The 115,343-nt window shown below is 42.3% G+C and carries 105 protein-coding genes and 1 tRNA gene (1 of these 106 only partly in view); 57 read left to right on the top strand and 49 right to left on the bottom strand.

Features of this window, described 5'->3' with window-relative positions; genetic code table 11:
* Positions 1–26: 26 nt before the first annotated feature.
* The 8 genes from K1X66_01400 to K1X66_01365 are packed head-to-tail and all read right to left on the bottom strand — an operon-like array spanning position 27 to position 8,223.
* The gene (locus K1X66_01400; protein ID MBX7157031.1) at positions 27–911 is read right to left on the bottom strand and encodes a lysophospholipid acyltransferase family protein; all 885 of its coding nucleotides are present in this window, start codon (positions 909–911) and stop codon (positions 27–29) included.
* A complete protein-coding gene (locus K1X66_01395; GenBank protein ID MBX7157030.1) occupies positions 908–2,986 on the bottom strand; it encodes an MMPL family transporter in 2,079 nt (692 codons plus the stop codon). The genes K1X66_01400 and K1X66_01395 overlap by 4 nt, the downstream gene beginning before the upstream one ends.
* Before the next feature lie 12 nt (positions 2,987–2,998).
* Entirely contained in the window at positions 2,999–4,279 is a 1,281-nt protein-coding gene (locus K1X66_01390) for a tryptophan 7-halogenase (GenBank protein MBX7157029.1), read from the bottom strand.
* Positions 4,280–4,282: 3 nt separating this feature from the next.
* A complete protein-coding gene (locus K1X66_01385; protein MBX7157028.1) occupies positions 4,283–4,486 on the bottom strand; it encodes an acyl carrier protein in 204 nt (67 codons plus the stop codon).
* 28 nt (positions 4,487–4,514) lie between these two features.
* On the bottom strand, positions 4,515–5,570 hold the full coding sequence (locus tag K1X66_01380; protein ID MBX7157027.1) for a hypothetical protein: 1,056 nt from the start codon (positions 5,568–5,570) through the stop codon (positions 4,515–4,517).
* A complete protein-coding gene (locus tag K1X66_01375) occupies positions 5,560–6,762 on the bottom strand; it encodes a beta-ketoacyl-[acyl-carrier-protein] synthase family protein (GenBank protein ID MBX7157026.1) in 1,203 nt (400 codons plus the stop codon). Before K1X66_01375 ends, K1X66_01380 begins: the two co-directional genes overlap by 11 nt.
* A 4-nt stretch (positions 6,763–6,766) precedes the next feature.
* Entirely contained in the window at positions 6,767–7,543 is a 777-nt protein-coding gene (locus K1X66_01370; GenBank protein MBX7157025.1) for a hypothetical protein, read from the bottom strand.
* On the bottom strand, positions 7,507–8,223 hold the full coding sequence (locus K1X66_01365; GenBank protein MBX7157024.1) for a ChbG/HpnK family deacetylase: 717 nt from the start codon (positions 8,221–8,223) through the stop codon (positions 7,507–7,509). The genes K1X66_01370 and K1X66_01365 overlap by 37 nt, the downstream gene beginning before the upstream one ends.
* 28 nt (positions 8,224–8,251) lie before the next feature.
* On the opposite strand from K1X66_01365, the gene K1X66_01360 reads away from it, so the two are divergent.
* Genes K1X66_01360 through K1X66_01350 form a run of 3 tightly spaced genes read left to right on the top strand, consistent with a single transcriptional unit; the run spans position 8,252 to position 11,434 of the window.
* A complete protein-coding gene (locus K1X66_01360) occupies positions 8,252–9,283 on the top strand; it encodes an NAD-dependent epimerase/dehydratase family protein (protein ID MBX7157023.1) in 1,032 nt (343 codons plus the stop codon).
* Positions 9,273–10,418, top strand: a complete 1,146-nt coding sequence (locus tag K1X66_01355) for a hypothetical protein (GenBank protein MBX7157022.1) — start codon at positions 9,273–9,275, stop codon at positions 10,416–10,418. The genes K1X66_01360 and K1X66_01355 overlap by 11 nt, the downstream gene beginning before the upstream one ends.
* Positions 10,415–11,434: a radical SAM protein gene (locus K1X66_01350; GenBank protein MBX7157021.1), complete on the top strand. Its 1,020-nt coding sequence runs from the start codon at positions 10,415–10,417 to the stop codon at positions 11,432–11,434. Before K1X66_01355 ends, K1X66_01350 begins: the two co-directional genes overlap by 4 nt.
* Before the next feature lie 14 nt (positions 11,435–11,448).
* Here K1X66_01350 and K1X66_01345 read toward each other — a convergent pair whose 3' ends face one another.
* The 3 genes from K1X66_01345 to K1X66_01335 all read right to left on the bottom strand — a co-directional run bounded on the left by K1X66_01345 (position 11,449) and on the right by K1X66_01335 (position 14,877).
* Positions 11,449–12,996, bottom strand: coding sequence for a 2-isopropylmalate synthase (locus tag K1X66_01345; protein ID MBX7157020.1), 1,548 nt, complete (start codon positions 12,994–12,996; stop codon positions 11,449–11,451).
* Between the two features lie 325 nt (positions 12,997–13,321).
* Positions 13,322–13,882: an elongation factor P gene (gene efp, locus K1X66_01340; GenBank protein MBX7157019.1), complete on the bottom strand. Its 561-nt coding sequence runs from the start codon at positions 13,880–13,882 to the stop codon at positions 13,322–13,324.
* Between the two features lie 23 nt (positions 13,883–13,905).
* Positions 13,906–14,877 (bottom strand): KpsF/GutQ family sugar-phosphate isomerase, encoded by a 972-nt coding sequence (locus tag K1X66_01335; GenBank protein ID MBX7157018.1) that lies wholly within the window; start codon positions 14,875–14,877, stop codon positions 13,906–13,908.
* Positions 14,878–14,942: 65 nt separating this feature from the next.
* Between K1X66_01335 and K1X66_01330 the strand changes: the two genes are divergently transcribed.
* Positions 14,943–15,821 (top strand): deoxyribonuclease IV, encoded by an 879-nt coding sequence (locus tag K1X66_01330; protein MBX7157017.1) that lies wholly within the window; start codon positions 14,943–14,945, stop codon positions 15,819–15,821.
* Here the strand turns inward: K1X66_01330 and K1X66_01325 are convergent.
* From K1X66_01325 to K1X66_01310, 4 genes are read right to left on the bottom strand one after another with little or no spacing between them, the layout of a single operon-like run.
* Complete coding sequence (locus tag K1X66_01325; protein MBX7157016.1) at positions 15,806–16,834, bottom strand: glycosyltransferase family 9 protein; 1,029 nt, start codon at positions 16,832–16,834, stop codon at positions 15,806–15,808. The two genes, K1X66_01330 and K1X66_01325, sit on opposite strands and share 16 nt — an antisense overlap.
* A gap of 3 nt (positions 16,835–16,837) precedes the next feature.
* Positions 16,838–17,791, bottom strand: a complete 954-nt coding sequence (locus tag K1X66_01320) for a glycosyltransferase family 2 protein (GenBank protein ID MBX7157015.1) — start codon at positions 17,789–17,791, stop codon at positions 16,838–16,840.
* A gap of 59 nt (positions 17,792–17,850) precedes the next feature.
* Positions 17,851–18,462 carry a TetR/AcrR family transcriptional regulator gene (locus K1X66_01315; protein ID MBX7157014.1) on the bottom strand — a complete coding sequence of 204 codons (612 nt, stop codon included), beginning with the start codon at positions 18,460–18,462 and terminating at the stop codon, positions 17,851–17,853.
* A 36-nt stretch (positions 18,463–18,498) separates the two neighbouring features.
* Positions 18,499–19,134, bottom strand: coding sequence for a DNA/pantothenate metabolism flavoprotein domain protein (locus tag K1X66_01310; protein MBX7157013.1), 636 nt, complete (start codon positions 19,132–19,134; stop codon positions 18,499–18,501).
* 76 nt (positions 19,135–19,210) lie between these two features.
* Here K1X66_01310 and K1X66_01305 point away from each other — a divergent pair, with 76 nt between their 5' ends.
* The gene (locus K1X66_01305; protein MBX7157012.1) at positions 19,211–20,254 is read left to right on the top strand and encodes an Mrp/NBP35 family ATP-binding protein; all 1,044 of its coding nucleotides are present in this window, start codon (positions 19,211–19,213) and stop codon (positions 20,252–20,254) included.
* Here the strand turns inward: K1X66_01305 and K1X66_01300 are convergent.
* Genes K1X66_01300 through K1X66_01290 form a run of 3 tightly spaced genes read right to left on the bottom strand, consistent with a single transcriptional unit; the run spans position 20,251 to position 24,362 of the window.
* Positions 20,251–21,621, bottom strand: a complete 1,371-nt coding sequence (locus K1X66_01300; GenBank protein ID MBX7157011.1) for an FAD-binding protein — start codon at positions 21,619–21,621, stop codon at positions 20,251–20,253. The two genes, K1X66_01305 and K1X66_01300, sit on opposite strands and share 4 nt — an antisense overlap.
* A gap of 25 nt (positions 21,622–21,646) precedes the next feature.
* The gene (locus K1X66_01295) at positions 21,647–22,870 is read right to left on the bottom strand and encodes an argininosuccinate synthase (protein ID MBX7157010.1); all 1,224 of its coding nucleotides are present in this window, start codon (positions 22,868–22,870) and stop codon (positions 21,647–21,649) included.
* A 4-nt stretch (positions 22,871–22,874) separates the two neighbouring features.
* A complete protein-coding gene (locus K1X66_01290) occupies positions 22,875–24,362 on the bottom strand; it encodes a glycosyltransferase (GenBank protein ID MBX7157009.1) in 1,488 nt (495 codons plus the stop codon).
* A 66-nt stretch (positions 24,363–24,428) separates the two neighbouring features.
* Here K1X66_01290 and rfaE2 point away from each other — a divergent pair, with 66 nt between their 5' ends.
* The 6 genes from rfaE2 to K1X66_01260 all read left to right on the top strand — a co-directional run bounded on the left by rfaE2 (position 24,429) and on the right by K1X66_01260 (position 27,422).
* On the top strand, positions 24,429–24,914 hold the full coding sequence (rfaE2, locus tag K1X66_01285) for a D-glycero-beta-D-manno-heptose 1-phosphate adenylyltransferase (GenBank protein ID MBX7157008.1): 486 nt from the start codon (positions 24,429–24,431) through the stop codon (positions 24,912–24,914).
* Positions 24,911–25,480: a phosphoribosylglycinamide formyltransferase gene (gene purN / locus K1X66_01280; GenBank protein ID MBX7157007.1), complete on the top strand. Its 570-nt coding sequence runs from the start codon at positions 24,911–24,913 to the stop codon at positions 25,478–25,480. The genes rfaE2 and purN overlap by 4 nt, the downstream gene beginning before the upstream one ends.
* An 85-nt stretch (positions 25,481–25,565) precedes the next feature.
* Positions 25,566–25,814, top strand: a complete 249-nt coding sequence (locus K1X66_01275; protein ID MBX7157006.1) for a hypothetical protein — start codon at positions 25,566–25,568, stop codon at positions 25,812–25,814.
* Between the two features lie 14 nt (positions 25,815–25,828).
* Positions 25,829–26,119 carry a hypothetical protein gene (locus K1X66_01270; GenBank protein ID MBX7157005.1) on the top strand — a complete coding sequence of 97 codons (291 nt, stop codon included), beginning with the start codon at positions 25,829–25,831 and terminating at the stop codon, positions 26,117–26,119.
* Entirely contained in the window at positions 26,119–26,886 is a 768-nt protein-coding gene (locus K1X66_01265; protein MBX7157004.1) for a hypothetical protein, read from the top strand. The genes K1X66_01270 and K1X66_01265 overlap by 1 nt, the downstream gene beginning before the upstream one ends.
* Before the next feature lie 11 nt (positions 26,887–26,897).
* Positions 26,898–27,422 (top strand): hypothetical protein, encoded by a 525-nt coding sequence (locus tag K1X66_01260; protein ID MBX7157003.1) that lies wholly within the window; start codon positions 26,898–26,900, stop codon positions 27,420–27,422.
* Between the two features lie 19 nt (positions 27,423–27,441).
* Here the strand turns inward: K1X66_01260 and K1X66_01255 are convergent, their stop codons facing one another.
* Positions 27,442–27,897, bottom strand: a complete 456-nt coding sequence (locus K1X66_01255) for a hypothetical protein (GenBank protein ID MBX7157002.1) — start codon at positions 27,895–27,897, stop codon at positions 27,442–27,444.
* Positions 27,898–27,952: 55 nt separating this feature from the next.
* Positions 27,953–29,038 carry a chorismate synthase gene (gene aroC, locus K1X66_01250; protein MBX7157001.1) on the bottom strand — a complete coding sequence of 362 codons (1,086 nt, stop codon included), beginning with the start codon at positions 29,036–29,038 and terminating at the stop codon, positions 27,953–27,955.
* 142 nt (positions 29,039–29,180) lie between these two features.
* Here aroC and K1X66_01245 point away from each other — a divergent pair, with 142 nt between their 5' ends.
* On the top strand, positions 29,181–30,686 hold the full coding sequence (locus K1X66_01245; protein ID MBX7157000.1) for a DegQ family serine endoprotease: 1,506 nt from the start codon (positions 29,181–29,183) through the stop codon (positions 30,684–30,686).
* A gap of 7 nt (positions 30,687–30,693) precedes the next feature.
* Positions 30,694–31,083, top strand: coding sequence for a fluoride efflux transporter CrcB (gene crcB, locus K1X66_01240; GenBank protein ID MBX7156999.1), 390 nt, complete (start codon positions 30,694–30,696; stop codon positions 31,081–31,083).
* Here the strand turns inward: crcB and K1X66_01235 are convergent.
* The 3 genes from K1X66_01235 to K1X66_01225 are packed head-to-tail and all read right to left on the bottom strand — an operon-like array spanning position 31,066 to position 33,747.
* A complete protein-coding gene (locus tag K1X66_01235; protein ID MBX7156998.1) occupies positions 31,066–31,557 on the bottom strand; it encodes a YdbL family protein in 492 nt (163 codons plus the stop codon). The two genes, crcB and K1X66_01235, sit on opposite strands and share 18 nt — an antisense overlap.
* Positions 31,558–31,564: 7 nt before the next feature.
* Positions 31,565–33,235 (bottom strand): hypothetical protein, encoded by a 1,671-nt coding sequence (locus tag K1X66_01230; protein ID MBX7156997.1) that lies wholly within the window; start codon positions 33,233–33,235, stop codon positions 31,565–31,567.
* Entirely contained in the window at positions 33,232–33,747 is a 516-nt protein-coding gene (locus tag K1X66_01225; protein MBX7156996.1) for a hypothetical protein, read from the bottom strand. The genes K1X66_01230 and K1X66_01225 overlap by 4 nt, the downstream gene beginning before the upstream one ends.
* 189 nt (positions 33,748–33,936) lie before the next feature.
* Between K1X66_01225 and K1X66_01220 the strand changes: the two genes are divergently transcribed.
* Complete coding sequence (locus K1X66_01220) at positions 33,937–34,305, top strand: sulfurtransferase (GenBank protein ID MBX7156995.1); 369 nt, start codon at positions 33,937–33,939, stop codon at positions 34,303–34,305.
* On the opposite strand, the gene K1X66_01215 is transcribed toward K1X66_01220, so the two are convergent.
* The gene (locus K1X66_01215) at positions 34,302–35,480 is read right to left on the bottom strand and encodes an FIST C-terminal domain-containing protein (protein ID MBX7156994.1); all 1,179 of its coding nucleotides are present in this window, start codon (positions 35,478–35,480) and stop codon (positions 34,302–34,304) included. The two genes, K1X66_01220 and K1X66_01215, sit on opposite strands and share 4 nt — an antisense overlap.
* 139 nt (positions 35,481–35,619) lie before the next feature.
* Here K1X66_01215 and ychF point away from each other — a divergent pair, with 139 nt between their 5' ends.
* From ychF to K1X66_01200, 3 genes are all read left to right on the top strand, one after another.
* Complete coding sequence (ychF, locus tag K1X66_01210) at positions 35,620–36,723, top strand: redox-regulated ATPase YchF (GenBank protein ID MBX7156993.1); 1,104 nt, start codon at positions 35,620–35,622, stop codon at positions 36,721–36,723.
* 135 nt (positions 36,724–36,858) lie between these two features.
* Positions 36,859–39,480, top strand: a complete 2,622-nt coding sequence (gene clpB / locus K1X66_01205) for an ATP-dependent chaperone ClpB (protein MBX7156992.1) — start codon at positions 36,859–36,861, stop codon at positions 39,478–39,480.
* 32 nt (positions 39,481–39,512) lie between these two features.
* Positions 39,513–40,037 carry a hypothetical protein gene (locus tag K1X66_01200; GenBank protein MBX7156991.1) on the top strand — a complete coding sequence of 175 codons (525 nt, stop codon included), beginning with the start codon at positions 39,513–39,515 and terminating at the stop codon, positions 40,035–40,037.
* Here K1X66_01200 and aroB read toward each other — a convergent pair.
* Both aroB and K1X66_01190 read right to left on the bottom strand, forming a co-directional pair.
* Positions 40,034–41,104, bottom strand: a complete 1,071-nt coding sequence (aroB, locus tag K1X66_01195; protein ID MBX7156990.1) for a 3-dehydroquinate synthase — start codon at positions 41,102–41,104, stop codon at positions 40,034–40,036. The two genes, K1X66_01200 and aroB, sit on opposite strands and share 4 nt — an antisense overlap.
* Before the next feature lie 118 nt (positions 41,105–41,222).
* Positions 41,223–42,788, bottom strand: coding sequence for a hypothetical protein (locus tag K1X66_01190; protein MBX7156989.1), 1,566 nt, complete (start codon positions 42,786–42,788; stop codon positions 41,223–41,225).
* Positions 42,789–43,267: 479 nt separating this feature from the next.
* On the opposite strand from K1X66_01190, the gene dnaK reads away from it, so the two are divergent.
* From dnaK to K1X66_01160, 6 genes are all read left to right on the top strand, one after another.
* A complete protein-coding gene (gene dnaK / locus K1X66_01185) occupies positions 43,268–45,202 on the top strand; it encodes a molecular chaperone DnaK (protein MBX7156988.1) in 1,935 nt (644 codons plus the stop codon).
* A gap of 48 nt (positions 45,203–45,250) precedes the next feature.
* Entirely contained in the window at positions 45,251–45,547 is a 297-nt protein-coding gene (groES, locus tag K1X66_01180; protein MBX7156987.1) for a co-chaperone GroES, read from the top strand.
* A gap of 28 nt (positions 45,548–45,575) precedes the next feature.
* A complete protein-coding gene (gene groL / locus K1X66_01175) occupies positions 45,576–47,210 on the top strand; it encodes a chaperonin GroEL (protein ID MBX7156986.1) in 1,635 nt (544 codons plus the stop codon).
* 120 nt (positions 47,211–47,330) lie between these two features.
* Positions 47,331–49,229 (top strand): glycosyltransferase family 2 protein, encoded by a 1,899-nt coding sequence (locus K1X66_01170; GenBank protein MBX7156985.1) that lies wholly within the window; start codon positions 47,331–47,333, stop codon positions 49,227–49,229.
* A 12-nt stretch (positions 49,230–49,241) separates the two neighbouring features.
* The gene (locus K1X66_01165) at positions 49,242–51,536 is read left to right on the top strand and encodes a glycosyltransferase family 2 protein (protein MBX7156984.1); all 2,295 of its coding nucleotides are present in this window, start codon (positions 49,242–49,244) and stop codon (positions 51,534–51,536) included.
* A gap of 2 nt (positions 51,537–51,538) precedes the next feature.
* Positions 51,539–52,624, top strand: coding sequence for a hypothetical protein (locus tag K1X66_01160; protein MBX7156983.1), 1,086 nt, complete (start codon positions 51,539–51,541; stop codon positions 52,622–52,624).
* Here K1X66_01160 and K1X66_01155 read toward each other — a convergent pair.
* From K1X66_01155 to K1X66_01145, 3 genes are read right to left on the bottom strand one after another with little or no spacing between them, the layout of a single operon-like run.
* Complete coding sequence (locus K1X66_01155) at positions 52,621–53,367, bottom strand: sulfotransferase domain-containing protein (protein MBX7156982.1); 747 nt, start codon at positions 53,365–53,367, stop codon at positions 52,621–52,623. The genes K1X66_01160 and K1X66_01155 overlap by 4 nt on opposite strands.
* A 10-nt stretch (positions 53,368–53,377) precedes the next feature.
* Positions 53,378–54,211, bottom strand: a complete 834-nt coding sequence (locus tag K1X66_01150) for a sulfotransferase (GenBank protein MBX7156981.1) — start codon at positions 54,209–54,211, stop codon at positions 53,378–53,380.
* Positions 54,208–55,158 (bottom strand): glycosyltransferase family 1 protein, encoded by a 951-nt coding sequence (locus K1X66_01145; GenBank protein MBX7156980.1) that lies wholly within the window; start codon positions 55,156–55,158, stop codon positions 54,208–54,210. The genes K1X66_01150 and K1X66_01145 overlap by 4 nt, the downstream gene beginning before the upstream one ends.
* A 57-nt stretch (positions 55,159–55,215) precedes the next feature.
* Between K1X66_01145 and K1X66_01140 the strand changes: the two genes are divergently transcribed.
* The gene (locus K1X66_01140; protein ID MBX7156979.1) at positions 55,216–56,280 is read left to right on the top strand and encodes an NUDIX domain-containing protein; all 1,065 of its coding nucleotides are present in this window, start codon (positions 55,216–55,218) and stop codon (positions 56,278–56,280) included.
* On the opposite strand, the gene K1X66_01135 is transcribed toward K1X66_01140, so the two are convergent.
* The 3 genes from K1X66_01135 to K1X66_01125 all read right to left on the bottom strand — a co-directional run bounded on the left by K1X66_01135 (position 56,257) and on the right by K1X66_01125 (position 60,337).
* Entirely contained in the window at positions 56,257–56,775 is a 519-nt protein-coding gene (locus K1X66_01135; GenBank protein MBX7156978.1) for a shikimate kinase, read from the bottom strand. The genes K1X66_01140 and K1X66_01135 overlap by 24 nt on opposite strands.
* Positions 56,762–59,416: a hypothetical protein gene (locus tag K1X66_01130; protein MBX7156977.1), complete on the bottom strand. Its 2,655-nt coding sequence runs from the start codon at positions 59,414–59,416 to the stop codon at positions 56,762–56,764. The genes K1X66_01135 and K1X66_01130 overlap by 14 nt, the downstream gene beginning before the upstream one ends.
* 114 nt (positions 59,417–59,530) lie before the next feature.
* Positions 59,531–60,337, bottom strand: a complete 807-nt coding sequence (locus K1X66_01125; GenBank protein MBX7156976.1) for a M48 family metallopeptidase — start codon at positions 60,335–60,337, stop codon at positions 59,531–59,533.
* A 79-nt stretch (positions 60,338–60,416) separates the two neighbouring features.
* On the opposite strand from K1X66_01125, the gene K1X66_01120 reads away from it, so the two are divergent.
* The 4 genes from K1X66_01120 to K1X66_01105 all read left to right on the top strand — a co-directional run bounded on the left by K1X66_01120 (position 60,417) and on the right by K1X66_01105 (position 63,782).
* The gene (locus K1X66_01120; GenBank protein ID MBX7156975.1) at positions 60,417–60,635 is read left to right on the top strand and encodes a hypothetical protein; all 219 of its coding nucleotides are present in this window, start codon (positions 60,417–60,419) and stop codon (positions 60,633–60,635) included.
* A gap of 2 nt (positions 60,636–60,637) precedes the next feature.
* The gene (locus tag K1X66_01115; GenBank protein MBX7156974.1) at positions 60,638–61,813 is read left to right on the top strand and encodes a glycosyltransferase family 1 protein; all 1,176 of its coding nucleotides are present in this window, start codon (positions 60,638–60,640) and stop codon (positions 61,811–61,813) included.
* Positions 61,814–61,855: 42 nt separating this feature from the next.
* Positions 61,856–62,251: a hypothetical protein gene (locus tag K1X66_01110; GenBank protein MBX7156973.1), complete on the top strand. Its 396-nt coding sequence runs from the start codon at positions 61,856–61,858 to the stop codon at positions 62,249–62,251.
* Between the two features lie 118 nt (positions 62,252–62,369).
* Positions 62,370–63,782, top strand: coding sequence for a porin (locus K1X66_01105; GenBank protein MBX7156972.1), 1,413 nt, complete (start codon positions 62,370–62,372; stop codon positions 63,780–63,782).
* On the opposite strand, the gene K1X66_01100 is transcribed toward K1X66_01105, so the two are convergent.
* Positions 63,760–64,329 (bottom strand): DUF4287 domain-containing protein, encoded by a 570-nt coding sequence (locus tag K1X66_01100; GenBank protein ID MBX7156971.1) that lies wholly within the window; start codon positions 64,327–64,329, stop codon positions 63,760–63,762. The two genes, K1X66_01105 and K1X66_01100, sit on opposite strands and share 23 nt — an antisense overlap.
* A gap of 66 nt (positions 64,330–64,395) precedes the next feature.
* Here K1X66_01100 and K1X66_01095 point away from each other — a divergent pair, with 66 nt between their 5' ends.
* Complete coding sequence (locus K1X66_01095; protein ID MBX7156970.1) at positions 64,396–65,715, top strand: MFS transporter; 1,320 nt, start codon at positions 64,396–64,398, stop codon at positions 65,713–65,715.
* Here K1X66_01095 and K1X66_01090 read toward each other — a convergent pair.
* The gene (locus tag K1X66_01090; protein MBX7156969.1) at positions 65,690–65,947 is read right to left on the bottom strand and encodes a twin-arginine translocase TatA/TatE family subunit; all 258 of its coding nucleotides are present in this window, start codon (positions 65,945–65,947) and stop codon (positions 65,690–65,692) included. The two genes, K1X66_01095 and K1X66_01090, sit on opposite strands and share 26 nt — an antisense overlap.
* A 177-nt stretch (positions 65,948–66,124) precedes the next feature.
* On the opposite strand from K1X66_01090, the gene K1X66_01085 reads away from it, so the two are divergent.
* Both K1X66_01085 and K1X66_01080 read left to right on the top strand, forming a co-directional pair.
* The gene (locus K1X66_01085) at positions 66,125–67,936 is read left to right on the top strand and encodes a PAS domain-containing protein (protein ID MBX7156968.1); all 1,812 of its coding nucleotides are present in this window, start codon (positions 66,125–66,127) and stop codon (positions 67,934–67,936) included.
* Positions 67,937–68,066: 130 nt separating this feature from the next.
* Complete coding sequence (locus tag K1X66_01080) at positions 68,067–69,431, top strand: sigma-54 dependent transcriptional regulator (GenBank protein MBX7156967.1); 1,365 nt, start codon at positions 68,067–68,069, stop codon at positions 69,429–69,431.
* Between the two features lie 78 nt (positions 69,432–69,509).
* On the opposite strand, the gene cysS is transcribed toward K1X66_01080, so the two are convergent.
* The 3 genes from cysS to K1X66_01065 are packed head-to-tail and all read right to left on the bottom strand — an operon-like array spanning position 69,510 to position 72,486.
* On the bottom strand, positions 69,510–70,904 hold the full coding sequence (cysS, locus tag K1X66_01075) for a cysteine--tRNA ligase (protein ID MBX7156966.1): 1,395 nt from the start codon (positions 70,902–70,904) through the stop codon (positions 69,510–69,512).
* Between the two features lie 9 nt (positions 70,905–70,913).
* Entirely contained in the window at positions 70,914–71,390 is a 477-nt protein-coding gene (ispF, locus tag K1X66_01070) for a 2-C-methyl-D-erythritol 2,4-cyclodiphosphate synthase (protein MBX7156965.1), read from the bottom strand.
* 1 nt (position 71,391) lies between these two features.
* The gene (locus K1X66_01065; protein MBX7156964.1) at positions 71,392–72,486 is read right to left on the bottom strand and encodes a glycosyltransferase family 4 protein; all 1,095 of its coding nucleotides are present in this window, start codon (positions 72,484–72,486) and stop codon (positions 71,392–71,394) included.
* Positions 72,487–72,562: 76 nt separating this feature from the next.
* Between K1X66_01065 and K1X66_01060 the strand changes: the two genes are divergently transcribed.
* The 8 genes from K1X66_01060 (at position 72,563) to glnA (ending at position 80,609) form a co-directional block, all read left to right on the top strand.
* Positions 72,563–73,957, top strand: a complete 1,395-nt coding sequence (locus tag K1X66_01060; protein MBX7156963.1) for a protein kinase — start codon at positions 72,563–72,565, stop codon at positions 73,955–73,957.
* 55 nt (positions 73,958–74,012) lie between these two features.
* Positions 74,013–74,312: a hypothetical protein gene (locus K1X66_01055; protein ID MBX7156962.1), complete on the top strand. Its 300-nt coding sequence runs from the start codon at positions 74,013–74,015 to the stop codon at positions 74,310–74,312.
* A 312-nt stretch (positions 74,313–74,624) separates the two neighbouring features.
* Positions 74,625–75,479 (top strand): hypothetical protein, encoded by an 855-nt coding sequence (locus K1X66_01050; GenBank protein MBX7156961.1) that lies wholly within the window; start codon positions 74,625–74,627, stop codon positions 75,477–75,479.
* Positions 75,476–76,396 (top strand): histone deacetylase, encoded by a 921-nt coding sequence (locus tag K1X66_01045; protein ID MBX7156960.1) that lies wholly within the window; start codon positions 75,476–75,478, stop codon positions 76,394–76,396. Before K1X66_01050 ends, K1X66_01045 begins: the two co-directional genes overlap by 4 nt.
* A 139-nt stretch (positions 76,397–76,535) precedes the next feature.
* The gene (locus K1X66_01040; protein ID MBX7156959.1) at positions 76,536–77,942 is read left to right on the top strand and encodes an aldehyde dehydrogenase family protein; all 1,407 of its coding nucleotides are present in this window, start codon (positions 76,536–76,538) and stop codon (positions 77,940–77,942) included.
* 64 nt (positions 77,943–78,006) lie between these two features.
* Positions 78,007–78,678, top strand: coding sequence for a lysophospholipid acyltransferase family protein (locus tag K1X66_01035; GenBank protein MBX7156958.1), 672 nt, complete (start codon positions 78,007–78,009; stop codon positions 78,676–78,678).
* 144 nt (positions 78,679–78,822) lie between these two features.
* The gene (locus tag K1X66_01030) at positions 78,823–79,161 is read left to right on the top strand and encodes a P-II family nitrogen regulator (GenBank protein MBX7156957.1); all 339 of its coding nucleotides are present in this window, start codon (positions 78,823–78,825) and stop codon (positions 79,159–79,161) included.
* 14 nt (positions 79,162–79,175) lie between these two features.
* A complete protein-coding gene (gene glnA / locus K1X66_01025) occupies positions 79,176–80,609 on the top strand; it encodes a type I glutamate--ammonia ligase (protein MBX7156956.1) in 1,434 nt (477 codons plus the stop codon).
* Positions 80,610–80,655: 46 nt separating this feature from the next.
* Here glnA and K1X66_01020 read toward each other — a convergent pair whose 3' ends face one another.
* Positions 80,656–81,204, bottom strand: a complete 549-nt coding sequence (locus K1X66_01020; protein ID MBX7156955.1) for a hypothetical protein — start codon at positions 81,202–81,204, stop codon at positions 80,656–80,658.
* Between the two features lie 98 nt (positions 81,205–81,302).
* Between K1X66_01020 and K1X66_01015 the strand changes: the two genes are divergently transcribed.
* Positions 81,303–81,374: transfer RNA gene (locus tag K1X66_01015), tRNA-Val, on the top strand.
* 116 nt (positions 81,375–81,490) lie between these two features.
* Entirely contained in the window at positions 81,491–82,927 is a 1,437-nt protein-coding gene (locus K1X66_01010) for an SLC13 family permease (GenBank protein ID MBX7156954.1), read from the top strand.
* Between the two features lie 15 nt (positions 82,928–82,942).
* Here the strand turns inward: K1X66_01010 and K1X66_01005 are convergent, their stop codons facing one another.
* Positions 82,943–84,292 carry a hemolysin family protein gene (locus K1X66_01005; GenBank protein ID MBX7156953.1) on the bottom strand — a complete coding sequence of 450 codons (1,350 nt, stop codon included), beginning with the start codon at positions 84,290–84,292 and terminating at the stop codon, positions 82,943–82,945.
* 105 nt (positions 84,293–84,397) lie between these two features.
* On the opposite strand from K1X66_01005, the gene K1X66_01000 reads away from it, so the two are divergent.
* Positions 84,398–84,850, top strand: coding sequence for a hypothetical protein (locus tag K1X66_01000; protein MBX7156952.1), 453 nt, complete (start codon positions 84,398–84,400; stop codon positions 84,848–84,850).
* Positions 84,851–84,863: 13 nt separating this feature from the next.
* On the opposite strand, the gene K1X66_00995 is transcribed toward K1X66_01000, so the two are convergent.
* Both K1X66_00995 and mnmE read right to left on the bottom strand, forming a co-directional pair.
* Complete coding sequence (locus K1X66_00995; GenBank protein MBX7156951.1) at positions 84,864–85,121, bottom strand: MoaD/ThiS family protein; 258 nt, start codon at positions 85,119–85,121, stop codon at positions 84,864–84,866.
* Positions 85,122–85,123: 2 nt separating this feature from the next.
* Complete coding sequence (gene mnmE / locus K1X66_00990; protein MBX7156950.1) at positions 85,124–86,473, bottom strand: tRNA uridine-5-carboxymethylaminomethyl(34) synthesis GTPase MnmE; 1,350 nt, start codon at positions 86,471–86,473, stop codon at positions 85,124–85,126.
* 85 nt (positions 86,474–86,558) lie between these two features.
* Between mnmE and K1X66_00985 the strand changes: the two genes are divergently transcribed.
* Together K1X66_00985 and K1X66_00980 are read left to right on the top strand one after the other, a co-directional pair.
* The gene (locus K1X66_00985; GenBank protein MBX7156949.1) at positions 86,559–86,792 is read left to right on the top strand and encodes a ferredoxin; all 234 of its coding nucleotides are present in this window, start codon (positions 86,559–86,561) and stop codon (positions 86,790–86,792) included.
* A 74-nt stretch (positions 86,793–86,866) separates the two neighbouring features.
* Entirely contained in the window at positions 86,867–87,235 is a 369-nt protein-coding gene (locus tag K1X66_00980; protein ID MBX7156948.1) for a DUF721 domain-containing protein, read from the top strand.
* Here the strand turns inward: K1X66_00980 and K1X66_00975 are convergent, their stop codons facing one another.
* Positions 87,236–87,922 carry a 7-carboxy-7-deazaguanine synthase QueE gene (locus tag K1X66_00975; GenBank protein MBX7156947.1) on the bottom strand — a complete coding sequence of 229 codons (687 nt, stop codon included), beginning with the start codon at positions 87,920–87,922 and terminating at the stop codon, positions 87,236–87,238.
* Positions 87,923–88,024: 102 nt separating this feature from the next.
* The gene (locus K1X66_00970) at positions 88,025–88,570 is read right to left on the bottom strand and encodes a hypothetical protein (protein ID MBX7156946.1); all 546 of its coding nucleotides are present in this window, start codon (positions 88,568–88,570) and stop codon (positions 88,025–88,027) included.
* 153 nt (positions 88,571–88,723) lie between these two features.
* Here K1X66_00970 and K1X66_00965 point away from each other — a divergent pair, with 153 nt between their 5' ends.
* Both K1X66_00965 and K1X66_00960 read left to right on the top strand, forming a co-directional pair.
* Entirely contained in the window at positions 88,724–89,989 is a 1,266-nt protein-coding gene (locus K1X66_00965; protein ID MBX7156945.1) for an FAD-dependent oxidoreductase, read from the top strand.
* 2 nt (positions 89,990–89,991) lie between these two features.
* Positions 89,992–91,215, top strand: a complete 1,224-nt coding sequence (locus K1X66_00960; GenBank protein MBX7156944.1) for a glycoside hydrolase family 75 protein — start codon at positions 89,992–89,994, stop codon at positions 91,213–91,215.
* Between the two features lies 1 nt (position 91,216).
* Here the strand turns inward: K1X66_00960 and K1X66_00955 are convergent, their stop codons facing one another.
* The 3 genes from K1X66_00955 to K1X66_00945 all read right to left on the bottom strand — a co-directional run bounded on the left by K1X66_00955 (position 91,217) and on the right by K1X66_00945 (position 95,004).
* The gene (locus K1X66_00955) at positions 91,217–92,278 is read right to left on the bottom strand and encodes a hypothetical protein (protein ID MBX7156943.1); all 1,062 of its coding nucleotides are present in this window, start codon (positions 92,276–92,278) and stop codon (positions 91,217–91,219) included.
* Between the two features lie 21 nt (positions 92,279–92,299).
* A complete protein-coding gene (locus K1X66_00950) occupies positions 92,300–93,583 on the bottom strand; it encodes a hypothetical protein (GenBank protein MBX7156942.1) in 1,284 nt (427 codons plus the stop codon).
* An 86-nt stretch (positions 93,584–93,669) separates the two neighbouring features.
* On the bottom strand, positions 93,670–95,004 hold the full coding sequence (locus tag K1X66_00945) for a hypothetical protein (protein MBX7156941.1): 1,335 nt from the start codon (positions 95,002–95,004) through the stop codon (positions 93,670–93,672).
* 131 nt (positions 95,005–95,135) lie between these two features.
* Between K1X66_00945 and K1X66_00940 the strand changes: the two genes are divergently transcribed.
* Positions 95,136–96,260 (top strand): DUF748 domain-containing protein, encoded by a 1,125-nt coding sequence (locus K1X66_00940; GenBank protein MBX7156940.1) that lies wholly within the window; start codon positions 95,136–95,138, stop codon positions 96,258–96,260.
* Positions 96,261–96,268: 8 nt separating this feature from the next.
* Here the strand turns inward: K1X66_00940 and K1X66_00935 are convergent, their stop codons facing one another.
* Positions 96,269–97,705 carry a hypothetical protein gene (locus tag K1X66_00935; protein MBX7156939.1) on the bottom strand — a complete coding sequence of 479 codons (1,437 nt, stop codon included), beginning with the start codon at positions 97,703–97,705 and terminating at the stop codon, positions 96,269–96,271.
* A 102-nt stretch (positions 97,706–97,807) separates the two neighbouring features.
* Between K1X66_00935 and K1X66_00930 the strand changes: the two genes are divergently transcribed.
* The 3 genes from K1X66_00930 (at position 97,808) to K1X66_00920 (ending at position 104,120) form a co-directional block, all read left to right on the top strand.
* Positions 97,808–99,787 carry an alpha-1,4-glucan--maltose-1-phosphate maltosyltransferase gene (locus tag K1X66_00930; protein ID MBX7156938.1) on the top strand — a complete coding sequence of 660 codons (1,980 nt, stop codon included), beginning with the start codon at positions 97,808–97,810 and terminating at the stop codon, positions 99,785–99,787.
* 133 nt (positions 99,788–99,920) lie between these two features.
* The gene (locus K1X66_00925) at positions 99,921–101,918 is read left to right on the top strand and encodes a hypothetical protein (GenBank protein MBX7156937.1); all 1,998 of its coding nucleotides are present in this window, start codon (positions 99,921–99,923) and stop codon (positions 101,916–101,918) included.
* Positions 101,919–102,023: 105 nt separating this feature from the next.
* The gene (locus K1X66_00920) at positions 102,024–104,120 is read left to right on the top strand and encodes a hypothetical protein (protein MBX7156936.1); all 2,097 of its coding nucleotides are present in this window, start codon (positions 102,024–102,026) and stop codon (positions 104,118–104,120) included.
* Between the two features lie 9 nt (positions 104,121–104,129).
* On the opposite strand, the gene K1X66_00915 is transcribed toward K1X66_00920, so the two are convergent.
* Positions 104,130–105,044: a class I SAM-dependent methyltransferase gene (locus tag K1X66_00915; GenBank protein ID MBX7156935.1), complete on the bottom strand. Its 915-nt coding sequence runs from the start codon at positions 105,042–105,044 to the stop codon at positions 104,130–104,132.
* A gap of 116 nt (positions 105,045–105,160) precedes the next feature.
* Between K1X66_00915 and K1X66_00910 the strand changes: the two genes are divergently transcribed.
* The 3 genes from K1X66_00910 to K1X66_00900 all read left to right on the top strand — a co-directional run bounded on the left by K1X66_00910 (position 105,161) and on the right by K1X66_00900 (position 109,405).
* Positions 105,161–105,859: a hypothetical protein gene (locus K1X66_00910; GenBank protein ID MBX7156934.1), complete on the top strand. Its 699-nt coding sequence runs from the start codon at positions 105,161–105,163 to the stop codon at positions 105,857–105,859.
* 163 nt (positions 105,860–106,022) lie between these two features.
* Positions 106,023–108,284: a hypothetical protein gene (locus tag K1X66_00905; GenBank protein ID MBX7156933.1), complete on the top strand. Its 2,262-nt coding sequence runs from the start codon at positions 106,023–106,025 to the stop codon at positions 108,282–108,284.
* 38 nt (positions 108,285–108,322) lie between these two features.
* Entirely contained in the window at positions 108,323–109,405 is a 1,083-nt protein-coding gene (locus K1X66_00900) for an inverse autotransporter beta domain-containing protein (GenBank protein MBX7156932.1), read from the top strand.
* A gap of 62 nt (positions 109,406–109,467) precedes the next feature.
* Here K1X66_00900 and uvrB read toward each other — a convergent pair whose 3' ends face one another.
* Positions 109,468–111,513 carry an excinuclease ABC subunit UvrB gene (gene uvrB, locus K1X66_00895; protein MBX7156931.1) on the bottom strand — a complete coding sequence of 682 codons (2,046 nt, stop codon included), beginning with the start codon at positions 111,511–111,513 and terminating at the stop codon, positions 109,468–109,470.
* 106 nt (positions 111,514–111,619) lie between these two features.
* Here uvrB and sufC point away from each other — a divergent pair, with 106 nt between their 5' ends.
* The 4 genes in view from sufC to K1X66_00875 are tightly spaced (at most 44 nt apart) and all read left to right on the top strand, a layout consistent with a single transcriptional unit that may run on beyond the window.
* Positions 111,620–112,384, top strand: a complete 765-nt coding sequence (gene sufC, locus K1X66_00890) for a Fe-S cluster assembly ATPase SufC (protein ID MBX7156930.1) — start codon at positions 111,620–111,622, stop codon at positions 112,382–112,384.
* A gap of 44 nt (positions 112,385–112,428) precedes the next feature.
* Positions 112,429–113,835, top strand: coding sequence for a Fe-S cluster assembly protein SufB (sufB, locus tag K1X66_00885; GenBank protein ID MBX7156929.1), 1,407 nt, complete (start codon positions 112,429–112,431; stop codon positions 113,833–113,835).
* Between the two features lie 22 nt (positions 113,836–113,857).
* Positions 113,858–115,237, top strand: coding sequence for a Fe-S cluster assembly protein SufD (gene sufD, locus K1X66_00880; GenBank protein ID MBX7156928.1), 1,380 nt, complete (start codon positions 113,858–113,860; stop codon positions 115,235–115,237).
* 23 nt (positions 115,238–115,260) lie between these two features.
* On the top strand, positions 115,261–115,343 hold the beginning of the coding sequence (locus tag K1X66_00875; protein ID MBX7156927.1) for a rhodanese-like domain-containing protein. 433 nt of this gene lie beyond the right edge of the window; the window shows 83 of its 516 coding nt (coding positions 1–83); its start codon is at positions 115,261–115,263; the stop codon falls past the right edge of the window.

Below are 115,343 nucleotides of genomic sequence, written 5' to 3'. Positions count from 1 at the left end.
TTGAGCTGTGCAGCAAAGACTGGTTACTAAACAGAAGATAAAGATACGAATTGAAACCATTGATCGTAATGATGACATATTGTTGGCAAAAGAACATCGGCAATTTTTTGAGTGTAGTAAGCAATGGTTTCTTCGCGAGTGCCTTGGTTTTCGATGTAGAAAGGTTCAAAAGCTTCCATTTCATAAAAACCCGTTGATTCTGCTACGGCTACTGCTGGGATAACGGGACATTGCGCCAATAAGGCGATGAGCAAGATATTGCCGGAAAAGAAAGCTTCGCCATGAGGCAGTCGGACGGGAATATTTTTTTGCGACGAAGGGCGATCAATCAACGCAGCGACAAAATTGCCGGCTTTCAAATAGTTTAATACCTTCAGAAAGGAAAAAGGATCGTCACCAATCGTGATAGTTTCTGCCTTCCACAGTTTTCGATAATTGGCGCGCCATTGAGTGAGAGCTTGATTGGGTTCAGGTAAAGTTAGCACTGCCATAGGAAAACCGAGCTCATTCATTACAACTCCCCCGAGTTCGAATAATCCTAAATGGGCTGTCACTAAAATGGCGCCTTGTTTTTTTTGGTAAGCAGATACGAGATATTCATAGCCCTTTTTTTTCTTAATCAATTCAATTTTTTTTTCATTGGCATAACGACTCAAATAAAAATAGTCAGCCAAGCAAGCTCCGAATTTTCCAAAAACTTTTTGGGCATTTTGGAAAGTGGTGGAGGCGTGAATAAGCGCCAGATTTTTTTTAACCACTTGCACTTTAGCAGAGTGAAAGTGTGAGTAAATGAGTCCTGCTTGGTAGCCAACCCATCGAAGTATTCGGCGTGGAATAAAGGTCGCTAATCTTTTTGCCCAATGAAACCAGACGGCTTGATAAAAAGTGCGCGAGTAATGAGGATGGCTCATGAGGATTGTTTATGATAAAGCCTTTCATAAAACACTGGCAATAGAATCAGGCCAGTTATGACTGCTGCTAAAATTCCAAGATCCATAACCATTCCAAAATTTTGTAAAACGGGTTGACTGCTTAATAAAGGCGCAGAAAAACCAATAAGTGATGATAGACCAGTAAGAGTCACGGGTGCGGCTAAATGGAGATAAGTCATCTTAAAACTTCCGTGATATTGTTCCAAAGCCAGCAAGATATGCAGACTATAGTCGATCGTTAAACCAATTAATAAAGGGATAGTTAACAAAGAAACTAAAGTCATGGAGATTTGCCCCAAGAAAAGAAAGACTGCAAGCAAGCCAAGCGCGGTGATTAAAGCAAAAAGATTTAAAAAAACTAATTTAATTTTTCGATGTGCGATAGCACAAAGTGTCACTAAAATGGCAAGCATAGCAAACGATAATCGTTTGAAATCTTCGACTGCAACGTGATTCAAGTCGCGTTGTAATTGGGGCCAGGCATTTGCGCTACGGATCAAGGAGGTAAGTTGGGAATTTCCTGCATGCCATGCGTTGAGTTTTTCAATAACTTCCCAGGTTAATTTTCCCCAGGAGCGGTCGAGCCCATTTTTTTCGAAAGTTGCAAAAAAAGAAGTCTCAGAAATGGGCACCCAATTTCCCCGATTTTTTTCTAGCGCTTCGACAAATGAGTGAATTTGGGAGGATAAGGCAGGCAATTGTGAGGAGAGTAGCTGTTGTCCACGATAAGCTTCCAAATGAGTGGATTGAAGTTGAGAAAGGTCATTTTGATAAAATGGATAATGACGAAACTTCACGAAAACAAAAGCGCAGCATATTAAAAATAAATAAAATCCCCAACGGATTGTTTGAGTGTGATGTTGTAAAAATTGCGCGCTTTTTTCGCTGCCTTGCAAAATCCAATGAGGCGCATTGAGTTTCTTTTTTTCCAGCCAGACGCTTAAAAATTCTGTGGCAAAACCTGCCGTAGCAATTAAACCAATGGCCACTAACACAGCGAGTTGTTGCAAACCGGGAAAGTGAGAAACATAAAGAACTCCGAAAGCGCCTGCAGTGGTAAGTGCGCTTAACCAAATTCCATGACGCAACATTTTCCAAGAGGGGGAATTAAGGGAATGACCTGTTGCAAAATGATGATAAACTAAAATGCAATAATCCATTCCTACACCAAGCAAGATAGACGCAAAACCTAAACTCAAAACATTCAGTTCACCAAAAATGAAACGACCCGCAATAAAACCGCATAATAATGACAAGGTTTGTAAAAGAAGAATCCAACCCAACGGCTTTAGGGATCGGTAAAAGCCGAGAAATGCTAAAGAAACGAGAGCTAGAGTGAAAATTAGCATTACGATCATATCGCGTTGCATGGCTTGAGAGATTTCCGCAACGAAAGCCGGACGACCTGTCAGAAAAGCGTGAGAAGAAAAATCAGGTTCGATTTGTTGTGCAATTTGTTTTATTTCATTTCGAAACTGTTGTGCAGCCCCAAAATTTTTTAAATTTTTTTTGGCAATAATCTTGAGCAGCAAAGGTCGATTGCTTGGAAAAGAATAAGTTTTTGGAAAAAAATCGATCAAGCGCAAAGGATCGAATCGTAACCTAGCCAACTCACTTTCTTCTAACCCGCCGGCAAATTGTTCTAATGTTTTTGCTAAACGTTCGGAGCGATGAGAGGGTTGCAAAGCATTCACCAAATCTTGAAATGGGTTGGTTGACAATAAAATCGTTGCTAAAGCTAATTGTGTGCTAATAGGAAGCGGGCCTTGTGGTGATTTCTCAACCGATTGAACGGAAGGAAGTTTTTGTAGCGAATCGATTAAAGAGAGAATTTTTTCTCCCCACGGCACTTGATCTTCCGAAGTGTCAAAAACAATCCATAATACATTGTCCGACTCTAAATTTTCCTGAGCCTCTTCCAGTTGTTTTACCGAAGGCAGCCCTGTTGGGAATAGAGGTAATAACTCCGTTTGAAAGCGCAATGTTTTGATGGCCCATAATCCCGTTACTAAGATAAGCGAAATAACAGTCCAACGAATTTTCCAAGATTTCATGAAGAAAAGAAATCAAGAGGTGGCAGTTCGAGAAAAATTGAGACGAGGAACTAAAGGGAAAAATCGTTGCAAACGACCCAAAAAATAAAAAAGTTTCAAGCGCCACCAAAAAGCAAATGAAAAATCAGTGTGCCCTCCTAAGACGGCTAAAACTGCTCGCAGGAGCTGTAATCGTGAAGTAGGATGCATAAAAACTTCGAATGCGTCTTGATCGTAAAAAGCATTAATCATATCAACATAGACTTCCATCATATGACGAACTTGATGGGTATATTTTTGCTGCGACGCGGTCGATAACGCGCTTTTTTTCGCATCAACTTTTAAAAGCGTTTTGACTGCTAATTGGGCCGATTTTAATGCCATCATGACGCCGGAAGAAAAAATAGGATCCACAAAACCGGCGGCGTCACCGATCATAAGCGCGCGTGGTTGAGCAAATGAAATAAAGCGGTAACTATAATCGCTGGTAACATGAAATTCGCCCACGCGTTTGGCTTGATGAAGACGCATTTGTAACTCTTTTTCTTTTTGAATGATTTGTTGAAAGCTTTCTTCGGGCTGCAACCGGTTTTCTTTGAAATCGTTTAACGCTTGAATATAACCCACCGACGTTTTGGTTTCGGTAAGAGGAATGAACCAGAACCAACCGTTAGCTAGTCGAACAATTGTGATATGGCCTGCTGCTTTTCCTTCGTTTCGGAAAACATTTTCAAAATGGGCAAAAATAGCGATGCGTTTGGAAGATTGTGTTTCTCGTTTGGGGAGTTGAAGTTGTTTGCCTAAAAAACTATCGCGACCTGAAGCGTCAATTAGCCAATGAGAAGTAATATGATGCGAGCCTTTTTCATCGTTGTAGTCCAGATTAACGTAATCATCATGAAATTCTACGCGCGTTGCTTGGGCTTTTTGTTGAATTTCGCAGCCGAAACTTTCAGCATGTTCCAATAGGATTTTGTCAAATCGGCTCCGGTCCACTTGGAAGGTTTTGGCATAACATTCGCCCAAACTATTACCGAACCAAAACTGTTGGAATTTCGATCCATTGCCTAAACAAAATTCTGCTCCCCACTTAGGCATGAAACCAGCCTTTTCAATTTTTTCCCATACTCCTAATTCTTTTAAAATATCATTGCCATAGGGAATTAAAGATTCGCCCACATGAAATCGTGGGAACGTTTCTTTTTCTAGGATGAGAACTTTTTTCCCGGCTTGAGCAAGCAATGCACCTGCCGTACTGCCCCCCGGACCACCGCCGATAATCACGACGTCGTAAGTGTGAGAAGCGGGAGCCATAGATCAGAGTTGTCGCCTTAACCAATCGCGCAAAGTGCCAAGGGTTTGAAAAATTTCGCGCGCAAGATTAGGGTCTTGGATGGACACGCCATATTTTTTTTCGAGCGCTACGGTTAATTGTAAAGCGTCAATGGAATCCAACCCCAAACTTTCTGGGCCAAACAACGGAGTTTGCTCCTGAACGCTAGAGAGATCATTTTTAAGCATACAGTTTTCTATCAAAAGCTGTTTTAATTCATCGAGACTGACTTGAAGCATTTTCCAATCTATCACAATTCATACTAAATTCCAAAGCGGAAATCTGTTGGTTTAATCCCCATATGGGTTGAAAAAGTGATGTAGACTCGTGGGATTGCCGAATCGCGCGCAAGCTATGCCAGGCTGCGGAGGCAGTGAATCCCTCACCGCAATAGGCATAGGATTGAGTTAAAATTTGTAAGTTTTTACAGCAAGCGGTCTCGATAGGATTAAACCAATTACGCTGTGCGCTGGTTAAAGTTTTATGATGTGGCAAACATTTTTCAAAAAGTGTTTTGGCTTGTTGCTTGGCTTGCTGGTGATTGCGGTAAGAATATCCTTCATGGATTTGGGTGATGCAAATTTTATCAGAAACCGAAGCGCGCTTTAATAAAAATGCCCCAGCGCCTTCGGTAGGAACCCATCCTTTTTTAAACCAGCCTGCTAAATGATAAGCTTCACAAGCGATGGGATCTAGTTCTTCAGCGCCTAAGACGAGAACTTTTTCCATTGTTTCCTTGCCGCAGGTTTGGAGCCAGGTTTTTGCAATCTGTATAGCAGTGACCCAGGCCGTATGATCGCCGACGATGGAATAGCAAGCGCCTTTTACTCCAAGCACAGCGGCCACATGACTTAGTGGAGAGTTGAAAACCGTTTCCGGGAAAAGTGCGGGACTGGCAAAACGTTGGCCTTGTTCTAAAACCCCCTGAAAAAAACGTCGGCTATAAGAAATGCAACCTGTATTAAAGGCTGCGACTAAACCTATTTTTTTTCGGGAGACATCACTTTCGCTAGCAAGCGCTTGATGTGCCGCTTCCATCATAAAAAAAGATAAAGGACTTGCACGTCGCAAACGTGGCTCTTGTTGCCATCGCTTCCAATGCTCTTCTTTTAAATTAATTGAGTAAACCGGAAACGTTTTGTCAGGATTTCGGAGAGAAACTATTTTTTGCAGAGGCCAAGGGTCCGATTGAAAAAGCGAATGCACACCGATTCCATTCGGGGTAACCGCACCTTGGCCGCAAACGGCTAAAGAAAAAGAGTTAGTTAACATAACGTCGAAAAACAAGTGCAGCATTGGAACCGCCAAATCCTAAATTAACACTCATGGTGATATGAATGGGTTGGAAGGGATCAGAGGCTGTGACTAAACTCGAGGCGATTTCTGGAATAGGATTTTTTAAGTTAATTTGAGTTGGTAGCTTTTGATGCATTAAAGTTTTTGCAGCAAAAATAGCTTCTATAGCGCCTGCGGCGCCTAAGGTATGACCCATTTGGGCTTTGGTGGAACTCATTTTTATTTGAGCGAATGTTTCACCAAAAAAATGGGTGAAAGAAGCAGTTTCTGCGGAGTCGTTTAAAGATGTGCCCGTGCCATGAGCGTTAATGTAATGAATTTCTTGCGGATCAATTTTAGCAGATTTGCAAGCGCTTTGCATGGCTTGGAAGAGAGCATGCCCTTGAGGCGCAGGTTGGGTCAGATGATGGACGTCGGTGCTGTGACCGTAGCCGATTATTTCTGCTAAAATTTTAGCGCCTCTTTTTTTAGCGTAAGCTTCGGATTCCAAAACTAAAAAAGCTGCTGCTTCTCCCAAAATGAGGCCGGAACGATTTTTGTCGAATGGACGACAAACCTCAGTTGAAGTGGCTTGTAGACAATCAAAACCGACAAAAATTAATTCCGTTAGCGCTTCCACCCCGCCTGTTAAAACATAGTCCGTTTGACCGGCTCGAATCATATCATAAGCATGGCCAATGGCATTAGCGCCACTGGCGCAGGCATTGGCTATGATCATGGAAGGCCCTGAGATATTAAGCTGTTCCTGAAGATCCAGCAATTGTTGTTGAGGTTGGTAGCGAGCTACGAGCCCTAAAAGACTTCCTTTTTGATGGGTTAAAATTTTTTTAAGAAAAGTTTCTCCAAATGTCATGCCACCGCCTGTAGTGCTCAAACTAATAGGCAGATAAGAAAGAGAAGAGAGGCCGGCTTGTGAGAGGGCTTCTTGCGCAGCGGGAATGGCTAAGCGGGAAGCTCGAGAGAGTCGAGATATTGTCTTGCGATTGATGGGTGGGGAGGGAAGTTGAGATTCACAAGCGTTTTGGCAGCGACATTGCGAAACGTCAAAAAGCGTAACGGGTCGTTGTGAGCTTTTTCCATGAATTAACTCTGTCCAAGTTGTGGATAAATCATTCCCCAATGGCGTGACCGCTCCCATGCCAGTGATTACGACTTTTGTTTTGGACATAGTGTTATTGGAAGGGACTCAAGTAAACAGGTCGAGCTTGAACTTTGCCGCCTTGAAAATAAAAAGTTTTTTCAAAACTAAATTGATGCGCATGAGGATAGTAAGAAAGTATTAATGGGCGTTGCGGGGTGTTGGGATCGTAAGCCAGGTAATCATATCGATTTTGTTGAAATGTAACTTGGAAAATAATAACTGCATGATTGATGCTCAGAGAAGGAAAATTAATCAGCCAAACGATCACAGGTTGATTTTTCTGTAATGAGGTTTGAAGGAAGTTGTAGAGTTTAGCTTGTTGAAAATGGCTTGGAGGCAAAACAATGGGGAAATTCCCTGGTCGAAAATAAGTGGGCCAACCCAGACCAATATTTTTTTGGAAAATAATAGGCTCTTCTTGGCTGGCTTCGTATAAACTGGCGTAGCCAGGGATTTCAATTTTTTCTGAAGTTGAGAAGGCCGATTTCCAAACAGGAATGCAAGTAATTTGGCGAACTCGTTCGACTAGTTTATCTTGAGTTAGCTTAGATTTTTGTGGTGAGAATTTTGCGAATTTCCAGAATTGCAGTGCGGCGCGTGCTACAACAAAACAGCGTCGTGTGTAACGCTTTTTATTTTCTTTTCGAAGAGAAGGTTTACCCGCTTCATAACGCCAAACGGTTTCGTTTGCGAATGCGAAGTGATCTTTTTCAAAATCAAAGGGGTTCGACGATTTTTCTGTTTTGGCAAGATGCGAACAGCCAAAAAACGTTAAACTAAGGAGCAGGAGCGTAAAGCGAGTAAACATTCGGTGTCTAAATCATTGCGGATTTTACGAGGATGAAAAATAAATTCGTGCAATCCATCACCGAGACTAACAATGGTTTGACGAATTTCATCAGGGTTCATACAAAAAGTGCGATCCACGCCCCACAAAGTATTGGTCATACGAAAAAAATTAAATTTTTTATAAAGTCGAAAAAATTGGTTCATCAGGACTATGGGGAGATTGGCTTTATTTTTAAAGGTTTGAGTTTTTCCCAGACGAATCCAGCCTCGAAATTGAGGGGATATTATTTGTAGTAAGGTAAAATAGACGTAGGGATGTGCATGAATATGATGATGAGCATTGATAAAAGCGCAGGGTAATTGAGTGGCTTGAAAAGCTTGCCACTGTTGTTGGATTTCATGATGAACCCATTCACGGGCTTTTGAGGAGAAACCGATGGCAAAACCTGCTTTGACCGGTGATTGCTTCCACGGCCAGCGTTGCAAAGTCAAAGGTTGAGAATCGTTAAGATGGAGATGAAATCCTATCTGTAGTGAAGGTGTTTTGCGAGCGAGAGTGATGGCTTCTTCTGTTGCGGGTTGGCCCATCATGAGTGCGGCTCCGTGAAGTTTGCCATGGTAATGAGCATGGAGAATTGCAGCGTTGACTTCGGAAGTTAATCCGAAATCGTCTGCTGTAAAAAAGATTTCTCTCGACATAAAGACTCTTTAGGATGCCAAATCATTTATGGCAGAGCAAGTTCTCGTAACGGGTGGTACAGGCTTTATTGGTCGACATTTAGTGCGTCGATTGATAGAGCAAGGTTTTGCCGTGCGCCTTTTTGCGCGCTCCTCTCAAAAGGTGGTTTCTCTTTTTGATAAGGCGGTGGACGTTGTGGAGGGTGATTTGGAGTCGGGTGTGGGAATGGATCGAGCATGTCAAGACGTAGCTACGATTTTTCATGTGGCTGGTATTTATCGATTTGGTTTACGAGGGCGTAAAAAGGTTTTATCGGTAAATGTAGGAGGAACGGAACAGATCATGCAAGCAGCTTGGCGAGCACGTGTAAATCAGGTGGTTCATTTAAGTTCTGCAGGAATTTTAAGTGGTCCTACACGGGCTTTAACCGAAAAAGATTATCCTTATCAAATTCCAAAATGGTCAGTGTATAAATTTTCCAAATGGCGCTCAGAGCAAATCGCTTTAAATTGGGCGAAACGCGGCTTGCCAGTAGTTATTGCTAGTGCGGCATCTCCGATTGGCGCTGAGGATGAAAGGCCGACTCCTACTGGACAAATCATTCGCGATTTTTTGTTGCGTCGCTTTCCTTGTTCTTGTCGTGCTGGACTTAACTTTTTGGATGTTCAAGATTTAGCAGATGGCATGATTGCTACGGGCAAAAAAGGACGTTTGGGAGAACGTTATATTTTGGCTGGAGAAAATTTGTGGTTGCAGGAATTTTTAGGTTTACTGTCAAAAATAACAGGATTACCAGCGCCCCGATGGGTTTTGCCTTGGGGTTTGATTATGTTGGGAGGAATGGTGGGGGAGGCGGTTAGTTTGATGAGTCAACAGGGATTGCGATTAAATCTGGAAACAGCCTGGCAAGCCAAGAATATTCAATTTTTCAAAACAAGAAAGGCGCATGATGAGTTGGGGTGGAAACCGAAAATAGCCATGGAAGAAAGTATTAAGAAATCGGTGACTTGGTTTCAACAACGTTTGGCTCAAGAATTTTCCGGTATGGAAGATTGGGCTGTGGATCGTCATGTCAGTTGAAGGATGGTTTTGGGGTTGGACTTTGCTGGCATTTGTCTGGTGGTGTTCTGCGTTTTGGTTGGTGAAACAAAAAAAAATGGGCGTCTCCGAAAATGCTAAAGGCAAAAAATTTGAGTTTTTAACCATTTTTAAGCCAGTGCCTTTAATTTTTGATTATCAGAATGTTGCCAGAATCGAAAAAGCCTTAGCATCTTTTTGCTCTCAACTGGATGAAGGATGTGAGGTGTTGTTGGGATTTTGGGAGAGTGAACGAAAGTTGTGGCAACCTATTTTAGAGCAATGGGCATTAACTTTTTCTCATGTTTGGAAACAAGTAAAAATCGTTTGGCGAACGGAACCGGATTTGTTTCCTAATCCTAAAATTTCGTGGCAACGGATTTTGTCGGCTCACGCTCAAGGAGAATGGTGGTTGTGGAGTGATGCGGATGTTATCGCCCCACCAGGTTTTATGAAAAAAGCACGAGAAGAATTTGCTCAAGGCGAGGGACGGCTTTTAACTCATGCTTATGTGATTAGACGTTTTAATTCAGTGCCGGCGATGTTGGAGACGCTTTTTGTGAATGTGGAACTTTTTCCTGGCATTATGGCGTTGGCGCGAAAAAAGAAGAAGGATTTGGGTTTTGGCGCAAGTTTATTTTTTCATGGTGATGCAGCCAAAAATTCTATTTTTTGGGAAACACTGGGGTGTGCTTTAGCGGACGATTTTATATTGGGAAAACTGTTGAATAGCACTCAAGTGGGTCAAGTTGTTTTGGAAACCACAGCTGAAGAAAAAAAGTGGCAAGCGGCGCTTTTACATTATTTGCGTTGGCAAAAAACAATACGGTGGTGCCAGCCCGCAGGTTTTGCTGCTCAACTTGTTATTTTTCCATTATTAGGCTGGTTTATTTTTTTGGGAATCAGTCAAAAGTGGGCAGTGGGGCTATTAGGAATATTAATAACGTTGCTGATGGAGTTTATTTTTGCCAAAATTTTATGTAGGAAAGTAAATTGTATTATGCTATGGCGCCATTCTTGGGGTATAGTAGCATGGAGTTTGATCCGTGCTATGGGTTGGCTGATTTGTTGGTTGCCCTGGCCGGTCAAATGGGGCCGAAAAAAATGGTGGAAAAATAAGATTGCACAGGTTGTATGAAAGAAGGAAAAGTTTTTAAAAGGCGCGAAACTAATTTCGAAGGGATTGGTTTTGAAGCCCAGCCTATTACTCGAGGGGGTGAGCTGCGTCAGGAAATTTTTGGAAATAAAATTTTTGTGCGTGGGGTGATTGAAGTTTCTAATTTTTGTCGACAAAACTGTTGTTATTGCGGCATGCGACGTGAGAATCGCGATTTAAATCGTTATCGTCTTTCTCTTGATCAATTAAGAAAGATAATTTTTGAACAGTTGCCGACGAGCGTGACGGATATTAATTTGCAAGCGGGCGAGGATCCGGTTGCGGTTCGCGAAATTGTTCTTCCCTTGATTCGTGAAATTAAGAGAGAAACTTCTTTAGGTGTTAGCGTTTGTTTGGGCACTTTGGATACGAGTCTTTATGCGGAGCTGAAAGAGGCGGGAGCGAGTTATTACATTTTGAAATTGGAAACGGGTAATGCTTCGCATTATCAACAAGTTCAAGCGCCGGGTAATTTTGAACGACGTTTGAAAACGATTCGATTTTTAGCGGAAACGGGTTGGTTTGTTTCTTCGGGATTTATTTTGGGATTGCCGCACCAAACGCAAGCATATATCGAAGAAACGCTTCGTTTGCTTTCTTCATTACCTTTAGCCGGGGGGAGTGTTAGCCCTTTTATTCCGGGTGATCAAACACCTTATCGCGAAGAACCCGTGGCAAATTTAGAAACGGTTTTACAATGTTTGGCTTGGATGCGATTAAAAAATCCCCATTGGATTATTCCCGCGGTCAGCGCCATGAATCTTGTCGGAACTCAAGGCTATACTAAAGCACTAAAGGCTGGAGCAAATTTGGTGACCATTAATTTAACTCCAGAAACACAAAGGAATGATTATCTTCTTTATAAACGTAATCGCTTTATCATGAATGAGGCGCGTGTATTGAAAGCAATCGAACAGGCGCACTGCGAGCCTAGTGGCGAAAGCTTAACTCGATTTTTAAAAGCAAAATCGAATTTTTCCGAAGTTGTCGCCGCCTAATTCTCGAGACTCGCTTAAGGGCCTTTAGCCCTTTTCTTCTTTATCATTTTTTGGGTGAGCACGCGATTGACCGCATTTAAATAAGCGCGAACACTGGCTTCGATTACATCAGTACTCGCACCTTTGCCCGTGATAAGCTCGTGATTACCAAAATCAATTTTAACGGTGACTTCACCAACAGCATCTTTGCCTCCGGTGACTGCGCGCAACTGATAATCTTTTAATGCGCCACGTTTACCTGTGATGCGGTCGATTGTTTTTAAAGCCGCATCAACAGGACCATCGCCAGTGCTTGCATCCTGTTTAATTTCATTGCCCGTTTTTAATCGCACGGTAGCAGTAGCTATAGTTTTATTGCCTGTCGTGACGTTCAAGTAGTCTAAAGCGTAGGTTTCGTGCGTTTCTAAAACTTGATCGTCAATCAATGCAGCCAAATCATCGTCGTAAACAAATTTCTTGCGATCGCCGATTTCTTTGAAACGCACAAATACCGCATCAATTTCTTTTTCTGTGAGTTGGTAGCCTAAATGTTTTAATCGTATTACCATGGCATGACGACCGCTGTGTTTGGTCAAAGGCAACTCTGTATCACCCCACCCCACGTCGTGAGGATCCATAATTTCATACGTTTCCCGTTTTTTCAAAATACCGTCTTGATGAATTCCAGCACTATGTGCGAAAGCATTTTCGCCTACGATAGCTTTATTGCGTTGAACCAAAAAGCTGCACATGCGCGAAACCAAACGAGACGATTTCACAATTTCTCGAGTGCGAATGTTGGTTTTGACATCTTGATAAATATCCGGGCGCGTTTTGATCGCCATGACTACTTCTTCCAAAGCTGCGTTACCGGCGCGTTCGCCAATTCCGTTAAGGGTGCACTCCACTTGGCGCGCTCCTGCTTGCACGGCGGCTAAAGAATTGGCGACCGCTAACCCTAAGTCATTGTGACAATGCGTGCTGAAAATAGCATTTTTTGCGCCTTTGGCATTTTCTATAACATAGCGAAACATGTGTGCGTAAGCTTCTGGCGTGGAATAACCCACGGTGTCTGGCATATTAATTGTCGTAGCACCTGCAGAAATGGCAGCCTCCACAATTTTCACGAGAAAATCCAATTCCGTTCGAGAGGCGTCTTCTGGTGAAAATTCAATATCTTTAACATAAGTGCGCGCGCGTTTCACGCCTTCCACAGCTAAACGCAAAATTTCGTTTTGCGCCTTGCCAAATTTAAATTCGCGATGAATCTTGGAAGTGCCAAGAAACACATGAATGCGCGCGCGTTTTCCCGCCGCTTTTAAGGCAGCACCCGCAGCGTCGATGTCTTTAGGAACGCAACGAGCCAATCCCGCGATAATAGGAGTGCGAATTTCTTTAGCAATTTGAGAAACTGAAGCGAAATCCCCATCGCTAATGACTGGAAAACCCGCTTCAATGATGTCAACTCCCAAGCGCTCGAGTTGTCGCGCTACTTCCATTTTTTCACGGTTATTCATGCTTGCGCCTGGGCATTGCTCGCCATCGCGCAAGGTGGTATCAAAAATTCTAACTTTTTCGCTCATAACTTTTCTTTCTCATTTTTTCCATAAAAAAACCCCACTTACCAGTGGGGTTAAACCAAAAATTCTTCTTTTCAGATTAACACCCCGCCATCACGTTGCTCAGTAGTAGCAGCGCTTTTTCACTTAAGATGGCAGGAAAATTAACCATAATATAATAATTTAACAGGCTTAATTTTGTCCGTCAATTTTATTATTTTTTTGCTCTTTTTTAAGTAGAGCTCGAAGAAAAACTAGATCCATTTCATTTTTGGCGCGGTGGGTTTTTCTCTTATTTCTTCGTCCAAGTTAGCATTTCTAGTCACCGTTGATCACTTTTCTTCAAAGTTTAAGCTCGACTCATATAGGCGCCGGTGCGTGTGTCGATCTTGAGTGATTCACCTTCCTTGATGAAAAGAGGAACTTGGACTTGAAGACCTGTTTCCATGGTGGCTGTTTTCATGACGTTATTGGCAGAATCACCTCGAATGCCTTCTGGTGATTCGGTCACTTTTAAAACCACGCTTGAGGGTAATTCTAAAGAGACGGCTTTGTCTTCAATAAAAAGCACTTCAATACTCAAATTTTCCACGAGGTAATCTTTGGCCTCGCTGATTAAATCTTCCTGTAACGTGTGAGTATCATAGGTTTGCGGATCGATAAAATGATAACCATTTTGATCTTTGTAACTGAATTCTAATTTGCTTCGGTTCAACATAACTTCTTCGACTTTTTCTGTGCTACCGAAACGTTGCACGAGCGATTTGCCTGTATTCACACTGCGTAAAGTCGCTTGCACAAAAGCGCGAAGATTGCCTGGAGTGCGATGGGAAACTTCCAACACCACACAGGTGTCATTGTTATGTTTAATTGCCATGCCTTTACGAAGGTCGTTTGCGTTAACTGCCATAGGATTTCTTTCTTCTTTTTCGATTATACTAATTTATGTTTAGCCAAGTCTTGCGCATCGACAAGACCGACAGGGTTACTTTTGTGGTCGATGACGACTAAATCGTCAATATTATGTTTTTCAAAAATTTTTAAAGCTTCCACCGCCAGCTTGTCTTTATCGACAGTAAGCGGGTTTGATGTCATGACTTTTTTAATTTTTTCTCGACCAATTTGCGCGTTAGTTTGATAGTGGCGCGCAAAATCGCCTTGGGTAAAAATGCCGGCCAATTTACCTCGAGAATCGATCACAATTGCTGCGCCCGCGCGAGCTTTTGTTGTGGCTGCCAAGGCTTGCATGACTGTTGCAGTTTCTGGAACCAACGCCATTTGATCAGGCGGTCGCATGACGTCCGAGACACGGAGTAATAAATTTTTTCCAATAGTTCCACCTGGATGAAATTTTGCAAAATCTTCTTTTTTAAATCCGCGAGCCTCCAATAAGACCATGGCTAAAGCATCTCCTAAAACGAGCATCGCTGTGGTGCTGGAGGTGGGCGCTAAATTCAAAGGGCAAGCTTCGCGTTTTACTTTTACGTCTAAATGAATGTGCGCGCTGCGGGCTAGCGTCGATTTAGCGTTGCCCGTGACAGCGATCATTTGAATGCGATGTCGAGCAAGCGCCGGCAGAGCTTGCAAGACTTCCTGTGTTTCACCGCTATAACTGAAAATAAGAAGCGTGTCTCCTTCTGAAAGGATTCCTAAGTCGCCATGCAAAGCGTTCACACAATTCAAATAGATGCAAGGCGCGCCGGTGCTGGTTAATGTAGCAGCAATTTTTTCTGCAATATGTCCTGATTTACCAATGCCGGTAGCAATGATTTTATTGCCCTTTTGTAAACTTTGAAGCATTTGCTTAACCGTGTTGCTAAAAGAAATGCCCAAACGTTTTTTCAAATCGTTCAATGCGGAAATTTCTAGATCAATTACCGCACGCGCTTTTTTAAGATAGTCCATGAAATAAGGAGAATAGCTTATCGAATTGTGTTACTACGTCAATGGATGTAATACAAACGTCAATTATGTTAAAAGTAGGGAGGCATTCTAAAATTATTTCCAATTTAGGCGCTCATGTTTCTATAGCAGGCGGCTTTGATTTGGCAATTGATCGAGCTTTATCGGTGGGGTGCGGCGTGATGCAGATTTTTGTAAAAAGTAATCGCCAGTGGTTTGCTCCTCCTTTGAAAAAAGAAATGTGTCGTCCTTTTCTAGAGCATCCTCGCCGAAAAGAGTTGCAATGTATTTTTGCGCATAGCGGTTATCTCATTAATCCCGCAGCGCCTGAGGGTGACGTGAGAAAGAAATCGATTCGCGCTCTTATTGAAGAGTTGCAGCGGGCCGATCAATTGCAACTACCCTTTTTGGTATTGCATCCTGGCGCTCATTTGGGAGCAGGAGTGGAAGAAGGAATTCGGCGAGTTGTTAAAGCCTTGGATGAGGCGGTTGAGAAGACATCGCATGCGAAAACGTGCATTGCTTTGGAAACCACTGCGGGTCAGGGAACTTCAATTGGGCATGAGTTGGAGCATTTGGCTTCTATTTTAGAGAAGGTAAAACAGTCAAAACGGTTTTGTGTTTGTGTTGATACCGCGCACCTTTTTGCTGCGGGTTATGAAATTCATAAGGAAAAAGGCTATCAGAAAACGGTTTCGCGATTGGATCAGTTAATCGGTTTGAAACAGGTTGCAGCTTTTCATTTGAACGATTCCAAGACAGCTTTGGGTTCGCGAGTGGATAGGCATGAGCATATTGGCAAAGGAAAGATTGGGTTGTCTACGTTTCGATGGTTATTGAATGATAAACGTTTTTTTACTATTCCTAAGGTTTTAGAGACTCCTAAAAGTGAGGATATGCATGAGGATCGTGAAAATCTTCGGCGGCTTTATCAGTTGTTGAAGTAAAATAGTTTTTTACTAAGAATGGACGCGATAGAAGTAGAGGATAATGCGTTAAAACATTTGCCGCTCACGCTTTCAGGACACAGTTTTTGTTTTGTTTTTAAACAGTTACAAGAGGAAACTATGATATCGGCCTGAGGATTTAAAGGATGCCATTGTGGGGCATTGGAAGGGCCGTAATGGACGAGCATAGGTTTTTGTAGATCCGAGGCGAGATGAGTCGGAGCGGTGTCAACACCCCAATAAGCGTTACTTTTCGAGACGAGAGCAATTAGCTCATCCCACCTTAGTATTGGCATCATTTTGAGATGGGTCGTTGGAAAATCTTGCATGCATTGGGTGACATAATCTTTTTCTTGAAGTGTTGTGCCATGTGTAAAAATGATTGCGCAATTTTGCTTTAATAAATGGATTAGAACTTCGCGAACCAGAGAAATGGGAAGGCTTTTTTGCATATCGCGCGAGGTCAGATGGGCTAGCAATATTTTTTTATCAGAATAAAGCGCTAAGAGTGATGAAATGGTGTCTTGAGCTTTTTGGCTTGCTTTGAGTTCTAGAGATATGCCTTGGAATGGAACATCGCATGTTTCGAGGAGTTTTTGGTGTTGATATAAAATGTGCGGTTTCTTTTTTTCGTGAGAGATGCGAATGTTGTAAAGTTGGCTGCGCCATCGTTGCCAGCGCGGCTTTTTCTTTTCGTAGCTGATTCGATGTTTGGCATGGGAAAGTAAGGTCAAAAGCGCGGTGCGATCATTACCGGTAAGATCAATCGTCCAATCGTAATGTTGACGAAAAATGTGAAAAAGAACGGGAAGCGCCGCAGATTGAGATCGAGGCCATTTTAAAATTTGAAACGAATAAGGAAAATGTTCTAAAGCAACTTCGGTTCCTTGTGGAATGAGAATATCAATCTGGGTTTGGGGAAATTGAAGAGAAAGCGCACGCAAAACAGGTCGGGTTAAAAGGGTGTCGCCTAAATAGCGGAGGCATAACACTAAAATTTTTTTAGGTTTCACGCGCTAACGTTGGGTTGAATGGTCGATCTGGTAAACGGTTTTATTTTGGCTTTCGTAATAAATGCGAACGAGCAATTCACTGATTAGCCCTAGCATAATGAGTTGAAGGCCCACGATGATAAGTAAAATGCCTAAAAATAAAAGCGGGCGTTGACCAATATTTTCATGGGCAATCAATTTTAATCCGGAGAGATAAAGGCTAATGGCTATTCCAAGACCGGTGAAACAAAAGCCGGCTGTGCCAAAGACGCGCATGGGTTTAGTGGAATATTCTAAAAGAAATTTTACGGTAAGCAGGTCAAGTAGAACGCGAAAAGTGCGATTTAAACCATATTTGGAAACCCCTTGCGTGCGAGGCCGATGGTTAACCGGAATTTCAGCAACTTTGGCCCCTCGCCATGTGCAAAGTGCTGGCAAAAAGCGGTGCATTTCTCCGTATAATCGAAAACTGGAGATGGTTTCTCGAGTGTAGGCTTTTAAGGAGCAACCATAATCGTGCAGTGGCACGCCGGTAAAAAAGGAGATTAATTTATTGGCTATGCGAGAAGGTAAGGTGCGAGTTAAAAAGTGGTCTTGACGCGCTTTTCGCCAACCGCTGACAACATCATAACCTTCCGCCATTTTGTTGAGTAATGACATGATGTCAGCGGGATCATTTTGGCGATCGGCGTCCATCGTGACAATGACTTCCCCTGTGCTGATATCGATGCCGGCTGAGAGTGCGGCGGTTTGACCAAAATTGCGTTTTAAAAATAGTGGTTTGAGACGCGGTGAAGTTTTAGTAATGTGTTGTATTTCTTTTCGCGATTCATCGGTGCTGCCATCGTCGACTAAGATGATTTCCCATGTGGCAGGATAACTTTGCAGTGCGATTTCGATTTCTTGGATCAAAGGCGCGAGATTGCCGCTTTCATTATAAATCGGCGCTACGATGCTCAAAGTGGGAAAATGAGTCATGAAGGTGATATGTTACTGAACTACGGGTTGGCATCCAGCAAATTTAATGGATCAAAAAATTAATAAGCCCGTAGTGAAGTGAGATAATCGCGTGTGTGAAAGAGGTGACGTTTTAAGCGATTTACGTCTTGAGTGGTTTTCATCAAAAGAAGTGCTCCTTGCAAGTCACCAACTATGAAATCGGCAAGCGCTTTACAATCCACAGCCTCATAAAGTTCACCCATGGCTTTGGCTTCCTCTAAAAGTTTTTGCCAAAGACCACTGAATTCATCGAAGATCTCGGCTAATCTCAAGCGAAATCCGGGATGTCTTTCACTTAACTCCTGAGCCAACATGCCGAAGGGACAACCGGTAGGGCATTGGTGTTGACTAAAATCATTAATAAGATTTTCGAAGTGTAAATTGAGTCGTTCCATGGGCGATTTATTAACCTGACCCAAAGACAAATCGGTAAAATTCATAAGACGTTCGCGAAAACGTTCAATCACTGCGTAGCCTAAAGCTTCCTTCGATTTAAAGTAATAAAAGAAAGAGCCTTTGCTCATGCCTAATTCTTTTAAGATATCGTCCAAAGTGGTCGCATGAAACCCTTTTTTACGCATCAAAATGCAGGCAATCTCGACGATTTTTTCTCGCGTCGGATAATGCTTTCCTATAACTAAGTTCGACATTACCTTAGTTTAGCGCGATTTAGGTGAAGCGTCAAATCAAACCAGACGATAAAGCTCTTCAAAGAGATCGGGTCGTTCAGAAAAAAAGGCAGGGTCTTTATCTTTTTGGCACAACGCAAATCCTGATCCAAAAAGAGGGCCATTAACAACACAGGCATCCGTAGAGGCAGTAAGAATTTGTTCGCGACCTTTGGCCAAGGCCGATTGTTGATCGCCTTCTACTTCATATTTCCAACCTACCAATACCGCTTTAGGAAACCATTCACGCAAAGAGCGAATGATTTTCGTGGTTGGTTTGAGATGCATGATAATTTCTTCTTCAGAGGTGGTGATTTTTTTTGTCGCGATGGAGTTGCCTGCGGAAGAGTAAACGCCGACGACCTGGTAGTCACTCACTCCAGCTGCATGAAAAACTGCGTTGATCTCACTATCTTTAGCGATTCTTTGTAGCTGACTTGCAAGATTGTCGGAAGTGGAAAAAGAAATGAGTTGGGTGGCGGCGTTATTTCCAAAATAAGTGCTGCCCAAACCTTTTAAACAAATCACATCATCTCCTTTTGCTCTTAAAAAATTGGTAAGTTCGGTGCCTAATTGGGAAGTTGAAAAATTGGTGATTAACCGCACTTCATCAATCGGTTCATAACTGGGACCACAGGTAACAATAAATTTCATGGGAGTTAATTTTGCTAAAATGGAAAAGTGTCATTGCACATGATAAAAAATAAGCTAATTTTCGACTTTGTCATTTATGGCTTTGGAAGAAATCATTCAAGCAAAACTTAAACAGGTTAAATATCCGGGATTTAGCCGGGATATCGTTTCCTTTGGGTTAGTTCAATCGGTTCAGATCGAAAAAGGGGTTGCTATCATTACTTTGTCCCTCTCAACGAATGAAGAGGCGGTGGTGGATAAGTTGCGAAACGATATTCAGGCAGTTTTAGAAGATATTCGAGAAATTGAACGTTTTGATATTCATATTCATCGCCAAGCGGTTGCAACACCGGCAAAAACGTCCCCTAGCGATTCTCAGTTTTCTATTCCTGGCGTGAAACATATTATTGCCGTTGCTAGTGGAAAAGGAGGAGTGGGGAAATCCACAGTTGCTGCTAATCTGGCGTGTGCCTTTGAACAAATGAATTTGAAAACGGGCCTTTGTGATTGCGATATGTATGGCCCCAGTATGGCATTAATGTTTGGCACAACAGAAAATCCGCAAGCTACCGAAGATGAAAAGATTGTTCCTATTGAGCGTTACGGGTTAAAATTAATGAGCATGGGGTTTTTAGTCGATGCTTCCGCCCCGGCGGTTTTACGCGGCCCTATGGTAACACGTTTTACTCAGCAATTTTTGCGTGGAGTTATTTGGGGCGATTTGGATGTTTTGATTTTGGATTTGCCACCAGGCACAGGCGATATTCAACTGACGGTTGTGCAAAATGTAGTGTTAACAGGCGCTGTTATTGTCACTACACCACAAGAAGTAGCGCTCATTGATGCACGAAAAGCGGTTGGCATGTTTGGCAAAGTGAATGTCAAGATTCTCGGACTAATCGAAAATATGAGTTATTTTTTGTGTCCCAGTGATGGCAAACGTTACGATATTTTTGGGAGTGGAGGAGGTAAGGCGGAAGCAGAAAAACTGGGGGTTCCCTTGTTGGCGCAAATTCCTATTGATATGGCAACGCGAGAAGCTGGAGATGAAGGTAAACCCATTGTGCTGCGTTATCCCGACATACGGGTTAGCCAGGTGTTTCGAGAAGCCGCAAAACAAATAGCTTCTTTTTTAAATTAAGCAAACTTGCCCGGATTTAATAAATTATAAGGATCCATTGCTTTTTTAATTTTAGCATGAAGTATGCGTAATTCGCGAGAAGCCGCTTTGGGCCACCACCGTTTTTTGGCAAGGCCGATGCCATGTTCACCTGTGATAACACCGTTCCACGCGAGAGTCTGATGGAACAGTCCATCCAGCGCTTGATTCATTTTTTTAGAAATACCACGGGTTGATAAATCAACCATGAGATTAACATGAATATTGCCATCACCAGCGTGACCAAAACAGGCGACTGGGATTTGGTAGCGACGATGCAATTTCTCGGCAAAAGCAAATAAATCGATCAAACGACTTCTTGGAATAGCGATATCTTCGTTCAGTTTGGTAAGACCGGTCGCTTTGAGTGACTGTGAGAATTGTCGACGCAATTCCCAAAGTTTTTCGCATTCTTGTTGGGTTTCTGCCGTAATAATCTGTAGTGCTCGGCATTGTTTTACTATTTGTGTTAATCGTTTTAAATCATTTTGCACACTGGCTCGATTGCCGTCCACTTCGATGAGAAGATGTGCTTTACCAGGAGGAATGAGTTTATTTTTTCCTAAATGGCTGCGTGCAGCTTCCAAAGTAAAACGATCAGCAATTTCCAATGCGGAAGGTAAAATGCCTTTTTGCAAAATCGTTTGCACAGCTTTGGCGGCATGTTGTGCCGTGGTAAAGCTTGCGGAAAGTGCGCCGCGATGGGTGGGGAGTGGCAAGAGTCGGACAGTTATTTCCGAAACGATGCCTAACATGCCTTCGCTTCCCACAAAAAGGCCGACGAGATCGAAGCCACTTTTGTTTTTCATGGTGCGACTGCCCACTTTTACAACAGAACCATCAGCTAAAACGATGGTTAGGCCTAATATGTAATGTCGAGTAACACCATATTTTAAACAGCGTGGACCACCCGCATTGGTTGCGACATTTCCGCCTAGAGTGCATTCTTTTAAACTGGCAGGATCGGGTGGATAAAAGAGACCTCTCTTTTTTGCGGCTTCTTGCAAATCGCCCGTAATGACGCCAGGTTCAACCACAGCAATGCCATCTTCAACGTGGAGTTCTTTAATGCGTTTCATGCGCGCTAGTGAAAGCACAATGCCGCCTCTTTGAGGCACGCAGCCGCCCACATAACCGCGTCCAGCGCCGCGTGCGGTGACAGGAATTTTGTATCGGTTCGCAAATTGTAATGTTTTGCTAATGGTGGCTGTGGAATCGGCAAACACGACGGCTTCGGGTTGATGCGAAGCGAACCAGGCGTCTTTTGCGTGAATTTCAAGAATTTTGGGATCAATCGAAACGCGCGATTTTCCCAATTTTTGAATTAATATTTTTAACCACGTCGCCATCATTTACTTAGCGTAAGCGGTTTTATTATTTTGCGCGACGAATTTGAGAAGCCACTTTTAAGCGCAGTCCGTTTAATCGAATGAAGCCGGTGGCGTCATCTTGATTGTAGGCTTGCGTGGGATCTTCTTCCATCGTGGCAATATGCGGATTATAAAGCGAAAAAGGCGATTTGCGTCCGGCGGTGATTAAGTTTCCTTTATAAAGTTTGAGGCGCACGGTGCCAGTTACATTTTTTTGGGATTCGGTGACGGCTGCTTGCAAAAAGTCTCGTTCTGGGGAAAACCAGAAACCGTAATAAACCAGTTCACTATATTTAGGAATCAAGCTATCGCGCAAATGCATGACTTCGCGATCCATGGTTAATGTTTCGAGTTGTCGATGTGCAAAATGGAGAATAGCGCCGCCTGGAGTTTCATAAATGCCGCGCGATTTCATCCCGACAAATCGATTTTCCACCAAATCAACGCGACCGATGCCATGTTTGCCGCCGAGTTGGTTAAGAGTTTTCATGACTTGGAGGGGTGATAATTTTTTACCATTTACTGCAATGCAATTGCCTTGCTCGAATTCCAACTCAACATATTCCGGTTGGTCGGGTGCGTCTTCGGGTGAAACGGAAAGTTTATACATGGCTCGATGGTCGGGTGTGGAGGCGTCGAGCCATGGATCCTCCAAGATTCCTGCTTCATAAGAGATGTGAAGCAGGTTGCGATCCATGGAGTAAGGTTTTTTAGCGCTGGCCTCTACGTTAATTTTATGTTTTGCCGCATAAGCAATCATTTCGGTTCGACCTGGAAAAGTTTCACGAAACGTTTGATCTCGCCAAGGAGCGATGACTTCAAGTTCGGGCGCGAGCGCTGCCACAGTTAATTCAAAGCGAACTTGATCGTTGCCCTTACCTGTAGCGCCGTGGGCAATGTGGCTGGCGCCTTCTTTTCGAGCGATTTCGATCATTTTTTTTGCGATGAGCGGTCGTGCGATGCTGGTGCCTAAGAAATATTGATTCTCATAAATCGCTCCAGCTTGAAGCATGGGAAAAATAAAATCCTGGGCAAACTCTTCTTGTAAATCACTGATATAACATTTTGAGGCGCCGGTTTGCAGCGCTTTTGCTTCCAGGCCGTCGAGCTCTTCTTCTTGTCCGATGTTGGCGCAAAAGGCGATGATTTCGGCCTGATATTTTTCTTTAAGCCAGGTTAAAATGACCGAGGTGTCAAGTCCCCCAGAATAAGCTAAAACAATTTTCATGAATTTAAGTAGTCGATTCGCGATTCGAAAAGGTCAAAAATTGGAAATGGCGATGCTGGAAGAGAGATAGCAAAGCGACATAAAGAAAACCAAAAAAGAAAAGTGAGGGCATAAAAACACCCAGATAAGCTTCATTTTTCAGAGCGCGCACGATGAATTGTCCAAAATAAAGCGCCATAAAAATTTCGACTAAGGGCAAGAAGTTTTTGAAAGCGAGATATTTTTTCTTTTGCCATTTTTCTTTCGGTTTTTGGATGCCGTATTTAGGAGTGCGCGCAAAACCGGTTTGATAATTGAAAATGGCTTCTAATACTGCCTTGGCGTTGTTCACGGACATACCGATGCCGGTAGCGATGAGAAAAGGGACGCACCACAACTCGCGCCACCACTCTTTATGAAGTTCTTTGAGAGCGCAAAGATAAAAGATAATAACGGAAAGCGAGGCAAAAGAGAAAATGGGGATATGCATATAAAGCATTTCGCTCCAGTTCAAAGCTTTGGTGGGAGCGAGTGAAGGGTTAATGAGAAGACACATAGCAAAAAGCAAAAGGTAAGCGAAATTGCTGGTTAAATGCAGGGTGGCTTCGAGTTTGATGCGAAAGGGGAAATTACCGCGCCAAATTTTGGGTAAAAGTTTTTTGCAGGTTTGCACGCTGCCCTTGGCCCAGCGATGTTGCTGGCTTTTGAAAGCGTTCATTTCTACTGGCAACTCAGCGGGAGTGATGAGGTGGGGAAGAAAAATGAATTTCCATCCTTTCATTTGCGCGCGATAACTCAAATCTAAATCTTCGGTAAGCGTGTCGTGTTGCCAACCGCCGGCGGCTTCGATACAGCTTTTGCGCCAGATGCCCGCGGTTCCGTTAAAATTAAAAAAGCGTCCGGACATGTTGCGGGCAGTTTGTTCGATGAGTAAATGACCATCTAGAAACAGGGCTTGGATGCGCGTGAGCAAGGAATAGTGGCGATTGAGATGTCCCCAACGCGTTTGGATCATGCCAATGTTAGGATTAGTAAAAAAGTGAATCGTTTCCTGGAGAAGGTTGGGGGTGGGCATGAAATCAGCATCAAAAATGGCAAGAAATTCGCCACGCGCTTGTTGCAAGCCAAGAGCGAGGGCGCCTGCCTTGAACCCTTTGCGATTGGTTCGGACTATATGTTTGATGTCAAACCCTTCTGCTTGAATTAATTTAATCTGTTCGGCAGCAATATCCCGACTTTCGTCTGTGGAATCGTCTAAAACCTGAATTTCGAGCTTTTCTTTGGGATAATTGAGTTTGGCAACGGATTGAATGAGTCGTTCCACCACATACATTTCATTGTAAACGGGAATTTGAACAGTTACGATGGGTAGGTCGTCGAAATGAGACAAGGGGTTTTGGGCTTTATGACGATTTTTATAATATAAAAAAAGCATGAAATAGCGGTGAAGCCCAAAAAGTGCTAGGCCAATGGTAACAATTAAATAGCTGACGAGCCAGAAAAGATCGATCATACTTAAAATGAATTTTTAAAAAAGTTGATGTTGCGAGTTAAGTTAAAATGGTCAAGAGTAAAACCAATGCAAGCGAGAAACCTAAAATTAGTGCCTTTTGAGGAAATTGAATCATTCAGAAACCAGTGCCGAGCCAAAAAGCAGCGGGTTGTCATGACTAATGGTTGTTTTGATCTACTACACGTTGGTCATGTGCGTTACTTACAGCAAGCCAAGGCTTTAGGTGATATATTGTGGATAGGTCTCAATAGCGATAGTTCGGTTAAAGCTTTGAAAGGCGAAAAAAGACCTCTTAACAATCAGGAGGATCGCGCAGAAGTTTTATCGGCTTTGGCGTGTGTTGATTGGGTTACCATTTTTGAAGAAGTGCGCTGCGATCAACTCATTCGAGCGATTGCGCCTGATATTTATGCTAAGGGCGGCGACTACAAACCGGACACCCTCGATCCGGAAGAATTGAAAGCATTGCAGCAGGTTGGAGCGGAAATTAAGATTTTACCCTTAGTGCCCGGACGTTCCACGACAACACTCATTCAGCGAATGGGCGCATGAGGCGGCCTTTTTTAGGAATTTTAGGTTCGGGCAAAGGATCGAATTTTGAGGCGATTTATCACGCCGTTCAACAGAATCAATTAAAGGCGGAAATCAAGCTGGTCATTAGCGACATAGCAGAAGCGGGTATTTTGCAAAAAGCGAAACAGTTTCAAGTGCCCCATTTTTTTATTAATCGCGAAAAGTTTGAAACCGAGACGATTGCTTTGTTGAAACAGCATCAAGTGGATCTCGTAATTTTGGCCGGTTTTATGCGAGTTTTAAGCGCTGATTTTGTGAATACATTTCCTAATCACATTTTAAATATTCACCCTTCCTTATTGCCTAAATTTCGGGGTAAAAAAGCTTGGGAGCAAGTCTGGCAAAGTGATGAGAAAGAAACTGGTTGCACCGTGCATATCGTCACAAAAGAACTCGATAGCGGCCCAATTTTAGCTCAAAGACGTGTAGCCATTTTGCCTCAAGATAATGCGGAAATTTTATACGAACGCATCCGACAACAGGAGCATCAACTTTATCCTAAGACCATTCAATTTTATTGGGAAAAAATCAATTACTCGCACTGATAAATTATTCAACTCATAAAATATTAAACCTTTTTAAGTATTTTTGTTTGACGGGTTTATGTGGGAAAGTTAATTTTTGCGAATTATGAACCTAAACGATGCAATTACTCGAAAAAAGTTCATAGGATTAACGAGTTTAGCGTTATTAGGAGCAAGTGCGAGCGGTGTTAAGTTTTTGAATCGCGGCAAAATTTGTATCAAGCCAATACCCGGAAAAAAATATAGCCCTTCTTTTTTGAAATTATGTGAAAGAGCACGATTTCACACAGTTCAGGAAGCTATTAAAAGTGTGAGAGATCAAGTGACCGAATTTGAAGTGGTATCGGAGGCATGACTGGGTAAAAAGTCATGAAAATTGGTGTAAACCCAATTTTAGCTTGGATGGCACAGGTGATTGGAACCTTTAATGATTCAGCCGCTTCCAAAAGTTGGGATTCAGGTTGGGCAGTAGCCGAAGGCGCTAATTATGCGACTACTGCCCAGGCTTTGGTAAAGGATATTTTTGATGAAGCTGATATAAAAAATCAAAAAATATGGCCAAATCTGAGTCCTGTTTCGAATTATGTGCCACACAATGCGATATTAAATGTTAATAAAGAATTCTGTTCACCAGGCTTTACCGAAATGGAGAATCCTTAATGAAAAAGTGGATGATTTTGAATTATTTTTTTATTTTTTGGTGCCCTGTATCCAAATTAAATGCTCAGGATAAAAAATTTTCTGAGTATATTTCTGAGTTATGGCTTACAGGTAAGAAACAAGAGGCTTTGTATATTGCTAACCAAAGGCTGCATAAAAATTCAAATGATCTAAGTGCTTGGCTTGTTAAACTAGATTATGAAATGGAGTTTTCTAAACTAGACACACTTCCAGAAACGTTAGATAGATCAGCTGATTTGGCGGAGGCTACAACAACAACTAATTTTATAAAATATCAATCAATTATTGAATCAATGCCGGAAGTTATTAAACCTTTAATTAAAACAATGCGGGAAATGAGCCCAGAAGACTTTGTGAAAGAACAAACAAAAGGTTTTATTACCAATAAGTCGCTATCTACTTTAATGGCTATTGAGTCCTTAGAAGCTGATGGGTTAGTGGCGCCGATTAGTAAAGAGGAAATGAAATTGCCAGATTTTCCAGAGCAAGAGGCAAGGGTAAGAGAAGTTAACGAAATTCGAACGCAGACAAAAAAGAATAAGGCAACAAGTTTTGAGACAAATAAAGTCAGTTCACTCCCGGCAACTAATTTAATTCAATCGAAAAAAACTAATCAAACTATTAAAGAAAATAGCGCTACTAAAGAGCTTAAAGAGAAAGTGAGTTGGCTAAAATCGGCGCTAGTTGTTATAGGATTGGGATTGATAGGATTTTTGTTGTTTCGTTTGGTTAAAAAATCAAAATAAAGAAAAATAAAATGAAAAAATGGAAAATAATTTTTTTAAGTTGGATGGTGGGAAATTTATTTTTGATTGCTGCAGGGGCGCAATCGATTGATTTTGAAAAATGGGTAAAGTCGTTACCCGAAGATTCTAAAACTTTGATTGGAAAGGAGGAAACGGGCACGCATTATTTTGCTTTTTTTCGTTTGCCAGACAATATTTTTGCTATTTATTCCTGCGATGATAAGCGAGCTAAAGAGCGTCTTCGAATGGGAAAGAGTATAGTAAAAGACGAGCTTGGTTATAATGGTAAATTGATTGATAAAAAGAGCAATCCTGTCGTAGACGAAGAAGCGAGTATGACGGATGGCTATCACGTTTTGAAAGATAAGATGCTTAAATTGATGAGGGAAAATAATTCTTGGTATGTGAATTATATTCCCATTCAAAAAAACTTTCATGGGGTTATGAAATATTTTTATCAGGAAGAATTGAAATACCAAGGAGAGGTTGAACCCATTTCTTTAGAGTGGCAAACAAATCTGAAATGGTCTCGTTAGATTTTTACTCATTAAATATTCAAAGCATCTCGCGTTTTTTTTGTTTGTTCAGTGCAGTTTCGTAGGCTTCGATGAGAAGAGGTTTGATGGTTTGATCGAATGTGGTTGGGCTGGGGTTGAGAATGCAAACCCAAAAAAGATGGCCGTAGATGGGATGAGGTAAGAGTTGATCGAAGGCAGTGAAGTCGTGTTCTGTAGTCGTGACATCGTCCGAGCCGGGAGGAACGGGAGGTTGGCCGAGTAGGGAGTGATAGGTTGTTTTGCTAATTCCGATGTTTAAACGAAAAACTCCGGGCCGATTCAGAAGCGAAACTTTGTCATAATCGTCATTGGTGACTAGCGTAGCAAAAGGCATGGCGCGTTCGGGCAATGTGCCGTCTGGGCTGTAGAAAAAAAAGTGGTTACCATTTGATGTGACAATGTGAATGTCTTGAAAGGTGTCTTTGAGAAATTGAAGAATCGAAGTTTCGTCCATGCTATTGAAAATAAAGGGATATGATTCTAAGTCAAAAGGGATATTGGGATGTTCTTCATCGACATTGCGCTTTCCAGCGGAGCCAGTGGTCGATGAGGATGAGATTTGTCATGGCTTCAACAATAGGAACGGCGCGCGGAAGGACGCAGGGATCGTGGCGACCGCGTGCTTTGAGGATAGCATTTTTGTGTTGGACGCTGACGGTTTTTTGTGCGGATGCGATGGTGGCGGTAGGTTTGAAAGCGATGCGAAAAATAATCGGTTCGCCGTTGGTGATGCCGCCTTGCACACCGCCGCTGCGATTGGTGGCGGTGCGAACTTTCCCCTGGTGCATAAGGAAAGCGTCGTTGTGTTGGGAGCCGCGAAGTAGAACGCTCGAAAAGCCGGAGCCAATTTCAAATCCTTTTGTTGCGGGCAGACTCAGCATGGCTTTAGCGAGGTCAGCTTCGAAGCGATCAAACACGGGTTCACCCAAACCGGCGGGCGCATTTTTGATGACGCATTCGATAATGCCGCCAACGGAATCGCCTTGTTTGCGAACGGTTTCGATGAGGCGAATCATTTTTTTTGCTAGTGTTTCGTTTGGGCAACGCACGGGATTGGCTTCGATTTGGCGAAAGGTAATTTTTAGCGGATCCCATTCACCGCGCAGAGTGTGAATTTGTTTCACATAAGCCAGCACTTCCAGTTTGGGAAATTCTTTTTTGAGGGCAATTTTTGCTACGGCGGCTGCGGCAACGCGTCCAATGGTTTCGCGTGCGGAGGAGCGTCCGCCGCCTTCCCAGTTGCGAAGGCCATATTTGGTTTGATAAGTGTAATCGGCATGGGAGGGACGAAAGAGGGTTTCCATTTCGCGATAGGCTTCGGGTCGCGCATCGGTATTTTTGACCCAGATGGAAATGGGGGTGCCGAGAGTTTTATTGCGAAAGGTGCCGGAAAGAATTTCGCAGGCGTCGGGCTCTTTGCGTGGGGTGACGATGCTGCTTTGGCCGGGACGTCGACGATCGAGATCTTTTTGGATATCGGCAGTGGTTAAGGAAAGTTTTGGAGGGCAGCCATCAATGACAACGCCTACACCGCCGCCATGGGATTCGCCCCAGGTAGTGATGCAAAAGAGATGACCAAAACTATTGCCAGGCATGGAGGCATGTTACTTATTTTAAGGGGAAGAAGAAGAAAAAACATTTATGATAGATGGCAAACTAAGCGCTTGCCCTACAATAATTGAGATGAATCGAATGGTTGTATTTGCGTCGAATTATTATAATTTAGCGAAAATGCTTATGAATAAAAAATTACGTTTTTTAGGGATTTTTATTATTATCACGAGTTTTGCGGGAGTCACAAGCGCTTTTGATTTTTGGTCGAAATTAAAACAACCCACAGCGACTAATGAGCAATCCCAAACTACCATTCAAGTCGATGATGGTGAAATCAATCGAGGTCAAGGGATGGTGACCAGTTATGCGCCGATTGTGAAAAAGGTGTCGCAGAGTGTGGTGAATATTTTTACGACGACGACGATTCATGAAACGGATCAAAGTTCGCCGTTTAACGACCCTTTCTTTCAACAGTTTTTTGGTTTTGATCCTTTTGGGGGGCAATCGCGAGAAAGGATTCGTAAAGAGCAAAATCTGGGATCGGGAGTCATTGTTTCGAAAGATGGTTATATTTTGACGAATAATCATGTGGTAGATCGCGCGGATGAGATTCAGGTTGCTTTGCCGAATGTGAAAAAGACTGTGGATGCGAAATTGGTAGGAAAAGATCCCAAGACGGATATTGCGGTTTTAAAGGTGGATGCTCCGGATTTGGTGCCGATTCATTTAGGAAATAGTGAGAAGATTGAAGTGGGCGATGTAGTGCTGGCGATTGGTAATCCGTTTAATATTGGACAAACGGTGACGATGGGAATTGTGAGTGCTTTAGGAAGGCGAAACGTTTTGGATGTGAATACTTACGAAGATTTTATTCAAACTGATGCTGCGATTAATCCGGGTAATTCAGGTGGCGCTTTGGTGGATGCTGCGGGGCGATTGATTGGGATTAATAGCGCGATTTTGAGTCGCACAGGAGGTAATCAAGGTATTGGATTTGCTGTGCCGATTAATCTGGCACGAAATGTGATGAGCCAGATTTTGAAGGAGGGTCGTGTCATACGCGGTTTTTTGGGAGTGGGAGTTCAAGAAATTACGCCAGATCTTGCTCAAGCCTTAAATCTTCCTTCGGAGGAAGGAGTTGCCATTACGAGTGTGGAACCGCAGAGCGCCGCGGCGGAGGCGGGGTTGAAGGCAGGTGATGTGATTTTAAAAATGGATGGGAAACCAGTAGAAGATACTAGACAATTTCGTTTTGCTGTTGGACAGAAAGCGCCCAATACGAAAATTAATCTTGATGTTTTTAGTGATGGAAAAGAGAAAAGTGTGGATGTGGCATTGAAGGAGTTAAAAGATGGTGAAACAATTGCGAATGTGCCTGCCACGACTCCGGAAAAAGGTTTTTTGGAAGGAGTGGTTATCGGTGATTTGAATGGTGAAATGAGAAGGCAGCTTCAAGTGCCGGTGAATTTGCAAGGCGCGGTGGTGATGAGTATTGATGAAGACGCTCTGGCAGCGCAAGGGGGGACTGGACTACGACGGGGTGATGTGATTTTGGAGTTGAACCAGAAGCCGGTGAAAAGTGCGAATGATTTGGTCAAGTTGAGTTCGAATCTAGAAAAGAAATTGGTGTTGTTGCGAGTATGGCGGCAAGGGGCGATGCTTTTTATTACGGTTAATCTCGAATCCTAGTCGAAATATGGCAACTTATTTTTGGATAGGGTTGGGAAGCGCTTTAGGGGGTATTGGCCGACATTTGGTTTCGGTTTGGTCAGTAAAGCATTGGGGAGTGGTTTTTCCTTGGGGCACTTTAATTGTTAATGTGCTCGGTTCATTTTTAATTGGATTGGTTTCAGTTTGGGTTGGGAGCGAAAGACGGTTGTGGTTGGGCATCGAGATGCAGCAATTTTTGATGATTGGATTTTTTGGGGGTTTTACCACTTTTTCTTCGTTTAGTTTGCAAAATTTAAATCTTTTACAAACGGGCGAATGGCAACGCGCGTTGGCTAATATTTTTTTAAGTTTAACGTTGTGTTTGTTTAGCGTGTGGTTGGGTTGGGGCTTAGGAAAATTAATTGGGTTTCGTTAATTCTTTTTGCAACCATTTCCCTTCACTATTTTGAATCCATTCTCCGGGGAAAGAAGAGGCTTGGAAACGTTGTGCTGACTCTTTTTCTAAGGAGGCCAGGGATTTGCCGGTGCGTCGACTTTCCATCGTGTTAATAAATTGGCGATCGGTATTTTCGGCTTTTACAAGTGATTGAATATAGTTTTCTTGATTTTGCCAAGTGGGCGGAATATTAAGCACAGTTAAGTAGCCATTTTGATTTTCGCCGATAATACGATTGTCTTTTAGATTTTGAATTTCAGACATGCGATTGCGACGTGTTGTTGCGACAGGTGGGAGATTGGTTTCATTAGCGGTGCTAGGTTTTTGAACGACTTCCACTTTCATATTGACATCAATTTTGACCGGTTCTGGTGTGGAAAGTCGCACATTGGGCGCGCAACCCCATAAGAAAATGCTGAGGAAAAGTAAAAAATAAAATGGAATAAATGGCATATTTTTTTTAGGGGGATGATTGTTCTTTGGGTAGGTGATGATAGTTGAGATCAAAGTTGCGTTGGCCTTCTTTTCCATCAAAATGGATTTTAATTGAACTAAGTGGTGGTGCATAGGCAAATGTGGTTTGACCCTTGGAATAATGATAGTCACGAAATGCTTCGAGTAAAATCTTTGTTAAATCCTGTTTGGTATGGTTCCATTCTTTGGGCAGTTTTTTGATGAGTTCGTCGAGAGTTATAATTTCAAATTTGCCAGCGCCTTGCATGATGAATTCACCTTCGGTTTTGTGAACTACGGTGCTTTGTCCGTGTGCGACAATTTTGCCATTAGCCACCCCTTCGATCAAAATTTTATCAGGTGAAAGAGTTTGGGTGATGGGAAGAAGTTTAATGTGAGTGGCAGCTAGGGAGATCGTCCACTGAAAGTTATTGGTAAAAAATAAAGAGGCCTGACCGTCCAGATATCCGCTGTAAGCTGCGCCGCCGAATCCTCCGTAAATTCCATTTTCATCGAAGGTGACAGAAAGCCAGAGATTTTTCGCTTGTAGCTCTTTCCATGCAATTTGACGAATGATAAGACGATTAACGATATTGTTGGCGTTAATTTGATTGCGAGGCAGCGCAAATTCTAACTCTCCTTCTAAATCTTCGACATATAAGCCATAGTTATGCCGATAATCCAAAGTAACTTTGGGCACGCGAAATCGGCTTTTCAAATGAAGATCGGAAAAGGTGGTTAGGACGAGATTGGTTTGTTCTGCTTCGAAAACCAGAGGAAGACGAAAATTGGGTTGTCCCAGGCTAGCAATAGTCACTGCCCCGCCGCGGATTTCAAACTCGCCAATGGACCAGGAGTTTCTTGCGCTATTGACTTTGGGTAGGCGTTGAAATTGTTTGCTTAAATATTTGGTGACCCAAAAAAGATCCTGACCAATGAAAATTTCTGGAGCAAGAAAGATAAGTTTTTCGACACGTTGATTGAGTAATCCGGTTGGAGTGAAAGCTACGCGCAATAGTTCAAAGGAAAAAATACGGGCTTGAGGGTCAAAGGGAGAATAAAGCGAAAAATTAGGAATTTCCACTACTTGCAATGATTCCTCATCGGTATTCAATTTAAAATTTTGTAGTGTGATATTTAAGGGAATGAGTAAGGGCGGAATGCCAGGGCCTAAACCACCAAACTCAATCAGACCATGTTTGATGGTTAAGTTTTTGAAGGATAACGGAAAAGAAAGCTTTTTTTTGCGAGTTGGAGTTTTAAGTCGAGTTAAGGAGCGACGAAATTCTTTAGTGGCTTGTTTAGCTTTTTGTTTTTGATCTTGGACAATTTCCTCCCATGAAATTTTCCAGATTGGGGTGTCAAGAGTTAGTGATTCAATAAAACCTTGATAAATTTTGGCAAAGTCTCCCTGTAAAGTTACGGTTTTGACAGTGAGTTCATCATCGATTTTGAGATCATGAATTTCGAGTGTTTTTAAAGATTTCCAACTAGCCGATCCCATTTCAATTTCGACCGGTAAAAATTTGCCCGCAAATAGCAACCAGGTTTTTGGAGAAATGGCGAGAGAAGCGATGAAAAAAAGAAAAAATATAAACAATAATCCAGTGCAAAGTATGAGGGTGTGTTTCCCCTTTTTTTTAGGTGGTAAATTTTTTTTAGAATCCGGAGTCGTCATGGTAGTGAGGGATTGAGCGAGCTTTTTTCCAGGGCGTAACGGGCAATGTGCGAAGGGATTTCGCTAAAATGATGGAGATGATAAAAATAATGAGGTTGATCATCTAACGTATAAGTGATGGGTTGGGGGTTGGAAGATTGGGTATAATCGTAATAGATGATTTTTGGTAAAAAGAATTCAAAGGTTTGAATATCGATAAAACTTTTGGCAAAGGAGGATGAAGGAAGCGCGGTGAGTCGTATGATGTTAATGCCTGCTGAGGGAGTTTTGATGATGATGAGTTCGTCGAGTGTTATGGATATTTTAGCGATTTGGAGTTGGTTTTGTTCCCAGATTTTTTCTGCTGTTACTAAATTGAGTTGCGAAAGGGTAGCGGCTTCGGGTCGAGGAAAGTCGATGGGGTTGGTAAGAAAGAGTTTTTGAGCTGTAAGTTGAATGGGGAGTTGAGTTGGTATCTTGACTTGATCAATTTGTAGAGAAAAGGAGGTAAAGTGTTGGATGCTCCATTCCAAAAGATGTTTGCTTAAGGATTCACGAAAAAAATAGAGGCCAAAAAGTAACAGGACAAGAAATCCAATTATATTGCACAGGCTGCGAAAGAGTCGAAACATGATAAGATTAGTTTAGAACGAGTCTTGGAATTGGAAAAGAGGAATGTAAAATCACTTGTGCTTTTTCTTTTTCTCTTTTGAAATAGGACGATGAAACATTCTCAAGAGTTTTTACAGTTAGTAGAACGGGTGAAGCCTCAAATTGAAGAAGTGACGATGGCTGAAGCAAGAGTTCGTTTGGAAAAAAGTCCGCAAGTTCGATTGATTGATGTGCGAGAAGATCACGAGTGGCAAGATGGGCATGCTGAGGGGGCTATGCATTTGGGAAGGGGTATCATCGAGCGCGATATTGTGGCGCAAGTGCCCGATAAAGCTACGGAGTTGATTTTGTATTGCGGTGGAGGCTATCGTTCGGCCTTAGTAGCAGCGAATTTGCAAATGATGGGTTATCAAAAAGTTTTTTCCTTGGCGGGCGGCTTCCGTGCGATTCAGGAGTCGGGTTATCCGATTGTAGTTTAATTTTCTGAAACAAAGAAGGCAGCGCAGGCTGTGTAGCCATGCACGTAAACACGATTGCCCATCGGCCCAATTTCGCCATTGCAGAAAAAACCGGTTAGAGGAACTGATCCGAGTTCTTTCTCTAAAAATCGAACATCGGTGTGAGATTTGCCATAAAGGGCTTTTCCTCGCCCGTTACATAGACAAAGTAAAGCAGCTTTAATGCGAGAGGGTGAAATTTTGGATTTGAGTTGCTGAAGAGAAAAATGGAGGTGTTGGAAAGCGATATGGGGATCGCGCATGTGAAATTGAACCATTTGATTGTCGCGAGCGCGGATTCCGATTACTAATGATCCAACGTCTTCGTTGATGCCAATGATGTTATGAATCAAAAAATCGCCTAGTTGAAAATCTTTTGGGTAATCATGAACGGCTAATCCAAGGTATAGATTGTTACGAATTTGTTTTCGGGTGGTATTATCGATCTGGGTGAAAAGTTGAGTCAGGGCAAACAGAGCGCTATGGTCGTCCAAACAATGAATGACATTTTCGGTTGCCTGAGTGATGGCATAGGGTTTGCCAATCGGTTTACATCCTTGCGAGACTAACGTTTGGATTTGGAAAGGCCCTTCTAGAAACACAATTAATGCGCCTGCTGTTAGGATGTCTTGATTGTGAAAAAGAAAGGTTCGATATTCTCCACTGCCACTGGTGGCCATGCCACCGATCATGGGAGTGTCCGGGTAGGCATTGCTTAATTGTTCAGTTAATTGTTGAACTCGGAGCGTGAAAGGATCGGCAAAAATAAAAACTCCTCGAACAGATTCCGGTGAACATTCGCTTTCATAATGCCAAAATCCTGGACCAGAAGATTCGTCTAAAAAATTTTGTGTAACGGGTTGAATAGTGGCCTTGAGATCGGGAAGAGATAATAATAAAATGCTAATAGCGGTTTGATCTTCGTATTCTTTCTGATTTCCAATAACGCCACTACTCGAACAGCCAGCAAGTTGTAGAGGTTGAAAAATTTCATCAATTAATGCCACTATTTCTCTATAATTTTTTTCATGTTTTCCGGAAATGAAAACGAGAGCAAGAGAGACGGGATGAGAACATTGTTTTTTATTTTTTTGAAAATCGTGACGAATATCTTTCAATGAGAGAGAATTTGTTGTAAACGCAATAGCTTCGTCCATACCATGCCTACCTATTTTAACATATTTTATATGCTCCTAAGCTGAAGCAATACCCTATTTTTATATTTACGATATAAATTAACGTTCATTTCCTTAAAAAATCTTTCTCTTCAACCTTTTAATATTACACTTAAATCTTATGTTACAAGTAGGAATTGTAGGATTACCCAATGTTGGTAAGAGCACACTGTTTAATGCAGTGACTAAAACGCGCAATGCCCAAGCGGCTAATTACCCTTTTTGCACCATTGATCCCAACACAGGCATCGTGACTGTTCCCGATGCGAGGTTGGAGCGATTAAGTCAGCTTTCGCACTCGCAAAAAGTAATTCCGGCAGCCATTGAGTTTATTGATATTGCTGGTCTGGTGAAAGGTGCGAGTCAAGGTGAGGGATTGGGCAATCAATTTTTGGCTCATATTCGACAAGCCGATGCCATTGTTCAAGTTGTGCGCTGTTTTGAAGACGAAAATATTCATCATGTTAGTGGTAGGATTGATCCGCTAACTGATATTGAAGTAATTAATACGGAGTTAATCCTGGCTGATTTGGCGACCCTTCAAAAGCGCAGTGAGCGTTTGCAAAAACAAGTGCGAGCGGCGGATCGGGAGGCAAAAAAGGAACTGGATTTGTTGCAAAAATTGGAGCCTCATCTCAATCAAAATTTTCCGGCTCGAACATTTTCTTTTACTGACGATGAAAAAAAAATAGTTGCTTCACTTCATTTGCTAAGCATGAAACCGACTCTTTTTGCCTGCAATGTTGCAGAAAAGGATTTGGCGAATGCCTCGCAAAATATTTTTGTTAAGCAGGTAAAAGATTATGTTGTGCAACATTTAGATGCTGAAGTGGTAGTAATTTCGGCTCAAATTGAAGCGGATTTGGTTGATTTATCGACTGAAGATGCTGTGGCTTATCTCAAAGAACTTGGAGTGGAAGAATCAGGAGTGGGGGCATTGATTCGCGCGGCTTATCATCTTTTGGGTTTACAAACCTATTTTACCACAGGAGAAAAAGAGACACGCGCTTGGACCATTCACAAAGGAGACACCGCACCGCGCGCGGCGGGGGTTATTCATACCGATTTTGAGCGAGGTTTTATTGCGGCCGAAACGGTGGCTTACGATGATTTGATAACTCTAGGTTCTTTTGCAAAGGCGAGAGAGATGGGTAAACTTCGTCTTGAAGGCAAAGAATATATTGTTAAAGACGGTGATGTAATGGAGTTTCGTTTCAATGTATAGGATTGCGTCATTTTGACACAGTTTTTGATTTAAACTTTTTGTGATGAGGGAGAGAGTTATTCTCTATTTATACTCTGTTTTCCTCAGAAGTTAGATTTAGCAAAAAATTGGCATAAAATTTGTTAGTAAAGAATTATGGATTTTAGCAAATTTACCGAAAAGGCATCGGGTGCTTTATTGGAAGCCCAATCCGTTGCAGCTCAATTAGGTCATCAAGCGGTCGACATAGAACACCTCCTAAAAGCATTAATTCAACAACCCGGAGGTTTGGCGCCGCGTTTATTGGAGCGTGTTCCGGTTTCGCTCGATTTATTGAAAAGCCAGTTAGACGAAGCTCTAGCAAAACAACCTGCCGTCAAAAGTAGTAATACACAACCAATGGGCGGAGTTTATGTGACTCAGCGTTTGAATCAATTATTAGCAAGTGCCCAGGAAGAGGCGAAACGGTTGAAAGATGACTATACTAGCGTGGAGCATTTATTGTTAGCGATGCTGAGTGAACCGGAAACTGTTACGACACAAAAAATTTTCAAAAAGATAGGGCTTAACAAAAATAATTTTCTTGCAGCTATGACCGCTGTGCGCGGAAATCAGCGTGTGACAACTCAAAACCCTGAAGGAACATACGAGGCGCTAGAAAAATATGGTCGTGATCTCACGCGGGCAGCTCAGCAAAATAAGCTCGATCCTGTTATTGGTCGCGACACAGAAATTCGTCGTGCCATTCAAGTGCTTTCGCGTCGCACCAAGAATAATCCTGTGCTCATCGGCGAACCCGGCGTGGGTAAGACCGCGATTGTGGAAGGATTAGCGCGTCGCATTGTTTCCGGCGATGTGCCCGAGAGTTTAAAGGACAAAAAGATTATTGCTCTTGATATGGGTGCTTTAATTGCAGGAGCCAAATATCGCGGTGAATTCGAAGAACGTTTGAAAGCAGTATTGCAAGAGGTCACCAAAGCGGAAGGAGAAATTATTCTTTTTATTGACGAAATTCATACCGTTGTGGGCGCAGGAAAAACGGAAGGTTCCATGGATGCTGGCAATATGCTCAAGCCGATGCTAGCGCGTGGGGAATTGCATTGTATTGGAGCGACCACTTTGGATGAATATCGTAAATATATTGAAAAAGACGCCGCTTTGGAACGACGCTTCCAACCTGTCATGGTCGAGGAGCCAAGCGTCGAAGACACCATTTCTATTTTGCGCGGATTGCGTCAGCGCTACGAAGTGCATCATGGTGTTCGCATTCAGGACAGCGCTCTAGTCGCTGCTGCGACACTTTCGCATCGTTATATTTCAGACCGTTTTTTGCCAGACAAAGCGATTGATCTCATGGATGAAGCGGCTGCCAAACTTCGCACTGAAATCGAAAGTATGCCGGAAGAGTTAGAAACATTGGAGCGACGACTCATGCAGCTGGAAATTGAGCGGGAAGCGTTGCGACGCGAAAAAGATTCCGCCTCTCAAGAGCGTTTGACCAATTTGGAAAAAGAAATTGCCAACCAAAAATCCAAACGCGACGCTTTAAAAGCTCAATGGGAAAATGAAAAGCAGTCGGTTGAGAAAGTTCGCACTCTGCGTCGCGATATTGAGCAAATTCGCAACCAAATAGAAATAGCGCAGCGTCACCAAGATTATAATAAAGCCGCCGAACTACAATATGGCAAGCTGCCCACTTTGGAAAAAGAGCTTCAAGAAAAAGAAAAATCCATCCTTTCAACAAAAGAAAATAAACCTTTGATCCAAGAAGAAGTCACGGCAGAAGAAATTGCCGAAGTCGTTTCGCGTTGGAGCGGTATTCCCGTTTCGCGATTGATGGAGGGTGAAAAAGCTAAGCTTTTAGTTTTGGATGAGATTTTGCACGAACGTGTCATTGGCCAGGACGAAGCGGTGCAAGCCGTTTCCGATGCGGTCATTCGCGCGCGCAGTGGATTAAAGGATCCGAAACGTCCGATCGGCTCTTTCATTTTTTTGGGACCGACTGGTGTGGGTAAAACAGAGTTGGCCCGCGCCTTGGCGGAAAGTCTTTTTGATAGCGAAGAAAATATGATTCGCATCGACATGAGCGAATATATGGAAAAGCACACGGTGGCGCGGCTGATTGGCGCTCCTCCAGGTTATATCGGTTATGAGGAAGGAGGGCAGTTAACCGAAGCCGTGCGCCGCAAACCGTATTGCGTAATTCTTTTTGATGAAATCGAAAAAGCGCATCACGATGTTTTTAATGTTTTCTTGCAAATCCTGGATGATGGGCGTTTGACCGATAGCCAAGGTCGCACAGTGGATTTTAAAAACACCCTGATCATTATGACTTCTAATATTGGCAGCCCGATTTTGATGGAAGGTGTTACGGAAAAAGGAGAAATTGCCGAATCGGCTCGCAAGCAAATCATGGACGAAATGCGTCGCCATTTTCGTCCTGAATTTTTGAATCGTGTGGATGAAATTGTTTTATTTAAACCGCTTACTTTGCAGGAGATTAAACGCATTGTGGATTTGCAACTGGATTTGTTGCGAAAACGTTTAGCCGATCGTTTTATCCAGCTTGAACTTACTGAAGCAGCGAAAGAGTTTATTGCGCGCGAAGGGTATGATCCCGTTTATGGCGCACGCCCTTTAAAACGTTTCTTGCAGCGCGAAGTGGAAACGGCTTTGTCTCGAAAAATGTTGCAAGGCGAAATTTCAGAGTATTCGGGTGTGAAAGTGGATTTCCGAGCTGGTAAATTAGAGTTTACGATAAAACCTTTGAAACATTGACAAGGTAAGGGAGAATTTTTAAAAAAGAACTGATGAATACGATAAAAAGAATCGGCTTGGGTTGTTTTATCATGATGTTTGCAGCGCAACTTTTTGCGCAGATGCCACAATTTAATTTAGTAGAAAATGGCGATTTTACTAAAGGCAAAGCGGGTTGGGAAACGAAAGGTAAAATTGTTAAATTAAAAGAAGGCAAAGAAGCGACTGATGGCGATCCAGCTCTGATGATTGAGCTGGATAAGAAAAAAGAGCAGACTTTTTCTCAACTTTTTAAAATTCCTAAAGGGGTAGGATTTATTAAAATTCGTTTTCAAGTCAGAACTAGCGACGACTTTGAGATGGCTTCGTCCCAGCCTATGGAAGTTACGATGTGGGGAGGTAATGCTCACTTTGATGCGCTAGTGCATCACGAAAAATTGGAGCGATCAACTGAATGGCAGGAAAGATGGGTTTCAACGGATGCGACCACGGAAAAAGTGGGAATCCAGGTTACTTTGAAACCGGGCAAGGGTAAGGTTTATTTTGATAACTTTGTTTCCGAAATTAAAGCCAATTAATCACCACGACAAATTTCCAGTGCGCGTTGACAATCGGGAAGCGTGACTTGATCCGAGACAAAAGCAGAACCTAGCCCCGAAGTTAAAACAAATCGAATTTTCCCTTCTTTAAATTTTTTATCGCGTTGCAAAAGTTCCATCGTTTCCGCCACGTTTAGATCTGGTTGACGAATCGGTAATTGATATTGGGCAAGAAGTTGAGTAATGCGATTGGCTTCTTCCGATAAAAGGTCAGCGTGTTTGACGCTTAAATAAGTAGCGCCTACCATGCCTAAACTGATCGCTTCGCCATGCAAAAGCCCGCCAAAACCGGCTTGTGCTTCAATCGCGTGACCGAGAGTGTGTCCGAAATTCAATAAGGCGCGCACGTCTTGGGTTTCGAATTCGTCCTCTTCCACAATGCGCGCTTTGATTTCGCAACAACGTTTAATAATGGGTGTCCAATCTTCCGGCATACCTTTTTTCAACGTTTCAAAAAGCGCCGCATCCCGAATAATGCCATATTTAATAATTTCCGCTGTTGAGGCGTAGAGTTGTCGAAGTGGCAGGGTCTTTAAAACGTTCGGATCGATCAAAACGAGAGAGGGTTGATGAAACGTGCCTACGAGATTTTTGCCTTCGGGCAGATTGATGCCAGTTTTTCCACCAACCGAGCTATCGACCATGGCCAAGAGAGTCGTGGGAATTTGCACGAGCGGTATGCCGCGCATGTAAAGGCTCGCGATGAGACCTGCCGCATCGCCAATCGCGCCACCGCCCCAAGCGATGATAAAGGAATGACGATCTAAATTTAGCTTGGCGAGTTCCGATAAAACGCGACCTACCTCCGACCAGCTTTTGGAAAGTTCGCCATCGCTCATGGTGATCAGATGGCTCGAAATATTTTGAGAGTGGAGCGATTGCAAAAGCGGTTCCGCGTAGTATTGCGCGACTTCTGCTGAGGACAAAATCGCAGCTTTTTTGCTGGCAATTTTTGATGCAATCATTTCACCTGCTCGCGACAAAAGTCCTGCTTCGATGTAAATCGAATAACTTCGCGAATCTAAAGCGATGTCTACGTTTTCCATGGTTTGCTATTTAGCCACAGACCTGCCTGCATTGCAACGTTCGTCAATTAACGGATGTTGCAGTCTAAGATGAAAGGGATGATGTAGGAAATTTTAGTTGTGCTTAAATACAATCCAGTTACGGACGAGGGATGGCTAATCCTGGATTGGGTTGAGTTTGGGAGAGAAGTTGATTCATCTCGGCAGGAGCAGGCTTTAATAGTCCGTTCTTTAAGCCAGAGTCTGTCATGGCTTTAATTTGATCTGGAGTTAAAGTTGTTAATGATTTCGGCAAGCCAAACAGTAATGAATCACTAATAAAATTGATATCTTCACCCTCACCTAACATTAAATTAACACTAAAAGTTTCTCTATTAAAATGTTCTAACCCTATAGTGTGACCAAACTCATGGCCTGCAACTAGTGTTCGAGTTTTTCTTCCAATAAAGACGGCTCTATGTCCATGAGACAGCGCTGAAGTAGCTAAGCCAGCTACATGGTCATCTGCCTCGCGGGTGATTTCTTTATCTCCCGTAAGCATTACTCTAATTACTTCGTCGTTATCCTCAGGATTCTTATCACGAGTATATTTTGCTAAAAATTGGATTTCCGGATCGCTTAATCTTTTCCCTGCATCAATGTAGTAGGCAGGTGTCATTTGAGATCGTTGATAAACCTCTCCTTTATAATCGAGATCGGAAACTTTTGGGTCAAAAAGTGGAGCTTCTAAAGTTTGCGTAGGCAAAGCTTGAATGAGATAGCCAGCTGGGGCTAAAGATTGTTGGGCTTGTTGTAAGCGTTTCTTAATTTCTTTAGAAGTGGTAATAGGCTTGCCATTTTTGTCCTTAAAAAGGTAAGGGCGAACCTTTGCAATAAATTTTACGGGAACTAAAGCCATCGTTTCCTTGTCATGGTAAGAAACAGATATCCGGCTTCCTACATTTGCTAACACGGTCATGTCACCGGCTTTGTTGTCTTTGCGGCCTTGGGTTGGAAATCGATCGACATCAGGGAATGACGTTAAAATCATTGCTTCAGAACGGTATAGGCTTGATTGGCCGTCAACCTTATAAAGAGTCACTGCAGTCCAATCTTTGATTTCAGGGTTATAAGGGTTCTGAGTTTTTAGCGTAACTTGAATGGTATTAGCTGTAAGCTTGGGATCATGATATTGAACGTAAAATCGATCCCTTGACTTATGAGGTTCAAAATCGCCTGGCTTATAAAGATTTTTCGTTTTGGGATCGATTTTGTAACCCTCAACAAGTTTGTTGATAGTAAAAGGTTCAGATTGCCATTGATCGCTAGCTTCATCGTAATGAAAGGTTATCGTAAAGGGTTTATTAGAGTCTTTGATGGGGAAGGATATGGTTAAGGGTTTGCTCGTATCAGCATTTATGTCATGATGAACAAAATAAATGGCGTTTTCACGGTTAGAGGAGGTAATAATGTCGGCAGGTGTAAGAGAGCCATTTTGAAGGGAGAGTCCCAGATCAGAATCCTGGAGAAGATATTTTCCATTTTTATATTCGATGAGAGAATATTCAGTCAAGCGAGCGCTGTCATCCAGACTTGCGATGGATAATTGATTGGTTTGATTGAAGTTTGCATCGATGATTTCAAGTTTAACTTGGTTTGCAGCTTCTCGATCAAAAGCTGTCTCTAATCGCCCTACACGTTCTTCTTTAGAATCATCTTTGTCCATAAATAATGGGTTACTAAAATCGAGAAATTGGCTTTTGTCAACTGGTTGTTACGATGGGATTTAAAGATGTTCTATTAATCCATCGATTGCTTTTCCTATCATCCTCGGGCTTGACCCACAACTTTCCGAAGTGCTTCAATTATCTCTTATATAGCTAAGAAAAACCTTTTGTCATTCCAGATTCGATCGGGAATCCATTCTTTATTCTTCTGGATCCCCGTCCGGCGGCTGCCGGACGAGGATGACATGGGGGTGTATTCGGTGTTTGCAGGTTTTGCAGGTAACACTTAGCATTTTTTGTAAGCTCGAGGATGGTAAAAATGGTAGTGGTTTTCTGTATTGTGCAAAATTATTATGACTGAGTCAAATTGTCTCTATTTGTGTGTCATGTAATCTCGTTATGGTAGTTTTTTGTTTAAAAATAAGAGCACTAAGACTAGGTAAATTTGATTTGGCACGGAAATTGCTAGGATAACAGTATGGCAAAGATATTAGGCATAGATTTAGGAACGACGAACTCTTGTATGGCCGTTATGGACGGGGGAGAACCGAATGTTTTGGAAAACTCAGAGGGAGCGCGCACGACGCCTTCGATTGTGGCTTTTACGAAAACTGGTGAGCGTTTGGTCGGGCAAGCTGCGAAGCGTCAAGCGGTTACTAATTCGCAAAACACGATTTTTTCTGTGAAACGGTTTATGGGGCGCAAATTTGCTGAAGTTCAAGATGAGCTTAAACGCGTTCCTTATAAGGTGGTGCAAGCATCAAATGGTGATGCACATATTGAAGTGACGGTTAACGGTGAGAAAAAACAATTTAGCCCGCCCGAAATTTCAGCGATGATTTTAGGTAAGCTCAAAGCGGATGCGGAAGCTAAGCTAGGTGAAAAAATTACTCAGGCCGTTATTACGGTTCCGGCTTATTTTAATGATTCACAACGTCAAGCGACCAAAGATGCGGGTAAAATTGCTGGTTTAGAGGTGCTTCGTATTGTGAATGAACCCACGGCGGCATCATTGGCTTACGGTTTGGATAAAAAGAAGGATGAAAAGATTGCAGTTTACGATTTAGGTGGTGGAACTTTTGATATTTCGGTTTTGGAAATTGGCGATGGCGTTTTTGAAGTTAAAGCCACCAATGGTGACACTCATTTGGGTGGTGATGATTGGGATCATGCGATTGTGGATTGGTTATTGAAAGAGTTTCAAACCGATACCGGTATTGATCTTACTAAGCAACCGGATGCATTACAGCGTTTAAAAGAAGAAGCGGAAAAATCTAAGATTGCTCTGTCTTCCGCGCAACAATATGAGATTAATTTGCCCTTTATCACGGCGGATCAAACTGGACCGAAACACATTCAGAAAACTTTGACTCGCGCGAAACTGGAACAGTTAACTGATGCTTTGGCCGAGCGAACGATTACACCGGTTAAAAATTGTTTGAATGACGCGAAATTAAGCGCCAACCAAGTCGATGAATTGGTTTTAGTTGGTGGTATGACCCGCATGCCCAAGATCGTCGAGACGGCACGTCAATTGATCGGCAAGGAACCGCACAAGGGGGTGAATCCCGATGAAGTGGTTGCGATTGGCGCAGCAATTCAAGGTGGCGTGTTAAAAGGTGATGTGAAGGATGTTTTGTTATTGGATGTTACGCCTTTGTCTTTGGCGATTGAGACATTAGGTAGTGTGGCGACTCCGATGATTCCTCGCAACACGACGATTCCAACGCGAAAAACGCAAACGTTTTCTACAGCGGCCGATAATCAACCTGGCGTTGAAATCAAAGTGCTTCAAGGCGAACGTCCGATGGCGAATGACAATAAGCAACTTGGCATTTTCCATTTGGATGGCATTCCTCCTGCGCCTCGTGGTGTGCCACAAATTGAGGTGACATTTGATATTGATGCTAATGGAATTTTGCATGTTTCCGCAAAAGATTTAGGAACAGGCAAGGAACAAAAAATTTCTATCACCGGTTCTTCAGGACTTTCCAAAGATGAAGTCGAAAAAATGAAGCAAGACGCGGAATCGCATGCAGCCGAGGATCAAAAAGTCAAAGAACGCATCGAAGTTCGCAATCAAACGGATAACGCGGCTTATTCTGCAGAAAAATTATTGCGCGATTTAGGCGATAAAGTTTCGGCAGATGTGAAGGGGCGCATTGAGCAAAAAATAGAAAAAGTTAAAGAAACGCTCAAAGGCGAAGACACTGCGGCAATGAAAGCAGCAGCAGACGAGCTTAATAAAGAAGTGCAGGAAGTTTCTGCGGAACTTTATCGCAAGGCTTCCACGGAAGCTTCGGCAGCAGGCGCGGCAGGTGCAGGACAAACTTCACCTAATGGGGAAGGTCAAAAATCTGAATCCAGTAATGAAGGCGTGATTGATGCTGAAATTGTGGACGATAAAAAATAAATTTTAAAAATCTTAAAAGTTAAAACACTTAACGAAAGGAAGATACCTATGGCAAAACCAAACATTAAACCAATCGGAGATCGGGTGCTAGTGCAACCGGTTGAAGAAAAGGAAACTAAAAAAGGCGGAATTATTATTCCCGATTCTGCTAAAGAAAAACCAACCGAAGGCAAAATTGTTGCTCTCGGAACCGGGAAACTTGATGAAAGCGGAAAGAAAATTCCATTTGAAGTCAAAGTCGGCGACACTGTGTTAATCAGCAAATATGGTGGCACAGAAGTGAAGTTTGATGATGTGAATTATCTCATCATGCGTGAAGATGATATTTTAGGCATCGTGGCGTAAAGAAAGTTAAACAAAGGAGTAAAATTATATGGCAGCTAAACAAATGTTATTTGATGAAAATGCGCGTCACGCTGTTTTGCGTGGTGTAGAAAAATTGTCCAAAGCCGTAAAGGCAACCCTAGGGCCAAAAGGTCGGAATGTGGTGTTGGATAAAAAATTTGGATCGCCCACGATCACCAAAGACGGTGTAACGGTGGCGAAGGAAATTGAATTGGAAGACCCTTATGAAAATATGGGCGCTCAACTGGTTCGCGAAGTGGCCAGCAAAACGAGCGATGTCGCAGGTGATGGCACTACGACTGCTACGGTTTTGGCAGAAGCGATTTATCGTGAAGGTTTGCGCAATGTGACCGCGGGCGCGAATCCGACTGACATTCAGCGTGGCATTCAAAAAGCGGTAGATGCGATTGTGGATGAACTCGGCAATATCAGCAAGAAAGTCAAAGATAAATCCGAAATTCAACAAGTCGCTACGGTTTCTGCAAACTGGGATAGCACTATTGGTGAAATCATTGCTGATGCGATTGAAAAAGTAGGTAAAGATGGAACGGTAACCGTTGAAGAAGCAAAATCTATCGAAACCACGCTCGATGTGGTGGAAGGTATGCAATTTGATAAAGGTTATCTCTCACCTTACTTCGTCACGAATCCTGAAGAGTTGGAAGCGCAATTGGATAGTCCTTACATTCTCATTTACGAGAAGAAGATTTCCAATTTGAAAGATCTTTTGCCGATTCTCGAAAAAGTGGCAAAGGGCGGACGTCCGCTTCTCATCATTGCTGAAGATGTGGAAGGCGAAGCGTTGGCAACTTTGGTTGTCAATAAATTGCGTGGCACTTTGCAAGTTTGCGCAGTGAAAGCTCCGGGCTTTGGCGATCGTCGCAAAGCGATGTTGGAAGATATCGCGGTTTTGACTGGCGGTAGATGCATCACGGAAGATCTTGGTATTAAGCTCGAAAGCATTTCATTAGAAGATCTCGGACGCGCAAAACGCGTGACGATTGATAAAGAAAATACCACCATCATCGAAGGTGAAGGTAAAAATTCTGATATCAAAGGACGTTGCGAACAGATTCGTCGTCAGATCGAAGAAACCACTTCTGATTATGATCGCGAAAAATTACAAGAACGCTTAGCGAAATTGGCCGGTGGCGTTGCTGTTATCAATGTTGGTGCGGCGACAGAAACCGAGTTGAAAGAAAAGAAAGCTCGTGTGGAAGACGCGCTGCATGCGACTCGCGCTGCTGTGGAAGAAGGCATTGTTCCCGGAGGCGGCGTGGCTTTAATTCGCGCTCAAAAAGCTTTGGATTCCTTGAAAATTAAGGGTGACGAAGCTGTGGGTGTTGAAATTATTCGCCGTGCTATTGAGCAACCTTTGCGTTCTTTGGCAAATAATGCGGGCGTGGAAGGTTCTATTATTGTTGCCGAGGTGAAATCTCGCAAAGGCAACGAAGGCTACAATGTGGCAACAGGTGAATATTCCGACTTAGTGAAAGCCGGTGTTGTCGATCCTACGAAAGTTACCCGTAGCGCGCTACAAAATGCTTCTTCGATTGCTGGACTCTTACTCACCACTGAATGTTTGGTGACCGAAGTGCCAGAAAAAGAAAAGCCAGCTCCTATGCCACCAGGTGGTCCGGGCATGGGTGGTATGGATTACTAAGATAATCTTACTTTTAGCAAAAATGAGAAAGAGCGGATTCAAAAAATCCGCTCTTTTCTTTTATTAAAAATTAAAATTTTGCTTCGTTAAATCTTAGGTTTTCGCCATAGTTATTTATTCATGCAGCCGGAAGATTCCAAGTTGGCTGAAGCGTATGAACAATTGCGCCAGCGTTATCTTGAAAAAAATGAAAAGTTAAGAAAATGGCAACGTCGTCATGATGGAATGGCGACTAGCTTGGAATATCGCTTTGGAAAATTTTTACTGCAACCGGTGCGTTGGTGGCAAAGAACTCAGCAGCGATGGATTCAATCCTTCGCTAAGCGACTTTATCCTCATTTGCAACGGCCTTTTACTCAAAGCAGTCCCAATTCTGGCATTTATCATCGTTGGTGGCTGAAACATCAACCCACTTTGTTGGAACTGGCGTGTTACGAAAAAGAGTCACGTCGCTTTTCTTATCGACCGAAAATAAGCATTCTTTTTCCAGTTTATCGGACGCCCATCCAAGATTTGAGAGCGGCTTTAAATTCGGTGTGTCATCAAATCTATGATAATTGGGAGCTCGTAATAGTCGATGATGCTTCGGGAGATGAAAAATTGTCTCAGGAGCTAAAGTTATGGCTAGAAAAAGAGCGGCGATTCCGTGTGAAGACCTTGGAAAAAAATGCGGGAATTGCTCAAGCCTCTCAACAGGCGCTTACTCTGGCGACAGGAGAATTTGTTGGATTATTGGATCATGATGATGTGCTCGAGCCACATGCATTGTATGAAGTTGTGAAGTTATTAAACCGCGAATCGAATGCGGATATCATTTATTCGGATGAGGATAAAATTAATGAGCAAAATGAATTGGAAAAACCGCATTGGAAACCCGATTGGTCACCGGACACTTTGCTTTCCTGTAATTATCTGTGTCATTTTACGGTGTTGCGAAAAAGTTTATTAAACGAAATAGGAGGATTTCGTAGCGGTTTTGATGGCGCACAAGATTACGATCTCTTTTTAAGGGCCACTGAAAAAACTTCTCAAATTTTTCATATTCCAAAAATTCTTTATCATTGGCGCATTAGTCCTGATTCAACCGCGAGTGACACCGAATCTAAACCTTATGCTGCGTTGGCAGGTCAACGCGCTTTAACCGAAGCTTGTGCGAGAAGACAAATTGTAGGTAACGTGAAAGTTGATTTTGGAACGGTTTATCGCGTGTGCCGAGAAGTGAATCCTTTAAAAAAAGTCACGATCATTATTCCCATGCGGGATGGTGTGGAGTTAACGCACCGATGCGTGGAGAGTTTAGCGCAGAAAACGAACTATCCAAATTATGAAATTGTGATTGTGGATAATGGTAGTGAAACAGCGGAAGCTAAAGATTGGTTAAATAGCATTTCACATCGGGTTTTACGTTATGAAAAACCGTTTAATTATTCAGCCATTAATAACTATGCAGTGGAACAAACTGATGGGGAGTGGTTGCTTTTTCTAAATAATGATACGGAAATTATCGAGCCCGATTGGTTAATGGCGATGGTAGAGCAAGTTCAACGACCGGAAATCGGTGCAGTGGGGGCGCAACTTTTATTTCCTCATAGCACGATTCAGCATGCAGGAATTGTATTAGGTTTGGCGGGTGCAGCGAATCATCCCTTTGCCCAAGAAAAACCAAACCATGCTCGAGAAATTCGTATGATTCGTAATTGGAGTGCTGTGACGGGAGCTTGTTTGATGATGCGTCGCGAAGTATTTCAGAAGGTGGGAGGATTCGATGCGCAGAATTTTCCCATTCATTATAGTGATGTTGATTTGTGTTTACGTATCAGGCAAGCGGGCTTCTGGATTGTCTGCACGCCTTATGCAAAGTTAATACACCATGAATCGGCTTCACGCGGGTATGGCGCTTTAAAAAATATTTCGCAAGGATTCACTCAAAAATGGCAAGCGCTAGTTGAAAATGATCCTTTTTATAATCCCAATTTATCCCGCCAAAAACTGGATTGGAGTTTGAAAGAGACCGAGTAGAATAAATTTTTTATGAAACTTCAGTTTTTCATTACTCGTGCTGGCAACCATTTCATGCAGGAAATTGCTGAGTTTTATGTGCGTGGATTGCAGATAGCGGGTTATGATGCGGAGTTGATTTTGGATCAATTACCGCAGCATAATTCGGAGATAACTTCTATTGTTGTGGCGCCTCATGAATTTTTTCCACTTTTTGTGGAAAAGCAAACAGACGCTTCGGGTTTAAAAAATATAGCGAGTCGAGTTCTTCTACTCAACACTGAACAGCCGGGCACTTCGTGGTTTAAAAAAACAGTCCAGATTGCGGCGCAATCGCGAGGTGTTATTGATTTTAATCAACTTGGTATAGACGCTTTTCACCAGTATGGAGTGCCAGCTTTATATTGGCCGATTCCTTATACGGATTTATTGGAATGTCCGGAGGAATGCAAAAAAGAGATCGATTTTGTGTTTTTAGGATATGCTTCTTCGCGTAGGACTAAATTTTTTGCGAAGCATGCAGAATTTTTTTCGCAGTTTGAAAATCGATTTATTTTTTCCACATTGCAAGAGGTGCGCACCCAAACAACACCTGGATGTTGTTTCGGCGAGGCGAGAAACTGGCTTTTGAAGCGAAGTAAAATTTTGGTTAATATTCACAGTTCAGAAAACCGTTATTTTGAGTGGCATCGCGCTTTGGTTGCGATAGCGAATGGATGTGTTTTTGTGACGGATGAATCGGAGCGTTACGAGCCTTTAATTCATGGTGAACATTTAATGGTGACACCTTATGATCGGTTGCAAGAAGTTTGTGTGGAACTCATTGTTAATAATAAAAAACGTGAAGCCATTCTGCAAGCCGCTTTGGCGAAAGTGAAAGAAGTTTTTTCGCCAGAAATGGTATTTGGTTCTGTTAAGTCACAGATTAAAGAGTTGGTTGATAAACATGATAGTCAACGAAAAAAATTCGCGCTTTCAGAACCGATTGCTTCTGAAAAAAAGAAAATTTTTTTTGATCTAGGTCGTAAAAAGAACGATGCAATAAAACTTATTCCCAAGCGAGATATTAAAATAGCGGAGAAAACTTTTTTGAGTGTGGGTGAGGATCCGCAGTTTCGTTTGCAAAAAAGTGAAGGAAAATGGGAGGAAGGATGGCATGTTTTATCGTTTCAGATGAAGGCTCTCGAAGGGCGCGTTTCTCCAGAGGTTTATGTAACAGCGCGGGGAGATTTTCGCGATAGCGAGCCTATTGCTGTTCGGGAAATTGCTAAAGGTAAATTTCGTCAACTGATTCGTTTAACTTCTAAAACTAAAGAAGTGCGTTTGGATCCCATGTCGGAGGAAGGGGAGTTTGAATTGTCTCGCGTTGATCTAGAGCCTTTGGAAAAAGATGAAAAGGCTGTTTCGTTATTATTGGATTATTTTCAGGATAAATTATCGGAATCGTTGCAATCGCACGATCAATTGCAGGCGCAACGTTTTCATTTTTTATTACAACAGAAGTTAAGTCGTATAGCTGCTTTGCAAGGATTGCAAGGTTGGGAAATTGAAAAGAATGCTGTTTTTGATTCAGTAGCGCCAACTTTGTCGGTAGTGGTAACGCTTTATAATTATGAGGCTTATATTGAAGCATGTTTAACAAGTGTGGATCAATCAACTTTGTCAGGAATAGAAATTATCGTGGTGGACGATGCTTCACAGGATTTAGGGGTGGAACGAGTTTCTACTTGGATGAAAACGGCAAAAGTTTCGTGCGCTTTGGTTAAAAAGGTTTTTAACACGGGGTTGGCCGCAAGTCGAAATCTGGGAATTGAATTAAGTCGCGCGCCTTATGTTTTTATTTTGGATGCGGATAATTATGTTTTTCCGAAAGGATTAGAAAACCTTTATCGTTGGGTGAGAGAAAAAAATTGGAATTTTGGATTTGGAATTTTGCAGCGTTTTGATTCCGATAAGAAACAGGGGATCGGTTTGTTGTCGCATTATGAATGGAACGAAAAACATCTTTTGCAGGAGCCTTATATTGATGCGATGGCTTTATTTAAAAAGGAAGCGCTTTTAGCATGCGAGGGATATCAAATCCATTTGGCTTCGCAAGCCGTGATGGGCTGGGAGGATTATGATTTGTGGCTTCGCCTTTTGGAAAAAGGCTTTCATGGCGGACTTTTTCCCAATTTTGTGGGAGGCTATCGCGTGCATGCAGCTTCGATGATTCGAAAAGCTACGGCCCATTTATCGGAAATTGGAAGCTATTTTCAAAAACGTTATGCGCCTTTAATTGAACGTTGTGGCTTGGAAGGAAAGGCGTTTGGTTGGATAATGGATTAACTATGCAAGTAATGGTTTTAGGCATGCATCGCTCGGGCACTTCGGTGTTGGGCGCTATTTTGGAATTGTTGGGGTTAAGTTGGGGAAAGTCGGAGGAGGGGTTGCCTGCTGATCAAGATAACCCTCGTGGTTACTGGGAACGTCAGGATATTGTAGCTTTGAATGACTTTTTGTTAGAAGGTTGTGAGTCTCGTTGGGATAAGGTTTCTCGTTTTTCTCTGGAGCGATTGAACACAAAAGATCGTGAAATTTTTTATGAACGGGCGAAAGAGATTCTTGGCTGTTTTCCAAGTGATGCAGCGTATTTTATTAAGGATCCACGTTTGTGTTTAACGTGGCGGGAGTGGTTACCTTTGCTATCGAAACCGGTGGGGGTGTTTGTTTATCGCGATCCTTTGCAAGTGGCGCAATCTTTGGCAAAACGTAATGGCATGCCTTTGCCAGTAGGATTGGCGCTATGGCAATTTTACTGGCTACACATGGTGTTAGCCTTATCTCGAATGCCTTGTTTTTTAGTTTATCATGATGAATTGATAAGTAAACCGGTTGAAGTGGTGTATCAACTTTTTCATTTTTTTCAAAACGAAGGATTTTCGAAATTAAAATTGCCCGAAGAAAAATTAATATTGAGTTTGATTGATCCCTCGCTTTTTCGTCATCGCGAAAGCAATGAGTCGCAGATGCGACTTCTTAATAGCGAGCAGGTTCGCTTAAGACAAGATTTTGAGCAGAGAAAAAGTATCATGGATATTTCTTTCGCCGAGTTGTCGGAATGTTCTTGGGAGTGGTTAAAATTTTATGAGGAAACGACTTCGATTCGAGAAAGTTTGGAGAGTCAATTGTGTCAATTGCAAGAAAAGGATAGTGCTTCAAAGAAAGAGTTGGCACGTGTTTTGAGAAAAAATGAATCGTGGATTAAATCATTATATCAGGAGGCAGATCGACTTTTGGATTCTTTGGAGTATCGAGTGGGAGGCGCGATGCTGCTGAAAAGGTTGCGTTTGAAAAAGAGAAAAAAGGGGCATTCTATAGATCAGGTTATGGCTAAATTTCAGGACTTAAAACAAGAACTCAAGAAAAAGGATTAAAAAGTTTGGTAATAAGCAATTTCTTTTTTCAAAAGTAATTGCAGTATTTTTTTGAAAAAAGGATTCAGGGAAACTGCTTGATCGTGAGAAAAAATAATTTTTGATTTGGGGATGAAAGCAGTATCATTAATTCCTAGGAAATAATAAATTTTTTTTAATGTTAGCTCGTGTTGTTGAAGTAAACTTTCATTTTTGAGAATTAAGATTTGAGAGTCAGGGAAAAATTGGCGAAAACGTTCGATTTGTTTACGATAAAAACCTCTGTGTAAATAGGAATGGAGTCGAAGTGAAGAAGTTTCTGAAAGATTATTGCGATCTTTAAAAAGTCGAAACGGCTCGGCAATGCATGCTTGGGTGAATGATAAGGTCTCGTTGCCGCGTTGAAGTTCCATGCGATAATGAGAAATGGCGCGTTGAAGGGGATCGCGCAGCAGAAAAATCAGTTTTATGTTAGGATTATAACGATGAATGCGTTGTGCGATTTGAGGCCAATACATATAGATGGGAGTGGCCTCACCGATTAAAGTCTGACTCTGGTGGTTGGGAAATGCCTTGCTATAGTTCCTTTGCCATTCTTCGACAGTTGTAGCATCTTGAAATTGAGGTGAGTCAAAAAAATGAACCTCCTTTTGAGGTGCTAAACAAATTTCAGGGTGCTGAGAGAGAAAATCAGCGAGTGCAGTAGTGCCTCCCTTTTGAGTGCCCACGATTAAAAAATTAATGCGGGTTGCAAGCAATGGCATAGATTAAAAATCAATATTGTTGCAGTAAAGTTTCGACACTTTCTTTGGAGTAGAAGTCCCAATAAGCTCCAGGCGTAGCGAGCAATCGGTTGGCGAGTTTTTTCATTATTTCCGAATCGTAAAGAGGATTTTTATTTTTGCTTTTTAGTAGTTCAGTGAGATTTTGAGCTTCGGGCACTATTTTTTTTAAGGACTTTCCTTGCGAGGAAACAGTTTCTTCATAGCGCAGAATAGCTTCTTGAGGTAAATGGGTTGCATATTGTTCATAAAACCAGGATAGGAGAAAGAGTTGTCGATCCAAACAATCCTCTCTTTGGCTCAGAGCATGAGCCAGTTCAGTGTTTAGCGCTTCAGCGGCAGGAGCATGTCCTATGTTCACAGGAAGATTAACGCTGTTCCAAGAGGCAAGTACAGAAAGCGGATTACGCATGACAGCAAAACAAGCAAAGTTTTTTTTAAGGTGTGGCAACAAAGCGGTAAAAGCAGCAGGATGTTTGATGATGAGATAAAAATCGGAGTTTAATTTTTTTTCAATAGGGATTTCGCCTCTTTCGGCAATGCTTTGGCGAAGTTCGTTTCCTTTTTTTTCTGAGGCAATTGGGTTATCGGGCACTTTTTGATTGTGATGTTTGGTAATGGCTTTGCCTTCGGTAAGAATCGATTGACGAGTATCGAGAAAAAATTTTTCAATACTATCACAAATAGCCTTGGGTTCCTTGAGTTTAGAAAATTCAAAAACATCAATAGGTTCGTGAAGGGCCACAGTATTGTTAATTTTGTTAAGTAAATGACAGGTAAGGGTAGTGCCGGATCGTGGAATTCCAGTTAGGGTAATGTTGTTCATAATTGGCTCCATAGTTGAGGGATTTGGTTTAGAATATTTAAAAAAACCTCACGCTCTTTAGCAAGGCCATATTGAGCAGCCGTGGCAGTAGCATGGGAAAGCATTTTATTTTTTTGTTCGAGGGTTAGGTTGCACGCTTGAAGAGTGCAGCTTTCCAAGATTTCTTCTTGATAGGGAGGGGAAAAACAGTTTTTAGTATCGTGACAAAAAGAGCGATTTCCAACGCAATCCGGGCAAATGACTAAGGTTTGTAATTTCATGCCTTCGAGAGCAGGCAAATAAAAACCTTCTTCTTGAGTCGGTAAAAACAAAGTAATTTGCGAACGATTGAGGTAATTTAAAAACATTTCTCGTTTGAGCGGTTGTGTTAAAAGTTCGATCGTAGGAAAATTTTTTTCTAATTTTTTTTTGAGACGAATTCCTAGTGGTGCTTGTTTTAAGGCAGCGATGCAAAGCGAGATATCTTTTTTTTCAGATGGTAGAGGTTGAGGTAGTTGGTCAAAATCGAGACCATTTGGAATGGTAAAGCAGGGGCCTTGTATTATCTGAGTTGATTCGATGACTTCTTTTACTTCAGGACTTACACAAATGCGAATTGCTTTACGGTTTAAAAATCGAAAGCGCGGATCAGAGAGATGAGAGTGCCGTGTGTGCTGAATTAAATTAACAATAGGCAAAGAGTTTTTTAAAGTGAAGGAAAGTTGATCTAAAATTTCCCAATCGAGACCAGCTAAAAATAAGGCATCGGGCTTGATTTGATCCAGTGATTCAATAAGGTTCTCTCGTGATTCTTGCCAGGGGTTCGTTTCATTCCAAATGCTATTAGGGGTGAAATAAATATAAGGTTTCCAGTTTGAGCTGTGGTTGACATGGTTAAAATAGTGCCAGACTTTAAGGTGGCCACCTGAAAAAGCCTGAAAATCGCGAAAAAAGAGCATTTTTTTCATTATTTGTAATCATGGCATTGCAACCTGAATTGAAAAGCGTTACTTAAGTAGGAAAATATGCCTATTAAAAATTTGATTTTAGATTGGTCTGGCACGGTGGTGGATGATTTGGAGCCGGTTTGGAAGGCAACGAATGAAATTTTTTTGCATTATCAATTCCCAATTTGGTCTAAGGAAGAATTTAAAGAAAAATTTTATTTACCGTTTACCGAATTTTATAAAGAATATTTGCCGCAGGCGACCTTGCCAGAATTGGATTTTCATTATCATCGCGCCTTCGGTTCGTTGAAAGATGAGATTCCTTTATTGCCTTTTGCGAAAGAGGTTTTGGATTATGCGCAAAGCCAAGACATGAAGATTTTTCTCTTAAGCACGGTACATCATGAATATTGGGAAAAACAGTCGGAGGCGCTCCAGGTAAGGGAATATTTTACACATCCTTATACTAATGCGATTGATAAACGGCAGGTCATTATGACTTTACTGGAGGAGCATCAGTTGGAAGTGCGCGAAACGCTTTATGTCGGGGATATGCAGCATGATATTGAAACAGCGCATTATGCCGGGGTGATTTCTTGTGGTGTGTTAACGGGCTACGATTCTGCGGAAAAATTGAAGAAGATGAAGCCTGAGCTTCTTTTTAATGATATGGCAGGGGTTTTGGGTTACCTTAAGCGACATCGATTGGATGAGGTGGATCATCCTGTTGCGACGGTGGGCGCTTTGATTTTTAATGAGAAAAATGAGGTTCTCATGATTCAGACTTATAAATGGTCTAATTTATGGGGTATTCCGGGAGGGAAAATCAAACGAGGGGAAACGGCTGAGGAAGCCTTAATTCGTGAGGTGAAAGAGGAAACGGGTCTTTTTATTGATGAGATTCGCTATATTCACACTCAAGATTGTATTGATTGTGTGGAATTTTTTAAACCGGCCCATTTTTTATTGATGAATTACACAGCTAAAACGTGCGAAAAAAATGTTGTGTTAAATGATGAGGGATTGGCTTATCAATGGATTCCTTTTGATCAGGTTTTGACCACAGCGACTTTGACATTGAATTCGCCGACTCGGTTGCTCATTGAAACTGTGAAAAAATTAGGAAGTGGTTCGATAAAGTGAGATGAGTTGTTGGACAATTTCAGTGGGCGCTAAATTTTCGACGTTCAAGATATAGTCGGCTTGCTCATAATAGGCCTGTCTTTTTTGCATGAGATTTTTGAGTGTGGCCAAAGGATTTTCAGTTTGGAGTAAAGGACGATGAGAAGTGTGTCGCGTGCGTTCGAACAAAGTCTCTGTCGAAGCGTTCAGGTAGAAAGTAATGCAGTATTTTTTTAACAAATCGCGATTGCGTTTTTCGCAAAAAGTGCCTCCCCCTGTAGCAATAACACAAAGGTTTTTCTGTAAAAGTTCTTGCAAGATTTCATGTTCCAGCTCTCGGAATGCCGCTTCACCTTCTTGTTGAAAAATTTCCGCGATTGTGCAGTGGGCCTTTTTTTCGATCTCTTTATCCAAATCGTAAAAAGTAAGATTCAATTCTTGCGCGGCGCGATAGCCGATTGTGCTTTTGCCGCTTCCCATCATGCCGATGAGAACGATGTTTTTAGTGTTTGGCATAGGAAAGATTTAACCAATAGCGTCCCAGAGAGTTTAGTTGCGATTGATGGAGTTTAGCCCATTGTTTCCAGGTTGTAGGAAAAGTCTGAAAGGCGTCGTGTGTTTCTTTGCGCACATTCCAATCGGGATCATTAAAATATGAAAATAAAATTTGATGTCGATTGAGGAGTTCGGATTGAGCGATGATTTTTACTGCTAGGGTGCGTTCCAGTTCGCGACTACTTTTGAGGTAAGGAAGAATTTTTTTTGCCGTTTGAGATGAGATCGTTTTTTGTTTGGAAAGCGCTAGTAAAGCGCTGGGACGAGTCAGATCACTATGAAGCAAGGGAAAAAAAAGTGAAACATCCAGTGAAGTGCCTTTTTCTCCCAGCCAGTAAGCCGCTAGATTTTGAATAGGCGCATAAGGAGAGTGAATGGCTTGTCGTAGATGGGGCAACCAATCGTCCGGTTTTTCTAAGATTAATTCATCCAGTAAAACACGTGCCATCACATCGCTTCGTAAAACCCAGGGGATAAGTTGAGGATAAGATCGTGCAGGAAGTTTTTTTAATTTTGTCTTGGCTTGTTTGCGTTTTTTAACTTTTTGAGAAGTGTCGCCGTAGCTTGTCGCGGTTTTTAGCCAGCCGCCCAATTTTGGATCACCGCCTGCTTTAAGAATATCGTGTGTGTTGAAAATTTGACCTGTGGGTTGCGACTGTTTAAATTGACCGAGTTGGAACGGATTAAAAATGGAATGGGAATTGGAGCTAAAAGAGTTAGAAACACAAAGAATGGCAAGGCCTAATCTGCCTTGAGTGAGAAAAGGTTGTGATGAATCAAATTGAGAAAATGTGTTATCTCCAAAAATATCAAATAGCAGACCGATACTACCGATTCCCCGTTGAGGAGAAAATCCGCCATAGCCTTGGCCAATAGCCTGTTTTTTATTGCGTAACCAGTAGCGATCGTGTCCTTCGTGATCGTAAAGAATGCCTACAGCATTGTTAATGGCGCAACCTTGTGAGCTGTCGCACGATTCATAATTATCATCGCCGTGACTATCCCAAAGCATGCCTACGGCAAAATCATGAGCGCAACCCTGTGCTAGTCCATTGTCGTTTTTGTAGCGATCATTCCCTTCTTTATCTTTTAATAAACCGGCACTGAGATGGATGCCTGATCCTTGAGCATATTGATAGGATTCATAGCTATCGTCGCCTTGTTCATCGATTAATGCGCCGCAACTATACCAATAGCTACAACCTTGTCCAAAAACATCGCACCAATATTGGTCATTACCGGATTGGTCGTAAAGTATACCAAGTCCGCCTGGAGCAAAAGGGCGATAACCCATACTAAAGCCTTGGCTGAGTGAAAGGGTGCGACTTGGGAAACGATCATAATCAGGATATTTGCCGCCTGCTTTATAATAATCATCACCTTCATAATCTAACAACATGCCCAGGCCATTGACGCCGGCAAAACCTTGTCCTTGTAATGCGACTTGATAGCGATCGTTGCCCGATTCATCTAGAAGCAATCCATAACCAAAAACTCCTGCTCCTTGAGAGAGAGTGTCGCCGCGGTAAAAATCGTCTCCTTCTCTATCGACTAATAATCCCGCGCCAAACAAGCCACATCCTAACGAAGCGTTAAAACTGTAATAATGATCATCGCCAGATTCATCCCAAACCATGCCGACACCAAAAATGCCGCTTGCCGTTTGACCTTGATAAAGATCGTCACCTTGCAAATCGATGACTAATCGAAATGGTTGATTGGCTAAGCCCTGAGCGTAACCGGAATCGACATAAGTGTCATTGCCTCCAAAATCGATGAGAATAGCAGCTTCATTATCATGTTGATGAGGGCCATTTCCCGCAAGATAAAGTGGACCGAGTGGAGTGCGAAAACGCAAGATATCAAAATCGGCCAAAGTGGGATCTTGCTCAAGTAAAAGATTAACCGTTTGCGTGAAATGGTAAATGGCAATTAAAAGTGCGCGACTTTGTTTGCGAAGTAAAACAGGATTAATAGAAAAAGCTGCAGTGAGCTGCGGTTGAATCAAATCAGTTTCTTCTAGCTCCTGCTTATCGATTTGTTCGAGGAGATGAGAAATTTTTTGATCTTTAATCGTTTGTGACCAGATTTTTTTTTGCGTCGGATTTTTTTCCAAGTGAAAATTCTCTACTGCAAAAGCGGCTAAAGCATTTTGTTTTTTGGTTTCAGAAATGGAGTTAAACAAAACTTCCCACTGTTTTTGGCAAGGCCATAATTCATTGAGTAGTTGCGCCAAGGGTTTCACGAGTTTAGGTGACAAAGTTTTTTTAAATTGAGCAGGCAAGCCAAAAGGAAGCGACACAGAGTCAGGAGAAAGAGAGCTGCTTTCCCAGGGAGGCAATTGTAGCTTATTTTCTAAAGATTCTGCGAAAACAGGCAGTTGTAGAGGATCATCCAGTAAGGTTTTTACTAAAGGAGAGAGGTTAGGATCTGGGAGGATATCTTTTTTGAACGTAAAATCATTTTCCGTAAGGCCTGCTTGTGGCAGTGTGCGATACAATTGTTGGCGAAAAGAAAGCGCCGGTTCAGAAAAAAGTGTGATCGGTAAAAGAAGGCAGAAAGCTAACGGGCTAAGTTTGAGGCTAGTTTTTATCCGATTCACAAACATAGACCTTAAGCTTAGTCAAAGGTGTCCATGTGTAAAGGGAGTGTTTAGTATAAGTTTAAATTTAATTCCCTTCAAATTTTGTGTGTGATTCGCGTGTTTAACGGGTTCTTAATTCGAGCGCGTTTTTTGGTAATAAGGCATGACTTCGGGGAGGATTAAACGGATTTGTTCAATGCGTTTTTCATCCGCGGGATGGGTGGAAAGCAAATCAGGAATTTGATTATGTTCGGAAACCTGTTGCATGCGAGTCCAAAATTTTTCGGCTTCTCGAGGATCGTAACCCGCGCGGGCCATGAAAAGTAGCCCCATGCGATCGGCTTCCATTTCGTGGGAGCGGCTGTAAGGGAGAGCAAATCCGTAAACGGCAATATTTTGATAAAGGCCAGAAGAAAGGTTAGAAAATTCTGGCGCTGCCACACCCACGGCAACTCCCAGCGCCATACCTAAACCTTGTAAGATGCCGCGTTGGGTTTGGGCGCGAGCGTGATGACGCGCAACGACATGAGCCATCTCGTGACTTAGCACTGCGGCCAGAGCTGTATCGGTTTGGGCGACGCGAAACATGCCTTCGTGCACACCGACTTTGCCTCCGGGCAAGGCAAAAGCGTTAGGAGAAGCATCGCGAATAACGGCAAATTCCCAGCTATCAATGCCGTTAGGATTAGCACGTAAGAGTCGATTCATCACGCGTCGGACAGTGGCTTGCTTAGCGCTATCTGAGCTCGTGCCCACTTTTTGTTTTACGGCTTGAAAAATAGCTTCGCCTTGTTGTTCTTCTTGAGGAGTTGCATGGACTTCTCGATAATCTTTTTCCGCGACAGCGCCTAGTTTCTTGGGTCCTGTGGAAGCACAACCAGCGATAAGCAATCCGCTTATTGCTAAGACAAAAATGGAATGAAAAATTTTTTGAAACATAATAAATCAATTTAAAGTCAAAACTTTAAAAGGGAATGACTATTTTGTAAAAATTTTGTATCTTATTAAGATAAAAAGTATGGATTCAAGGATTGAACTTAAAAGAGTTTTGGAAGAGTTGATGGAGTCTATTCGCAAGCATGAAAATTGTTTGTCTCATCTTTCTAAATTAGATCGTTTGGTGAAAGAAACAAATTGGGACCCACAGTTGACGCATTTTTTAGAGAAGCGAAGTTATGAAAAAGCGTTATCTTTTTTGAGGAGTGAAGAGGTTGCGCGTGGTTCGTGTGGTAAATAGTTATGCGAATTTTGGTTACGGGTCTGATTGGTCAATATGCGTTTGGCGGGGTGACGTGGGATTATTTGCAGTATGTTTTAGGATTCCAAAAATTGGGTCATGAGGTTTGGTATTTGGAGGACACGGCAACGTGGGCTTATGATCCGATCAAGCAAGAGCCTTCTGCGGATTGTTCTTATAATGTAAATTATCTTTCTCGAATTATGAGCGAGTTTGGGTTGGGCGATCGCTGGATTTATCGCAATGAAGCGGATGGGAGTTATCATGGGGTTTCGGATGTTCAGCAAGCGGAAAAAATCATTCGAGAATCAGATGTGTTGGCAAATGTGTCAGGTGCTTGTTGGTTGAGAGAGGTTACGGCTTCCATTCCGTACAAATTATTTTTGGATGGCGATCCGATGTTTACGCATATTGGGTTGGCGTTGGGGACGAAAAAAGATTATGTGGATCGTGTTCGAGCGCACACGGATCATTTTTCTTTTGGATTAAATATTGGCGCGAAAAATTGTTTCGTGCCGACGGTGGGTTTGCGTTGGAAGCCAACTGTGCAGCCGATTGCTTTAGAATATTGGGAATCGAAAGAGGAAAATAAAAATCATCCAGCTTATGGCGCTTTTACTACGGTGATGAATTGGGCGAGTTATAAGCTCCAAGAATTTCAAGGCGAAAGCTATGGGCAAAAGGATATGGAGTTTTTGCGGTTTATGGATTTGCCGCAGAAAATAAGTCCGGAGCGGATGGTCCTTGCGATGGGACAAGGCGTGGGGCAGAGGAGGCCGACATCAGAATTGGAAAAAAAAGGTTGGAAAATTTTGGAGCCGGATCAAGTGTTGCCAGATTATCAAACTTATCGCGATTTTTTGCGTAATTCTAAGGCAGAGTGGAGTATTGCAAAAAATGGTTATGTGAAGTCGTGGAGTGGGTGGTTCAGTTGTCGCAGTGCGTGTTATTTAGCATTGGGTCGCCCGGTGGTGGTGCAGGACACGGGTTGGAGCGAGCATTTGCCTTCGGGGAAAGGAGTTTTGAAATTTGACACCATGGAAGAAGCGATTGATGCAATTAAAAAAGTGAGCGTGAATTATGCAGAGCATTCACATGCGGCACGAGCATTTGCTGAAACTTATTTTGAGGCAGGCAAAGTTTGTCAAAAGTTGTTAAAAGATGCAGATATTGCTTAATTCTATTGCGCTAGTTTTTATTTCTTTATAAGAAGGGTGGCGATGTTTTTATGCTTTTTCCGACACGTTTTATTATGGAGTTTATTATTTTTGTTAAGTGGTGGGCATCATTGTATTGTTCAGGGTGTTGCATGGGGTAAGATGGTGATCATTCAGACTGGTCAAAATTCTTTATGGCGTAAAGCGGAACAAACTTTTAGTGGGAAAAAATCTTGTTCTTTGTGTCGTAAGGCTGCTGAGGCACGCGAGAAGGAGCATCAGCAGGATAACCCTTACAATGTGGAAAGTTTTCAAGTTAAAGTTTCTTTATTTGCTTTTTTAGAAGAAAAATTGTTGGTGCCACATCGTGAGTGCCTTGGTAATCGGATGGATGAAAATAAGGTGTGGCATACAGAGGAATACGCTCCTGCCACGCCGCCTCCTAAATTAATCAGTTAATTCTCAGTTCAAAATTAACGGAACGAATCGTGCGCGGAAAGTGTGCGGTTTGATCTTCGCTAAAACCCTTAGAGGAATCGATTTTAGCGAGTTATAAAAAATTTAATTTAGGAATTTAATGAAGAAAAATATTTTTACTGCTGTAGGTTTGTTGTGGGGAATTTCCGCTTGGGCTCATAATCCGGGTCATGTTTCTCAAGTTTCAGTTACTCAAGAAGAAGCTGAAAAAGTTAGGCGATTGGAAACTTATTTGGAGGATCAGGGGATTTATTCGGAGATATCGCAGCCGGGAATTAAGTTGGGGGGATATGTCGATGTTTCTTATGTTTACAACTTTAATGGAGGTGGTGTTAGTGATCTTGATGAGGCGAATGCGATAACTGGCGAGGATTCACAAGATTTTAATTTGAATCAAATTAATTTGACGTTGTCGAAGGCGTTGCCGGCAGACAATAAGTGGGCGGCAGGTTTTGCCATTTCGCTGAATTGGGGGGAGGATGTGGAATCGCATCATGGCGGTACTGATGAGCACGGGCATGCTGATGTTCTTAGCACGGTTCATGAGGCGATTGTGCAGTTTCGTATTCCGGTGGGGCGTGGCTTGGATTTTAGTTTGGGTAAATGGCATTCGTTAATGAGTTATGAATCGCACGATCGGCCTTATAATATTAACTATACGCATGGTTTGTTGGCACATTATTTGGATCCAGGAGAGCATGTAGGTCTGGTGATAAGTTATCCCGCTACGGATTGGCTGACGTTGGATTTAGGTTTGGCGAATGGTTGGCATAATTCTGATAGCGCATTTTTGGATGACTCAGATTTTTCAAAGTTAATCACAGGCGCTATGACGCTGCAAAATTTAGAGAAAAATGCATCGTTGCGAGGTGCGTTGGCTTATTCGCCTGAGGGTGAATTGCCTTTTAGTCGCGTCGATACGGCTGATCATTCGGACCATATTCACAGGGATGGTCATACGACTCATTTGCAGGAAAATGGTGCGTTGTGGGCTTTTACGTTGCAAGGACAATGGTTGCCAAAATGTTCTAAAGATCGTTGGCTTTTGGGTTTCAACACTATCCTCGTTTCGGTGGATGATAATTTGAAGCATGTGAAGTTATCGGAGTCGCACGAACATGAAGGACATGGAGTTCATTATGGAAATGTGGGTCTTGATAAAAATGGCGCGACTGCGTGGGGTGTTGGTCTATATAGCAAATATCAATTTAATTCATGGTTTAGTTTGGCAGGACGCTTGGAATATTTGCATGCTGATGATGGAACGCTTGGTTTTGTAGATGGTGTGATAAAAGAAGGGAAAAATATTTCCAAAGATAAAAATGAGGTTTATGTCAGTCAAACGGATCTTTATTCCGCGACATTAACTGCGGGTTTTGATTTTTGGAGGAATGTAGGATGTCGGTTAGAGTATCGAGCTGATATGGTTTCGAGCCGTGGACAGGAAAGTGTTTTGGGTAATGATAATAATCAGCAGCACACGCTAGTGCTTAATCTGTTTTATTTATTTTAGATGTTTCGAGAGCTTTAGCCAGTTGCTTTAGGTTGTGAGACCAAAATTTTTTCATGCGATTGGCTGAAGCTGCAGTTTTGAGTTTGCGATGTTGGACGGTAAGTTGAGTTTTGTTTTTATTTTTGGAATAGAGTTGGACATCGAGATGGGTTTGATCCTGTTCCCAAGTGATGCGGAGGGTTTTATTGCGTGTGGCTTTTCGGATGGTGAAGGGATGAGGGAGCCAGGTTTTGCGGTTTTTGTCTTGCCAGATTTGGTAGAGTTTCGAGGGTGCTAGAGGATAGGTTTTGCTAACGCTGATTTGGTAACCTTTCGAGGTTTGATATTTTTTGCGTAGGTCGCGAGCTTGTTCGTAGGTGACGGTGATCATTTGTTGCCACCAGCCATTTAAATGGGAAAATTCTTTTTTAAGTAACGCGACGATTTTTTTGTGATCGAGTTGGTGGGCGTTTGCGTTATCCAATAGTTGGAACCATTGGGGCCAGGTTTTACCAGTTCGTTTTTGGATTGCTTGATCGCTGGTAATAGGTTTGAGAGTTGTTTTCATGAATGGCATTGTGTTCATCTGGTATTTGGCACAGAGTAAGGAGTAAGGCAAAGAAAAATGAGGTTGATGCGTTCTAATTTCGGCGAGGTCTTAAGAAATCGAAATTTTTTTCGGTTGTGGTGGGGACAGATTATTTCTTCGATTGGAGATCGTTTTTATCAGTTTGCAATTTTGTATGTAGTTTTGCAGTTGACGCCGGAACAAGGGATGGGGGTGGGAAAGGAGAGCGCGCGGGTTTTGTTTTGTGGAATGGTGTTGACGGTAGTTTTGGCGCCTTGGATTGGGCGTGCTGTGGATCGTTGGGATCGTAAGTGGGTGATGATTGGTGCGGATTTATCGCGTGTGGTTTTGGTTTTAATTATGCTGGGAGCGTGGGTGGCGTGGAAGTCGCCGGCATTGATGTTGGTGTTTGTGGCTTTGACTGGGTTGATGAATGGGGTTTTTATTCCGGCGCGTCAGGCGGCGGTGCCGTTGTTGGTGGAGGGGCGGCAGTTGGTGACGGCTAATGCGTTGATTACGGTGGTTGGGGTGGTAGGAAGTTTGGTAGGTTCAGGGGTAGGGTTTGTGGTAGCGATTTTTGGGGAGAAAAGCAGTTTTATTATTACGGCTTTAGGTTTTTTGGCTTCAGCAATTTTAGTGGGACGCATTGAAGGACAGTTGAAACCGATGCAAGCAGAGAATCGCGCAGTGAGTTGGTCGGAGATAGGTAATACGTTTTTGGAGGTTTTGCGAGATAAAGTGGTGCGACAAATTTTTTTGGTAAATGGTGGGATTCAGTTTGTTTCAGGTCTTTTTGCGGTTTTTGTTTTGGAGTATGTGGTGCAAAGTTTGGATATGGCGCATTTGCGGGTGGTTTTGCATTACTTTTCCGAAGGGGTAATGGCGTTGGGGTTTCGCGAGCCTGTGATGGAAGAGCATTTGGTGGCGGTGATCTTTTTATTGTTGAGTGCAGGTGTGGGGTTGATATTGGGAATCGGTCTTTCGGGTCGGTTTGTTCGGGTGGGGCATTATGAGGGATTGCCTATGTTGATGTTTGGGATGTTGGGGATGGTTTTTTATGGATTAAGTTTTTCACATAGTTTGGAGTGGGTGATGGGGTTGTGTGTGTTGGTGGGATTAGCGAGTGCGTTATTGATTGTGCCAATGGATGCGCGATTGCAATTTCATGTTCCTAGTGGAAGGCATGGTGAGTTTTTTGCTGTACGTTCGGCATGGGGATGTAGTTGTTTTTTAGTGGCGTTGGCCTTGAATTTGGATGGACGACTTTTGGGGTGGCGCGGCGCGGATCAAATGATCCGTGATTTGGGCGTATTTTGCGTGGCGTTAGCTGGTATAATGAGTTTAATGGATCGCGGGAGTTTTAGGAAGTTTTGGGGGGATTCGTAGGTTGAGTTGTAGAAACGGTGTTGGGAGAGTTGCGGGTTTCGATTTGGCTCGCTTTTTCTATTTCATTAGTGAATTCATCTTTAGCTTTTTTGAATTCGCCAATACTTCTGCCCAGTCCACGAGCGAGTTCAGGAAGTCTTTTGGCGCCAAAGAGCAGTAGGACGACGAAAATAATGGCAAGCCATTCGGGGCCTGCAGGCAAGCCAAGAGCGATAGGAAAAAGAGTAGTCATACGACTTTAATGCTAAAGGAAAATAAAAAGTTTGCAACTTCTTTATTTTTTAGGCTATATTATTAGGTGTACTAATAGGTTATAAGTAAAACCTACGGAAGTTGAGCGGTGGGGTAGTAATTGGGTGTGTAAATTAAAGTAAATTCTTGGTAAAAGGATAAGCCAGTGTTAAAGAGCTTGAAAAAAAGAGCAGGGTGGGGTGTCGTCACTAGTTATACCGTATTGCTTTTATATGGTTTTCATGTTTTTGAGATTCATTATTTAAGGGATTTATCGTGGGGGTTGCATGGTTTTATTTATTTTATAGTGGCCGCTTTCGCGATTTATTCGATTAATGAATTGAGGCGCAGGTTAGGGTTGATGAGTTCGGAGCGTCAGATATTGCAACGGCAATGGCGATCTTTTACTCGGGTGACGCATGCTATTTTTCACGCGCAGGGAAACAAGGAAACTTTGAATCGATTTGCGAGCCTAATTCAAGAAGAGATGAAAGTGGAGTGGGTGAGAGTTTTTTTATTTCATGGCGAGGTGGGTCGTTGTGTAATTGGTGCGCCTGATTCTTGGACCAATGAGGTGATGAAGTTGTCGGATGATTTGCCTCAGTTGATGCAAGCTTACAAGCAGCCATTGGATTATGAGCAGGTTAATCATTTGCTGCCTGATAAGGAAGGGGTAAATGGCGAGGTATTGTTTGAAGCTTCTTTGGTGGTGGGTATGTTTATTCAAGAGAAATTAGCAGGGCTTATTTTGTTGGGTCCGAGAAAAGTTCGGCAATCATCGTCTTATTTTTCCTTTGAAAAAATGGGATTGCAAGTTTTGGCTAATCAACTTGCGATGGTTTTAGAGGTGACATTGTTATCTTTGGAGTTGCGTCAAAGCAATGTTTATCACATGAAACTACTGGAGGTTTTGTTAGATCAGTTGGGAAGTGGGGTAATTATTGTAGATCCGCATGGATTTGTTTTAGTTTGCAACCAGGAGGCGCGTCGTTTGATGCAGTGGGATAAGGGTGAGAACATGCCTACTTCTTTAGCGGGGTTGCCTCAGGAGTTGAGTGTGGCTTTGCATCAGGCCTTGATGCAGACGCATGATGAGGAATTACAAGAAAGCAAGATTTTAGTGAGTGTAGGCGGAGAAGTAGAGTTGTTTATTCAGTTTGGGTGTCGTTGCATTCATGATGAGACGGGAAAAGTTTTGGGGGCTCAGTTAGTATTTCAGGATGTGTCGCAGGTGAAAAATTTGGAAAAGCAGTTGCATCATGCTAATCGACTTGCGAATTTGGGAGCGCTTTCGGCCAGCATGGTGCACGAGATTAAAAATCCCTTGGTAGCAATTAAAACGTTTGTACAGCTGTTACCCGAACGAATGAATGATGAGGAATTTTTACAAAAATTTTCACGTTTAATTGGGCATGAGGTAGGGCGTATTGATCAAATTGTGAGTCAATTGCTTCATTTAGCACGGCCGTCTGCAATTTCTTTTGTTTCTTTTCATTTGCATGAAGTAATTGAGGCCACTCTTGCTCTGTATCAACCCGATTTGAATCATCGAAAGATTAAGGTGAGAAAGGAGTTGGAGGCTGAAGTGGATTTTATCCGAGGAGATCGACAAAAAATTCAGCAAATTTTAATGAATTTGGTAGTTAACGCAGAAGAAGCCATGAAACAGGGAGGAGTTTTGGGGATTCAGACTGCGGTGGTAAAGCGTCTTGGAGTGTCAAGGAATTCCGAAACAAAAGAAGGTGAAGCGATGCGCTCTTATATTTGTTTGACGATTCAAGATACAGGGCATGGTATGATGCCAAAAGTGTTGAAAAGAGTTTTCGAACCTTTTTATTCCACGAAACAAGAGGGAAATGGCTTGGGGCTTTCGATTGTTATGGGGATCATGGAAGATCATCAGGGTGCGATTGAGGTGCAAAGTGAATTGAAGCAGGGAACCTGTTTTCATCTTTATTTTCCGTTGCAATCTCAGGAAAGCTGTGTTTAAGTCCTAGGTTGAAAAATTTTTGGAAAAAATTTTAAAAACAGGTTGATTCCTTGGAAAATATACGCATATTGCTATTAATTAACCAATTTAGATAAATTTAACAAAAGAGAACAAAATTCTAGCAAAAATTATGAAACATATTTTAGCGGTTGATGACGAGTTCGGAACGCGCGAGTCCATTAAAGCTATTTTCTTTAAGTTGTATGAGGTTTCTGTTGCAGCGAATGCGCGTGAGGCAATGGATATTCTTTCTAAACAGAGAATTGATCTTGTTATTCTCGATCAGATTATGCCGGATACGGATGGTATAACTTTGATGCGTGATATTAAAGCGATTTATCCGGAAATGCCTGTTATTTTGGTGACTGCCGTGGGCTCGGAAAAAACCTTGGCTCAAGCGCTGCGTTTAGGAGCAGTGGGCTATATTAGAAAGCCTTTTGATGTGGATGAGTTGCGTCATACGGTTATTCAATCGATTGATGCTGCAATTACTCCACGTGCCCGAGAAATTTTCCAAAAAGAAGTGAACCGGGAATTTTCCATGCATACTTTAGTGGGCGAGGCGCCCATTTTCCGTAAAGCCATTAGCGATGCTAGGAATGCTTCAACTGAAATGGTGAGTGTGCCACTTTGGATTACGGGAGAAAGTGGTACAGGTAAGGAATTTTTAGCGCGTCAAATTCATTCTTGGAGCGCGCAAAGATCGGAACCTTTTATTTACGTACGTTGTTTTGGTCAGCCTGATTCTATTTTGGAAGCAGAACTTTTTGGTTTTGAGCCTCAGCGTCCGGTTCAAGACGGAGTCACAGGACGAGGCGCTTTTGATTTAGCGGGTTCTGGCACAGTTTATTTGGATGAGATCGATCAAGTTTCGCCTGCGACTCAAGAAAAGATTGCGAAATTGTTAGAGACTCGAAAATTTAATCGTATTGGCTCTTCTTTTTCAGTGCCTATCGGTGCAAGAATTATTTTGGCATCAAGCAAAACTGCTGATCAAATTCAATCCTCTCTCAAACCTGAATTAATGAATCTTATTGGTAATAAATTTATTCATCTTCCACCTTTACGCGAACGTCCTGAGGATGTGGCATTATTAGCTTACCACTTTTTAAATCAACTGCGTCGGTCAATGTATGCCGAAGTTAAGGATATTGCTCCAGAAGCTTTAGATTTAATGCGCAAATATCAATGGCCAGGCAATATTCGAGAATTGCGCAGTATGATGGAGCGCCTCTTGGTAGTTTACAGTCAAGAAACTTGTATTCGTGAAGAGCACTTGCCTAAAGAGCTTTTGGCGCCAGGTCATCGAGGTCGTATTGATACCTATACTAATAATTTTGAAGAGACGGTTAACGCCTTTGAACGAGAAATCATTGTTAACGCATTGACGCGTGCTAATGGCAATATCAATAAAGCGGCTTCTTTATTAGGCACGACGCGACGCATTGTGTTGTATCGCATCGATAAGCTTAACATCAAAAAAGTGGCAAAATAATTTCACGATTCCAAATTCTCCTCATTCTTCGCAAAAGGCCTCTCCCGAAAGAGGCCTTTTCCATTTCACGAAAATCATTCAAAGAGCTCGGAGTTCTTGACCTTGCGGTGTGTCTTTTACCGTCCAGCCCAAGGTTTTCATCTTTTCTCGCAATAGATCTGATTGTTTAAAGTCCTTTTTTTCACGCGCCAACTTTCGTTCTTCTAAAAGTTTTTGGACGGATTCAGGAATGGTTGTTGTTCCAGTTGTTGTTTCGATGGCTAAAATTTGATTAATGGTTTCCCAGGCTTTCCAATGCGTATCGGCTTCTTGTTGAGAGAGTGAATTTTGATCCATGGCGCGATGAGTTTCGCGAATGACGTCAAATAGCACAGCTAAAGCTTTAGAAATATTAAGATCATCAGCTAAGGCTTCCACAAATTTTTTTTGCCAGGAAGCCGCTTCCACTTTTTCTGATCGATCAAAATTTAACGAAAGTAGACGTTTTTTCCATTCATCAATGCGTGTTAAAGCTTGTTTGCTTGCTTCTAATCCTTCCAAAGTAAAATTGAGAGGAATACGATAATGCACTGAAAGCAAAGCGTAACGAACTTGATCTCCTGTAAAACCTTTCTCCAACAAATCGCGCAAGGTATAAAAATTGCCAAGCGATTTAGCCATTTTTTGATTATTGACTCGTAGATGCTCGCAATGCATCCAAAGTTTTACAAAGCGGTGACCACTGCACGCTTCGCTTTGTGCAATTTCTGCTTCGTGATGAGGAAAAATATTATCAATGCCGCCGCAATGAATATCAATTGTTTCTCCTAATAAAGCAGTCGCCATTGCGGAACATTCGATGTGCCACCCTGGTCGCCCTCGTCCCCAGGGCGATTCCCATCCTACCTCGCCATCTTCTGGAGTGACGGCTTTCCATAGCGCGAAGTCCCCGAGATTTTCTTTTTCGTATTCATCTGAATTAATCCGTCCTGAGGGTCGTAACGTTTCTAAATCGAGATGCGCTAATTTTCCATAATCTGAAAATTTTGAAATCCGGTAATAAACGGAGCCATCTTCCGCTTGATAAGCGATGCCCTTTTGTTCCAACGCTTGGATCATCTGAATCATTTGCGGAATAAAATCTGTAGCGCTTGGCATATGACTTGGCATTTGGATACGCAAAGTTTTTAAATCTTCCAAAAATGCTTTTTTATAAAGGGCAGTGAACTCAGAAAGAGGGATGCCTTGCTTGCGTGAATTGCGAATGGTTTTGTCGTCCACATCCGTAAAATTCATCACACGTTTGACCCGATAACCCGTTACTTCCAAAAATCGTTGCAAAAGATCTTCAAAAATATAGGCGCGAAAGTTTCCAATGTGCGCGTAATCATAAACAGTAGGACCGCACGTATAGAGTTTGATTTCGTCTCCTGCAGAAAAAGGCAATAATTCGATTTGGCGCGACAACGTGTTGTAAAACTGGGGCGCTTTCATGAGGAAAAACTAACGTGGCATGACACTGGCGATAGCCAAAGCCGCAATACCTTCGCCTCGACCCAAAAATCCCATTTTTTCATTGGTGGTTGCTTTTAGATTAATTTGCCGCGGTTCAATCGCAAGCGCGCGAGCTAACTTTTCCTTCATGGCTTCAGTGTGAGGCAAAACTTTCGGTGCTTCAGCAATAATGGTGGCGTCTACATTTATTAACACCATTTTTTGAGTTTGTAACATTTCTTGAATTTTTTCGAGAAAGACAAGGCTGGAAACATTTTTCCATCGAGCATCGGAATTCGGAAAATGTTTTCCGATGTCACCTTCGCCTAAAGCCCCCAAGATGGCATCAGCAATCGCGTGAATCAAAACATCAGCATCTGAATGACCTTCCAATCCTTTGTCATGCGCGAGAGTTACCCCGCCTAGAATGCAGGGTCTGCCTTCCACTAATGCATGCACATCATAACCTATACCGACTCGATTCATATTATTTTAATAACGCTAAATAATTGTCTATCATGGCTTCTACGGAATAACAAGCGATACGCTCGTAGCGCTGCTCGAAAGTTAAAAGGGGTCGAGCTTGTGGAAAACTTTGAATGATAGCGTTTGCCAAAGCCGTTTCATCACTAGGTTCCACTAAAACGCCGCTTTGCGTTTTTTGCACAATTTCAATCGAACCGCCCGTGCGCGTTGCCACCACGCGATTGCCGGCTGCGATGGCTTCCAGAAGGGCATTCGAAAAAGGTTCGCGTCGGGCGCTGCTAATATAAAGTTGGCTGGCTTGCAAAAGCTGAATTTTGTCTTCGCTTCGAACTTGGCCGTGAATGGTGACGACATCATCTACACAAAGTTCGTGAATTAGATTTTTTAATTTGATTTCATCGGGACCATGGCCCGCGATTTTTAATTTGGCTTGTGGCAATTGCTTGACCACTTGTGCCCAGGCTCGAATTAAAATATCCAATCCTTTTTTTGGGTAAAAATTGCTAAGGGTAAGAGCAAAAGGCGCTTCGTCACAATAAGGGTTGGGTAAAATTTCTTTAGCGTATAATTCAATTTCAACGCCATTGGCTAATTGAAAGACATGGTTGGGGTTGCCACTGAGCTGACTAAGCAATTCTTTCAATTCATGATTTTGTGCGATTAAAATTTTGGCGCTTGCTGTGGTTTTTTTTAAGCGACGATTTAACCACCAGGAGGAAGCGATAGCTTCTCCGGGTAATACGTCACCGCCATACGCGCGAATAATTAAAGGCACGGAATGTCGTTTGGCAAATGCGCTTGCCATATAGCCAGCGGGATATGCGCCTTGAGAATGGATCCAGTCAAAAGCATGCTTTTTATGTAATTGAGAAAGAAATCGCGCGTGCCATCGAAGTCCCCACCGTTTGGAACGAATCCGAGGATAGCGATAAATCGGATAGGGCGTTTTTATTTCATTATTTTTTCCGGACACCCAAGGTGCAATCACGAGTGGCGAATGGCCACGCGCTAAAAGGCCGCGAGCTAATAAATCCAATTGTTTTTCAGCCCCCCCGACAATTGGGAAAAAAGTGGTGGTAAAAAGCGCAAAATTCATGAGAAATTAACAAACCATTTGTCTCATTGCCAAAGTTAGCATAGTATGAGATAAAGAAACGAGTAGATTTGTATTAATGGCTGAAGAAAATTCAGAAACAGGAACCCAGTCTCGTTATTCGATTCTCGAACCGTTAGGTGAAGGAGGCGAGGGTTCAGTCTTTCGCGCTTGGGATAACCAATTGGGGCGCGTGGTTGCCTTAAAACGTTTGAAAGCGGATGCTGATGCGATGAGTGCATTATGGCAGGAAACTCAAATTCTTGTTAGTCTACACCATCCTAACATTGTCACATTGTTTGATTTTGGCAGCGATGCCGAAGGGCCTTTCGTTGTCATGGAATTGTTGGAGGGGAAGACATTGGATCAAGTTGTTACTGAATTTCATATTAGCGTTCCGTTTTTTCAACAACTTGCGCGACAAGTGTTAAGTGGTTTGTCGGCTGCTCATGCTAAGCAAGTGGTGCATCGCGATTTGAAACCTTCCAATATTTTTTTACAATTTCATGAAGATCAATCGTTCACGGCTAAGATTCTGGATTTTGGTCTAGCGAAAGCGGTTGAAGCGCCTCAGGAGCAAACGTCCGATCAGGATCAAAGTGTCATGGGTTCCATTTACACGATGTCGCCTGAACAGTTGTCGCGGCAACCTATTGATGCCCGATCTGATATTTATTCTCTAGGTTGCGTTTTTTATTTTTGTTTGGCACGCCGTTTCCCTTACACGGGCGATTCCATTGCGCAAGTTATGCATGGTCATTTGAGCGGAAAAGCGACGCCTTTAATTGGGGTGCGACCTGAAATTCCGCCTGCGCTTTCTAATGTCATTATGAAAATGTTGTCGGTGCGACCTGAAAATCGACCGACTATAGAAACAATTCGAACGACGATTCGTGATGTCGTTTCCAGTTCGAGTCGTCAAACATCCCACGTTGATATCGAACTCAAAAAAAGCGCCCCTATGGGATTGATAGTGCTCATTGTTGCTGTGGTTTTAGTTTTAGCCGGCGGCGCAATCTGGTTTTTAAAGCGTCCTAAGGAATCTACTCAACCTTTAGCAACTACGAATCAAGTTACTGCAACTAACCTAGTTTCGGTTCCGCCTCCAGTGACAAATCCTGTCACTCCTCCACCAGAAGAAGTAAGCCAAAAAGAGGAGAGGCCGAGTTCAGTGGATCCTTTAAATCTGCTTCAATTAAAAAAGAAAATAGGCGCTACCGTTATGGTAGAAGGCACAGTTATGGATTACGGAGAAAATCGAACTGGAACTCTTCGTTATCTTAATTTTGCTGAGAGTTATCGCAATAGTTTGGCTTTGGTTTTTCCGGTAAAAGGGAATGAGGAAATTTTTTCTAAAGAAAAATTGGAAACTTATGTTGGTAAAAAGATTCGTGTCACGGGCAAATTAAGTGAATTTCAAGGCAGACCACAAATGATCGTTGAACCGGATCAAACTATTGAGATTATTGAGTAGTAAAAATAATTTTTTAAAGTTTAAGTTTATGGTTTCTACCAATCTAAAAAGAGTAATGAGTTATTTATTATTACTTACTTTTTTAGGTGTTACTTTTTCTTCTTTTGTTCCGACAGTTTTTCAAACTTGCGGTAAGTGTTGTGAGAACCAAGCTCAATCTGAACATCAATGTTGCCATAATGCAGAAAAGAGTAAAACCTGTTCTAATTCCACTTCTTGCCAAGGTTTGCTTTTAGCTCTTTCAGAGACGTGGTTGGAATATTTTTTTACAACACAATTTCATAACTTCGAAACTGGAGACGCTTTTTTTGAATCGCGTCGAGAACCCCCCTTGTTGAGGCCTCCTATTGTTTAAGTTTTTTATTATTAGTTGAAATAAATAAAAATTTAAACTTAGAAAGAAATGATTATGAAAAAAATGATTTATATTATGATTATTGCATTTGTGGCAACTGTTTCGAGCTATGATTTAATGGCTGCGAATCCACAAAAAGCTTGCTGTTCTTGCAAGTGCGAAAAAAATTGTAGCACTGATAATTGCAAGAAAAACGAGTGTCAGTGTCAATGTCGCAAATAATCTTTTTTTGAAAAGATTATAGTATTGGCAACTCCGAATGCTTTCGGAGTTGCCTTTTTTTCTATAAAAAATATGTTACTAAAAAATAACATGTTACCCGATTTTTTAATTCCTAAAGATTTGGCGCCGGGTGATCGACGTGTTTTGGAAAGTGATTGGTCTGGATTAAGATTGCACCGTGTTGAATCTGATGCTGATCCTGTTTTTGAGTTGGCTTATGAAAAATTATGGCAGGAGTTTGGTCATCGCAATGAAGTGGAAACTCGGGAAACGTTGGCGCGTAGAATGCGATGGGATCCCAGGCAAAGTTTTCGGGGGTGCCATTTATTGTATCAGATGATGGTTTTTTTCTGGGAGCAGGCTGGTAAAAAAGAGTTTATGGCAGTTCGAGATCATACCGCTATTGTTTGTGAGAAGTTGAGTGCTCCTCAGGTCGTGGTTCATCTGTCGCATGTATTAGTTGAAGAAAAGTGGCGACGTTCTGGTGTGGCGGGTTGGTTGCGAACGTTGCCACTACAAACGGCACGGGAATGTTTGAAAAAAGCGGGCTTATCTGAACGACCGATTACGTTGGTGGGAGAAATGGAGGCGTGGGATGAAACGAAATTGGATCGTGTGATTCGGTTGAAGGCTTATGCAAAGGCAGGCTACAAAATGGTGGATCCCAAAATTGATTATTGGCAGCCCGACTTTCGTTCTTCAGAACAAATTGATGCCTCCTATTTGCAACCGGTTCCTTTGTGTTTGATGGTAAGGCGAGTGGGGCGTGAGTTAGAGCAGGTGATAAGTGGTGAGGAGTTAAGAAGTTTGATAGAATCGTTATATCATATGTATTCGGTAGAATTTCGAGAAAAGGATATGGAACCTTTATGGGAGCATATAAAACGATTGCCGGCAGCTCATGAAACCGTGGCTTTGATATCGCCTGTGCTAGAGAATTTATGATTTCATTGTTTTATCATGAGGGTTATGCGGCGCCGATTGGTGAGGATCATATTATGCCGATGAGGAAGTTTGGTTTGGTGGCTGAGAAGTTGGGTCAGCATCCGCGCGCTAAACTTTTGAAGCCTGATCCTATTTCTGAGAAAGATTTGTTGCGAGTGCACACGCCTGATTATGTGCGGGCGATTCGCGCAGGTGAACCGAGGACTTTGGCGGAATCCCAGAAGTTTTCTTGGTCAGAAAAATTATTTCCTGCGGTGTGTTTAACTAATGGTGGTTGTCTTGCGGCTGGGAGGGCAGCTTTGAAGGATGGGATTGCGGGAAATTTGGCTAGTGGGTTTCATCATTCTCATGCTGATCACGGTGAAGGATTTTGCACGTTTAATGGTTTGATTGTTGCCTTGGATGCTTTGAAGGAGGAAGGGTTAATTAAACATGCGGCGATATTAGATTTGGATCTTCATTATGGCAATGGAACGGCAAATTTAGTGGCATCAAGAACAGATTTTTTGGCAATTTCCGTGTATGGAAATGATTACTTTAACAATAAAGCTTATCGAGAAGTTGAACCTATGCGTCATGAGGATGGGATAAATCATTTTTCCATTCCAGTGAAAAATGGAGCTGATGGTGAGGAATATTTAAAATGTTTGGAAAAAGGGACATCTTTAATGTTAAAGTTTAATGAAATTGACCTAATTTTGTATCAAGCTGGGGCAGATCCTTTGAGGGATGATCCTTATTCGCCTTTAAATCTAGGCGCGGCGGATTTGAGGGAGCGAGATAAAAGGGTTTTCCAATTTGCTAAAGAGCGGGGAATTCCTTTGGCTTGGGTTTTGGCTGGAGGTTATACGAAAGATGTTTCGAAAGTGGTAGAGGTTCATGTGAATACGTTTCTTGCTTGCTCGGAAGTTTATTGATTAACCGCGGAGGGCGCCGAGGTCGCGGAGTAAAAAAATTAAGGTAGTGGATTAAAAAAATATTTAAATGTTTAGATATTAAGTTTTCAATTTTTAATTTTCTCTGTGTTCTCTGCGATCTCTGCGGTAAAATAAAAATATGAAATTAACGTGTTGGAAAAATCGGAGTCCGGGTGACACGCGTATTGAGTTGCCGGAGGTGTGTGTTTCGAATGTGGAGAGTTGTGTGCAAAGGGCGCATGAGGCGGCTGTGTCGTGGGCGCATCTGCCGTTGGAAAAACGAATGGATTATGTTCGAAAAATTCAGACAGGCCTAAAAGAGATCGAAGAGGAATTGGCGCGAGGGATTGCTTTGGAAACGGGCAAGCCGTTAAAAGAATCGCGTAGTGAGATGGGTGCCGTTCTGATGAAGTTTGATTTGAGTATTGACGATGCGCAGCGGTGGTTGAAGCCGGAGGATGTGCATGAGGGGCCGCATCCGGCCAAAATTGTGCGGCGTGCTCAGGGGCCGGCGGCGGTGATTGGGCCATTTAATTTTCCTTTACATCTGCCGAATGGTGCTGCGGTTCCGCATTTGTTGGCTGGCAATCCGGTTTTGTTGAAGCCTTCACCTGTGGCCGCGGTGGTGGCGGAGCGATATGGAAAGGTGTTTGAGTCGATTTTGCCGCCGGGCGTTTTTCAGTTGATTCAAGGCGGAGCGGAAGAAAGTATGGCACTTTGTTTGCATCCGTTGGTACGGTCGGTGAATTTTACGGGTTCTGTTACAGTTGGGAAGATATTGTCACGAGCTTTGGCGGAAGATTTTTCGAAGCATTTGGCTTTGGAATTGGGCGGGAAAAATGCGTTGATCGTGTGTGAGGATGCGGATGTTGTTACTGCGGCGCAGGCAGCGGCGGAAGGGATTTGTTTAACGGCGGGGCAGCGTTGTAATGCAACGAGTCGTATTTTGGTAAATCAAAAAGTAGCGAAACCTTTTTATGAAGCACTGGTGGAGGTGTTGAAAAAATATCAGCCTGGCGATCCCATGAAAGAGGAGACTATTTTGGGTCCGGTAATTAATGAGAAAGCACATCAACGGTTTGAAAAAGTTTTGAGTTTAAATAAAGATGGCGAATGGTTGGTGAAGGGGGCGGTGGAAAAGGTGGTGGATGGGAAGCCGGGTTATTATGTGAGGCCAGCGGTTTGGCTGTGGAGGGATCGGAATAAGGGTTTAAAATCCGCTTTGCATTGTGAAGAAGTTTTTGCGCCCATCGCTGAGGTGTATGAAGTTGCGGATGTGGCCGATGCTATTGCTATGCATGAGACGACGCCTTTCGGTTTAACGGCTTCTATTTTTACCCAATCAGAAAAAGTTTTTCGTCAATTTGCGGATGCGTTGAATGTGGGAAATCTCTACGCGAATTTGGCAACAACTTTTTCTCCCTCGACTTTGCCTTTTGGCGGAGTGGGTGAGTCGGGAAATCGTCGGCCTGCGGGGCGACATTTTATACGATTTACGACGGAGGAGCAGGCGATTCAAATTCCGGAGAATAGTTTTTCTGAGTGAAATCAAGAATTGGGGAAATACTGATAGCTAACGACTGAAGCTGATAGCTTAAAAATAATTCCTTTTGACGAATTTTGCTTTTGGTTTTTACTTGGGGGGCATGCGTTACAGTCCAAAAGAATCGCAGGAAAAAATTTTGAAGCGACGACGTCACGGGCGCTGGGCAGCGCGATGCTTGAGATTAATGGGGGTGACGCTACGTTATCGGTTGGAGGATCCGTGGCATGTTTTGGACGAAGGGCCTAAGCCAAGAATTTGGGTTGCCTGGCATAATCGGCTCGCAAGCGCTCCGAATTGGTATGAGCGGATTGGTAATAGGATAGGTAAACTTTATGCGTTGATTAGCGCGAGTGGTGATGGAGAAATATTAGCAACGACGATGGGGGAGTTTGGGATTGAGGCGATTCGTGGTTCCAAATCTCGAGGGGGTGAGGAAGCGTTGAGGGAATTGTTGAAGCAGTTGCGAGCTGGAAATTCTGTTGTTATCACGCCGGATGGTCCGCGTGGTCCGCGTTATCATTTGCAAGAGGGGATTCTTAAATTGGCAGAATGGTCGGGTGTGGAGGTGGTGCCATTTGATTTTAAGTTGAAAGGTAGAGTTGAGTTGAATACGTGGGATCGTTTGAGAATCTCACTGCCTTTTGGTCGATCTGTGATGGTGATTCGCCAGCCAATTCGGCCTCCTTTTGATTTGGAAAAGTTAAGAAATGAGTTAATTTTGAAGCTTAATGAATAACTTTTATCAATTTTAGTATAAAAATATACAAATTTTTGACTATTTTTAATCTTTATGATTTAAGTTAAATTTAGTTTGGCAGGGAAAAATAATTTAGGTAAGGTTGGCACGATATTTGCTATAACTACAAATCTTGGAATTATTATGAAAAAAATCGAAGCGATTATTAAGCCTTTTAAGCTAGAAGAAGTCAAGGAAGCGCTTTCTGCGGTAGGTGTGGAAGGGTTGACTGTGACTGAAGTAAAAGGGTTTGGTCGGCAAAAGGGGCATACAGAAATTTATCGTGGCAGTGAATATACAGTGGATTTTTTGCCTAAGCTTAAGTTGGAAGTGGTGTTGGAAGATGGTTTGGTAGAGGGTGCAGTGGAAGCGATTTTGAAGAGCGCTAAGACGGGCAAGATTGGGGATGGAAAAATTTTCATTATGAATTTGGAAGATGTCATTCGTATTCGCACAGGCGAACATGGTGATAAAGCAATTTAATGTTAAAAAAAATTATGGAAAAAAGATATATTAAAGCGAAAGATGGCAAAGAGGTTATCTCGTTTGCGAAACAACACGGAGTGCGACTCGTCGATTTTAAATTTTGCGATATCCAGGGCACTTGGCAGCATTTCACGACAACTTTATTGGAGCTCAATGAAGATTTGTTCACGGAAGGTTTAGGTTTTGATGGGTCTTCCATTCGAGGTTGGAGAGCGATCAACTCTTCGGACATGTTAGTGGTGCCTGATCCTAAGACTGCGATCATTGATCCGTTTAATGTGGAGCCGACTCTGAGTTTAGTTTGTACGGTAGTGGATCCGATTACGCGTGAAAGTTACAATCGCGATCCGCGTGGAATTGCTCAGCGTGCTGAGGCTTATCTTAACAGTACGGGCTTAGCGGACACGGCTTATTTTGGACCGGAAGCGGAGTTTTTTATTTTCGATGATGTGCGTTATGAAAATAAATCTAACGGTTCTTATTATTCAGTCGATTCGGTTGAAGCGATTTGGAATACCGGTCGCGATGAGCAACCCAATTTAGGTTATAAAATTCGTCATAAGGAAGGTTATTTACCCGTAGCCCCCGCTGACACGCAACAGGATCTTCGTAATGAAATCACTTTATTGTTGGGCGAATTGGGTGTGGAAGTGGAGCGTCAACATCACGAAGTGGCTACAGCGGGTCAGGCGGAAATTGATATTCGCTTTAATTCGTTGGTGAACGTTGGTGATGATATGCAGCTCTACAAATATGTGGTGCGTAACATCTGTAAAAAATACGGTAAGACAGTGACTTTTATGCCGAAACCACTTTTTGGCGATAATGGTTCGGGCATGCATGTGCATCAATCCTTGTGGAAGGGTGGCAAGCCTCTCTTTGCTGGAAAAGGCTATGCCAATTTGAGCGAGATGGCTTTATTTTATATTGGTGGAATTATTAAGCACGCACGAGCTTTGACGGCGATTACCAATCCGACAACCAATAGTTTCAAACGATTGGTGCCAGGTTATGAAGCGCCCGTAAATTTTGCTTACAGCGCGCGTAATCGTTCTGCAGCTATTCGTATTCCGACTTATTCGGCGAGTCCGAAAGCGGTGCGCGTGGAATTTCGCACGCCAGATCCTGCGGCTAATATTTATTTATGTTGCGCTGCGATGATGATGGCGGGTTTGGATGGGATTCAAAATCGTATTCATCCGGGTGATCCATTTGATAAAAATCTTTATGAATTGCCACCGGAAGAATTGGCTAAGGTGCCTTGTGCTCCTGATTCTTTATTGGGCGCTGTGGAAGCGTTGGAACAAGATCATGAGTTTTTATTGAAAGGCGACGTTTTTACACGTGATATGTTGGAAGCGATGATGGATATGCAGAAGAAAAATTATGATGCGATTCGTATGCGTCCGCATCCTTACGAATTTTTCTTATATTATGATGTTTAAAAAAGCGTTAAGCTTTAATCGAATCAAGCCATGGTTAGCCATGGCTTTATTGGTTTAGTGATAGTAGGTCGAAGGCGCGCTGATTTAATTTTTCAAAACGTTTTTTAAAATCTTGTAGTGTTTGTTGGCGATAATTATTTTTTTCGTTTTGACTGATCCACTGACACAAATGGGATTGATAATTCAAGGCTTCATTCTGTTTGAGTAGCAAAAGTTTTTCTAAAGAATTACCACTGCTTACTAAGATTTTTTTGGTGGTATTAAATTCAATTTCTTTACGTGTTTGTTTTTCGAACGCAGGCAAAGATTTAAGATTGTTTTGAATTTCATTTTGTTTTGTCCAGTTATCGAGGGTTTTAGCTAATTTTTCCGAAGCTTTTGAAATGTCTTTGAGTAGTGGATTCACCGCGGGTGAAATATCTTTTAGGACACTAATTTTATCCAAATCTTTTTGTTTGGAAGTTATTTCATAGAGAATCGTGTAAGCTTCGTTTATGTTGGATTTTTTCGAGTCGTAATTTTTATTTTTAGAAGCCGTAGAACAAGCGCTTAGGCCGATGATTAAGACAAAACACATCAATAGAGTTTTGATCATAGTTTAAAGATAAATATCTTTTTTAAAGATGCAAATGAGCTATGTAACAAATATCTTGCACGAATGTTACGTCAATTCATAATAATAGAAGTTTGCTCGCGCGGTTAGCTCAGTGGTAGAGCATCACCTTGACACGGTGGGGGTCACAGGTTCGAACCCTGTATCGCGCATTTTTGAGGTAAGTAGAATGAATTAAGAATTAGCTAATGCTAATCGCTAATAATTAAAAATTAAATAAACTAAATCATTTTTCTTTATTAAGAAATCAAATTTAATGAGCTAAATCGTGAATAAAAAAGAGCCTTCACCTCGAAATAGCATTTGGTTTCTTGGTCTATTTTTAGGTCTTTTGAGTTTTTTGTTAACGCTTATTCTGCCACCGCCGCAAAATTTTTCTTTGGAAGCATGGCACACCTTGGGAGTGGGTCTTTGGATGGCAATATGGTGGATGTTGGAAATAGTGCCTTTAGCAGTCACGGCTTTGTTGCCTTTGGTTTTGATGCCGCTCTTGGGAGTAAGAACAGTAGCGCAGACGGCTTCGGATTATGGTGATCCTTTAATATTTCTTTTTTTAAGCGGTTTTTTAATGGCGCAAGCGATGCAGCGATGGGGATTACATGAGCGTTTGGCATTAAGTCTCATTATGAGAACGGGAACTAAACCCGCGGCTTTGGTGGGAGGATTTATGGTGGCAACCGCTTTTTTAAGTATGTGGGTGAGCAATACGGCGACGGCAATGATGATGTATCCGATAGGAGTTTCGACATTAAATCTGCTCAAAAATGAAAAAGGTGAATTTCGAGATATTTATTTGCCAATCGCGTTGATGTTATCCATTGCTTATGCGGCGAATATTGGTGGTGTTGCGACCTTGATTGGAACACCGCCCAATGTGATGGCAGCGGCTTTTATTGAAAAAGAATTTCATATTTTGATTCCTTTTTGGCGATGGATGTTGTTTGGTTTCCCGTTGGCAGTTTGCTTGCTCGTTTTCGCTTACTTTTTGTTAACGCGATGGGTTTTTACCTTAAGTAAAGAAGAGATAATAGGAGTGCGGGAGCATATCCGTGAGCAAATTATTCATTTAGGGCCCGTGCGCCAGGAGGAAAAAGCAGTGGCGGCGGTTTTAGGGATTGTTGTTTTTTTATGGTTGTTCAAACCTGTTTTGGGAAGTTGGATTGCTTCACTTTCAGATACTGTGATTGCTTTGATGGGGGTGATTACACTTTTTCTTTGGCCGGTGGATTTAAAACAGAAAAAATTCCTTTTATCAAGAGAAGCTCTTCAAGCGGTGCCTTGGGAAGTGTTAATTTTATTTGGTGGTGGGTTGAGTTTAGCAGCAAGCATTGAAAGTTCTCAACTAACAGTGGGTCTAAGTCAAATCACTCATCATTTTCGATTTTTACCCTCTTTTTTGCTTTTTATTTTCTTTGCGGGCATGGCTTTGTTATTAAGTGAATTAGCTAGTAACACGGCGACGGTTGCTGTGTTGCTGCCAATTGTTTCTTCTTTTGCGGTAGGATTGGGCGATAATCCATTACCCTTTATGATTGCTATTGCTTTAGCAGCGAGTTGTGCCTTTATGATGCCAGTGGGCACCCCGCCTAATGCTATTATTTTTGGGAGTGGTTGGGTAGAAGTGAAACACATGGTTAGAGCTGGTTTTTGGCTGAATCTTGCAGCGTTGACTTTGATTACAGCAATTGTTTTGATTGCGTTTTAGATAACGTTCAGTTTGTTATTGGTTTTGTTCCAACTCTTGCGTTTCTAAAGCTTCGAGCTCCTCTTTGGAAAGGCGTTCTAATCTAACACGGCGAGGTCCTTGTGAATGAATTTCAGGAGCTGACACTCGAAATTCGCCGATACGAACGGTTTCCCCTTTTTTGGGAGGACGACCCAGGTGACGAATCATCCAAGCTCCGACTTTTTCGCGTGGTTGCCATTCGAAGTTCCAACCCGTTTCTGCTCGGAGTTCGCGCACGTTGAGATTAGCATCGACAAGGATGGAGGTTTCGGTTTGGTTATAAATAGGCCCCTTTTCAATATCGAGTTCATCGCGGATTTCTCCTACAATTTCTTCCAGCGCATCTTCGATAGTTAGAATACCAGCCATGCCGTTGTTGTCGTTGAGCACAACGGCCAGGTGACTGCGTGAGGAGCGAAAAAGTTCTAGCAATGTGGGAATGGTGGTTTTAGAGGTAAAGGTGAGAACAGGACGAATCAAAGGTTGGAAAGGAGTGTCAGATCCCAACGCTTGAATTTGCCAGAGCCATTCTTTGATAAGAATCATTCCCTTAACGTTGTCCAAATTGCCTTCACACACCGGAAATCGGCTATGGCCGCTGGTTTGAGCGATTCTTAAATTTTCTTTGATGGGTTTGTCTAACCACAAAGCAGTTACTTGTTCTTTAGGCAGCATGACTTGAGAGGCGATAGTGTCCCGCAGGCGCAAGGAACGAATCATGATTTTATTAATGAGCGCATCACCAGGATGGGTGTGATAGGCTTGAGTTAAAACATAATCGAGTTCGTCGGCTGAAAAGTTATGTTCCGAGCTATCGACACTTTCAAAACCTAAGAGACGAATCACCCCATTGGCACAAAAATTAAGGAACCAAATAAAGGGTTTAAAAGGGTAATAAAAAAGCATGAGAGGCCCAGAAATGAGAAATGAAACAGCTTTGGGTTTTTGGATGGCGATCAGTTTTGGAACTAACTCACCAAATACGATGAGAATAAAGGGCAAGGCAATAAAAGAAATGGTAATAGAAATAGTATGCAGCAGTTTTGGACTCGAAAAGGAAAAAGACGCGAGTAAGGGTTCGATCCATCCTCTTACAAAAGGTTCTCCTATCCAACCCAAAGCGAGATTGGCTAAGGTAATGCCGATTTGAGTGGCCGAAAGAGTTCGATCCAAGTTTTTCAAAACACGCAAAGTAATGCGAACCCGCCAATCGCCTGTTTTTAAAAGAGGTCGGATTTGGCTAATACGAATGCGAACTAAAGCGAATTCAGCCGCGACAAAAAATGCACTGATCGCAATGAGCAAAACAACAATTAAAAACTGCCAACTAAATTGTAACATCATAAGTAATAAGGAATTAGCCTAAAGCATGGCGAACGAGTCGCAAAGGTTAATTTGTAAAATATAAATTTGACAAATATAATTTCCTAAAGTTTATTAACAAACCTTATGGAATTATCGCGACGACAAGATCTCCGGGTTAAAGAACCCATTTTTAATATTATAGATGATATTTTAAGAAATGCAGGCCAACGGGTGGAGCCACATACATATGGTTCATTTATAGCTTCATTACGTAATACTTTTGCTGATCAAGTGCCAGACCGAATCAAAAATATGAGCCAGGAAGAGGCTTTGCAGGAACTTAAGGTGTGGGACGATTATCGCGAATTTACTGCGGCTAAGAGACTCACATTTTCTGATAGCGTGACGTATTTACAAGTGCAATGGAGATTAGAGCAAATCCAGGGCAAGGATGAAACCGGTAAATCGCTTACTCCGGACGAAATTAATCAGCGATATGAACAAAAGCTGGAGGCGCTAAATAAGGAATTTAAGTTTATAGAGTCTACGACACCAGTTTATGAGGGACCAGAAGATGTCGGCCCTCAGCCTTATTAAAGCTGTTTAAAAATTACCCCCCACTCACTGGTGGAATGAGATGGATTTCAACGTTAGTTTCAAATTGGTGATTAGTTGATAAATATTCCATATCCATCGCGCAACGGGTGACGTTTTGCCAATCGGCAAATTTGGGGTAATGGGTGAAAAAATTAGCTAGCGCTTCCGCGGTGGAAATTCCTTGAGGGAATTGTAGTGGGATTTTATCGCCAATTTTGCGAAGTGGACCGTGCAGATGGAAGGTTAGAGTAATTTTTTCCGTTGTTTGCATGGTTATTTTCCTAAACAAAAGGTCTGGAAGAGTTGATCGAGAATTTCTTCGTTGGAGGTGACTCCGATAATTTCCGTCAAAGCAGCAAGAGCATCGCGAAGTTCAATGGAAATCAATTCGGGAGCGAGTTGTTTGTGGAGTCCTTCGACTGCGCGTTGTAAAGGGGGCAGCGCTCGCATCAGGCAATCGTGATGGCGCAGATTAATCGTGACTTCGTTTTCTGAAAGTGTGACTTCGGATTTTTGGAAAAGTTTTTCTTTTAATATGGTAAGGCCCTCTCCAGTTTTGGCCGAAATTTTGAGAAGAGATAGTTTTTGGGTCAAAACGGTAGGATGTTCTGGTAGGTCGCTTTTATTGCCAATGAGGATAACTCGCTTGGCATCATAGGCACTAGAGAGTTCTTCATTTTCTTTCGACCAGGGTTCGGAAAGGTCGATGATGTGTAAAATGATTTCAGCGCTTTCCAATGCTTGTCGACTGCGGCGGATGCCTTCTTGTTCGATTCTTTCTGTGGCTTCACGAATTCCCGCGGTGTCGATGAGATGAAAGGGAATGCCATGGATTTGAATCCATTCTTCGATGGTGTCGCGAGTGGTTCCAGGAATTTCTGTGACGATGGCTCTTTCTTTTTCCACAAGCGTATTCAAGAGGCTGGATTTGCCGGCGTTAGGCAGACCAACCAGAGCGGTGCGAATCCCTTCGCGAATTAATCTGCCTGATTGAGCGGTGGCAAGGAGTGTTTTAATGGTTTGAATTTGATGAGAAAGTTGTTGATGAAGTTGTTGATGGGTTTTGGGAGAAATATCTTCATCGGGAAAATCGATGTAAGCTTCGAGATGAGCCAGAGCGTGGATAAGGTCGTTGCGTAGAGTTTCAATTTGTTGTCGAAGTTTTCCTTCACGGGTAGCAAGTGCGGATTGGATGGCAGCATCACTGTGAGCGGAGATAAGTTCCATGACGCTTTCGGCTTGGGTTAAATCCATCCGGCCATTGCAAAAAGCGCGTTGGGTAAATTCGCCCGGGCGCGCTAAGCGAGCGCCTTGTTGTAAAAGAGCTTGGATAATGTGGTTAACGATTAGAGGGTTGCCATGACACGAAATTTCTATGACATCTTCACCTGTATAAGAGTGGGGCTGTGGAAAATAGGTTGCCAAAACTTCGTCGAGTTTTTTTTCGTGAGTTGCCAGTTGAAGCAAAGTTGCTCGTCGTGAGGTCAAGGTTTTAACCGAGGTTAGGGAAGTAAGGAAAGCAAGCGCTTGCGGGCCGCTCACTCGAATCACAGCAATGGCGCTGCGACCGGGCGGTGTGGCTAAGGCTACTATCGTGTTATGGGATTGAGTTAAATTTATCATGCCAAAGTAAAAAAAGTTGCACTCACTTTTAAGTTGTTTATAGTGTGATCGAATAAAAGATTTAACTATAATTAATAAATAAACTATGGCGGATTTAGCAAACAAATATCCTGAAAATGTTGCAGGCAAATTTTATGTCGATAATCAATGTATCGATTGCGATCTTTGTCGCGAAACGGCACCCAATAATTTTACCCGCCAGGATGATGGGGGTTATTCTTACGTTTATAAGCAACCGGAAACGCCTGACGAAGAGAAACAATGTCAGGAGGCTATGGAAGGTTGTCCGGTAGAAGCCATTGGTAATAACGGGTCTTAGTTATTGTAGGGTAACCATCTCGGTTATCGGTGTGAGCATATTTGACAAGCGAGACGCTTGTCCTACGATTTAAAATGAAATCGCGTTATCGTTTCAAAACAGTTCTATTAGAGAAGCGACCTTTAAAAGGGGTGGGTGAAGATTTGGAATGGGCTCCGGGTGATGTCGCAACAGCAGCGGACTCTATGCAAAAATTATTAACACGTTTGCATTTGGAAGAGCGGCTGCAGCAGGATAGGATTCGTAAAATTTGGCCGCGCGTTGTTGGAGAATTTAATTCGCAAAATTCTTTTCCCGAATCGCTCAAGAGAAAGGTGTTAACGGTGCGAGTCAGTAATTCTCCTTATTTGCATCAGTTGACGATGATTAAGGGTGAGTTGTTAAAAAAGGTTCAGAAAGAGTGCGGTGTAGAAACTATCAGAGAAATTCGTTTTAGTGTGTGATTATACACTGCGTTGCTGAGGTGGCCAAATGAATTTGTGCATTTGAAGTTGAAAACGCACAGGAAGATGATCGGCGAGTATCCATTCGACTAGAGTTTTTGCTTCAATTCCCCGATGACCTTGGATATGGCCAAGTTGAGAAGCGATGGGAAAGACAGCAGAAAAAAGAATAGCTTTAACGTGAGTTGCTAGTTCTTTGCTTTGAACGATTTCGCGCGCCCATTCGTAATCTTCTCGTGATCCGATGACAAATTTGATTTCGTCGTTTTGATTTAAATATCGCAAATTGCTAAAGAGGTTTTTTTGTGATTCGCCGCTACTGGGACATTTCAAGTCCATGATGCGGTGGACGCGAGGATCGAGTTTAGAAATATCGTGGGTGCCGCTGGTTTCCAAAAGGACGTTATAGCCTGTATCACAAAGAGACGTGAGAAGTTGAGGTGTTTGAGGTTGTAAGAGTGGTTCGCCACCTGTGACTTCGACTAAAGGGATGGAATATTTTTTTACTTGTTGTGAAATTTCTTTGAAGGTCATTTTTTTGCCTTCATGAAAGGCATACTCGGTATCGCAATAGTTACAACGGAGATCGCAAAAAGTGAGTCGAATAAAGATACAAGGCAATCCTGCCCAAGTACTTTCACCCTGAATGCTGGAGTAAATTTCGTTAACAGTTAAGGTTTTTGTCATTGGTAAGACTTTTAAGTAGTTTACGAGGATGTTCGCCTTCCAAAAAATAAAAAAAAGTTAGGAACTTTTCAGCTCCTAACTTTTTATTAAAAAACTTTGATATTAGAATACCAAACGAAGACCTAAACGACTTACTACGAAATCGTTTAAAGTGTCGGTCGAAACAAATCGAGAATCTCCGAAAAGACCCCATTTGTCAGTGATGCGATATTCTAAACCTGCACCACCGTGGCCGCCTGCACTCGTTTCAGGAGCAATGCCGCCAGTGATACCACCGAAAACATAAGGTGCTAAAGACCAGCTTTCGATTGGTAAACGAGCGATTAAGCTACCGGAAGCAGCAGCAGCGCCTTCGTTGCCAGCCCAACCGTAGGCGTCAATGCCTGCACCAAAGAATCGGGTGAAGAAGTAGCTTAAGCCTAAACCACCACCTGCACCGTCTGGGTAAGTGCCGCTATCATCTTGGAAAACGGCTGTTGCAAATACATCAGCATTCCATTCGTTAGCATTAAATTTATAACTCACTTTTTTGTGACGGGGTTTCACGTCCTCATAAATAATGGATTTATCCATGTCTTTAGAGTCACCAGCAAACGAAGCGCTCGAACAAACGAGGCCCGCGAATAAAACTAGCAATGTTTTTTTCATTTAGTTAGATCTCCTTCAATTTCTTTAATTTATTCCCCCCTATTTATGCAAATTTAGAAAAGTGTCAACTATTATTTTTCTTTTTTAACTTTTATTTTACTTAGTAATTTGATACATCCAAGTAGGTTAAATTTCAACTAATCTATCAATCGCTTGAGTCGAAATGTTATCATCATTGGCGCTGGAGCTGCCGGTTTGAATGCTGCGCGAGTTTTGCATCAAGCAGGGGTATCGCTGCGAATTTTAGAAGCGACTTCATTGAAAGGCGGACGAATTCGTGCTTTGGAGAGGTTTGCGGATTTTCCCATTGAATTAGGCGCTGAAGAAATTCATGGCGAAGATTCTCTGGTTTATCAATGGGCGCAGGAGGAAAAGATTCCTTTGATTCGGCCTGCCATGGCGAACGATTTGTTGCATTTGGGTGATCGGTTTTTATGGTATGATGAAGCATTGAAAGATAGTTTAGCCAAGCAAGCGTTGAGACTGCTTTATGAGCTTTATCCTTATCAAGGGTCCGATATCACGGTGGAAGATTATTTGGTGCAGAAACATTTTCCGGAAGAGGTGCGCCATTTTTTGGATTCGCGGTTGGGTGTAGAGTTTGGGACGACGCTCAATCATCTTTCTTTAGCAGGCATTTTGCAATGGGGATTGGAATGGTTAAATCGAGAGACGAATTTTACGTTGAATCAGGAGTATTTGAGCATAATGAAGCGCAAGTTCGCGCCTGTAGAACCTTTTATTCATTATAACACGCCAGTGCAGAGCATTGATTATCGGGGTGAACGGATTCGAGTTTTGACTAAAACGCAGGAGACTTTCGAAGCGGATGCGGTGATTGTGACTGTGCCTTTGACGGTTTTAAAGGAAGAGACGATAGAATTTTTGCCGGAGTTGCCCCGAGAAAAAAAAGATGCGATTCATCGGATTGGAATGAGTCCGGGTATGAAAATTATTTTTAAATTTTCCAAAGCGTTTTGGCCGGAGAGACTTTATTTTTTGCATACGGAAGGACTTTTCCCGCAGTTTTGGGTGACGAGCAAAGGAAAAGAGTCGAAAGATTATGTGCTGACAGCTTTTCTAGGAGGGGATCGCGCTGCATTATGCAACACTTTGTCGGATTATGGCGTGGCGCGAGCTTTGGAGGGTTTAGACAATATTTTTGGTGATGCCGGTAATAAAGTGGCCAGTCGATCCTTGAAAGACGTGTATATTGCGAATTGGGGGAAGGAACCTTATTTTCGCGGGCTTTATAGTTTTCCAACACCTCACACTAATGGGTTACGCGAAAAATTAGCAGAACCTTTGGATCAAAAAATTTATTTTACTGGTGAAGCTACTCATACGGGTGGAGCGGCTGGAACGGCTCACGGCGCTTTGGAAACGGGTGAGGCAGCAGCACTGGCTATTTTAAAATAGTCATGAAACGGTCGCTCGTTTTTCTTGTCATTTTAAGTTGGGTGGGCTTAGTTTTATTTTCACCTTTTTTTGCGCCCTACGCGCAGCGCGGTTGGCGGAAAACGAAAAGGGTTTTGGGGTTTACTTCAGAAGTTTCGCCGATTTTGCCTCCGCGAACGCCACTGCCTCCGACACGTCCTTTGCCCACTCGTTTTGTGCCGCGTAAACAGATTGAAACGGCGAAATGGTTTAATGGTTTGACGCTACATTCGCAGTTGGAAGTGCAGTTGGGCACGAACGCTTCGCAAGAAAGAGAGCGAGACAAGAGCTATGAACTGGAGTTGCAACTCAACGTAAAAGTGCCAACGGCTTCGCGAGATTTAACAGCCATGAATTCGCAACTAGCATCGCAATGGTCTGCTCTGGCTGCTTTAGTTTCCAATGCCACTGTGTCGCCTTTTTTCCATGGACTCTACGAAAGAAAAACCGATTGGTTGAATGCGCGTTTGATTCGGTTGGACCAGCTGCTTTCGCGACACAATTTTTACGATTGTGACACGATTTTGGAAATTCAAAATCCCGAAACGCAACGTAAACTGCTTTTTATTCAAGCAGAGATGGACGTGGTTTCGGATGGTTCCGATCCAGATCGATTAATTTCTTTACCAACAAACACGGCCAATTATCAACCTTTTACCAGTTATCGTTGGCTAAAACAGAGTACTAATATCAGTCCATTTATTGCACCTAAACAGGAAAAATTAAAACGCTACCAAACGGAATTGAGCACAACCAACACTCTGCCACAACGTCGTCAGGAGTTGTTAGGGGCGATCGATCAACTCCGACGCGAAATTTATGATCTCAATCGTTACTCTTATTTAGTCGCTTCGCTCGATCCGTTTATTGTTTTGCCGGGTTTTATGTTTCGTTATCCCGAGCAGGCTTATCGACCTAAGATTGGGGATTATGCAGTGGTTGTGTTTGAGAATCGCTTTTATCCAGCGATTGTGGGCGATATTGGGCCTTCTTACAAAATCGGGGAAGCCTCACTACGGTTAGCTAAAATGATTAACCCGCAAGCAACCTCTTATCAGCGACCTGTTAGCGATCTCAAAGTGAGTTATTTCGTATTTCCAGGTTCTGCAGAGAAAACATTTTCAGTGCCTGATTTACATAAATGGCGTGAAAAATGCGCTATTTTATTAAATGAAATGGGAGCTTTTACGGGTCATTTGGAACAATGATCTAAATTCCTAATCCCCATGCGTTAGGATTTGCTAAAGTATTTTCTACATTTTTTAAACCCGTGGAAGCGTCTTTTTCAATTTTTTCGAAAACTTGATTTAATTTATCGCCACCCTTTAGCCCTGCTTCAAGCACAGCATCTTCACTTGCAGAGACTGCATGTCGATGTTGAAACCCGGTTAAGGGATAAGCGATACCATCAAGCACTCCAAGACGGATATCGTCAACCGTAGAAGCCAGATTGAGAGCGCCATTTCCTACGGTTTTCAAGCTTTCATTAAGTGGATGTGGAGGAAGTTCAGAGGGAGAGGCAAGAGGCACGCTGGCGCTAAGGAGGATAGTATTTTGAGCCGTAAACATTTCTTCGGTTACAGTGTTGAGTTGGTGAATGGCTTCATTAGCCTGAGTCATAATACGATTTAACTCTCCTTGCGTTTCGGCAACGTTTTGGGCGGCAATAGTTAATTCTTGTGCCGCTTCTCTTATATTATTTCCACTTTTTAAAGCATCTCGATAATCATCGATTGCGTAGACAAGATTTCTCGTAGCTCGATAAGCAACATTCATTTTGCCTGTAACACGATCGATGGCATCATTTGCTTGCCGTGAAAATTCGAGCGCTTTGTTAAAGTCTGTTGCATTCATGTGCTTGCCAAAAATATCTCGGGCGTTGCGAAGTATCTCATTAGCGTCCCTGGCGGCAATTTCAATTTCTGTAAAGGCTCTGCTTCGCATAAAGGCAGAAGTAGAATCGAAAGCTTTCTGAGCTGCCCCTTGTAAGTTATCGAGGGTTGTAAGATTTTTGGGGTCAACTTGACCGAAAGCTCGCGTGGCATCTCGCAAGTTATCAACCGATGGAATAACTTCAGCAAAAGGATTTTTAGTCAGACGACTGATTGCAGTGCGAGCGGGCCCTAGAAAAAGCTTGGTAAAAACATATGCATTGGCTCGAATACGATCTGCAGCGGTAACGACACGACCGGAAGTGGCCATGGCTTTAGTCGCAGCTTTATTCGCGTCCACTATTTCTTTAAGACGTTTTATTGCATTTCCTAATCCCATGAGAATGGTAAAATTTAAAGGTTATTGATGAAAAACAGTAGGCGTTTGTTTCCAGTTGGGATCGGCAGGTTTTTTATCAAACGCTTGGTCCCAAACGTCTTGGGTTCTTTTTATAGCGCTTTTTGTTACGGATTCTTCGGGAGGTTGATTCTGATTATTCCCATTGGAAATGCCTGTGGCCTTTTGTATTTTACCTATCGGATCACGTAGTCCAAATGTATCAACTACGCCATCGATAGAAGCATCGGTTTCACGAACCGCTGCTGCGCCTAGTCTGACCAGAGGTACCACGACGGGGGCGGCCGCTTGAGAAGTTAACGCGGGCATGGCAATTTTCATGGCTTTTTTAATGGCCCCTTCTTGATTAGCTAAGCCTTGTTGACCAGCGTTTTTCACTAGACCAACTGTTAGCACGGTTCCTTGAATATCAACTATCTTCGCAACACCTCGATCAACGGAGTCGGCAATATCCATAACTGAGCTGGCGGCTTTGGCAACGTAAGGATAAGGAGGTTGAGGAATGGCTTCGACTTGTTGTTGCAGTTCTCGAGCTTTAGCTGGGTTGGGGATCAAAACAATAGCCGTGGCGCCTGTAACGCCCAGAGCTTCCGCTCGTGCTTTAATATTTCTTATACCTACGGTAGCGTTGTGGGCATTAAGAGATGCTTCACCTGCCGCTTCAGCCATTCTTCTTTGTGCCGTACGAAGACCTTCAACCAATGGAGTTGGGGCTTTGGTTGCCTGAGCTTGTAAAACAGCATCATGCAATTGTTTTGCGGCTTCCTGGACTTCCTGGGCGTTAAAACGATAATCGACTGCGGCTTCTTCGAGTTCTATAAGCGCTTTTTTGACATCTTCGATGGCTTCAGGTTTAATTTTGCCATCTATAGTATTTCTGGCGATGAGGTCTTCAACGCTTTCTAGGGCTTGATTGTAAGCTTTTGTTGCTTGTGTTAGTTCTGTGATTACATCGTGATATGGATTGGGTGGTTGAATTCCAGTGCTCGTTGCGCGGTCATTTAAAGTCTTGCTTGCTCTTTGAAAAGTTTCTGCTTCATCTTCCGCTTGTTCGGCGACTCTAGCCAGAAAAGTGTTGGAAGGATCGGCGGTGGCGGCTTGTCTAGCTTCAAAAGCGCGAAAACGGGCTCGTTTGGCAAGTTTTGAAACATGGTTTACGGCGTCAACGACTTCACCCGAGGTATGTACAATATTGGCTGCTCGTATTCCTGTAGGAGATTCGTAACGTCTTACCAAATCTCTCGCTGCTTCAAATGCTTCCCAAAAAATTCTGTTTTTCCCTGCCATAATAAAATCCTTTTTCTTAGGTTAATGGTAAATTAATACTAAACCACAGAAAACTGGCGTTGCAAGAGGGTAATGACTAATACAATCTAGAAATGAATGGCCGGGATAGAGCGCAAGCCTTCAAAAGGCTTGGGGGAGATGGGGTTTTTGGCGTAAGGAGATTGTTTTATGAGATGGATTTGAGTTTCGGTTAAGTGTTCGGAGCCAAAAATATTTTTTTCGCCTAGTTCTTGTCGGGCAAACATGAGGTTGGCACGGTTGGGGTGATGAGAATAGTCGTCTTTTATGCTATAGCCTGCAGCTTGGAGCTTGGTCGCGTCGCCATTGGCTGCGCTGAGGGCTAGGGCATGGCCTAATTCATGAGCGCCTGAACTTGCTATGAGGGGAGTGGATTTTACTAGGATGTTATAGGTGGTTGGAAGGGAAGAGGAGCCTGGTTCGGGATGAAAAAAGGTGACAGCATCTTTTTTGGAGAAGTCTTCCACAAAATTGTCACCGGAAAAAATGAGGTTGATATGATCGGAGGTGGTATGACCTTTTTCGCGTAGGTATTCTTCTATTTTTCTAGCTTTTTCTTCGTTGAGTCCATCCTTGGCGGAGAGACCAGGGGGAAAGTCCATGTATTGGATCGGTTCCAGGATTTTAATTTGCATGCCAGCGGAGGCGTAGGATTCTTGCATGCGAGCGATTTGTTGTGCGATTTGTTCTGGGGTTGCTAGGGGTTGGCCATTTTCATCTTTCAGAACGGTGAGTTTTAATTCCACGACTTGTTCTACTGGGATCGAAGCTGAGGTGGTGTGAGTTTCGCCAGAAGGATCAGTGTAGGAGATTTTTACTTTTTCGTTTAAAGCGGCGTGGAATGTTTGGTCAGTTTCGGAGTTGTCTGGGCCGTTGACGGGATATTGATCAAATTCTTTGCAGGAAACTAGAAGTAGATCTTTGGATTGGAAGACGCCGGGTGTGATTTCAAATAATGCTATGGTGGCAGATTCTTTGCCCGTTTTGAGTGTAACGTGAATGGTTCCTTGACCGGCTAAGGTAATGTCCTGGTATTGAACATGGAATTTATTTTGGGATTGGGCAGGAGATAGTTTACCTTCGGAAAAGATTCTATCACCTCGATAGGTATAAGGTTGGGCATAGTTTGCTGGCATTTCTTGATAGAAATCGGAATTTTGAGTGATTTCTTTGGCAATGGCCTGATCGCTCATGCCGCGGGTGCGAAGTTGCGCAATTTTGGTTTCGATTTGGTCGCGGGGTTTTAATAGATAATTTTTTTCATGGAACCGTTTTCCAATTTGTTCAGGTAAGGTGACGATAGAATATAAATTATCAATGGCTAAAGTGTGTGTGGTTCTGCCTTGAGTGTCTAGTATTTGAAGTTTTTTTTGAGAGGGATCGTTTTTTTGGATTTTGCCCATAATATGTAATTGTAATAATAAATATTTTGTCGTTCGTATAGAAAATTATTTGCGAACAAGGGGAAACTAATTAGATGAGCTTAAGTTGACGTAATACAACTTTGGCTTAGAAATAATTATAGATCATTCAGATGAATTTTTTTGCGCATTATCGTTTCAAAAGGAAGTCACTCATTTTTTGGGTGAGTCTTATTGTAGCGCTCATTTTAGCACGCGCTTTTATGCCCATGGCAGTGACCTCGTATGTCAATCATGTGTTGCAACGGATTCCTAATTATCAGGGGAATATTAAAGAGGTGGATATCCATTTGTGGCGTGGCGCTTATCAGATTCATGATTTGAGATTGAATAAAAAGTCGGGTGAAGTTTTTGTGCCTTTTTTTAGTTGTCCCACTTTGGATCTCTCGGTGCAATGGAAGGCTTTGTTTGATGGGGCTTTGGTAGGTGAGCTGGTCTTTGACCAACCGGAACTCAATTTTGTGGATGGTCCGACACCGGGAGAAAGACAATTAGAAATTAATGGTTCTTGGCAGGATCGGCTCAGAGAGCTTTTTCCTTTGCAAATCAATCGGTTCGAAATTCGTAATGGCACCATCACATTTCGTAATCCCGATTCTAAGCCGCCAGTGGACTTGCGCATGGAGTCGGTAAATGTATTAGGAAAAAATCTAACTAATAGTGAGGAGTTGAATCGAAAGCTGCAGGCAACGGTGCATGCCACGGGACGAGTTTTGAAGGAAGGATTTTTTAAGATGGATTTAGCGTTGAATTTGTTAGAAAAGCAGCCGACTTTTGATCTCGACGCTGAAGTGCGCCAAGTTCCTGTTACGGAATTGAATAATTTTTTATTGGCTTATGGAAATGTGGATGCGGAGTCGGGTCAATTTGATCTTTTTACTGAAGCGGTGGCTGAGAAGGGAGAAATTAAGGGTTATATCAAACCTTTTTTTCGAAATTTTACTATTTTTAGGCCTGAAGAAAATTTTGAAAATCCGTTGCAAGCGATTTGGGAATCGATTGTTGGATTAACAACTGCTCTTTTTCAAAATCAGCCTAAGGAACAGCTTGCGACTCGCATTCCGTTTGAGGGTAGGATCAAAGATCCCAATGTTAATTTTTTTGAGCTGATTGGAAATATTTTGCGCAATGCGTTTATTCGAGCCTTGGCGTTAAAAATTGATGAATCTGTTTCTATAAAAGATTGGGAAAAATCTAAAGATTTGCCATCTGATTTATTTCGAAGAAAAGAAAGATAGATTTTGTTTTAAGGTCCTGGAACAAAAGCGGTACCATTTTGGTGTTCAATAACCTGGCTTGGTATTATAGGGGGATTTTGCAAACGAGTGGATTGAAGAACAGTTTCAATTTGAGCGTCACTCATGTGACGTCTGCCAAATAATGTCTCAGTTTCAGCACTCTTGTTTTGTTGATACATGATGTTGGAAGGATTGGTCAAGTAATGACCGGCTCTATCGTAATAACCGCTTTCTTTAATTTCAGGTGCGCTGAAGATAAGACAATGAAGAACTTCATGACCCGCGGTTTCAGGAGGTTCCGCTTCCGATTTTAGAAAAACGCTATTAGCGGCATACTTTAGATTAGGGGGAAGCATTCTTTCTGTAATGCTGTGGCCATTAGCTTTTTTAACTTCACCCTTATTATTGATACCTTCTATATTGTTACCTGCAAATATAAGTCTAACCCCAGGATTATCGGGATAGTTATCCGCAATGGCTTTAGTTATTAATAAATCCTCAGCAATTTTACTGCCTGGACTTGCTGTTTGCACGCCATCTTTTAACGAAACGCCTTGAGGCAAATCAATGTAAACAGGTTTCTGTGCAATCACTTTGATTCCGGCGGGAGCGAGTGATTCTTGCAAGAGTTCAATTTGGCGATTGACCTGTTCTTGGGTCGCCATAGGGTTGCCATCTTCGTTTTTTAAAATATAGATGGGAACTTCGAGTGTTTTATTAACAGGAACGGAAGCCGAGAATCGTGAGAATTCTCCTGAAACTTTATCTTCGTAGGAAACAGAAATTTCACTTCCCAATTCTGCAAGAAAAGTTTGGTCTTGGGGAGAGTTGTCCTTGCCTCCGGTATTATGTTTATCAAATTCAGGACTAGCAACTAATAAAAGAGGCGCGGATTGAAAAAGTCCTCGAAATTCGGGATGTTCATATAAAGTGATTTTAACAGATTCTTTATAACGACTTTTAGGATTATTAGGATTATTAATTTCAAGATTAACTTCAATTTTACCTTTGCCCGCCAGAGCTGGATTATCGTAGGAAATATGAAATTTATCTTTGGAATTTCCGGGGATGAGTGTTTCACGCGTGCCGATAATGCCCCTGTCGTTAATGTGATAGTTTTCAGGATAATCCTTAGGGATTTCTCCTAGTAAGGGCGGGTCTTCGTAAACCTTGGCAGCAGCATCTCCTATGGATACGTGTGTTCTTTTTGCTAAGGCAGTTGCTCTTTTCGTTGCTTCAGGTATGTCGTAGAGGTAATTTTTGTCGTCGATTCTTTTTCCTATGGTTCGAGCTTTGGTTAAACCGTCTTCCATTAAATTAGCGATAACTAAAGAATCGGTGGGGGTTACAAGATCGCCACGAACAATTTGTAGTTTGGGTTTTTGTACAAGAAGTGTGTCTAAACGCCCTGAAACTTCTTTTTGTGCCACTTTACTTATAGCCATAATCTTAAAAAAATACTGAGTAAAATAAAAAAGTCAAATGAGTGGCTCAATAAGAGTCGCCTAAAGGGATTTTTTTTGTTAGGTTTGTGTTTCAAGTAATCTATGAAGAAAAAAGAGGCGCATTTCAGCGCGGTTTTAGGAAGAAATCGGGTAGTAATTGAACGGGTGAAACCAGAGATTGACGATGGGCTTTATCCCATCAAACGTGCGCCGGAAGAAAAGGTGGTGGTAGAGGTCGATTTATTGCACGAAGGGCATGACGAAATTCGGGGACGGTTGCTTTATAAAAAAGCAGGTGCTAAACAATGGAGTTTTGCGCCTTTAAAGCCTTTAGGTAATGATCGGTGGCAAGGGGAATTTTTTGTGGGAGGACCGGGTCAATATTTTTATACGATTCAAGGATGGGTGGATGCTTTTTTAACATGGCGACGTGATTTGCAGAAGCGCGTGGCAGCCAATCAAGTTGCGAAAATTGATTTGCGCATAGGTGCCGATTTAGTGGGGCAAGCAGCACAACATGCGGGAGCGAAAAAGGGTGGGGATTTGAAACGATGGGCAGTTTTGTTAGCAGATCATGATGTGGAGCCTGAGGAAAAGTTAGAGTTGGCATTTTCTAAAAAATTAGCCGAAGCAATGGATAAGTTGGGTGAAAAACAGTTTGTCACAAGTTACGAAAAACAGTTGGAAGTGCGTGTGGAACGAGAACGCGCCAATTTTAGCGCTTGGTATGAATTTTTTCCTCGCTCTTGTAGTCAAGCACCTGGAAAACATGGCACGTTTAAGGATTGTGAAGCTCACTTGGCTTATGTTGCGGAGATGGGGTTTGATATAGTTTATTTGCCTCCCATTCATCCGATTGGAAATAAATTTCGTAAAGGGAAAAATAATTCACTTCAAGCAGAGCCGGATGATGTGGGATGTCCGTGGGCGATCGGAAGTAATGAAGGAGGACATGATGCGATCCATCCGCAGCTTGGAACATTGATGGATTTTAAACGGTTTTTGCGGTCGGCCAAACAGCGGGGTATAGAAGTGGCTTTGGATCTGGCGTTTCAATGTTCGCCGGATCATCCTTATGTGAAGGAACATCCTGAATGGTTCAAGAAACGGCCGGATGGTACGATTCAATATGCGGAAAATCCGCCAAAGAAATATCAGGATATTTATCCTTTTAACTTCGAAACGGAAGCGTGGGAATCGTTATGGCAAGAGTTGCGACGGGTGGTTTTTTATTGGATTAAACAAGGTGTAACGGTTTTTCGAGTGGATAATCCTCATACCAAACCATTTCGTTTTTGGGAGTGGCTCCTTGCTGAAGTGAGGAAAGCGCATCCAGAAATTATTTTTCTCTCGGAGGCTTTCACGCGACCGAAAATTATGTATCGCTTGGCAAAAATCGGTTTCACCCAATCCTATACTTATTTTAGCTGGCGTAATACGCGTGAGGAGTTAACAACTTATTTAGAGGAGTTAACCCGGACGGAAGTGGTGAATTATTTTCGTCCAAATTTTTGGCCCAACACGCCCGACATTTTGACGGAGCCTTTTCAGCGACACGGTCGGCCGATGTTTGTATCACGCTTTATTTTAGCAGCTACCTTATCTGCTAATTATGGAATCTATGGTCCGGCTTATGAACTTGGCGAAAATTTGCCGCGTGAGCCGCACAGTGAAGAATATTTGGATTCGGAAAAGTATCAGATTCGCCATTGGAATTTGAAACGCTCGGACAGTTTGAAGCCACTTATTTCACGAGTAAACTGGATTCGAAAAGAAAATTCAGCTTTTCATTCGAATCGGAGTTTGCAGTTCCATTTTATCGATAATCCGCAGTTGATTGCTTATAGCAAGCGCGCTGAAAAAACGAATAATACGATGGTGACGATAGTTAATTTAGACCCTCATCATACGCAAGGTGGGTGGGTGGAGTTGCCCTTGGAATCGTGGGGCATATCTCATGATGCCCATTTTCAGGTTAAGGATTGGTTAACAGACAAAATTTATTATTGGCGTGGGATTCGTAATTTTGTGCAACTGAACCCAGAAACCTTGTCCGCGCATATTTTTCAGATTTTGAGATAATTTGAGACAGCACTAAATTTTTGTTGTATTTAAGGCCGAATTTGTCCATTTTGTCCATATGAAGATAAAAATTAGTTTTTTATTCGTTTTATCGTTATTCTTTCATTTCACTATTCAATCAGCAACATTAACTGTGTTGAATAATGCTGATGCTGGTGTGGGCAGTTTGCGTGATACTATCGCAGCGGCAGCTTCTGGTGATATTATTGTTTTTACTAACACTCTTAATGGTCAAACCATTACTTTAACTTCTGGCCAGATTTTAATCACCAACCTTACCATAAACGGATTGGGTGCTACCAATTTAACGATTAATGGAAATATGAATGGTCGAATTTTTGATCTTAATGGCACGAATGTTATTTCTAATGTTAAATTAGCTAACGGTTCAGTAGTGGGTTCAGGAGGGGCTATTCAGAATGCAAGCGGTATCCTAACAGTTTCCAACGTTATTTTTGAAGGCAACACCGCGACTCTTTTTGGCGGTGGTATAGCGAATTTGGCTGGGGGGATTTTAGGGGTGATGGGGTGTACTTTTGTGAGTAATACATGTGCGGCTGCAGGAGGGGCAGCCATTGATAATGACACTGCACGACTAACGATAGAAAACTCGACCTTGACTAAAAATACTGCAGGACCCAATGGAGCCGGTGGTATTTTTCAATTTGGTGGTGGGGCTGTTATGAGCCTGCAATCGTCAACGCTTTCTTCTAATTTAGCGGGTAACGGAGGCGCTGGTGCTATTTTGAATTCGCCTGGAACTGGCATGGATATTGGTCATACGATTGTTATTGACAATAACACAGCAGATTCGGTTACTCCCAACATCAATCACCCGGCCATCAATAGCTTGGGATTTAACCTTATTGGTATTACTAATGGTGCCGCTGGTTTTGTAGGAAATGATCTCATTAATGTTGCTGATGCATTGCTTGGTCCTCTTACGGATAATGGAGGTCCAACACCAACTTTGCTGCCTGGTTTAGGCAGTCCTGCGATTGATGCGGGAACTAATGTTGCGCTATTTACGACGGATCAACGCGAATTTCCAAGATTATCAGGAACTGCAATGGACATTGGTGCTGTTGAAACGGATTATGCTGCAGTTGCTTTAGCCGGAACAACTCCTCAAAGCGCACAAACCAACACGGCTTATGCTAATAATCTGGCTGTCCGAGTTACCGAAGCCGGCAGAAATCTTAGTGGTATTGATGTCGCTTTTTCTGCGCCTAATAGTGGTCCTAGCGGCAGTTTTCCAGGTGGCTTGCTTAATATTAATGCTTTAACCGATGCGGGTGGGGTTGCTGATCCAGGTATTTTTACCGCTAACGGAATTGTAGGAGCTTTTTCTGCGACTGCAGTTGTTAGTAATCTACCAACAGTACTTTTCTCATTAACCAACACAGAGTTTGCGGTGATTCCACCGGCCTCGGGTCCTTATAATTCAGGTGATTTTGCAAATGATGGATCAACTGATGTTTTAGCTTTTCGTAAAAAAACGCTGACTTTACTCAATATTGTTAGTAATCAACTTGCGAATCAAATAACTCTGGATGTTCCTGGCAAAGGAAAAGTAGCGGCTGCTAATCGAGTAGGGAATGCTAACTTCGTTGCTTTCAAAGCGGGTAAGAAAATCACAGTGAGTGCCTATGGTGCTTCATCCAATATTGTAAAAATTAGCGATGTTGTGGCTGGAACAACGCTACCCAAAACTGCGGGTAAAGTTAGAGCCAGTGGCGATTTCAATCATGATAACGCAGTGGATCTGATTACCTCAAAAAAGAAGAAAGTTTTTGTATTAACCGGTCCCACTTTCGCAAATCCCACCGAGATTCCTATTCCTCTCACTGGCAATAAACTTCCTGGTAAGGTTGTGGGGGCGTTTACCACGACCGGAAGTAATTGGGTGTTGGTCTTGCAAAAAGGCAAAGGCGTGCCTGCGGCATTTGAGGTAGCCATTTCGACGAATGGCGTGACTGTGACTAATGCTGTTGCTGTTTCGGCTTCCGGTAAAATTCGTGGTATGAGTGGTGCTACGCCTATTACTAAAGGTAAAAAGTCGATTATTGTCGGCAGTCTTACGATTGATACAAAAGCGAATAAAGTTGGCAAGCCCGTGGGGCCTAAATAAAAGCTGCACTGATAATCAGGTAGTTTAAAAACCATTCATTGCTTGAGTGGAATGGATTTTTAAAAAGAAATTGCATTTGAATGAAGTATTAGCAAACTTCTATCCATGAATAGGAAAATTTTTTGGACGGTATGCGTTACAATGGTTTTGAGTTTTCATTTGCAATCGGCTACTTTCACGGTTCTCAATAATGCTGATAGTGGAGTGGGAAGTTTGCGCGCAACAGTTGCAGCGGCAGCTTCGGGCGATGATATTATTTTTACCAACACGCTGAATGGCCAGACGATAACCTTAACCAGTGGACAGATTGTCATTGATAAGACGCTAACCATTAATGGTCTGGGAGCTAACAACTTGACTATTAATGGAAATACGAATGGGCGAATCTTTAGTATTGCTTTTGACACTACTAACGTGATTTCCAATTTAAGATTGACGCAAGGCTTGGCCCTATCAGCTTCTGGAGGAGCGATTCGGCATTTGAATGGAGTATTAACCGTTTCTAATGTTATATTTACCGCTAATTTTGCAGAGCAATTCGGTGGTGGTATTGCCAATTTATTAAACGGAACTCTGAACGTAATCGGCTGTACCTTTGTTAACAATGCAGCTCAAGGTAATGGTGGAGGTGCCATTCATAACGATAATGCCCGTGTCTTTGTTAGTAACTCTACTTTTACTCAAAATGCAGGAGATGCTGGTGGCGGCGGTGGTGGCGCAGGTTGTATTTTTAATTTGGGCACAGGTGGAATACAAATAGAATCCAGTACTCTGGTTTCTAATTTGGCCGGTATGGGAGGCGCTGGCGGTATTTTAAAATCAGGTGGTGGGGCTGTAAATATTGGCCACACTATTGTTATTAATAATGCAACTGATGATATGTTGACTCCCGATATTAGTGATGCTGCAATTAATAGTTTAGGTTTTAATCTGATTGGTGTTACGAATGGTGCAGTTGGATTTGTTGCGAATGACCTCATTAATGTGACGAATGCTTTTCTGAGGCCTCTGGCTAATAATGGAGGACCAACACCTACTTTGTTGCCTGATTTAGGGAGTCCCGCGATTGATGCAGGAACCAATGCAGCTTTGTTTCCGAGTGATCAGCGCGGGTTTTCTCGATTTGTTGGTGGCAACATGGATATAGGTGCGGTTGAAACCGATTATGCCGTTGTGGCCCTAGCCGGCACCACACCGCAAAGTGCGAAAACTAACACAGCTTATTTCAATAATCTTGCAGTTCGAGTTACCGAAACGGGAAGAAACATTAGTGGAGTTAATGTCGCTTTTTCTGCTCCAAATGGTGGAGCAAGTGGCATGTTTCCAGGAGGGCTATTAAATATCAATGTGGCTACGGATCCCAATGGTGTGGCAGATTCGGGCGTTTTTACTGCTAACGATATTTTGGGTACTTTTTCTGTGACAGCTGTTGTCAGCAATCTGGTGCCCGTGCTTTTCTCGTTGACCAACACAGAATTTGCGGTGATTCCACCAGCTCCTGATTTTTATAATTCAGGCGATTTTGCTAATGATGGAACGACCGACGTTTTGGTGTTCCGCAAGAAGACGTTGACTCTCATCAATGTGGTAAGCAATGCAATCACTAATCAGGTTACGTTGGATATTCCGGCAAAAGGTAAAGTGCTTGCTGCCAATCGTGTAGGTAGCGCTAATTATGTTGCTTTTAAAACGGGAGGTAAGAAAACTACTGTGAGAGCTTATACTGTAGCAGTTAATGCGACGAAGATTTCTGATCTGGTTGTAGATGCCGTTTTACCTAAAACAGCTGGTAAAGTGAGAGCTAGTGGTGATTTTAATCAGGACAATTTAGTGGATTTGATTAGCTCTAAAAAGAAAAAAGTTTTTGTTTTGACGGGGCCAACGTTTGTGAACCCAATCGAAATTCCTATCCCTCTCACGGGTAATAAACTTCCTGGTAAAATAGTGGGCGCTTTTACAACTAATGGTGTTGATTGGACGCTGGTTTTTCAGAAAGGTAAAAGCATCCCAACTTCTTTTCAGGTAGCTCTTACCACCAACGGGGTCGTAGTTGGCTCAGGACCCACCGTAACTGCTTTGAACAAAGTTTTAGGGATGAGCGGGGTTAGACCGATTACAAAAACTAAAAAGGAAATTCTTATCGGTTCATTTTCTATCAACACAAAAACCAATAAAGTTGGTAAGCCAGTTGGTCCGAAGTGAGTAAAAATTTTATTGTAATAGTAGCCAAACGGTTTGAGCTGCCATTGCTTCTGGAATGTCGGGCAGGAGTGGCTCGTGATAGAGTTGAAAAGTGCGAGCAGCTAAAGTAGTGTGACAAAGTTGAATAAGGTTTTTCCGGGTAAGTCGACTGCAGTTAGTAGAGATAAGTATTTTACCTGGAGAATGGAGCAAAGGCAAAGCGGTTTGGAGCAGTGATTTTAAATCGTGTTGGACTTGAAATGTTTTTCCTTTTTTTCCTCGCGAAAAGGTAGGGGGATCTAAAATGATCATATCAAAAGTTTCTTTTCGACGTTGAAGTTTGAGCAAGCTGTCGCGAACGTCTTCTCCCCAGAATCGGTGATGTGAAGGATCGAGTTGATTTAAACGAAAATTTTCTTTAGCGCGTTGGATCGATTTTGGGGAGAGATCGATGCTTAATGTTTCGCCATTACCAAGAGCTGCCATAACGGAAAAAGAGCCGGTGTAGGCAAAGCAGTTGAGGAGTTTTTTCGGTTGTTGTTGTCTTACGAAATTACGATTGTTGCGCTGATCCAGAAAGAGGCCGAGTGAGTAGCCGGCGTGAAAATCGATTTGAAAAGAAACGCCACGTTCTTTAACGATCGTGACAAAGTTAGAAGGAGGGGCGCCTTGAATCAGTTCAGACAGGTTTTTTTCAGTGGCTTGTTGGGTTAAGCGTCGACTCCAGAGGCGTTGATAAGAGAATGCCAGATGATCTGTCCAGGGTTTGATTTGAGGAATGATTTGTTTTAAAAACTCTGTTTTATAATAGGAAATTAAAAGGTCTTGGTTCCATCGTTCGATCCAACCTTGTTCTGAGGAAAAAATGCGGTGTGCTGTGGTATTTTCTTTTTGAAATTGCTTCCAAATTGATGGAGATATCCAATTTTCAAAATTTTTTTTCATTTTTCTTAATTGCGGATTAAGGATTGCTTTTTAAAGGATTTTATGTTATTTAATAAATAATCAGGAGAATTTTTTAACTACGTTTTCATTTTTTTTTTAATCCTTTCTTTTAAGTTATGATTCGTCTCTTTTTTGTTGTTTTATTTTTTATTTCTCAAGTTATTTTAACTTTTTCAGCTCAGCGGACTGATCCGGTTTTGATTCTTTCGGTTTTAACGGATAGCGCTAAGTTGTCTACTTTGGGTGAGCGAGGCGCCAATCCTAGAATTAATAAAGCGATGTATTGGTTGTGGTATGCGCAACAACAAGGTATTTCTCCTAAGGAGGTGATCGATCAAGCTTTGTTGGTCAATCATACTCCGCAAGTGAAAGCGACTGTAGTTGAGGAGTCCTTGTTGCGCAATTGGTCAGCAGCTAATGAATGGGGGCTTTTTTTATCGACGAATAATCTTCAGTCCCTTAGGCGAGGAGGTTCTGCGAAAGTCATGAAGGGGCTTTATCAAGGAGAGATAACGGAAGTGGATCATATGATTCCTTTTGCGGTGGCACCGGAAATTGGTAATGAGATTTTGAATTTAGAAATTTTGCCTAGGACTTTGAATCGACAAAAGAGTGATTATGTAGGCGATGTACAGTTGGCTTATGCGCGACGACTTTTATCCTTGAATTTGATTTCTCAAGAAACGTTTTTAAAAGTCCAGAAAGCGCGCTATGAAATAGCTCCTCCTCTTTTGTTGCCAGCATTCCTGGAGCAAATTTTGGACGGCGAGGATTTTGATAATATTTTTAATATTTCTGAGTTAGCAGGATCATGAGATAAGTGATAAGGATTGGTGAGTTTTATTCATTATCCTATCAGCTACTTGCGGAAGATTATGCCAATTTTTCAATTTACTGTACGCTGAAGTTGGGTTACATTAAAATGTTATAATAGATAAAATGAATAGTCCCATAAAAAGGGAGAAAAGGAGAGAGAATATGAAAGCGAAGTTTTTTCGTTTATTTTTATTAGGATTTTGCTTGTTAATTTACGGAGAACTTTCCTGGTCGGTACCGTTAAAATTAAGTCAGGATTTTAATGGAAGTTTTGGGGTAACGGATGCCCAATTTCTTTTCAATTCTACTGGTAATCGAGTGATGTACTCCGGAATTTTTGCGCCGGATAATTTTGAAACTTTATTTGCTATTTCGCCTAATGGACAGAATCGCACGTTTTTGAGCGAGCCATTGGTTCCTATGGGAGGTGTAGAGCAATTTTCTAACACGTCTGATGGAAAATTAGTTGTTTATCGTGCCGCTAAAGCGGGAATGAATAGAGTAGAGTTATTTAGTGTTCCTGTAGAAGGGGGAGCGATAAAAAAGCTCAATGTGGACTTGGTGCTAAACGGTTCAGTTACCGATTTTCAAATTGCGGGGAATAATATTATTTATTTGGCTGACGCTTCTATAGATGAGAAATTTGAACTTTTTAGTGTGCCGGCTAATGGGTCATCGGCTGATAATTTAAAGCTCAATGCGCCATTAGGACCAGGAGATGATGTTTTTCCTGGTTATCAGCTTTCGCCTAGTCGAAATCATGTGGTATTTCAGGCAACTTCAGGATTAAATATTCGGCTGTTTAGCTCACCTGTCACACCGGAAACAGCAGGGAACGCCACAGTTTTGGATCCTTTAGGTAACGCATCTTTGTTTGAGATTACGCCTAATGACGAAGTGGTATTCACTTCAAATCAAAATGGTCCGCAGGTTAAACTTTTTAGTGTGCCCATAACAGGTGGAACATTAACTCAACTTAATGGTAGTCTTGTGGTGGGAGGAAATGTTTCAAGCTTTCACGTAACTTCTGATGGATCGCAAGTGGTTTATACCGCGGATGCTTTGATCAATAATGTTTTTGAATTGTTTCATGTTTCGATAGAAGGGGGGACGGTTAAGAAATTAAATCCACCTTTGGTAGCGAATGGAAATGTTTCTGATCATTTGATAACGCCTGATGGTTCTAGGGTGGTTTATGTGGCGGATGCTTTGGTTAATGATGTTTTTGAGTTGTTCAGTGTTCCTATAGAAGGAGGAGAGGCCGTTAAATTAAATCAAAGTCTTGTTCTGGGGGGAGATGTGAGTTCGGGCGATGTGGTAATAACGCCCGATGGGAGTAGAGTGGTTTATTTGGCTGATGCTTTGGTTAATGATCAGACGGAAATTTTTAGCGTTCCCGTTACAGGAGGTATTCCAGCCCGTTTGAATCAAAGTTTAGTGGCGGGCGGCGATGTGGTGATGAGTTTTGAGGTTACACCCGATAGCAGTCAGGTTGTTTTTATCGCTGATGCAGTAGTGGATGATGCTTTTGAGTTGTTTCGTGCTCCGATTGGAGGCAGTGAAGTGGTGCGGTTAAATGATAAATTGGTTAATAATGGAGACGTTTTCGATTTTCAAATAAACTTCAATGGAAGCCGGATCGCTTACCGAGCGGATCAGGAAATTGATAGCAAGCGGGAACTTTATATTACGCCCCTTGTGTCTTTGCTTTCTGATTATGATGATGACGGGCAAAACGATATTTTAATTCGACAAGGGCATAAACTTAAAATTCTTGCACAAGACTTGAATAACACTAACCAGACTAGGGTTAAAACTATCAATGGCAAAGTTAAAGGCAGAATTATTTTGGCTAACGACTTGAATCAGGATGGTAAACCGGATTTAGTCATTAAAAGGGGTAAAAAGCTAACAGTCAGCAGTGTCAATAGCAACTTGAGCTTGGAACAAGCAAGCGTTATCCTTCCCAAGCTTCCTAAGAAAGAAAAATTTTTAGCGAGCGGCCGATTAAAAGGATTTTCAGCTTATATTAGCGGGAAAAAAAGAAATATTCGGCTCTTTGTTGAAACCACGGAGGTGGCCCAATTTCAACTTCCCAAGAAAAGTAAGGTGTTGGGTATTGGATTGGTAAATCATGTTCATCACCTCATTATTAGTAAAAAACAAGGAAAGAAGAGAATGATCGAAGCTTTTCCTTTGATTGAGAGCGATATCAAACAGTTTACTTTCGGAACTGAAGCAGTGAATTTGGGCGAATTGCCTAAAGGACAGAAAGCGCTTAGTGTTATTGTTTCACCTCGTGATATTGGTGCTTATGCTACTGCGAAAGCTGGCAAAAACTTTTTCAATTTAGTGCTTCCATTGAATAATACTGGCTTTATAATGGGGACTGGTATTAAAGGGAAATTTGTTGGACCTAAATAAAGCAAGTTTGGTTATTTAATTTAAACTAAGGAAATATTATGAAGTTTCTTCAAAAGAAAGAACAAAAACCTTTATTGTATCTTATTGCGCTAATTAGTGTTTTGAATGCTCCTTTATCTCAAGCTGGAGATAGTAAAATGATGGAGTCTTACGATTCAAAAACTATTCGGGCAGAAAGAAAATTAAGGGATGATAATTGGCTATTGCCATCAGTCGTTACCATTGGCGGCAAAGTGGGCGAGCATCTCACGGATGGTATGATCGATTGGCTGGTTCCTTTTTATTCCGATAAACAAAACCTTTTCTTTTTTAATTCCACACTTCGAGGAAATGACAGTTCGGATGAGGTGATTAATTTGGGATTGGGCTATCGCTATAAATTTTCTGATCGCGATATTATTTTAGGAATTAATAGCTATTATGATTATTTAGATACGAGGTTTAATAATCATTACGATCAATTTGGTGCAGGGGTCGAAATGTTAACCAAATGGGTTGATGCTCGCTTCAATTATTATTTGCCTAGCTATCAAATCGAAAGAGTAAGTCGAAGATTCCATGATGGCGATATTCTGGAAAAATTAGAAGCTCCTTTCGAGGGCTTTGATACTGAGATCGGTTTCTTAGTGCCTTATCTTGATAAATATACGGAACTGCGCTTGTTCGCCGGTTATTATAATTTTGATAATCGCATTGGTACACGTTACGAAGGTCCTAAAGCTCGGGTCGAGTGGCGAGTCTTGCAAGGGGTTATCTTAGACTTTGAATATCACGAAGATGAGGGGATCAATGGAGGAAAATATGCTGCGGGTATGCGTATTTCGGCTCCTTTCAATTTGGAAAATCTCTTTACTGGAAAAAATCCTTTCGAGGGCATTGGAGAATTTTTCAAATTTGGGCCTCGTGACTTTGAAGCACGACGAACCGAGCAAGTCATGCGTTGGAATTGGTTTGAGCAAGAAAATCAAAATAGAATTAGAAAAAGACCAGACCCTAGACATCGCAATGGAGGGGAAGGCCGTTTTGGCAATGGTGATAGCGATTCTGAAGACTTTAATCTCTTGCCCCCTACTCTGGAGCCAGGAAATCCAGGAAACCCAGGGAATCCTACCCCGGGCTAAACTTGATTTGCTTAAATTTGAAAAAAGAGCAATGGCATAAGCTGTTGCTTTTTTGAAAAAAATTAATTCTTACGTCGTTTCGATGACTTTTTTACGTTTCGATAAGACACCGACTGTTTACCTGCAGTCAGCATTTCTTGATAGCCACTGCCTTTTTGAATTTCATGGATTTGATCCCGCAACAGTGCTGCTTTTTCAAACTCCAATTTAGACGAAGCAGATTTCATCTGCTTTTCCAAATCTCGTAAAAATTCGGCTAAATCAAAATCGCTTCCTTCATTGCCTAAAATTGAAGCTTCCACTTCCTTGCCGCGAAGCAAAGTTTGTAGCGATTCTTGTTCTGCTCGAATCACGCTACGGGGCGTAATATTATGCTGCTGATTATAAGCAGCCTGTCTTTGGCGGCGATTTTCAGTGATTTGGATAAGTTGTTGAATCGATTTTGTTATCACGTCGGCATAAAGAATCACCTCACCATTAATATGTCGTGCAGCGCGTCCCGCAGTTTGAATTAAGGAAGTAGCCGAGCGCAAGAATCCTTCCTTATCCGCATCTAAAATGGCGACTAACGAAACCTCCGGTAAATCAAGACCTTCTCGTAAAAGATTAATGCCAACGAGCACATCACAATTACCAGCTCGCAATTGGCGCAACACTTCCACGCGTTCAATAGCATCAATTTCTGAGTGTAAATAGCGAACTTTAATATCCAGTTGTTGCAGATAATCTGCTAAATCTTCTGCTGTACGTTTAGTTAAAGTGGTTACTAAAACCCGCTCTTTGCGTTCCACACGGAGCTTAATTTGTTCCATGACATCATCAATCTGACCCTTCAACGGTTTAATAATCACGGGAGGATCCATGAGACCCGTAGGGCGAATGATTTGTTCCACTACTTTGCCATGTGTTAGATTGAGTTCATAGGAGCCCGGTGTGGCCGAAACATAGAGAACTTGGTTGAGCATGCTAGTAAACTCATCGAAATTCAATGGACGATTATCTAGCGCGCTAGGAAGGCGAAAACCGTGTTCCACCAAAACCATTTTTCGCGAGCGGTCACCCGCATACATACCGCCAATTTGTGGAATCGTCGCATGACTTTCATCGACAATTAACAAAAAATCTTTTGGGAAAAAATCGAGCAATGTGTAAGGGCGAGAGCCTGGTGGACGACCGGTTAAATGGCGTGAATAATTTTCAATTCCAGGACAAAAACCCATTTCCTGAATCATTTCTAAATCGTAATTAGTACGCTGCCGTAAACGTTGTGCTTCGACTAGCTTGCTAGCGCTTTCCAACTGAGCGATTCGTTCATCGAGTTCTTGTTGAATTGTGACAAGGGCATGACGAATTTTTTCATGAGGTGTTACAAACTGTTTCGCCGGCATGATAATAAACTTAGAATATTCTTCGAGTGTATTGCCTGTTAAAGGGTCGAAATGAGAAATCTTTTCTATTTCGTCGCCAAAAAATTCAATGCGCAATCCGTTTTCCTGGCTGGCTGGAAAAATCTCCACCACATCGCCTCGCACCCGAAACTGGGCACGTTGTGGGGCTACGTCGTTGCGTTGATATTGCATATCCACGAGTTGTGTCAGCACAAAATCTCGTGAAGTACGAGTGCCCAGCTCTACTGGTAAAACCATTTTGGAAAAATCTTCTGGAGAGCCCAATCCGTAAATGCACGAAACACTTGCAACTACAACCACATCACGGCGCATTAAGAGAGAAGCGGTGGCAGAAAGACGAAGTCGTTCGATTTCTTCATTCAGACTAGAATCTTTTTCAATATAAGTGTCGGTTCGCGGAATGTAAGCCTCGGGTTGATAGTAATCAAAATAACTCACAAAATATTCCACGGCGTTGTTAGGGAAAAATTGCTTGAACTCGCTATAAAGCTGGGCAGCCAAGGTTTTGTTGTGGGAGAGTACTAAAGTTGGCCGTCCCAAATTTTGAATGACGTTAGCCATGGTAAACGTTTTTCCCGAGCCCGTAACACCCAAAAGCACCTGGTTTGCATGCCCTTGTAAAAAACCTTGAGTCAATGCCTGAATTGCTTGAGGTTGATCTCCACAGGGAACATATTGAGAATTCAACTGAAACGCCATTCATTCATTATTTAGCAAAAAGTTAAGATTTGTCGATTGCACCTCAAAAAAACTCTTATTTTCATCACTTGCCTGTTTGGCAATTTGCTTTTAGTATCCAGGCCTCATGAGTACATTAGAAATTAAAGATCTCCATGCTAAAATTGGAGAACAAGAGATTTTGCGGGGATTGACTTTAACAGTACCTAAAGGTGAAGTGCACGCTTTGATGGGGCCAAATGGTTCAGGCAAGAGCACTTTGGCAAAAGTTTTGAGTGGACATCCTGATTATGAAGTAACCGCTGGAGAAGTATTGTTGGATGGGAAGAATATTTTGGAAATGGAACCGGACGAGCGTGCGCGCGCAGGACTGTTTATGGCGTTTCAATATCCTAGCGAAATTCCAGGTGTGACTATTGCTAATTTTTTGCGAGCAGCTTTGCAAGCGCGTTTGCCAGAGGGTGAAGAGATTGATGCGATTGAATTTTACAATCGTTTGTATCAAAAAATGGATCTTTTAGAGATGGATCGCAAATTCACTTCGCGCGCCGTAAATGACGGATTTTCGGGCGGTGAAAAAAAGCGCAATGAAATTCTTCAAATGGCGATGTTAGAACCGACTTATGCCGTTTTGGATGAAACGGATAGTGGTTTGGATATTGATGCGTTGCGAATTGTTGCGAAAGGGGTGAACACCTTGAGAGGCTCCAATTTGGGGGTTTTAGTTATTACTCATTATCAGCGATTATTGGACTATATTGTGCCGGATCACGTGCATGTTTTGGTGCGAGGGCGTATCGTCCGATCGGGCAGCAAGGAGTTGGCTTTGGAATTGGAAAAGAAAGGTTACGACTGGCTTTTGAAAGAGTGCGGTGAACTAGCCAGTACCTAGCGAATTTCCTTTTTTTGCATTATATTAAAGATTGAAAGACAGTTATGAGCGAAAAACCAGTGTTAGAAATTGAACGGGAGACAGGAAATTTTCATTATCCTGAGCGCCATCAGTATGATGCGGGAATTGGGCTAGACGAACAAACGATTCATTATATTTGCGATGTTAAAAAAGACCCGGAATGGGTTCGAGACTTTCGTTTAAAAGCTTTACAAACTTTTCAAAGCAAGCCTTTGCCTACGCATTGGGCAAGTCACGATTTAGACAATATTCATTTCGAAAAGATTCGTTATTATTTAGCAGCGGGCCAACAACCCAAGCGTAGTTGGGAAGAGGTGCCAGACGATATTAAAAAGACTTTTGAACGATTAGGAATTCCTGAGAAAGAACGAAAGTTTTTGGCTGGTGTCGAAGCGCAATTTGATAGCGAAGCAGCTTATTCCAATGTGAAAGAAGAGTTAGCCAAAGAAGGTGTTATTTTTGTCGGAAGCACGGAAGGGCTTCATAAACATCCCGAAATTTTTAGAAAATGGTTTGGTAAAGTTATTCCTACGGGTGACAATAAATTCAGCGCATTAAACAGCGCAGTTTTTAGTGGTGGTAGTTTTATTTATGTGCCGCCCGGTGTGAAGGTAAAACATCCACTTCAAGCTTATTTTCGTATTAACGCCGAAAATTTTGGTCAATTTGAACGCACGCTCATCATTGCAGATGAAGGAGCTGAAGTCACTTATATGGAAGGTTGCACGGCGCCTAAATTTGAAACCGCCACGTTGCACAGTGCAGTTGTGGAATTGGTAGCGTTGCGCGGAGCAAAAATTCAATACATAACCGTTCAAAACTGGAGTTCGAACGTTTTTAATTTGGTGACAAAGCGGGCTTTGGCACAAGAAGAAGCTGAAGTGAAATGGATTGATTGCAATATCGGTTCTCGTTTGACGATGAAATATCCGGGAGTGGTTTTGAAAGGTCGAAAAGCGCGTGGCGAAGTATTGAGTATTGCATTAGCGAGTGATGGTCAACATCAGGACACAGGCGCAAAAATGATTCATGGCGCTGATGAAACGACGAGCAATATTATTTCGAAAAGTATTAGCATTGGCACGGGTCGCGCTTCTTATCGTGGATTGGTTTATATCCCGCAACATTTAAAAGGATGCAAAAACAATACCGAATGCGACGCTTTGCTCATTAACACCGAATCGCGGACCGATACTTATCCCGCTATCGTTGTTCGGGGCCAGGGAAATTCTGTGCAACATGAAGCCAGTGTGAGCAAAGTTAGTGCGGAACAGATTTTTTATATGCAACAACGCGGTTTGTCTGAAGCGCAAGCCATGAGCTTGAGTGTGAACGGTTTTGTTAATGATCTCGTGAATCAATTTCCTTTGGAATACAGCGTGGAATTGAAGCGCTTGATTGATTTGGAGATGGAAGGCTCTGTGGGTTAATTTTTTAGCAAAATTTTACAACATGAATTCTATTATTAACGGCCCTCAAGCATTCAATTTTTCGAATTTACCGTCCTCATGGCAGGCTAGACAGAAAGTGGCATGGGAAAAGTATCAAAAAATTTCAATGCCGCATCGGAAAGATGAAGATTGGCGGTTTGCTAATATTCAATCCATTCAATTGAACTCATATCAATATGGGACTGCAACTTCAGAAAGCGAAAAAGAAGAAATTCTCAAACAATCCCAAGTGCCTTTTCCTACAGCGGCTCGTCTTGTTTTTTCGAATGATGAGAGAGTGGCTTGTGATCTGACGAATTCTGACTTGAAAAAAAAGGGCGTAATTATTACAACCCTGTTAGAGGCGGTAAAAAATCATTCCTCACTGATTGAAAATTATTTTTTGAAACAGCGAGTGGCTTTAGGTTCGGAAAAATTTACAGCATTGCATGAAACATTTTGTCGATCGGGCAGCGTGATCTATGTGCCTGCTGGAGTGGAAGTTCAACAGCCTATTGTCATTTTTCAATGGTTAAGTGGCAAAAATCAATCGGTGTTTCCCCATACGATAGTTGTGACCGAGGCCAATAGTAAAGTAACAGTTTTGGAAATTTGTCAATCTACAGAAGAGCTTCCTGGTTTTGTGTGTAGCTATAATGATTTGGTAGCTAAGGAAGGCTCACATTTAACCTATGTTTGCGCGCAGCGTTGGAGCGAAAAAGTGTTGGCTTTTCACATGGGTGCGACCACGGTGGAGCGCGATGCTTACGCGAAAACGTTAATGGTTAATTTTGGAACTGCATTTTCGCGCAACGAAAATCGATCGCGTTTGACTGCGCCGGGCGCTCAGAGTGAAATGTTGGCGATGTCGTTGGCGCATGAAAATCAGGAGTTTGATCAACGTACGCTGCAAGATCATTTGGCGCCTAACGCGTGGAGCGATTTGCTTTATAAAAATTCTTTGAATCATGGAGCTAAATCAATTTTTCAAGGATTAATTCGAGTGGAACCGGGAGCGAAGCAGACTGATGCTTATCAGACCAATCGTAATTTATTATTAAGCGGAGAAGCTGAGGCCGATTCTATGCCGGGTTTGGAAATTTTAAATGATGATGTGAAATGTAGTCATGGTGCGACGACAGGTCAGGTAGAGGAAGAATTACTTTTTTATATGCAGGCGCGTGGCATTCCTGAAAATCAAGCTAAGCATTTGTTAGTGGTAGGTTTTTTGGAGGAGGTCGTAGCGCGTTTGAATGAACCTGAAATTGCCAGTTATTTGCACACTTTGATTGAAGAAAAATTTGAACGTTCCGAAAAAATTGTTTGGCAAAAAAAAGCGGTTTCAAATTCTCCAGCATCCAAAACGGAAGTGGATGTCAAAGCGTTGCAGGGGGCGGTATGAAGGCGCTGACTCCTGAAACAACTATGGGAGAGATCTTAACGATGTTACCCGGAGCGCGTCGGGCTTTGTTTCAACGTTACCACGTCGGAGGTTGCAGTAGTTGTGG

Source organism: Verrucomicrobiia bacterium (assembly GCA_019694135.1).
Classification (GTDB): Bacteria; Verrucomicrobiota; Verrucomicrobiia; order JADLBR01; family JAIBCM01; genus JAIBCM01.
Note: the sequence above shows the minus strand (reverse complement) of the source record. Positions and strands in the feature narration are given on the sequence as shown.

Bases quoted from the DNA above. Each gene is read 5' to 3' on its own strand.
- K1X66_00920 (MBX7156936.1), top strand. From the start codon at position 102,024: ATGAATAGGAAAATTTTTTGGACGGTATGCGTTACAATGGTTTTGAGT.
- K1X66_01150 (MBX7156981.1), bottom strand. From the start codon at position 54,211: ATGAACAACATTACCCTAACTGGAATTCCACGATCCGGCACTACCCTT.
- K1X66_01345 (MBX7157020.1), bottom strand. From the start codon at position 12,996: ATGAGCGAAAAAGTTAGAATTTTTGATACCACCTTGCGCGATGGCGAG.
- K1X66_00930 (MBX7156938.1), top strand. From the start codon at position 97,808: ATGAAGAAAAAAGAGGCGCATTTCAGCGCGGTTTTAGGAAGAAATCGG.
- K1X66_01235 (MBX7156998.1), bottom strand. From the start codon at position 31,557: ATGCCATTTATTCCATTTTATTTTTTACTTTTCCTCAGCATTTTCTTA.
- K1X66_01220 (MBX7156995.1), top strand. From the start codon at position 33,937: ATGAAACATTCTCAAGAGTTTTTACAGTTAGTAGAACGGGTGAAGCCT.
- K1X66_01170 (MBX7156985.1), top strand. From the start codon at position 47,331: ATGCAGCCGGAAGATTCCAAGTTGGCTGAAGCGTATGAACAATTGCGC.
- K1X66_01000 (MBX7156952.1), top strand. From the start codon at position 84,398: ATGGAATTATCGCGACGACAAGATCTCCGGGTTAAAGAACCCATTTTT.
- K1X66_01385 (MBX7157028.1), bottom strand. From the start codon at position 4,486: ATGCTTAAAAATGATCTCTCTAGCGTTCAGGAGCAAACTCCGTTGTTT.
- K1X66_01165 (MBX7156984.1), top strand. From the start codon at position 49,242: ATGAAACTTCAGTTTTTCATTACTCGTGCTGGCAACCATTTCATGCAG.
- K1X66_01275 (MBX7157006.1), top strand. From the start codon at position 25,566: ATGAACCTAAACGATGCAATTACTCGAAAAAAGTTCATAGGATTAACG.
- K1X66_01375 (MBX7157026.1), bottom strand. From the start codon at position 6,762: ATGTCCAAAACAAAAGTCGTAATCACTGGCATGGGAGCGGTCACGCCA.
- K1X66_01270 (MBX7157005.1), top strand. From the start codon at position 25,829: ATGAAAATTGGTGTAAACCCAATTTTAGCTTGGATGGCACAGGTGATT.
- K1X66_00940 (MBX7156940.1), top strand. From the start codon at position 95,136: ATGAATTTTTTTGCGCATTATCGTTTCAAAAGGAAGTCACTCATTTTT.
- K1X66_00945 (MBX7156941.1), bottom strand. From the start codon at position 95,004: ATGGGCAAAATCCAAAAAAACGATCCCTCTCAAAAAAAACTTCAAATA.
- K1X66_01030 (MBX7156957.1), top strand. From the start codon at position 78,823: ATGAAAAAAATCGAAGCGATTATTAAGCCTTTTAAGCTAGAAGAAGTC.
- aroC (MBX7157001.1), bottom strand. From the start codon at position 29,038: ATGCCTGGCAATAGTTTTGGTCATCTCTTTTGCATCACTACCTGGGGC.
- K1X66_00955 (MBX7156943.1), bottom strand. From the start codon at position 92,278: ATGGGATTAGGAAATGCAATAAAACGTCTTAAAGAAATAGTGGACGCG.
- K1X66_01390 (MBX7157029.1), bottom strand. From the start codon at position 4,279: ATGGCTCCCGCTTCTCACACTTACGACGTCGTGATTATCGGCGGTGGT.
- K1X66_01115 (MBX7156974.1), top strand. From the start codon at position 60,638: ATGCGAATTTTGGTTACGGGTCTGATTGGTCAATATGCGTTTGGCGGG.
- sufB (MBX7156929.1), top strand. From the start codon at position 112,429: ATGAGCGAAAAACCAGTGTTAGAAATTGAACGGGAGACAGGAAATTTT.
- K1X66_01365 (MBX7157024.1), bottom strand. From the start codon at position 8,223: ATGTCGAGAGAAATCTTTTTTACAGCAGACGATTTCGGATTAACTTCC.
- mnmE (MBX7156950.1), bottom strand. From the start codon at position 86,473: ATGATAAATTTAACTCAATCCCATAACACGATAGTAGCCTTAGCCACA.
- K1X66_01260 (MBX7157003.1), top strand. From the start codon at position 26,898: ATGAAAAAATGGAAAATAATTTTTTTAAGTTGGATGGTGGGAAATTTA.
- sufC (MBX7156930.1), top strand. From the start codon at position 111,620: ATGAGTACATTAGAAATTAAAGATCTCCATGCTAAAATTGGAGAACAA.
- cysS (MBX7156966.1), bottom strand. From the start codon at position 70,904: ATGAAAGCGCCCCAGTTTTACAACACGTTGTCGCGCCAAATCGAATTA.
- K1X66_01310 (MBX7157013.1), bottom strand. From the start codon at position 19,134: ATGAAATTTATTGTTACCTGTGGTCCCAGTTATGAACCGATTGATGAA.
- K1X66_01050 (MBX7156961.1), top strand. From the start codon at position 74,625: ATGTTACCCGATTTTTTAATTCCTAAAGATTTGGCGCCGGGTGATCGA.
- clpB (MBX7156992.1), top strand. From the start codon at position 36,859: ATGGATTTTAGCAAATTTACCGAAAAGGCATCGGGTGCTTTATTGGAA.
- K1X66_01255 (MBX7157002.1), bottom strand. From the start codon at position 27,897: ATGGACGAAACTTCGATTCTTCAATTTCTCAAAGACACCTTTCAAGAC.
- K1X66_01120 (MBX7156975.1), top strand. From the start codon at position 60,417: ATGGATTCAAGGATTGAACTTAAAAGAGTTTTGGAAGAGTTGATGGAG.
- purN (MBX7157007.1), top strand. From the start codon at position 24,911: ATGAGGCGGCCTTTTTTAGGAATTTTAGGTTCGGGCAAAGGATCGAAT.
- K1X66_00950 (MBX7156942.1), bottom strand. From the start codon at position 93,583: ATGGCAGGGAAAAACAGAATTTTTTGGGAAGCATTTGAAGCAGCGAGA.
- K1X66_01305 (MBX7157012.1), top strand. From the start codon at position 19,211: ATGGCTTTGGAAGAAATCATTCAAGCAAAACTTAAACAGGTTAAATAT.
- K1X66_01160 (MBX7156983.1), top strand. From the start codon at position 51,539: ATGCAAGTAATGGTTTTAGGCATGCATCGCTCGGGCACTTCGGTGTTG.
- K1X66_01290 (MBX7157009.1), bottom strand. From the start codon at position 24,362: ATGATCGATCTTTTCTGGCTCGTCAGCTATTTAATTGTTACCATTGGC.
- K1X66_01145 (MBX7156980.1), bottom strand. From the start codon at position 55,158: ATGAAAAAAATGCTCTTTTTTCGCGATTTTCAGGCTTTTTCAGGTGGC.
- K1X66_01110 (MBX7156973.1), top strand. From the start codon at position 61,856: ATGTTTTTATGCTTTTTCCGACACGTTTTATTATGGAGTTTATTATTT.
- glnA (MBX7156956.1), top strand. From the start codon at position 79,176: ATGGAAAAAAGATATATTAAAGCGAAAGATGGCAAAGAGGTTATCTCG.
- K1X66_01230 (MBX7156997.1), bottom strand. From the start codon at position 33,235: ATGACGACTCCGGATTCTAAAAAAAATTTACCACCTAAAAAAAAGGGG.
- K1X66_01395 (MBX7157030.1), bottom strand. From the start codon at position 2,986: ATGAAATCTTGGAAAATTCGTTGGACTGTTATTTCGCTTATCTTAGTA.
- K1X66_01065 (MBX7156964.1), bottom strand. From the start codon at position 72,486: ATGAATTTTGCGCTTTTTACCACCACTTTTTTCCCAATTGTCGGGGGG.
- K1X66_01360 (MBX7157023.1), top strand. From the start codon at position 8,252: ATGGCAGAGCAAGTTCTCGTAACGGGTGGTACAGGCTTTATTGGTCGA.
- K1X66_01400 (MBX7157031.1), bottom strand. From the start codon at position 911: ATGAGCCATCCTCATTACTCGCGCACTTTTTATCAAGCCGTCTGGTTT.
- K1X66_00995 (MBX7156951.1), bottom strand. From the start codon at position 85,121: ATGCAAACAACGGAAAAAATTACTCTAACCTTCCATCTGCACGGTCCA.
- K1X66_01245 (MBX7157000.1), top strand. From the start codon at position 29,181: ATGAATAAAAAATTACGTTTTTTAGGGATTTTTATTATTATCACGAGT.
- K1X66_01215 (MBX7156994.1), bottom strand. From the start codon at position 35,480: ATGGACGAAGCTATTGCGTTTACAACAAATTCTCTCTCATTGAAAGAT.
- K1X66_01355 (MBX7157022.1), top strand. From the start codon at position 9,273: ATGTCAGTTGAAGGATGGTTTTGGGGTTGGACTTTGCTGGCATTTGTC.
- K1X66_01190 (MBX7156989.1), bottom strand. From the start codon at position 42,788: ATGGACAAAGATGATTCTAAAGAAGAACGTGTAGGGCGATTAGAGACA.
- K1X66_01090 (MBX7156969.1), bottom strand. From the start codon at position 65,947: ATGACTACTCTTTTTCCTATCGCTCTTGGCTTGCCTGCAGGCCCCGAA.
- ispF (MBX7156965.1), bottom strand. From the start codon at position 71,390: ATGAATCGAGTCGGTATAGGTTATGATGTGCATGCATTAGTGGAAGGC.
- sufD (MBX7156928.1), top strand. From the start codon at position 113,858: ATGAATTCTATTATTAACGGCCCTCAAGCATTCAATTTTTCGAATTTA.
- K1X66_01200 (MBX7156991.1), top strand. From the start codon at position 39,513: ATGAATACGATAAAAAGAATCGGCTTGGGTTGTTTTATCATGATGTTT.
- K1X66_01100 (MBX7156971.1), bottom strand. From the start codon at position 64,329: ATGAAAACAACTCTCAAACCTATTACCAGCGATCAAGCAATCCAAAAA.
- efp (MBX7157019.1), bottom strand. From the start codon at position 13,882: ATGGCAGTTAACGCAAACGACCTTCGTAAAGGCATGGCAATTAAACAT.
- K1X66_00975 (MBX7156947.1), bottom strand. From the start codon at position 87,922: ATGACAAAAACCTTAACTGTTAACGAAATTTACTCCAGCATTCAGGGT.
- ychF (MBX7156993.1), top strand. From the start codon at position 35,620: ATGTTACAAGTAGGAATTGTAGGATTACCCAATGTTGGTAAGAGCACA.
- K1X66_01300 (MBX7157011.1), bottom strand. From the start codon at position 21,621: ATGGCGACGTGGTTAAAAATATTAATTCAAAAATTGGGAAAATCGCGC.
- K1X66_01080 (MBX7156967.1), top strand. From the start codon at position 68,067: ATGAAACATATTTTAGCGGTTGATGACGAGTTCGGAACGCGCGAGTCC.
- K1X66_01125 (MBX7156976.1), bottom strand. From the start codon at position 60,337: ATGTTTCAAAAAATTTTTCATTCCATTTTTGTCTTAGCAATAAGCGGA.
- K1X66_01265 (MBX7157004.1), top strand. From the start codon at position 26,119: ATGAAAAAGTGGATGATTTTGAATTATTTTTTTATTTTTTGGTGCCCT.
- K1X66_01335 (MBX7157018.1), bottom strand. From the start codon at position 14,877: ATGGACTATCTTAAAAAAGCGCGTGCGGTAATTGATCTAGAAATTTCC.
- K1X66_01060 (MBX7156963.1), top strand. From the start codon at position 72,563: ATGGCTGAAGAAAATTCAGAAACAGGAACCCAGTCTCGTTATTCGATT.
- dnaK (MBX7156988.1), top strand. From the start codon at position 43,268: ATGGCAAAGATATTAGGCATAGATTTAGGAACGACGAACTCTTGTATG.
- K1X66_00910 (MBX7156934.1), top strand. From the start codon at position 105,161: ATGATTCGTCTCTTTTTTGTTGTTTTATTTTTTATTTCTCAAGTTATT.
- K1X66_00915 (MBX7156935.1), bottom strand. From the start codon at position 105,044: ATGAAAAAAAATTTTGAAAATTGGATATCTCCATCAATTTGGAAGCAA.
- K1X66_00970 (MBX7156946.1), bottom strand. From the start codon at position 88,570: ATGAAAAAAACATTGCTAGTTTTATTCGCGGGCCTCGTTTGTTCGAGC.
- groL (MBX7156986.1), top strand. From the start codon at position 45,576: ATGGCAGCTAAACAAATGTTATTTGATGAAAATGCGCGTCACGCTGTT.
- K1X66_01105 (MBX7156972.1), top strand. From the start codon at position 62,370: ATGAAGAAAAATATTTTTACTGCTGTAGGTTTGTTGTGGGGAATTTCC.
- uvrB (MBX7156931.1), bottom strand. From the start codon at position 111,513: ATGGCGTTTCAGTTGAATTCTCAATATGTTCCCTGTGGAGATCAACCT.
- K1X66_01315 (MBX7157014.1), bottom strand. From the start codon at position 18,462: ATGTCGAACTTAGTTATAGGAAAGCATTATCCGACGCGAGAAAAAATC.
- rfaE2 (MBX7157008.1), top strand. From the start codon at position 24,429: ATGCAAGCGAGAAACCTAAAATTAGTGCCTTTTGAGGAAATTGAATCA.
- K1X66_01370 (MBX7157025.1), bottom strand. From the start codon at position 7,543: ATGTTTACTCGCTTTACGCTCCTGCTCCTTAGTTTAACGTTTTTTGGC.
- K1X66_00905 (MBX7156933.1), top strand. From the start codon at position 106,023: ATGAAAGCGAAGTTTTTTCGTTTATTTTTATTAGGATTTTGCTTGTTA.
- K1X66_01380 (MBX7157027.1), bottom strand. From the start codon at position 5,570: ATGTTAACTAACTCTTTTTCTTTAGCCGTTTGCGGCCAAGGTGCGGTT.
- K1X66_01095 (MBX7156970.1), top strand. From the start codon at position 64,396: ATGCGTTCTAATTTCGGCGAGGTCTTAAGAAATCGAAATTTTTTTCGG.
- K1X66_01040 (MBX7156959.1), top strand. From the start codon at position 76,536: ATGAAATTAACGTGTTGGAAAAATCGGAGTCCGGGTGACACGCGTATT.
- K1X66_00935 (MBX7156939.1), bottom strand. From the start codon at position 97,705: ATGGCTATAAGTAAAGTGGCACAAAAAGAAGTTTCAGGGCGTTTAGAC.
- K1X66_01055 (MBX7156962.1), top strand. From the start codon at position 74,013: ATGAGTTATTTATTATTACTTACTTTTTTAGGTGTTACTTTTTCTTCT.
- K1X66_01140 (MBX7156979.1), top strand. From the start codon at position 55,216: ATGCCTATTAAAAATTTGATTTTAGATTGGTCTGGCACGGTGGTGGAT.
- crcB (MBX7156999.1), top strand. From the start codon at position 30,694: ATGGCAACTTATTTTTGGATAGGGTTGGGAAGCGCTTTAGGGGGTATT.
- K1X66_00960 (MBX7156944.1), top strand. From the start codon at position 89,992: ATGAAACGGTCGCTCGTTTTTCTTGTCATTTTAAGTTGGGTGGGCTTA.
- K1X66_01155 (MBX7156982.1), bottom strand. From the start codon at position 53,367: ATGCCATTGCTTGCAACCCGCATTAATTTTTTAATCGTGGGCACTCAA.
- K1X66_01005 (MBX7156953.1), bottom strand. From the start codon at position 84,292: ATGATGTTACAATTTAGTTGGCAGTTTTTAATTGTTGTTTTGCTCATT.
- aroB (MBX7156990.1), bottom strand. From the start codon at position 41,104: ATGGAAAACGTAGACATCGCTTTAGATTCGCGAAGTTATTCGATTTAC.
- K1X66_01135 (MBX7156978.1), bottom strand. From the start codon at position 56,775: ATGCCAAACACTAAAAACATCGTTCTCATCGGCATGATGGGAAGCGGC.
- groES (MBX7156987.1), top strand. From the start codon at position 45,251: ATGGCAAAACCAAACATTAAACCAATCGGAGATCGGGTGCTAGTGCAA.
- K1X66_01320 (MBX7157015.1), bottom strand. From the start codon at position 17,791: ATGACTCATTTTCCCACTTTGAGCATCGTAGCGCCGATTTATAATGAA.
- K1X66_00900 (MBX7156932.1), top strand. From the start codon at position 108,323: ATGAAGTTTCTTCAAAAGAAAGAACAAAAACCTTTATTGTATCTTATT.
- K1X66_00985 (MBX7156949.1), top strand. From the start codon at position 86,559: ATGGCGGATTTAGCAAACAAATATCCTGAAAATGTTGCAGGCAAATTT.
- K1X66_01045 (MBX7156960.1), top strand. From the start codon at position 75,476: ATGATTTCATTGTTTTATCATGAGGGTTATGCGGCGCCGATTGGTGAG.
- K1X66_01295 (MBX7157010.1), bottom strand. From the start codon at position 22,870: ATGAAAATTGTTTTAGCTTATTCTGGGGGACTTGACACCTCGGTCATT.
- K1X66_01350 (MBX7157021.1), top strand. From the start codon at position 10,415: ATGAAAGAAGGAAAAGTTTTTAAAAGGCGCGAAACTAATTTCGAAGGG.
- K1X66_01020 (MBX7156955.1), bottom strand. From the start codon at position 81,204: ATGATCAAAACTCTATTGATGTGTTTTGTCTTAATCATCGGCCTAAGC.
- K1X66_01330 (MBX7157017.1), top strand. From the start codon at position 14,943: ATGTTAAAAGTAGGGAGGCATTCTAAAATTATTTCCAATTTAGGCGCT.
- K1X66_00980 (MBX7156948.1), top strand. From the start codon at position 86,867: ATGAAATCGCGTTATCGTTTCAAAACAGTTCTATTAGAGAAGCGACCT.